The organism is Arthrobacter sp. Y3223166, assembly GCF_059090935.1.
This window is the reverse complement of sequence record NZ_JBNHGE010000001.1, coordinates 57,072-167,402: the sequence shown is the minus strand read 5'-3', so window position 1 is coordinate 167,402 and position 110,331 is coordinate 57,072. Positions and strand designations below refer to the sequence as shown.

At 66.2% G+C, this 110,331-nt stretch carries 112 protein-coding genes, 2 tRNA genes and 2 pseudogenes (2 of these 116 running past the window's edge); 62 read left to right on the top strand and 54 right to left on the bottom strand.

Features of this window, described 5'->3' with window-relative positions; genetic code table 11:
- A protein-coding gene (locus AC5RUH_RS00830; RefSeq protein WP_494127637.1) for a MarR family winged helix-turn-helix transcriptional regulator crosses the window boundary here: on the bottom strand, positions 1 to 491 show its 5' portion. The gene continues 70 nt to the left of window position 1, outside the view; 491 of the gene's 561 nt are visible here — the first part of the coding sequence; it begins with the start codon at positions 489 to 491; its stop codon lies off the left edge, out of view.
- Positions 492 to 557: 66 nt separating this feature from the next.
- Between AC5RUH_RS00830 and AC5RUH_RS00825 the strand changes: the two genes are divergently transcribed.
- The 4 genes from AC5RUH_RS00825 (at position 558) to AC5RUH_RS00810 (ending at position 6,867) form a co-directional block, all read left to right on the top strand.
- On the top strand, positions 558 to 1,871 hold the full coding sequence (locus AC5RUH_RS00825; protein ID WP_494127636.1) for a mechanosensitive ion channel family protein: 1,314 nt from the start codon (positions 558 to 560) through the stop codon (positions 1,869 to 1,871).
- Between the two features lie 219 nt (positions 1,872 to 2,090).
- Positions 2,091 to 4,496, top strand: a complete 2,406-nt coding sequence (gene ppsA, locus AC5RUH_RS00820; protein WP_494127635.1) for a phosphoenolpyruvate synthase — start codon at positions 2,091 to 2,093, stop codon at positions 4,494 to 4,496.
- A gap of 19 nt (positions 4,497 to 4,515) precedes the next feature.
- A complete protein-coding gene (locus tag AC5RUH_RS00815) occupies positions 4,516 to 5,367 on the top strand; it encodes a pyruvate, water dikinase regulatory protein (RefSeq protein WP_494127634.1) in 852 nt (283 codons plus the stop codon).
- A gap of 831 nt (positions 5,368 to 6,198) precedes the next feature.
- Positions 6,199 to 6,867, top strand: coding sequence for a hypothetical protein (locus tag AC5RUH_RS00810; RefSeq protein ID WP_494127633.1), 669 nt, complete (start codon positions 6,199 to 6,201; stop codon positions 6,865 to 6,867).
- An 861-nt stretch (positions 6,868 to 7,728) separates the two neighbouring features.
- Here AC5RUH_RS00810 and AC5RUH_RS00805 read toward each other — a convergent pair.
- The 7 genes and pseudogenes from AC5RUH_RS00805 to purB all read right to left on the bottom strand — a co-directional run bounded on the left by AC5RUH_RS00805 (position 7,729) and on the right by purB (position 12,954).
- Positions 7,729 to 8,274, bottom strand: a complete 546-nt coding sequence (locus tag AC5RUH_RS00805) for a hypothetical protein (RefSeq protein ID WP_494127632.1) — start codon at positions 8,272 to 8,274, stop codon at positions 7,729 to 7,731.
- Between the two features lie 254 nt (positions 8,275 to 8,528).
- A pseudogene (locus AC5RUH_RS00800) lies at positions 8,529 to 8,675 on the bottom strand (IS110 family transposase); the annotation flags it as partial.
- Positions 8,676 to 9,011: 336 nt separating this feature from the next.
- Complete coding sequence (locus tag AC5RUH_RS00795; protein ID WP_494127631.1) at positions 9,012 to 9,461, bottom strand: hypothetical protein; 450 nt, start codon at positions 9,459 to 9,461, stop codon at positions 9,012 to 9,014.
- A 23-nt stretch (positions 9,462 to 9,484) separates the two neighbouring features.
- Positions 9,485 to 10,663: a hypothetical protein gene (locus AC5RUH_RS00790; RefSeq protein ID WP_494127630.1), complete on the bottom strand. Its 1,179-nt coding sequence runs from the start codon at positions 10,661 to 10,663 to the stop codon at positions 9,485 to 9,487.
- 20 nt (positions 10,664 to 10,683) lie between these two features.
- Complete coding sequence (locus AC5RUH_RS00785; RefSeq protein WP_494127629.1) at positions 10,684 to 10,971, bottom strand: hypothetical protein; 288 nt, start codon at positions 10,969 to 10,971, stop codon at positions 10,684 to 10,686.
- A gap of 337 nt (positions 10,972 to 11,308) precedes the next feature.
- Positions 11,309 to 11,382, bottom strand: a tRNA-Met gene (locus AC5RUH_RS00780).
- Between the two features lie 159 nt (positions 11,383 to 11,541).
- The gene (purB, locus tag AC5RUH_RS00775) at positions 11,542 to 12,954 is read right to left on the bottom strand and encodes an adenylosuccinate lyase (protein WP_494127628.1); all 1,413 of its coding nucleotides are present in this window, start codon (positions 12,952 to 12,954) and stop codon (positions 11,542 to 11,544) included.
- 157 nt (positions 12,955 to 13,111) lie between these two features.
- Here purB and AC5RUH_RS00770 point away from each other — a divergent pair, with 157 nt between their 5' ends.
- The gene (locus tag AC5RUH_RS00770) at positions 13,112 to 13,426 is read left to right on the top strand and encodes a hypothetical protein (protein ID WP_494127627.1); all 315 of its coding nucleotides are present in this window, start codon (positions 13,112 to 13,114) and stop codon (positions 13,424 to 13,426) included.
- Between the two features lie 37 nt (positions 13,427 to 13,463).
- Complete coding sequence (locus AC5RUH_RS00765) at positions 13,464 to 14,936, top strand: hypothetical protein (protein WP_494127626.1); 1,473 nt, start codon at positions 13,464 to 13,466, stop codon at positions 14,934 to 14,936.
- A gap of 14 nt (positions 14,937 to 14,950) precedes the next feature.
- On the opposite strand, the gene AC5RUH_RS00760 is transcribed toward AC5RUH_RS00765, so the two are convergent.
- Positions 14,951 to 15,352, bottom strand: a complete 402-nt coding sequence (locus AC5RUH_RS00760; protein ID WP_494000983.1) for a phage holin family protein — start codon at positions 15,350 to 15,352, stop codon at positions 14,951 to 14,953.
- A gap of 72 nt (positions 15,353 to 15,424) precedes the next feature.
- Between AC5RUH_RS00760 and AC5RUH_RS00755 the strand changes: the two genes are divergently transcribed.
- From AC5RUH_RS00755 to AC5RUH_RS00730, 6 genes are all read left to right on the top strand, one after another.
- On the top strand, positions 15,425 to 16,579 hold the full coding sequence (locus tag AC5RUH_RS00755; protein WP_494025107.1) for a histidinol-phosphate transaminase: 1,155 nt from the start codon (positions 15,425 to 15,427) through the stop codon (positions 16,577 to 16,579).
- A gap of 150 nt (positions 16,580 to 16,729) precedes the next feature.
- Positions 16,730 to 17,914 carry a pyruvate dehydrogenase (acetyl-transferring) E1 component subunit alpha gene (gene pdhA / locus AC5RUH_RS00750; protein WP_494025108.1) on the top strand — a complete coding sequence of 395 codons (1,185 nt, stop codon included), beginning with the start codon at positions 16,730 to 16,732 and terminating at the stop codon, positions 17,912 to 17,914.
- The gene (locus AC5RUH_RS00745; protein ID WP_494000980.1) at positions 17,914 to 18,888 is read left to right on the top strand and encodes an alpha-ketoacid dehydrogenase subunit beta; all 975 of its coding nucleotides are present in this window, start codon (positions 17,914 to 17,916) and stop codon (positions 18,886 to 18,888) included. Before pdhA ends, AC5RUH_RS00745 begins: the two co-directional genes overlap by 1 nt.
- Before the next feature lie 13 nt (positions 18,889 to 18,901).
- Complete coding sequence (locus tag AC5RUH_RS00740; protein WP_494127625.1) at positions 18,902 to 20,428, top strand: dihydrolipoamide acetyltransferase family protein; 1,527 nt, start codon at positions 18,902 to 18,904, stop codon at positions 20,426 to 20,428.
- 176 nt (positions 20,429 to 20,604) lie between these two features.
- Complete coding sequence (gene rraA, locus AC5RUH_RS00735) at positions 20,605 to 21,069, top strand: ribonuclease E activity regulator RraA (protein ID WP_494127624.1); 465 nt, start codon at positions 20,605 to 20,607, stop codon at positions 21,067 to 21,069.
- 117 nt (positions 21,070 to 21,186) lie between these two features.
- Positions 21,187 to 21,411 carry a hypothetical protein gene (locus AC5RUH_RS00730; protein WP_494000977.1) on the top strand — a complete coding sequence of 75 codons (225 nt, stop codon included), beginning with the start codon at positions 21,187 to 21,189 and terminating at the stop codon, positions 21,409 to 21,411.
- Here the strand turns inward: AC5RUH_RS00730 and AC5RUH_RS00725 are convergent.
- Together AC5RUH_RS00725 and AC5RUH_RS00720 are read right to left on the bottom strand one after the other, a co-directional pair.
- Entirely contained in the window at positions 21,389 to 22,681 is a 1,293-nt protein-coding gene (locus AC5RUH_RS00725) for an aminotransferase-like domain-containing protein (RefSeq protein WP_494000976.1), read from the bottom strand. The two genes, AC5RUH_RS00730 and AC5RUH_RS00725, sit on opposite strands and share 23 nt — an antisense overlap.
- A gap of 66 nt (positions 22,682 to 22,747) precedes the next feature.
- Positions 22,748 to 23,722 (bottom strand): helix-turn-helix transcriptional regulator, encoded by a 975-nt coding sequence (locus AC5RUH_RS00720; RefSeq protein ID WP_494000975.1) that lies wholly within the window; start codon positions 23,720 to 23,722, stop codon positions 22,748 to 22,750.
- 406 nt (positions 23,723 to 24,128) lie between these two features.
- Between AC5RUH_RS00720 and AC5RUH_RS00715 the strand changes: the two genes are divergently transcribed.
- The 3 genes from AC5RUH_RS00715 (at position 24,129) to AC5RUH_RS00705 (ending at position 25,533) form a co-directional block, all read left to right on the top strand.
- Positions 24,129 to 24,275 (top strand): hypothetical protein, encoded by a 147-nt coding sequence (locus AC5RUH_RS00715; protein WP_493979969.1) that lies wholly within the window; start codon positions 24,129 to 24,131, stop codon positions 24,273 to 24,275.
- A 98-nt stretch (positions 24,276 to 24,373) separates the two neighbouring features.
- A complete protein-coding gene (locus AC5RUH_RS00710) occupies positions 24,374 to 25,345 on the top strand; it encodes a lantibiotic dehydratase C-terminal domain-containing protein (RefSeq protein WP_494000974.1) in 972 nt (323 codons plus the stop codon).
- Positions 25,342 to 25,533, top strand: coding sequence for a hypothetical protein (locus tag AC5RUH_RS00705; protein ID WP_494000973.1), 192 nt, complete (start codon positions 25,342 to 25,344; stop codon positions 25,531 to 25,533). The genes AC5RUH_RS00710 and AC5RUH_RS00705 overlap by 4 nt, the downstream gene beginning before the upstream one ends.
- Before the next feature lie 163 nt (positions 25,534 to 25,696).
- On the opposite strand, the gene AC5RUH_RS00700 is transcribed toward AC5RUH_RS00705, so the two are convergent.
- The 3 genes from AC5RUH_RS00700 to AC5RUH_RS00690 form a co-directional block, all read right to left on the bottom strand.
- Positions 25,697 to 26,482 (bottom strand): acetoin reductase, encoded by a 786-nt coding sequence (locus AC5RUH_RS00700; protein ID WP_494074599.1) that lies wholly within the window; start codon positions 26,480 to 26,482, stop codon positions 25,697 to 25,699.
- A 197-nt stretch (positions 26,483 to 26,679) separates the two neighbouring features.
- Positions 26,680 to 27,513, bottom strand: a complete 834-nt coding sequence (locus tag AC5RUH_RS00695; protein ID WP_494127623.1) for an aldo/keto reductase — start codon at positions 27,511 to 27,513, stop codon at positions 26,680 to 26,682.
- 169 nt (positions 27,514 to 27,682) lie between these two features.
- Positions 27,683 to 28,087 carry a helix-turn-helix domain-containing protein gene (locus tag AC5RUH_RS00690; protein ID WP_494024139.1) on the bottom strand — a complete coding sequence of 135 codons (405 nt, stop codon included), beginning with the start codon at positions 28,085 to 28,087 and terminating at the stop codon, positions 27,683 to 27,685.
- Positions 28,088 to 28,421: 334 nt separating this feature from the next.
- Here AC5RUH_RS00690 and AC5RUH_RS00685 point away from each other — a divergent pair, with 334 nt between their 5' ends.
- Both AC5RUH_RS00685 and AC5RUH_RS00680 read left to right on the top strand, forming a co-directional pair.
- Positions 28,422 to 28,910, top strand: coding sequence for a DedA family protein (locus AC5RUH_RS00685; RefSeq protein WP_494127622.1), 489 nt, complete (start codon positions 28,422 to 28,424; stop codon positions 28,908 to 28,910).
- Between the two features lie 88 nt (positions 28,911 to 28,998).
- Complete coding sequence (locus AC5RUH_RS00680; protein ID WP_494000968.1) at positions 28,999 to 29,844, top strand: HpcH/HpaI aldolase/citrate lyase family protein; 846 nt, start codon at positions 28,999 to 29,001, stop codon at positions 29,842 to 29,844.
- Positions 29,845 to 29,980: 136 nt separating this feature from the next.
- On the opposite strand, the gene AC5RUH_RS00675 is transcribed toward AC5RUH_RS00680, so the two are convergent.
- Complete coding sequence (locus AC5RUH_RS00675) at positions 29,981 to 30,844, bottom strand: SDR family oxidoreductase (protein WP_494127621.1); 864 nt, start codon at positions 30,842 to 30,844, stop codon at positions 29,981 to 29,983.
- A 64-nt stretch (positions 30,845 to 30,908) separates the two neighbouring features.
- Between AC5RUH_RS00675 and gluQRS the strand changes: the two genes are divergently transcribed.
- From gluQRS to AC5RUH_RS00660, 3 genes are all read left to right on the top strand, one after another.
- Positions 30,909 to 31,826: a tRNA glutamyl-Q(34) synthetase GluQRS gene (gene gluQRS, locus AC5RUH_RS00670; RefSeq protein ID WP_494127620.1), complete on the top strand. Its 918-nt coding sequence runs from the start codon at positions 30,909 to 30,911 to the stop codon at positions 31,824 to 31,826.
- A 121-nt stretch (positions 31,827 to 31,947) separates the two neighbouring features.
- Positions 31,948 to 32,754 carry an SGNH/GDSL hydrolase family protein gene (locus AC5RUH_RS00665; RefSeq protein WP_494000965.1) on the top strand — a complete coding sequence of 269 codons (807 nt, stop codon included), beginning with the start codon at positions 31,948 to 31,950 and terminating at the stop codon, positions 32,752 to 32,754.
- Positions 32,755 to 33,010: 256 nt separating this feature from the next.
- Entirely contained in the window at positions 33,011 to 34,282 is a 1,272-nt protein-coding gene (locus AC5RUH_RS00660; RefSeq protein WP_494127619.1) for an MFS transporter, read from the top strand.
- A gap of 17 nt (positions 34,283 to 34,299) precedes the next feature.
- Here AC5RUH_RS00660 and AC5RUH_RS00655 read toward each other — a convergent pair whose 3' ends face one another.
- Positions 34,300 to 34,749, bottom strand: a complete 450-nt coding sequence (locus AC5RUH_RS00655) for a hypothetical protein (protein ID WP_494013641.1) — start codon at positions 34,747 to 34,749, stop codon at positions 34,300 to 34,302.
- Between the two features lie 176 nt (positions 34,750 to 34,925).
- On the opposite strand from AC5RUH_RS00655, the gene AC5RUH_RS00650 reads away from it, so the two are divergent.
- Together AC5RUH_RS00650 and AC5RUH_RS00645 are read left to right on the top strand one after the other, a co-directional pair.
- The gene (locus AC5RUH_RS00650) at positions 34,926 to 35,372 is read left to right on the top strand and encodes an iron chaperone (RefSeq protein ID WP_494127618.1); all 447 of its coding nucleotides are present in this window, start codon (positions 34,926 to 34,928) and stop codon (positions 35,370 to 35,372) included.
- Between the two features lie 127 nt (positions 35,373 to 35,499).
- Positions 35,500 to 35,997, top strand: coding sequence for a DUF456 domain-containing protein (locus AC5RUH_RS00645; protein ID WP_494024148.1), 498 nt, complete (start codon positions 35,500 to 35,502; stop codon positions 35,995 to 35,997).
- Positions 35,998 to 36,079: 82 nt separating this feature from the next.
- Here the strand turns inward: AC5RUH_RS00645 and AC5RUH_RS00640 are convergent, their stop codons facing one another.
- The gene (locus tag AC5RUH_RS00640; RefSeq protein WP_494127617.1) at positions 36,080 to 36,541 is read right to left on the bottom strand and encodes an Lrp/AsnC family transcriptional regulator; all 462 of its coding nucleotides are present in this window, start codon (positions 36,539 to 36,541) and stop codon (positions 36,080 to 36,082) included.
- Between the two features lie 273 nt (positions 36,542 to 36,814).
- Positions 36,815 to 37,957, bottom strand: a complete 1,143-nt coding sequence (locus tag AC5RUH_RS00635) for a thermonuclease family protein (protein ID WP_494127616.1) — start codon at positions 37,955 to 37,957, stop codon at positions 36,815 to 36,817.
- A gap of 337 nt (positions 37,958 to 38,294) precedes the next feature.
- Here AC5RUH_RS00635 and AC5RUH_RS00630 point away from each other — a divergent pair, with 337 nt between their 5' ends.
- The 4 genes from AC5RUH_RS00630 (at position 38,295) to AC5RUH_RS00615 (ending at position 42,152) form a co-directional block, all read left to right on the top strand.
- Positions 38,295 to 38,669 (top strand): VOC family protein, encoded by a 375-nt coding sequence (locus tag AC5RUH_RS00630; protein WP_494127615.1) that lies wholly within the window; start codon positions 38,295 to 38,297, stop codon positions 38,667 to 38,669.
- Between the two features lie 112 nt (positions 38,670 to 38,781).
- Positions 38,782 to 38,854: transfer RNA gene (locus tag AC5RUH_RS00625), tRNA-Ala, on the top strand.
- 320 nt (positions 38,855 to 39,174) lie between these two features.
- Positions 39,175 to 40,365 carry an NAD(P)/FAD-dependent oxidoreductase gene (locus tag AC5RUH_RS00620; RefSeq protein WP_494127614.1) on the top strand — a complete coding sequence of 397 codons (1,191 nt, stop codon included), beginning with the start codon at positions 39,175 to 39,177 and terminating at the stop codon, positions 40,363 to 40,365.
- A gap of 236 nt (positions 40,366 to 40,601) precedes the next feature.
- Entirely contained in the window at positions 40,602 to 42,152 is a 1,551-nt protein-coding gene (locus tag AC5RUH_RS00615) for an alpha/beta hydrolase family protein (RefSeq protein WP_494127613.1), read from the top strand.
- 78 nt (positions 42,153 to 42,230) lie between these two features.
- Here AC5RUH_RS00615 and AC5RUH_RS00610 read toward each other — a convergent pair whose 3' ends face one another.
- Positions 42,231 to 42,653, bottom strand: a complete 423-nt coding sequence (locus AC5RUH_RS00610) for a four-helix bundle copper-binding protein (RefSeq protein ID WP_494127612.1) — start codon at positions 42,651 to 42,653, stop codon at positions 42,231 to 42,233.
- A gap of 301 nt (positions 42,654 to 42,954) precedes the next feature.
- Here AC5RUH_RS00610 and AC5RUH_RS00605 point away from each other — a divergent pair, with 301 nt between their 5' ends.
- The 6 genes from AC5RUH_RS00605 to AC5RUH_RS00580 all read left to right on the top strand — a co-directional run bounded on the left by AC5RUH_RS00605 (position 42,955) and on the right by AC5RUH_RS00580 (position 48,191).
- Positions 42,955 to 43,305 (top strand): heavy-metal-associated domain-containing protein, encoded by a 351-nt coding sequence (locus tag AC5RUH_RS00605; protein ID WP_494127611.1) that lies wholly within the window; start codon positions 42,955 to 42,957, stop codon positions 43,303 to 43,305.
- A 65-nt stretch (positions 43,306 to 43,370) separates the two neighbouring features.
- Positions 43,371 to 45,548, top strand: coding sequence for a heavy metal translocating P-type ATPase (locus tag AC5RUH_RS00600; RefSeq protein ID WP_494127610.1), 2,178 nt, complete (start codon positions 43,371 to 43,373; stop codon positions 45,546 to 45,548).
- Positions 45,549 to 45,574: 26 nt separating this feature from the next.
- Positions 45,575 to 45,700, top strand: coding sequence for a DUF305 domain-containing protein (locus AC5RUH_RS00595; protein WP_494074626.1), 126 nt, complete (start codon positions 45,575 to 45,577; stop codon positions 45,698 to 45,700).
- A 39-nt stretch (positions 45,701 to 45,739) separates the two neighbouring features.
- Positions 45,740 to 46,105, top strand: coding sequence for an ArsR/SmtB family transcription factor (locus AC5RUH_RS00590; RefSeq protein ID WP_494013649.1), 366 nt, complete (start codon positions 45,740 to 45,742; stop codon positions 46,103 to 46,105).
- Entirely contained in the window at positions 46,102 to 47,253 is a 1,152-nt protein-coding gene (locus tag AC5RUH_RS00585) for a cation diffusion facilitator family transporter (protein WP_494127609.1), read from the top strand. The genes AC5RUH_RS00590 and AC5RUH_RS00585 overlap by 4 nt, the downstream gene beginning before the upstream one ends.
- Positions 47,254 to 47,276: 23 nt before the next feature.
- Positions 47,277 to 48,191 (top strand): alpha/beta hydrolase, encoded by a 915-nt coding sequence (locus tag AC5RUH_RS00580; protein ID WP_494074628.1) that lies wholly within the window; start codon positions 47,277 to 47,279, stop codon positions 48,189 to 48,191.
- A 22-nt stretch (positions 48,192 to 48,213) separates the two neighbouring features.
- On the opposite strand, the gene AC5RUH_RS00575 is transcribed toward AC5RUH_RS00580, so the two are convergent.
- From AC5RUH_RS00575 to AC5RUH_RS00560, 4 genes are all read right to left on the bottom strand, one after another.
- Positions 48,214 to 49,113, bottom strand: coding sequence for an MsnO8 family LLM class oxidoreductase (locus tag AC5RUH_RS00575; protein ID WP_494127608.1), 900 nt, complete (start codon positions 49,111 to 49,113; stop codon positions 48,214 to 48,216).
- 170 nt (positions 49,114 to 49,283) lie between these two features.
- Complete coding sequence (nagA, locus tag AC5RUH_RS00570) at positions 49,284 to 50,555, bottom strand: N-acetylglucosamine-6-phosphate deacetylase (protein ID WP_494127607.1); 1,272 nt, start codon at positions 50,553 to 50,555, stop codon at positions 49,284 to 49,286.
- A 14-nt stretch (positions 50,556 to 50,569) separates the two neighbouring features.
- Positions 50,570 to 51,319 (bottom strand): glucosamine-6-phosphate deaminase, encoded by a 750-nt coding sequence (locus AC5RUH_RS00565; protein WP_494127606.1) that lies wholly within the window; start codon positions 51,317 to 51,319, stop codon positions 50,570 to 50,572.
- Between the two features lie 251 nt (positions 51,320 to 51,570).
- Entirely contained in the window at positions 51,571 to 52,668 is a 1,098-nt protein-coding gene (locus AC5RUH_RS00560; RefSeq protein ID WP_494127605.1) for a DNA alkylation repair protein, read from the bottom strand.
- 166 nt (positions 52,669 to 52,834) lie between these two features.
- Here AC5RUH_RS00560 and AC5RUH_RS00555 point away from each other — a divergent pair, with 166 nt between their 5' ends.
- The 3 genes from AC5RUH_RS00555 to AC5RUH_RS00545 all read left to right on the top strand — a co-directional run bounded on the left by AC5RUH_RS00555 (position 52,835) and on the right by AC5RUH_RS00545 (position 54,662).
- Positions 52,835 to 53,557 (top strand): alpha/beta fold hydrolase, encoded by a 723-nt coding sequence (locus AC5RUH_RS00555; RefSeq protein ID WP_494127604.1) that lies wholly within the window; start codon positions 52,835 to 52,837, stop codon positions 53,555 to 53,557.
- On the top strand, positions 53,554 to 54,084 hold the full coding sequence (locus tag AC5RUH_RS00550) for a YbaK/EbsC family protein (protein ID WP_494127603.1): 531 nt from the start codon (positions 53,554 to 53,556) through the stop codon (positions 54,082 to 54,084). The genes AC5RUH_RS00555 and AC5RUH_RS00550 overlap by 4 nt, the downstream gene beginning before the upstream one ends.
- 71 nt (positions 54,085 to 54,155) lie before the next feature.
- A complete protein-coding gene (locus tag AC5RUH_RS00545; protein WP_494000945.1) occupies positions 54,156 to 54,662 on the top strand; it encodes a ferritin in 507 nt (168 codons plus the stop codon).
- Between the two features lie 61 nt (positions 54,663 to 54,723).
- Here the strand turns inward: AC5RUH_RS00545 and AC5RUH_RS00540 are convergent, their stop codons facing one another.
- From AC5RUH_RS00540 to AC5RUH_RS00530, 3 genes are all read right to left on the bottom strand, one after another.
- Positions 54,724 to 55,107: a VOC family protein gene (locus tag AC5RUH_RS00540; RefSeq protein WP_494000944.1), complete on the bottom strand. Its 384-nt coding sequence runs from the start codon at positions 55,105 to 55,107 to the stop codon at positions 54,724 to 54,726.
- 118 nt (positions 55,108 to 55,225) lie between these two features.
- A complete protein-coding gene (locus AC5RUH_RS00535) occupies positions 55,226 to 56,791 on the bottom strand; it encodes an amino acid permease (RefSeq protein ID WP_494127602.1) in 1,566 nt (521 codons plus the stop codon).
- 175 nt (positions 56,792 to 56,966) lie between these two features.
- Positions 56,967 to 57,323 (bottom strand): hypothetical protein, encoded by a 357-nt coding sequence (locus AC5RUH_RS00530; RefSeq protein ID WP_494049297.1) that lies wholly within the window; start codon positions 57,321 to 57,323, stop codon positions 56,967 to 56,969.
- Positions 57,324 to 57,669: 346 nt separating this feature from the next.
- Between AC5RUH_RS00530 and AC5RUH_RS00525 the strand changes: the two genes are divergently transcribed.
- On the top strand, positions 57,670 to 58,116 hold the full coding sequence (locus AC5RUH_RS00525; protein ID WP_494049298.1) for a MarR family winged helix-turn-helix transcriptional regulator: 447 nt from the start codon (positions 57,670 to 57,672) through the stop codon (positions 58,114 to 58,116).
- A gap of 89 nt (positions 58,117 to 58,205) precedes the next feature.
- Here AC5RUH_RS00525 and AC5RUH_RS00520 read toward each other — a convergent pair whose 3' ends face one another.
- The 11 genes and pseudogenes from AC5RUH_RS00520 to AC5RUH_RS00470 form a co-directional block, all read right to left on the bottom strand.
- Positions 58,206 to 58,994: an ABC transporter ATP-binding protein gene (locus AC5RUH_RS00520; protein WP_494049299.1), complete on the bottom strand. Its 789-nt coding sequence runs from the start codon at positions 58,992 to 58,994 to the stop codon at positions 58,206 to 58,208.
- Entirely contained in the window at positions 58,991 to 59,986 is a 996-nt protein-coding gene (locus AC5RUH_RS00515; protein ID WP_494101369.1) for an ABC transporter substrate-binding protein, read from the bottom strand. The genes AC5RUH_RS00520 and AC5RUH_RS00515 overlap by 4 nt, the downstream gene beginning before the upstream one ends.
- A 54-nt stretch (positions 59,987 to 60,040) precedes the next feature.
- Positions 60,041 to 61,045, bottom strand: coding sequence for a FecCD family ABC transporter permease (locus AC5RUH_RS00510; RefSeq protein WP_494127707.1), 1,005 nt, complete (start codon positions 61,043 to 61,045; stop codon positions 60,041 to 60,043).
- A 142-nt stretch (positions 61,046 to 61,187) separates the two neighbouring features.
- Positions 61,188 to 62,042 carry an urease accessory protein UreD gene (locus tag AC5RUH_RS00505; RefSeq protein ID WP_494000937.1) on the bottom strand — a complete coding sequence of 285 codons (855 nt, stop codon included), beginning with the start codon at positions 62,040 to 62,042 and terminating at the stop codon, positions 61,188 to 61,190.
- The gene (gene ureG / locus AC5RUH_RS00500; RefSeq protein ID WP_494000936.1) at positions 62,039 to 62,653 is read right to left on the bottom strand and encodes an urease accessory protein UreG; all 615 of its coding nucleotides are present in this window, start codon (positions 62,651 to 62,653) and stop codon (positions 62,039 to 62,041) included. Before ureG ends, AC5RUH_RS00505 begins: the two co-directional genes overlap by 4 nt.
- Positions 62,654 to 62,717: 64 nt before the next feature.
- Entirely contained in the window at positions 62,718 to 63,431 is a 714-nt protein-coding gene (locus AC5RUH_RS00495) for an urease accessory protein UreF (RefSeq protein ID WP_494013667.1), read from the bottom strand.
- Positions 63,412 to 63,885, bottom strand: a complete 474-nt coding sequence (gene ureE / locus AC5RUH_RS00490; RefSeq protein WP_494025142.1) for an urease accessory protein UreE — start codon at positions 63,883 to 63,885, stop codon at positions 63,412 to 63,414. Before ureE ends, AC5RUH_RS00495 begins: the two co-directional genes overlap by 20 nt.
- 30 nt (positions 63,886 to 63,915) lie before the next feature.
- Entirely contained in the window at positions 63,916 to 65,628 is a 1,713-nt protein-coding gene (ureC, locus tag AC5RUH_RS00485) for an urease subunit alpha (RefSeq protein WP_494127601.1), read from the bottom strand.
- Between the two features lie 149 nt (positions 65,629 to 65,777).
- Positions 65,778 to 66,212 (bottom strand): annotated as a pseudogene (locus AC5RUH_RS00480) (urease subunit beta); the annotation flags it as partial.
- A 16-nt stretch (positions 66,213 to 66,228) separates the two neighbouring features.
- Positions 66,229 to 66,531 (bottom strand): urease subunit gamma, encoded by a 303-nt coding sequence (locus AC5RUH_RS00475; RefSeq protein WP_494000932.1) that lies wholly within the window; start codon positions 66,529 to 66,531, stop codon positions 66,229 to 66,231.
- 227 nt (positions 66,532 to 66,758) lie between these two features.
- Complete coding sequence (locus AC5RUH_RS00470) at positions 66,759 to 67,772, bottom strand: squalene cyclase (protein ID WP_494127600.1); 1,014 nt, start codon at positions 67,770 to 67,772, stop codon at positions 66,759 to 66,761.
- A 248-nt stretch (positions 67,773 to 68,020) separates the two neighbouring features.
- On the opposite strand from AC5RUH_RS00470, the gene AC5RUH_RS00465 reads away from it, so the two are divergent.
- A complete protein-coding gene (locus AC5RUH_RS00465) occupies positions 68,021 to 68,410 on the top strand; it encodes a cupin domain-containing protein (RefSeq protein WP_494127599.1) in 390 nt (129 codons plus the stop codon).
- Between the two features lie 146 nt (positions 68,411 to 68,556).
- Here AC5RUH_RS00465 and AC5RUH_RS00460 read toward each other — a convergent pair whose 3' ends face one another.
- Entirely contained in the window at positions 68,557 to 69,255 is a 699-nt protein-coding gene (locus AC5RUH_RS00460; RefSeq protein ID WP_494024171.1) for a dienelactone hydrolase family protein, read from the bottom strand.
- Between the two features lie 128 nt (positions 69,256 to 69,383).
- Here AC5RUH_RS00460 and AC5RUH_RS00455 point away from each other — a divergent pair, with 128 nt between their 5' ends.
- Positions 69,384 to 69,968, top strand: coding sequence for a PepSY domain-containing protein (locus AC5RUH_RS00455; protein ID WP_494127598.1), 585 nt, complete (start codon positions 69,384 to 69,386; stop codon positions 69,966 to 69,968).
- A 94-nt stretch (positions 69,969 to 70,062) separates the two neighbouring features.
- On the opposite strand, the gene AC5RUH_RS00450 is transcribed toward AC5RUH_RS00455, so the two are convergent.
- A complete protein-coding gene (locus tag AC5RUH_RS00450; protein ID WP_494024173.1) occupies positions 70,063 to 71,748 on the bottom strand; it encodes an amidohydrolase in 1,686 nt (561 codons plus the stop codon).
- A 328-nt stretch (positions 71,749 to 72,076) separates the two neighbouring features.
- Between AC5RUH_RS00450 and AC5RUH_RS00445 the strand changes: the two genes are divergently transcribed.
- The gene (locus tag AC5RUH_RS00445; RefSeq protein ID WP_494024174.1) at positions 72,077 to 73,273 is read left to right on the top strand and encodes an MFS transporter; all 1,197 of its coding nucleotides are present in this window, start codon (positions 72,077 to 72,079) and stop codon (positions 73,271 to 73,273) included.
- 110 nt (positions 73,274 to 73,383) lie between these two features.
- Positions 73,384 to 74,061 (top strand): TetR/AcrR family transcriptional regulator C-terminal domain-containing protein, encoded by a 678-nt coding sequence (locus AC5RUH_RS00440; protein ID WP_494024175.1) that lies wholly within the window; start codon positions 73,384 to 73,386, stop codon positions 74,059 to 74,061.
- 12 nt (positions 74,062 to 74,073) lie between these two features.
- On the opposite strand, the gene AC5RUH_RS00435 is transcribed toward AC5RUH_RS00440, so the two are convergent.
- The 4 genes from AC5RUH_RS00435 to AC5RUH_RS00420 all read right to left on the bottom strand — a co-directional run bounded on the left by AC5RUH_RS00435 (position 74,074) and on the right by AC5RUH_RS00420 (position 76,803).
- Entirely contained in the window at positions 74,074 to 75,054 is a 981-nt protein-coding gene (locus AC5RUH_RS00435) for a D-2-hydroxyacid dehydrogenase (RefSeq protein WP_494024176.1), read from the bottom strand.
- Positions 75,054 to 75,743, bottom strand: a complete 690-nt coding sequence (locus AC5RUH_RS00430) for a PspA/IM30 family protein (protein ID WP_494025156.1) — start codon at positions 75,741 to 75,743, stop codon at positions 75,054 to 75,056. The genes AC5RUH_RS00435 and AC5RUH_RS00430 overlap by 1 nt, the downstream gene beginning before the upstream one ends.
- Before the next feature lies 1 nt (position 75,744).
- Complete coding sequence (locus AC5RUH_RS00425; RefSeq protein ID WP_494013682.1) at positions 75,745 to 76,440, bottom strand: hypothetical protein; 696 nt, start codon at positions 76,438 to 76,440, stop codon at positions 75,745 to 75,747.
- A 156-nt stretch (positions 76,441 to 76,596) separates the two neighbouring features.
- Positions 76,597 to 76,803, bottom strand: a complete 207-nt coding sequence (locus AC5RUH_RS00420; RefSeq protein WP_127512299.1) for a cold-shock protein — start codon at positions 76,801 to 76,803, stop codon at positions 76,597 to 76,599.
- 303 nt (positions 76,804 to 77,106) lie between these two features.
- Between AC5RUH_RS00420 and AC5RUH_RS00415 the strand changes: the two genes are divergently transcribed.
- Complete coding sequence (locus AC5RUH_RS00415; protein WP_494074649.1) at positions 77,107 to 78,210, top strand: fatty acid desaturase family protein; 1,104 nt, start codon at positions 77,107 to 77,109, stop codon at positions 78,208 to 78,210.
- 58 nt (positions 78,211 to 78,268) lie between these two features.
- Here AC5RUH_RS00415 and AC5RUH_RS00410 read toward each other — a convergent pair whose 3' ends face one another.
- The 4 genes from AC5RUH_RS00410 to AC5RUH_RS00395 form a co-directional block, all read right to left on the bottom strand.
- Positions 78,269 to 79,099 carry an aldo/keto reductase gene (locus AC5RUH_RS00410; RefSeq protein WP_494024179.1) on the bottom strand — a complete coding sequence of 277 codons (831 nt, stop codon included), beginning with the start codon at positions 79,097 to 79,099 and terminating at the stop codon, positions 78,269 to 78,271.
- A gap of 32 nt (positions 79,100 to 79,131) precedes the next feature.
- Positions 79,132 to 79,563 carry a hotdog fold thioesterase gene (locus tag AC5RUH_RS00405; protein WP_494013685.1) on the bottom strand — a complete coding sequence of 144 codons (432 nt, stop codon included), beginning with the start codon at positions 79,561 to 79,563 and terminating at the stop codon, positions 79,132 to 79,134.
- 113 nt (positions 79,564 to 79,676) lie between these two features.
- A complete protein-coding gene (locus AC5RUH_RS00400; protein WP_494000918.1) occupies positions 79,677 to 79,970 on the bottom strand; it encodes a DUF503 domain-containing protein in 294 nt (97 codons plus the stop codon).
- A 10-nt stretch (positions 79,971 to 79,980) separates the two neighbouring features.
- Entirely contained in the window at positions 79,981 to 80,487 is a 507-nt protein-coding gene (locus tag AC5RUH_RS00395) for a MarR family winged helix-turn-helix transcriptional regulator (protein ID WP_494127597.1), read from the bottom strand.
- Positions 80,488 to 80,578: 91 nt separating this feature from the next.
- Here AC5RUH_RS00395 and AC5RUH_RS00390 point away from each other — a divergent pair, with 91 nt between their 5' ends.
- The 7 genes from AC5RUH_RS00390 (at position 80,579) to AC5RUH_RS00360 (ending at position 86,195) form a co-directional block, all read left to right on the top strand.
- Positions 80,579 to 81,229, top strand: coding sequence for an NADPH-dependent F420 reductase (locus tag AC5RUH_RS00390; RefSeq protein WP_494024180.1), 651 nt, complete (start codon positions 80,579 to 80,581; stop codon positions 81,227 to 81,229).
- 29 nt (positions 81,230 to 81,258) lie between these two features.
- On the top strand, positions 81,259 to 82,302 hold the full coding sequence (locus tag AC5RUH_RS00385) for an LLM class flavin-dependent oxidoreductase (protein WP_494127596.1): 1,044 nt from the start codon (positions 81,259 to 81,261) through the stop codon (positions 82,300 to 82,302).
- A 97-nt stretch (positions 82,303 to 82,399) separates the two neighbouring features.
- A complete protein-coding gene (locus AC5RUH_RS00380) occupies positions 82,400 to 83,185 on the top strand; it encodes an NUDIX hydrolase (RefSeq protein ID WP_494127595.1) in 786 nt (261 codons plus the stop codon).
- Between the two features lie 70 nt (positions 83,186 to 83,255).
- The gene (locus AC5RUH_RS00375) at positions 83,256 to 83,483 is read left to right on the top strand and encodes a PLDc N-terminal domain-containing protein (protein WP_494013690.1); all 228 of its coding nucleotides are present in this window, start codon (positions 83,256 to 83,258) and stop codon (positions 83,481 to 83,483) included.
- 243 nt (positions 83,484 to 83,726) lie between these two features.
- Complete coding sequence (locus tag AC5RUH_RS00370) at positions 83,727 to 84,572, top strand: ABC transporter permease (protein WP_494000912.1); 846 nt, start codon at positions 83,727 to 83,729, stop codon at positions 84,570 to 84,572.
- The gene (locus tag AC5RUH_RS00365) at positions 84,569 to 85,342 is read left to right on the top strand and encodes an ABC transporter permease (protein ID WP_494024182.1); all 774 of its coding nucleotides are present in this window, start codon (positions 84,569 to 84,571) and stop codon (positions 85,340 to 85,342) included. The genes AC5RUH_RS00370 and AC5RUH_RS00365 overlap by 4 nt, the downstream gene beginning before the upstream one ends.
- Positions 85,332 to 86,195, top strand: coding sequence for an ABC transporter ATP-binding protein (locus AC5RUH_RS00360; protein WP_494000910.1), 864 nt, complete (start codon positions 85,332 to 85,334; stop codon positions 86,193 to 86,195). Before AC5RUH_RS00365 ends, AC5RUH_RS00360 begins: the two co-directional genes overlap by 11 nt.
- 300 nt (positions 86,196 to 86,495) lie before the next feature.
- Here the strand turns inward: AC5RUH_RS00360 and AC5RUH_RS00355 are convergent, their stop codons facing one another.
- The gene (locus AC5RUH_RS00355; RefSeq protein WP_494000909.1) at positions 86,496 to 86,969 is read right to left on the bottom strand and encodes a MarR family winged helix-turn-helix transcriptional regulator; all 474 of its coding nucleotides are present in this window, start codon (positions 86,967 to 86,969) and stop codon (positions 86,496 to 86,498) included.
- A gap of 124 nt (positions 86,970 to 87,093) precedes the next feature.
- On the opposite strand from AC5RUH_RS00355, the gene AC5RUH_RS00350 reads away from it, so the two are divergent.
- The 7 genes from AC5RUH_RS00350 to AC5RUH_RS00320 all read left to right on the top strand — a co-directional run bounded on the left by AC5RUH_RS00350 (position 87,094) and on the right by AC5RUH_RS00320 (position 94,839).
- The gene (locus AC5RUH_RS00350) at positions 87,094 to 88,026 is read left to right on the top strand and encodes an SDR family NAD(P)-dependent oxidoreductase (RefSeq protein WP_494127594.1); all 933 of its coding nucleotides are present in this window, start codon (positions 87,094 to 87,096) and stop codon (positions 88,024 to 88,026) included.
- 2 nt (positions 88,027 to 88,028) lie between these two features.
- Positions 88,029 to 88,931 (top strand): amidohydrolase family protein, encoded by a 903-nt coding sequence (locus AC5RUH_RS00345; RefSeq protein ID WP_494127593.1) that lies wholly within the window; start codon positions 88,029 to 88,031, stop codon positions 88,929 to 88,931.
- The gene (locus AC5RUH_RS00340) at positions 88,928 to 90,139 is read left to right on the top strand and encodes an acyl-CoA dehydrogenase family protein (protein ID WP_494127592.1); all 1,212 of its coding nucleotides are present in this window, start codon (positions 88,928 to 88,930) and stop codon (positions 90,137 to 90,139) included. Before AC5RUH_RS00345 ends, AC5RUH_RS00340 begins: the two co-directional genes overlap by 4 nt.
- A gap of 28 nt (positions 90,140 to 90,167) precedes the next feature.
- Positions 90,168 to 90,623, top strand: a complete 456-nt coding sequence (locus tag AC5RUH_RS00335; RefSeq protein ID WP_494013696.1) for a MaoC family dehydratase — start codon at positions 90,168 to 90,170, stop codon at positions 90,621 to 90,623.
- 155 nt (positions 90,624 to 90,778) lie between these two features.
- Positions 90,779 to 91,774, top strand: coding sequence for an ABC transporter substrate-binding protein (locus AC5RUH_RS00330; RefSeq protein WP_494000904.1), 996 nt, complete (start codon positions 90,779 to 90,781; stop codon positions 91,772 to 91,774).
- Between the two features lie 199 nt (positions 91,775 to 91,973).
- Positions 91,974 to 92,927 (top strand): ABC transporter substrate-binding protein, encoded by a 954-nt coding sequence (locus tag AC5RUH_RS00325; RefSeq protein WP_494127591.1) that lies wholly within the window; start codon positions 91,974 to 91,976, stop codon positions 92,925 to 92,927.
- 358 nt (positions 92,928 to 93,285) lie between these two features.
- Positions 93,286 to 94,839 carry an acyl-CoA synthetase gene (locus AC5RUH_RS00320; protein ID WP_494127590.1) on the top strand — a complete coding sequence of 518 codons (1,554 nt, stop codon included), beginning with the start codon at positions 93,286 to 93,288 and terminating at the stop codon, positions 94,837 to 94,839.
- 130 nt (positions 94,840 to 94,969) lie between these two features.
- Here the strand turns inward: AC5RUH_RS00320 and AC5RUH_RS00315 are convergent, their stop codons facing one another.
- Positions 94,970 to 95,602, bottom strand: coding sequence for a PadR family transcriptional regulator (locus AC5RUH_RS00315; protein ID WP_494127589.1), 633 nt, complete (start codon positions 95,600 to 95,602; stop codon positions 94,970 to 94,972).
- Between the two features lie 130 nt (positions 95,603 to 95,732).
- Positions 95,733 to 97,040, bottom strand: a complete 1,308-nt coding sequence (locus AC5RUH_RS00310; protein WP_494100941.1) for an MFS transporter — start codon at positions 97,038 to 97,040, stop codon at positions 95,733 to 95,735.
- 161 nt (positions 97,041 to 97,201) lie between these two features.
- Here AC5RUH_RS00310 and AC5RUH_RS00305 point away from each other — a divergent pair, with 161 nt between their 5' ends.
- The gene (locus AC5RUH_RS00305; RefSeq protein ID WP_494013701.1) at positions 97,202 to 98,068 is read left to right on the top strand and encodes a methylenetetrahydrofolate reductase; all 867 of its coding nucleotides are present in this window, start codon (positions 97,202 to 97,204) and stop codon (positions 98,066 to 98,068) included.
- Positions 98,069 to 98,419: 351 nt separating this feature from the next.
- A complete protein-coding gene (locus tag AC5RUH_RS00300) occupies positions 98,420 to 98,722 on the top strand; it encodes a hypothetical protein (RefSeq protein ID WP_494024192.1) in 303 nt (100 codons plus the stop codon).
- Positions 98,723 to 98,818: 96 nt separating this feature from the next.
- Here AC5RUH_RS00300 and ligM read toward each other — a convergent pair whose 3' ends face one another.
- Together ligM and putP are read right to left on the bottom strand one after the other, a co-directional pair.
- Positions 98,819 to 100,225, bottom strand: a complete 1,407-nt coding sequence (gene ligM / locus AC5RUH_RS00295; protein ID WP_494127588.1) for a vanillate/3-O-methylgallate O-demethylase — start codon at positions 100,223 to 100,225, stop codon at positions 98,819 to 98,821.
- A 283-nt stretch (positions 100,226 to 100,508) separates the two neighbouring features.
- A complete protein-coding gene (gene putP, locus AC5RUH_RS00290; RefSeq protein ID WP_494127587.1) occupies positions 100,509 to 102,020 on the bottom strand; it encodes a sodium/proline symporter PutP in 1,512 nt (503 codons plus the stop codon).
- Between the two features lie 233 nt (positions 102,021 to 102,253).
- Between putP and AC5RUH_RS00285 the strand changes: the two genes are divergently transcribed.
- Complete coding sequence (locus AC5RUH_RS00285; protein ID WP_494000895.1) at positions 102,254 to 103,987, top strand: ABC transporter ATP-binding protein; 1,734 nt, start codon at positions 102,254 to 102,256, stop codon at positions 103,985 to 103,987.
- Positions 103,984 to 106,023, top strand: coding sequence for an ABC transporter ATP-binding protein (locus tag AC5RUH_RS00280; protein WP_494025177.1), 2,040 nt, complete (start codon positions 103,984 to 103,986; stop codon positions 106,021 to 106,023). Before AC5RUH_RS00285 ends, AC5RUH_RS00280 begins: the two co-directional genes overlap by 4 nt.
- A 193-nt stretch (positions 106,024 to 106,216) precedes the next feature.
- On the opposite strand, the gene AC5RUH_RS00275 is transcribed toward AC5RUH_RS00280, so the two are convergent.
- Entirely contained in the window at positions 106,217 to 107,005 is a 789-nt protein-coding gene (locus AC5RUH_RS00275) for an IclR family transcriptional regulator domain-containing protein (RefSeq protein WP_494127586.1), read from the bottom strand.
- Between the two features lie 57 nt (positions 107,006 to 107,062).
- Positions 107,063 to 107,689, bottom strand: coding sequence for a cob(I)yrinic acid a,c-diamide adenosyltransferase (locus AC5RUH_RS00270; protein ID WP_494024198.1), 627 nt, complete (start codon positions 107,687 to 107,689; stop codon positions 107,063 to 107,065).
- Positions 107,690 to 107,786: 97 nt separating this feature from the next.
- On the opposite strand from AC5RUH_RS00270, the gene AC5RUH_RS00265 reads away from it, so the two are divergent.
- From AC5RUH_RS00265 to AC5RUH_RS00255, 3 genes are all read left to right on the top strand, one after another.
- Positions 107,787 to 109,550, top strand: coding sequence for a BCCT family transporter (locus AC5RUH_RS00265; protein ID WP_494000891.1), 1,764 nt, complete (start codon positions 107,787 to 107,789; stop codon positions 109,548 to 109,550).
- 84 nt (positions 109,551 to 109,634) lie between these two features.
- The gene (locus tag AC5RUH_RS00260; RefSeq protein WP_494000890.1) at positions 109,635 to 110,186 is read left to right on the top strand and encodes an acyl-CoA thioesterase; all 552 of its coding nucleotides are present in this window, start codon (positions 109,635 to 109,637) and stop codon (positions 110,184 to 110,186) included.
- Between the two features lie 54 nt (positions 110,187 to 110,240).
- A protein-coding gene (locus AC5RUH_RS00255; RefSeq protein WP_494025179.1) for a DUF1918 domain-containing protein crosses the window boundary here: on the top strand, positions 110,241 to 110,331 show its 5' portion. The gene runs 98 nt beyond the window's last position; only the first 91 of its 189 coding nucleotides appear in the window; the start codon lies at positions 110,241 to 110,243; its stop codon lies off the right edge, out of view.

Below are 110,331 nucleotides of genomic sequence, written 5' to 3'. Positions count from 1 at the left end.
AAGAGCCGGGGCGTGGCGGCGGAGAGCTCGTTGGCGAAGCGGACCAGCATGGCGCCGAGGATTTCCCTGTCTTCCGGTGACCAGCTGGAGAGTATTTCATCGAACGCTGCCGCGCCGGCGGCGCCGATCTGCTGTTGCAGTTGAATACCGGCGGCGGATGTCTGTAGGAGGGTTGCCCGCCGGTCGGCGGGGTCCGGCCTGCGGTCGATTAATTCCCTGGCTTCGAGACGGCGGATTTGCGGGGTCATGGTGGATTTGTTCACTCCCCACTGCGCGGCCAGGTCGGACAGCCGCATCGGGCCGCTCCTGGTCAGGTATTCCAGCAGTGCCGTGTCGGTGGGCGAGAGGTCCTCGGCTTCGGGGCCGAAGACGTATCGGCGGATCTTTTTCCTGCTGGCCCATTGGAGCAGCAAGGCGAAGCCGTGGCGGACCTGCACCCCCGGTGTGGGCTGCTCACCGCCGGTCTCATTGCCGCTGGAAAAATCTGACATGAAACCAACCTAGCAAAATCAGTTCGGTTCGCCTAACCGAACTGATTTTCGTTAGGCTGGGGCTGCGTGGTCCTGAGCAGGCAACTCCAAGCACTCCAGCACCAGTATGAAGGGTCGCGCAGCCCGATTGGACAGGCTCCGCGCCGGATCTGCACCATCGAAAATATGGATGATTATCTCTACCTGATCCAGCCGGCGACAGTAGTGCTGATCGCCGTTGCCTCAGCACTGGTGATCACCGCGCTCTTGCGGGTTGCAGTGAACCAGCTGTTCCGGCGTGTGCCCAACATCCGGGATGTCTCGGCCCGCGGGCGCAGCCCCTTCCGGGTGGCGCTGGCCGTCATCGGAATCCGGGTGGGCCTGCGTATCACGTCCGCCGATGAGCCGTGGCACGCGGCCGTGGACTTCGTCCTGATCGTGGTGCTCATAGCTGCGCTGGCCTGGTTCGCCGTCGTCGTGCTCCTGGTGATTGAGGCGGCCATCCTGGCCAAGTACCGCACGGACACCAAGGACAACCGCAGGCTGCGCCGGCTCAAGACGCAGGTGATCCTGGGGCGCCGTGTGGCCGTGGCGCTGATCGTGACGATCGCGGTCGCGTGCGTGCTGCTGACCATCCCCCAGGTCCGGGCCCTCGGTGCAGGTATCCTGGCCTCCGCCGGTGTCCTGTCCGTGGTCGCCGGCCTCGCGGTGCAGAGCTCCCTGACCAACGTCTTTGCCGGCATGCAGTTGGCCTTCACGGATGCCATCCGGGTGGATGACGTCGTGGTGGTCGAGAACCAATGGGGCACCGTGGAGGAGATCACGATGACCTACGTGGTGGTCCACATCTGGGACGACCGGCGGCTGATCCTGCCCTCTACCTACTTCACCAGCACGCCCTTCGAGAACTGGACCCGCCGGACCGCCGCCCTGCTGGGAACGGTGGAGCTGGACGTGGATTGGCGGGTTCCCCTGGACGAGCTGCGCGCGCACCTCAAGGCCGTGGTTGAGGCGGCCGAGATCTGGGACGGACGCACCGCCATCCTGCAGGTCACCGACGCCGTCAACTCGCTGGTCCGCGTGCGCATCCTGGTCAGTGCCGGGGACAGCGGCACACTGTTCGACCTTCGCTGCCTGGTGCGGGAATCCATGGTTACATTCCTGCAGCGCGAATACCCGCAGGCGCTTCCCCGGCAGCGGTGGGAAGCCGTCGGCCGGGCGGAGAGCGGCGAGGCCCCCGCCGCCGGCCGCCGCCGTCCCGCGGCCGCGGTGATGACCGGCGCGGGCGACTCTCAGCTGTTCACCGGATCCATCGACGCCGTGGAGCGCAACCAGGCGTTCACCGGCCCGGGCGAGGAGGCCTACGAGGAGCGTGAGCGAAAGGCGAACCAGGGCGGGTAGGCGTGCATCCTCGTCGCAGCTCCTGAGGGTGCGTCTGGTTTGCCCGGCGCTGATGCGGGGGCCCGCGGGCTGTGCGTCCATTCGGTGACCTTTCGTGACCTTCAGAACTGTTGCGTGTGTCACAACCGCTTGTGTCCGGGAGCTCCTCCGGACAGCCTTGGGCATCACCTCTTTTACCCACAGCGCCTTGGAGCGCATGGCCCAAAAGGAGCATCATCCATGACTGACGTTCTGTGGTTTTCCGAAGTTGGCCTGTCCGACCTTGACCAGGTCGGGGGCAAGAACGCCTCGCTGGGCGAGATGATCGGAAACCTGGCAGCGGCCGGAGTAAAGGTTCCGGACGGCTTCGCCACCACCGCCGACGCCTACCGCCGCTTCCTGCGCGAATCCGGCCTGGAAGCCGGCATCGAGACCGTCCTCAAGGGCCTGGACAGCGACGACGTGACCGCCCTGGGTGCCGCCGGGGCAAGGATTCGGGAAATGATCCGCCTGGCACCGTTCCCGGCCGGTTTCGAGGAGCAGATCCGTGCCGCCTATACGCAGCTGGCCGGCAACCACGGCGAGGATGTGTCCTGGGCCGTGCGCTCCAGTGCCACGGCCGAAGACCTGCCCGACGCTTCCTTCGCCGGCCAGCAGGAAACGTTCCTGAACGTGCGCGGCATCGGGAACGTGTTGGCGGCCATCCGGGACGTCTTCGCCTCGCTTTATAACGACCGTGCGATCGCCTACCGTGTCCACCACGGGTTCACCCACTCCGAGGTGGCCCTCTCGGCGGGCATCCAGCGCATGGTCCGCTCCGACGTCGGCTCCTCCGGGGTCATGTTCACCATGGACACCGAGTCCGGCTTCCGCGACGCGGTCTTCATTACCTCCTCCTACGGCCTGGGCGAGGCCGTGGTTCAGGGTGCGGTGAACCCCGACGAGTTCTACGTCTACAAGCCCGCCCTGGCCGCCGGCCGGCCGGCCATCCTCAAGCGCGGTCTGGGCGAAAAGGCCGTGCAAATGACCTACACAGCATCGGTCGAGCGCGGCCGCACAATCGAGTTCGCCCCGGTGCCGGTTTCGCAGCGGCGGCGCTTCAGTCTCACCGACGCCGAGGTGGAGCAGTTGGCCCGGCACGCGGTGGCTATCGAGGCCCACTACGGCCGCCCGATGGACATCGAATGGGGCAAGGACGGCACCGACGGCCAGCTGTACATCCTGCAGGCCCGCCCCGAGACCGTCGAGTCCCGCAAGGCGGCCGGCACCCTCTCGCGCTTCACGCTCAAGGAGCGCTCCGCGGTGCTGGCCGAGGGCCGGGCCATCGGCCAGCGCATAGGCGCCGGCCAGGTGCGCGTGCTGACCTCGATCGACCAGATGTCCTCCTTCCAGCCCGGCGACGTGCTCGTGGCCAACATGACCGACCCGGACTGGGAACCGATCATGAAGAAGGCCGCCGCCATCGTCACCGACCGCGGCGGGCGCACCTGTCACGCGGCCATCATCGCCCGCGAGCTGGGCATCCCGGCCGTTGTCGGCACCGGCAACGCCACCCAGGTGCTCAGCGAGGGCACCCCCGTGACCGTTTCCTGCGCCGAAGGCGAGGCAGGCCTGGTCTACGCCGGGCTGCTGGACTACACCCTGGAGGAAACCGCCCTCGACACCATGCCGGAAGCACCGGTGAAGATCATGATGAACGTCGGCACCCCCGAACAGGCTTTCAGCTTCTCCCGGCTGCCGCACCGCGGCGTAGGCCTGGCCCGGCTGGAATTCATCATCAACCGCCAGATCGGCATTCACCCCAACGCCCTCCTGGCCCTGGCCGGGGAAATCGAGCGCCCCGCCGCGCTGTCCGACTACACCGTGCAGCAAATCCAGGAGAAGATCGCCGCCTACGACGGGCCCCGGGACTACTACGTGAGGCGCCTGGCCGAGGGCATCGCCACCATCGCGGCCGCCTTCGCCCCTGAACCGGTGATCATCCGGCTCTCGGACTTCAAGTCCAACGAGTACGCCAACCTGCTCGGCGGCCCGGCCTTCGAGCCCGAGGAAGAGAACCCGATGATCGGCTACCGCGGCGCCTCCCGGTATCTCTCGGACTCGTTCCGCCAGGCGTTCGAACTCGAGTGCGAGGCCCTGAAGCTGGCCCGCACGCAGATGGGCCTGTCCAACATCAAGGTTATGGTCCCCTTCGTGCGCACCCTGGACGAGGCCCGCGGGGTGACCGAGCTGCTGGCCGTCAACGGGCTGGTCCGCGGCGAGGACGGGCTGGAAATCGTGATGATGTGCGAACTGCCGGCCAACGCCCTGCTGGCCGATGAGTTCCTGGAGTACTTCGACGGCTTTTCCATCGGATCCAACGACCTGACCCAGCTCACTCTGGGCCTGGACCGGGACTCGGCCCTGGTCTCCGGGGGATTCGACGAACGCAACCCGGCGGTCACCAAGCTCCTGGAGATGGCGATCGGCGCCTGCCGAGCCCGCGGCAAGTACGTCGGCATCTGCGGGCAGGGCCCCAGCGACCACCCGGACTTCGCCGAATGGCTGCTGGCACAGGGCATCAGTTCGATCTCGCTGAACCCGGACGCCGTGACGGACACCTGGCTGCGACTGGCCCGCGGTCGTGAAACCGCAGTCCGGGGATGAGCGTGCCCGGAACCGCACGGTGAGCGGAAACCTTCGCCGGAACACCACGGGGGCGGGCCACAGCCCCGGCCCCGTGGTGTTCTTCCTCTCCGACAGCACCGGCATCACGGCCGAGACGCTGGGCAACACGCTGCTGACCCAGTTCCCCGGGCCGCGGCTGGAGCGGCGCACCATTCCCTTCATCGGGACGGAGGAACAGGCGCGCGAGGTCGTCACCATCATCGACAGCGTCGCCGCGGCCGGGCAGCGGCCGATCGTCTTCTCCACCGCCGTCGGCAGCGACATCCGTGCGATCCTGGCCGGGAGCAAGGGACACTTCGTGGACCTGTTCGGTGCCCACATCGGCCAGCTCGAGCAAGCCCTGCAGGCCTCCGCCACCGGCGAGCCGGGCCGGGCGCACGGCGTCGGCGACGCCATTCGCTATCAGTCACGCATGACCGCCGTCGAATACGCCATCGAGCACGACGACGGGCAGTCCATCCGCGCTCTGGAACGGGCGGAACTGATCCTGATCGCGCCCTCGCGCTGCGGCAAGACCCCGACGACGATGTACCTGGCGCTGCAGCACGGCATTTTGGCCGCCAACTTCCCGCTGATCGAGGAGGACTTCGCCCGCCGCTCGCTGCCGGAGCCGTTGCGGCCCTACGTGCGCAGATGCTTTGGGTTGACCTCACTGCCGATCCGGCTAAGCCAAATCCGCCAGGAGCGCCGGCCGGACAGCACCTACGCCTCGCTGGCCCAATGCAGCTTCGAGCTGCGCAGCGCCGAGGACATGTACGCCGTCAACGGGATACCGTACGTCAACTCCGCATTCATGTCAGTGGAGGAAATCTCCGCGACCATCCTGCAGCGGATGCGGCTGCAACACTGACCTTGCAAGCACTGGCCCCTGCACAGCAGCCGCCGGAGCACCTGCAGCGGAGCGCTAATCAGGCAGACCCATCTCCTAGCGCCTCCGCCGAACGCCGGCATAGCCACAATTTGGCGCAGACCGTCTCTCGAAACGCCGATAACGTGATTATGTCCGGGTGAGCATCTCGCTGAACCTTGCCCAGTGGGAAAGGTTCGAACGGTGACAGGGCTGCATCGCAGTGCGACACCTGACCATTCAGGCAGTACATAAGTCTCAGGCATTAGCGCCGCGGTGAAGGACCATCTAGCGGTAACTTTCGGTAGCAGACTATCGCGGAATTCCGCATCTATTCCGCAGATTCGATAACAGCCAATGAGAGCGGATGACAGCAGAAAACAGCTCTGACTTGGGGTGATAGAAGACGCTGGTACCCCGCAGAAACCACCGAAAGAGCCGTACTCTTACTCGAAAGCCCGAACAGCCATTTCAGGGGCAGTCTCAACCCGTCCCAGGCACTTCGCGTCGAAGCTGGTAGTGCTCAGGCATTTTCAGTGTCTTGCGTTGTCGTCGCACTCGGGGCTGCGATGCCGCCGGGTCCCCGGCTGCGGCCGAAGTATAGGCGGGGCACTCGCTTACCGACCCGCGTGACAATTTCGTAATTGATCGTTTCAGGCGCGGCCACCCAGTCCTCGGCCCAGGAACGTCATCGCCGGGGCCGAACAAGATGGCTTCGTCGCCAACAAGGTCTTTCGCTTCGGCGGTGCGCACGCGTCAACTCGGCAGTCTACGTAGGCCCCCGTTGCGGAACCGGCGGGCGGCCCAGCTGCCGTGCCACCTTATGCTTCCTCCATGGGGAACAAACCAGCGCAAAGCCCGCATCTGTTCAAAGTGTTCGCAAGCAACGATAATCAGAGCCTTATCGTGCGGTATCCGTATCAGGACGACTCTGACGTTGAATTCGGGTACGTCGAAGCAGCGAAGCGACTTGCTGCCTCGTTCCAGGGCCAGCCGATCGACGACACGATTCTCATGCCGTTTATGTATCTATGGCGGCATGCGGTCGAACTTTCACTGAAACAACAGATCAAGTTGGCAGCCAGGCTCCGGCGGGCGAACGGTGAGCAGGAGGAAGCGCTCGATCCCGAAAGGCTGCGGGGGTGGCTAAACAGAACGCACAGTATGCGGGCTTTGGCCACGGAGCTGGCCGGTCATTTCGCTCAGCTCGACCTGCCAGAAATGCCGAAAGACACAAGCCGCACACTCTCCTGGCTTATCGAAGCGGATCCGAACGGCCAGACCTTCCGTTACTCTGGCGGGCTTCCGGACACCCAGGACTTCATCGACTTCCGTGCACTCAGCAAGTGCCTTGAGGAGACATACAATATAGTCTCGGCCGGCATTGACGTGCTGTGGGCCTACAGCGAGGCACAGGAAGATTTTCTCGCCGAGCGGCGTGAGTTCGAAGCAGAGATGCGCGCCGAGTACGAGTCAGAAGTTGGAAGCTATAACGAATATTGAGCGGGCCAGCTGACGACAAGCCAGTACCTTATCGCGACTCAAGCCTGAATCCATCGTTGCGATCTCGCTCAAGGTGCCCTGGCTCCGGATAACCGCACTCAGATGGCAGCCTGTTCGCATCAGGCCGGGTCCGCGGCCCCTGCGAAAGCAGGGTCCTAAGCCTTGCGGGGATGCGATTGCGTGCCTGCATCCAGCCCCTTCTCAAAACACAGCAGCCCCACGTAATCCGAAGATGATGTAGGGCTGCTGTGTCAGAGCGGATTTAGCTGGCTATCAACTCGCGTCGCCGTTGGTCTTTTGGCTCCAGGCGCCACTCCCGCACGGAAAGACCATCGACGAAGCGCCATTCTTCGCCGCACTTGTCACAGCTGATCCAGCGATCGTGTTCCCGGAAGCCAGGTGTGTTGTCATGTTCTTCGATGACCTTTCCCTCACCGCAGGGGCAAAGGAACTCATAGTATTCGATCGTCCCTGAGCCCGCACCGAACCCTGGCGTGCCGCTTTTTGCTGCCGCTGATTCGATCAGTGCGGATGCTCAGATCCCCGAGCAGTGACCGGGGCGAGATCCTGGCCCACTCTGCAATCGCGCTTTCTGCGGCTGTATAGGCAGCGTAGGAGGCTGGGACTTCCTCTAGGATCTGTAGCAGTTCCTGCGGGGGTGCGAGCGATGCGGTGGTAGCTACCCTGAATGCCAGCGGAGTAGTCGCCGGCGACATCACCCATCCAGGAGCGGGAGCTGCTCATGCCCGATTGTGGAGGCACCTGAGTGAAGAACTTATCCGGGAAGGACGTAGGTACCGGGCGCTCTCAGCCGCTTTCTTGGTCACCTCTAGCAAAGCGTCCAAGCCGGGGAGCGCGCTGTTACCCGAGCGCGGGGTGGCTCTGAATAAAGGGCTTCACCTGGTAGTTCAGCATCGCCCAAATCTTCCTGTTCTGCGCAACCGAGATGTCTTCCTTCTTGCGTTTGTTGAACATCTTGAGGAAAAAGGCATAGTCTCCTTCTCCGTTGTTGCCGTTGCGCGCATCGTTGAACGCCCCTTCAGCGAATAGCCACTCCAGCAAGGCTCGGGAAAAATAGTCCGACGTCAGGGTGATCTTCTTACGGTCCTCTATTGCCTTCTTCAGCGCCAGAAGCTGGCCGAGCACTGAGACCTGCGCATCCAAGTCCTGGCGCTTGAAGTGGTGCACGCATCGGCTTCCAATATAGGAGAGCGTTTCCTGATTTTTGCTGTTGTAGATGGTGTACATGTAAAGCAGGTTCTGCTGCCCGCAGACGCATTCACCCTCGCTATCCGGGTGTTCCTCAACTGCGACCACGGCCCATTCATGCACGGCGTCATAAAAATGCCTGGCCACGGAATTGTCCTCGATGACCTTCTTTAGCGTCTCAAAACTATGCGCTGCCACTTCTGGACTCCACCTTCTTTTGTCACGACTTTACCGTCATGCTTGTGAAACTTTGCATCCTTTAGGAGGTGCGTCGTCAAAGTCGGAAAGAAACTCGATAGAAAGAACACTTCCCATTGATGTTCAGGGCAGCGTCATAATTGATGACTACCCGTCTTTATCGGGGACCTCCATGATCTTCTTGTCTCGTGGCTGCTCCACACGTTGCCCGCTGAGAGCGCCAACGACGTTGTCAGGGGCATTGGGGGAACAGGCTCGGCTACCTGCTCATCCGCGATCTGGATGGAGCACAGCGTGTGGGGCATGGTGCGGGCTGCTTCGGCGATGATGGCCGCGTCCCGGGCATCGGTCTTGGCTTCACCGGGGTGCAAGTCGGCGATACGGCGCATGGCAGACGTCGGCGTTCGTGCGAGTGCGGCATGCCGCTGCTAAGCGGGCGGAGGGGCTTGGCTCGACAATGATGCGGCGCTGTTTGGGGCGAAGCGAAGCGGGGGGCGATCTCAATCAGCTGACCCGTCTCGGGCACCGAGATAAGTTGGACATCGGTGTGCTCGCGGTCGTAGTCCATGAGCTGGCGCAGGATTGTGAGCACATGGTCGATGAAAGGGCAACCATCAGCGCCACCTCGGTGTCGCCGTCCTCATGCCCACTCCTGGCACGGGCGTCGGCTCGGGCTCGCAAGCGCTGCCGCACTGCTCGCTCGTCCGCTAGGACTCGCCGACTCCCAGCCCAGTCCGTCATTCATCGCGACGCAATCCCCTCTGACCTGCCGCAGCCTCGTCGATGAGCGTCGCAAACTGATCCATGCTGAGCACATTCAGCTTGAACTCCTCCGCCTTCGCGCGAACCGCTCCGTCCCCGGTGACGACGATCCACTCCGGGGCCATGAGATATTGGCTGTCGTGCTCCTTGCCCTCGAGAGCACATGCCACGACCAGCGGATCAGCGTTGCCCATGTTGGCGTAGAGGTCGATCAGCCCGGTGTCCGTGTCTGGCACGGTAGCCATGACCTCAATAAGCAGATGGAGCATCCGCGGCGTTGTCGGATGAACGTTGTCGCGCAATAGTGCGATGTCCGGGAATCCCTCGGCTTCGTGAAGCACTGCCTCCGGCAGGACAACGTTCTCCACGAAGTACGCGCTTGCCCGTCGCCGCTGTCCAAGCTGACTCAAAACGTTCGTGTCCACCACATACCGCTGCCCGAAGCCACTCATCCTAATGCCCGCCGCAGGTCGTCGATCTGTGATGGTTTGAGGTGGTTCAGGCAGACGGAACGACAGAACTCACCAGTCGATATGCTCTCGCTATCGAGCGCGTGCAGCATTCGACGAGTGAATTCCCGCCCGTTGTATTTACGAACGGCGTTCTCGGGGAGGATCTTGTTCCGAGGGCCACCCTTGGAACGTTTCCGGAACTCCTCGCGCAACTGCCCCAAGTAGTTACTCGCGGTCTCGCCATTGATCATTCCGAGCCGCATTGCACGGACAGCAACCGCACTCGCAGTCACCTTGAAGTCCTCCGACGCATTCCTCATCTCGTCAAGAGAGGTCGGTCCGATCGCCCGGAACCGATCCGCGGGCATCAGCATCGCACCAGCAATGTCGTACTCTCGGCCAGGATCCGTCTGAGCGCTGCCACCGTCCCAGGTCATCGGAGCGAAGATTCGTCGGGCGATCAGAACTGTCATCAGTGTCAGCGTGAAAATCGTCCGCCCAACCGGCTCCTGGTCGTCCCCGTGATCACCTCCCGCCAAAAAGATGAATGGAACCTTGTTATCTCGGATCGTCATCCCGCTGAAGCTCACATGCGTCAGACGTTGTGGCATATGGTGCTGGACGCTACGTGAAATCAGGATCTGATTCGCCTCCAGGCGCTCGATCAAGAGATCTAGCGCTTTTTCCTTGGTCTTGCACGCGCGGATGGCGTCGTGCGTAAGGCCAACCGCCGACATAAGCAGGGCCGCGTCAGCGTCGACAGATGACCTTGCATCACGAAGCAAACCTACGATTGAGTTCCGCTTCAGCGACTTATCATGTGTTCGCACGAGCTGCTGCTTGCGGATCAAGTCCTTTACGATCAGCTCGACATCTCGCAGCTCCACACTGGCGCGCGACCCAATCGAAAACGTGTCCTTGCTGAGCCCGGCCAGGAGCTTCTCGGTCTTCTTCCTCACCTGCTCCTTCACGAGCGCAATGGGGGCGAAGAACAACGAGTAGGGGATGTCGCCTTTCCCCGCGAGATAGACGAGGTCGGAGAAATTGATTCTGCCTGATCCGAGCGCCTTTTCATAGCCTGCGTAGGTGCCCGCTACAGAGTTGTCGAGAAGCGTCCTGAATACAGCCTCATCAATCGGGACAGCCACCCCGTCTAACAGAACGTCGATCGCCATGGCGGATCACATCCGGGCATTCACGAAGTTCTGCCTAAACTCTCGATCCAGCCGAACGCATAGCCGGAGTCACCCGTCTCGTGCATCCATGCCTTACCGCAGAAAGTGCACACGTAGTCCTGCTCGTCTGAGTGCTTTCCCATGCTGGCAATCACGCGCTGCGCCCCTACCCCGGCGAGGGCTGCGTGCGGTTCCTTCGTCTCGCGCATCACCTGACACGCCGAACATGGCTCCTCATGCGTGAGTGACAACGTCGAGAGGAGCTCCGGCACCTTTGCAGCTCCGAGACTTCGCTGTTTCGTCGCCATACATACCACCTATTCTTGTGTCAGATACGTTACAGGGCGCGCGCTGCTCGAAACTGGCACGACACCCTTCAGAGTCGGTCGGGAGCACGTCGGAAGAGCGAGCACAACGCGATGAAGCTCCAGAAATTGCTCCACTGGTGCCCGGAGATTTTCGGCTAACAAGTGAGGGGGCTTCGCCGACATGAACGAGGCATGGAGGCACGGGCCTGTCGTCCCTCACATAGCCTTGCTGGACCACTCAAGACTAGACCGGAGTCTAGAACGGAGGCGAACAGTTTCCAAGCAATAAGAAAGGCCCTCTGACCGGGATAATCCCTAGTCAGAGGGCCTTCATTCGTTGCGGGGGTAGGATTTGAACCTACGACCTCCGGGTTATGAGCCCGGCGAGCTACCGAACTGCTCCACCCCGCGGCGTAGTAATGACTCTAGACCCACCCATCACCAAACGACGAATTTGGTGAGTGGGGTCACTGCTTCGGGCCATCAGCCATGGTCCTGCAGACGACGACGGCGGCGGTGGCCTCCCCTGCGGAAGGCGACCGCCGCCGTCGTCGGCAGAACCAGGGAGGGTCAGCGCAGGTGGTCCACCAGCTTGCCGGCGATGCCGTTGTAGTTGGCCGGGGTGAGCGCGAGCAGGCGGTTCTCGGCGTCGGGGGAGAGGCCCAGGCCGGAGACGAACTCCTTCATGCGCTCGGCGTCAACGCGGTGGCCGCGGGTGAGCTCCTTTAACCGCTCGTACGGGTTCTCCATGCCTTCGACCCCGGCGATGGCCTCGGCGCGCATGACCATTTGGATGGCCTCGCCGAGCACCTCCCAGTTTTGGTCTAGGTCCGCCGCCAGCACCTCGGCGGGAACGCTGAGCCGGTCCAGGCCCTTGGCAACGTTGGAGATGGCCAGCAGCGAGTGCCCGAAGGCGACACCGATGTTCCGCTGCGAGGACGAGTCGGTGAGGTCGCGCTGCCATCGGGAGGTGACCAGGGTGGCCGCCAGCGTGTCCAGCAGGCCGTTGGAGATCTCCAGGTTCGCCTCGGCGTTTTCGAAGCGGATCGGGTTGACCTTGTGCGGCATCGTGGACGAGCCGGTGGCTCCTTCGACGGGGATCTGGGCGAAATAGCCGATGGAGATGTAGCTCCAGATGTCCGTGCAGGCGTTGTGCAGGATCCGGTTGAAGCGGGCGATGTCGGAGTAGAGCTCGGCCTGCCAGTCGTGCGACTCGATCTGGGTGGTCAGCGGGTTCCAGGCCAGGCCCAGGCCCTCGACGAAGCTCTTCGAGACGGCCTGCCAGTCCGCCGAGGGAACAGAAGCGTAGTGCGCCGCATACGTGCCGGTGGCTCCATTGATCTTGCCCAGGTACTCGGTGCGGGCAATCCGGTCCAGCTGGCGGGTGAGGCGGTGGGCGATGACCGCCAGCTCCTTGCCGAGCGTGGTGGGGGTGGCGGGCTGTCCGTGGGTCCGCGAGAGCATCGGCACGTCGCGGTGCTCGCGGGCCATGGCCGCGAACTGCTCGACCAGGGCGCGGGCGGCCGGCAGCCAGACCTGTTCCACGGCCCCCTTCACTCCCACCGCGTAGGAGAGGTTGTTGATGTCCTCCGAGGTGCAGCCGAAGTGCACCATGGCGGTGAGGTTCTCGATGCCCAGCTGTCCGAGTCGGCGGCCGATGAAGTACTCCACGGCCTTCACGTCGTGGACGGTGACGGCTTCGATCTCCGCCAGTTCGCGCACGGCATTTCCGTCGAAGTCGGTGACGATTTTGCGCAGCGCCGACTGCTGCTCCCCGGTCAGCGGTCCCGCCCCGGGCAGTATGGCCTGGTTGGCCAGGTGGATCAGCCACTCCACCTCCACATGCACGCGATCGCGGTTCAGCGCGGCTTCGGAGAGGTAGTCAACCAGCGGCGCAACCGCCTGGTGGTACCGCCCGTCCAACGGACCGAGTGCGATAGCGGGGGTGACTTCTGCCAAGGGAACACGGGAAGTTTCAGCCATGGCCCTATTCTTTCATGTCCCATGTCGCCGCTTTCCGGGTGACTTCGCCTGCACAGCGGCGCCGCGTTCTCCCTCATGCACATAGCCGGTCTGCGTCAGGCCCCGCGGACGACGCGGCCCTAGCCTCGGAGGAAGTCGAGGCGCAAAGGAGGCCAGGGTGATGTTTTGGCAAACGGCGACGGCGGAGGCCGGGCCGGGCGGTTCGGCGGACCCGGGATGGGGGCCGGCCCCCGGCCGGCTGCTTTCCTGTGAGCAGGAACTGCTGTCCGTGCGGGCGGATCTGGCCGGCGCGGCCGCGGCCTGGGTCTCGCCGGCCGGCAAGGCCTTCAGGGCGCGACTGTACGAGTACCGCACCGGTATGGCGGAGGCGGCTGAACTGCTCAGGCTCGCGGCAGCCGCGGTGAGTGCGGCAGAGGCGGCTGCCGACGCGGCCCAAACGGCGGCGGCCGCCATGTACGGCCCCCGGCCGTGACATCCGGGATCCGGACGGCCTGTGCCGGAGATGCACGGTGGCTGACGACGACTGGCTGCCCGGCGGAGCCCGGTGGCGGGAAGGAGGCACCTGTTCCCGCCGGTACGCCGGCTATCGGGTTGCCGGCGGTATTGGCGGGGTCACGTTTGAGTGGGAGGAGCTGGCTTCGGCAGCCGTCCGGCTGGAGTCGGCCGCCGCCACCATCGGCGACCTGTGGCGCGAGCTCCTGTCGGTGCAACTGCTGCTGGCCGATCCGCGCTGGACGCTGCTGCCGGAGCGGTGGGTGGCCGAAAAGGCAGTCCAGGCTGCAGCGGGATCGTTGGCGGCCCTTGCGGACAGCGCTGGGGCATTAGCCGGAAAAGTGCGGTTGGCTCACGGGACCTATTTGGCAACCGAGCAGGCCGTCTCCGCCGCGCTGCAGGCGGTCGACTCGGCCACCTGGTGGGCGACGGTTCCGCTCGGCATGGCCGTCAACGAGGGGCTGCCGACCCGGGCGGGCGGCGACCGGCTGCTCGGCCAGTTCCCTGCAGCGCTGGCAGGAGCCCTGGGCGGCCCTGCAGCGGGGATGCTGCTGCGGAACGGCCGGCAGGGCGGTCCGTGGAACAACCCAACCACCGAACACCTGGCCCCGCTGCTGGTCGCCGCGGCACGGCAGGCGGGGCTGCTCCAGGCCGGCGCCATCGAGGTTGCACGCGCGGCTCCGGCGGCCGAAGAGATTGGTCCCGCGCCGGCGTCCCTGGCCGGGCTGCTCCACCGGACGGCCAGCGCGGACCGCGCCGGGGACGGCACCGTGGAGGTGCTCGAAGTATCCGCCCTCGGCGGCCAAAAGCTGTGGGTCGTCGCGATGCCGGGCACCCAAGCCGCGGGCTCGGCCGAGGCAACCGCCAACCCGTTCGATGAGACCGGCATCGCCGAAGCGGTCACCGGCAGGAGCGCGTTCGTCTCGGCCGCCGTGTCGCAGGCCCTCGGGGAAGCCGGGGCCGACGCAGAGGATTTGGTGATGCTGGTCGGATACAGCCAGGGCGGCATCCACGCCATGAACCTTGCCGCCGATCCCGCCTTCCTGGCCAACCACAACGTGGGCTTCGTCCTGACGGCCGGCTCGCCGGTGGCCGGCATCAACCCCGGCCCTGGCGTCCGGAGCGTTCACCTGGAGCACGCCCAAGACTGGGTGCCGGGCACCGACGCCAGGCCGAATCCGGACCGGCGCGAACGGGTCACCGTGACCCTGACCGATCCCGCGGCCACCCCTGCAGGTGAGGGCGCCGGGCTGGGACCCGGGCATGACCTCGGGAACTACGTGCGGGCAGCCCGCAACATCGACGCGAGCCCGGATCCGTCGGTGCGCGAGGCGACAGCATTCCTCGGCGCTGCGCTCGCCGGCGCCACCGCCAGGCAGCATCTGTTCACCCTGCGCCGGTCGCAGCCCGACGGGTCAAGGCCTTCCCGCCCCGCCATCCCGGGCCGCCGGAAGGGACCGCCGCCGGCAGGCCGGGGCGGGCGCGGGTGAGTGCCGCCCCGGGATCAGCGGGTGCGGGTCAGGGTGCCCACTACCAGCGAGACCAGGCTGATGATCAGCGAGCCGAGGATCGCCGTCCAGAAGAAGGAATCGACGACGAACTCGACCGGCGTGAAGCTGGACAGCCAGGCCGTCAGCACCAGCATCAGCGCGTTGATGACGATGGTGAACAGGCCCAGCGTCAGGATGGTGACGGGCAGCGAGAGGAAGGAAATGATGGGCCGAACAATGGCGTTGACCAGGCCGAAGATCAGACCGACGAAAAGGTAGGCCAGCACCGTGCCCAGGGACTCGTTGCCGGCGACGTCGGCCGCTGCGGAGGCCTCGATGGCCAGGCCGGGCAGGATCCAGCTCGCCACCCACAGCGCCAGCGCGTTGACGAGGACCCGCACAATGAACTTTCCCATGCGTGTATGCTGCCACATCCAGGCTGCAGCGGCGCGGAAAACCCGGTCAACGGCGCACGTATCCTTTAAGGCATGACTCCTCCTGAGAACCCCATCAAGGAAGCTGCGGTTCCGGCAGCAGGTGCGTCGGGCCAAATCCACCCCCGGCCCGTGCTCGACAGGCTGCCCAAATATGCTGCCGGCAAACCGCCGGCTGCGATCCAAGGACTGCAGTCCTACAAATTGTCCTCCAACGAAAACCCGCTGCCTCCGTTGCCCGCCGTGCTGGAAGCCGTGAACGCGCAGACGACGGGCATCATGCGCTACCCCGATCCGTTGTGCACCGCGCTGCGGACCGAACTCGGCCGGTTCCTGAATGTCCCCGCCGACGACGTGGTCACCGGCGCCGGAAGCTTAGGCGCCCTGGTGCAGATCCTGCAGACGTTTGCCGGACAGCACGAGGACGGCACCGAAGACGAGGTGATTTACGCGTGGCGGTCCTTCGAGGCCTACCCGATCATGGTCGGCCTCTCCGGTGCCCGCAGTGTGCAGGTCCCGAACCGGTCCGACGGCTCGCATGACCTGGACGCCATGCTGGATGCCGTGACCGACCGGACCAAGGTCATCCTGCTGTGCACGCCGAACAACCCGACCGGACCGGCGCTGACGGCGGCGGAAGTGGAAGGCTTTGTCCGCAGCGTGCGGGACGACATCATCGTGGTCATCGACGAGGCCTACACGGAGTTCGTCCGCGATCCGGAGGTGGTGGACGGCGTGGCCATGTACCAGAAGTACCCCAATGTGGTGGTGCTCCGGACCTTCTCCAAGGCCCACGGTCTGGCCGGCCTCCGGGTGGGCTATTCCATCTCGCAGCCGGAGATCACCCGGCACCTGCGCGTGGCGGCCACCCCGTTCGCCGTATCGAGCCTGGCCGAGCATGCGGCCATCACCTCGCTGCGCCACTACGACGAAGTTGTAGAAAGGGTACAAAGCCTCGTCGACGAACGGGACCGCGTGGTCGCCGGGCTGAACATGCTCGGCTGGAAGATCCCGGAGACGCAGGGCAACTTCGTCTGGCTGCCGCTGGGCGATCGGGCGCAGGAGTTCGCGGAGCTGGCGGGCCGGCAGGCGCTGTCCGTGCGGGCCTTCGCGGGCGAGGGCGTGCGGGTCAGCATCGGTGAAGTCGAAGCCAACAGCCGCTTCCTGGCGCTCTGTGAGAACTATACAAACGGTCCGGGCGTTTCCTGACGGTAATGTGACCGGTCCGCACGGCACCTGCCATTAGGCTAGGACGAGATAAACGACAGATATATGCCGGGTCAGGAATGTATTCCCGGCCCGGCATATATGAAGAGCGAAGATCTCTGCCGTAGGGCAGCGGATCGGCGAGGAGTTCGTATGGGCGCTGAGCACCTGCCCGCCTCGGAATTCGACATCGAAGAACTGGAACAGTCGCTGGTATCCAGCGACCCCTCGGACGCGCCCGCGCTGGTGCAGCTGATGGCCCCCGACGGAACCGTCCGGGACGATGCGAAGTACAGCCCCTACGCAGCCCACCTCGACGGCGAGGCGCTGCGCGGCATGTACCGCGATATGGCGCTGGTCCGCCGGTTCGACCAGGAAGCCACCGCCCTGCAGCGGCAGGGCCAGCTGCTGCTCTGGCCACCCCTGCTCGGGCAGGAAGCGGCACAGATCGGCTCCGGCCGCGCGCTGCAACCGCAGGACTATGTGTTTCCGACCTACCGGGAGCACGGCGTCGCCCTCACCCGCGGCCTGGACCTGTCCCGCGTGCTCAAGCTCTTCCGAGGCGTCAGCCAGGGCGGCTGGGACCCGCGGGAGACGAACTTCCATCTCTACACGCTGGTGCTGGCCGCCCAGTCCCTGCATGCGGTCGGCTACGCCATGGGCATCCAGCGCGACGGCGACGACGGCGTGGCCGTTGCGTACTTTGGCGACGGGGCCAGCTCGGAAGGCGACGTCCACGAATCGATGGTGTTCGCCGCCTCCAACCAGTCGCCGGTGGTGTTCTTCTGCCAGAACAACCATTGGGCCATCTCCGTGCCGACGGAAGTTCAGTCCCGCGTTCCGCTCTCCAACCGTGCCACCGGCTACGGCTTCCCGGGCGTTCGGGTGGACGGCAACGACGTCGTGGCCGTCCACGCGGTCACCCGTTGGGCCGCTGAACACGCCCGCTCGGGCAACGGGCCCGTGCTGATCGAGGCGTTCACGTACCGGATGAGCGCCCACACCACCGCCGACGACCCGACCAAATACCGTGAGGCCGCCGAGGAAGAGGGCTGGCGGGAACGCGACCCGTTGCTCCGGCTGGAACGGTACCTGCGCAGCACCAACACTGCCGGCGACGAATTTTTCGACGAGGTCTCCGCCGAAGGCGACAAGCTCGCCGCAACCACCCGCGCCGACGTCCTGGCCATGGAGGCCCCGGACTTCGAGGACCACTTCGCCAATGTCTATGCCGATCCGCACCCGCTGGTCCGCGAGGAACTGGAATGGCACCGGCAGTACCAGGCCGGTTTCGCCGATTACGCCACCGAAGACAACGCCGCCGGGGAGGCCCGCTGATGACCACCATGACGATCGCGAAGGCCATCACCAGCGGGCTGCGCGAGGCCCTGGCCAATGATCCGAAGACGCTGGTCATGGGCGAGGACATCGGCAAGCTCGGCGGGGTCTACCGGGTCACCGAAGGACTCCTGGCCGAGTTCGGCGCCGACCGCGTGGTCGACACCCCGCTGGCCGAGTCCGGCATCCTCGGCACCGCCATCGGGCTGTGCTTCCGCGGCTACCGGCCGATCTGCGAGATCCAGTTCGACGGCTTCGTCTTCCCGGCGTTCAACCAGATCACCACCCAGTTGGCCAAGATCCGGACCCGCAGCTCCGGACTCCTGTCGGCCCCCGTCGTCGTCCGCATCCCCTACGGCGGCGGCATCGGATCCATCGAGCACCACTCGGAGTCCCCGGAGGCGCTCTTCGCGCACACTCCCGGCCTGCGCATCATCACCCCCTCGAACGCGCACGATGCCTACTGGATGACCCAGCAGGCAGTGGCGAGCCAGGACCCGGTCATCATCTTCGAACCCAAGCGCCGCTACTGGCTCAAGGGCGAGGTGGACACCGAATCGGCCGGCCGCGACGCCTTCAGCGCGCAGGTGGTCCGCGAAGGCACTGACGCGACGATCGTCGCCTACGGCCCGCTGGTACCGGTCGCCCTGGCCGCGGCGAAGGCGGCGGAAGAGGACGGCAACAGCGTGGAGGTCATCGACCTGCGCTCCATCTCCCCGATCGACTTCGACACCATCACCGCGTCGGCGGAGAAGACCGGGCGCCTGATCGTTACCCACGAAGCCCCGACCTTCGGCGGCATCGGCGGGGAAATCGCCGCGCGCGTCGGCGAACGCGCCTTCCTGAGCCTGGAGGCGCCGGTGCTCCGCGTCGGCGGCTTCCATATGCCTTACCCGGTGGCGAAGGTGGAGGAACAGTACCTGCCGGACATCGACCGCCTGCTCGAGGCCCTCGACCGTTCGCTCGCCTACTGATATCGGAGTTTCCATGTCGAACACGCAGATTTTCAACCTCCCGGATGTCGGCGAGGGACTGGTCGAAGCCGAAATCGTGTCCTGGAAGGTCAAGCCGGGGGACACCGTGGCGGTCAACGACGTCATCGTGGAGATCGAGACGGCCAAGTCACTGGTCGAGCTGCCCAGCCCCTACGCGGGCGTGGTGTCGGAGCTGCTCGTGCCGGAGGGTCAGACCGTGGAGGTCGGCACCCCGATCTTCGCCGTCGCCGCCGAAGGCGCCGCCCGGCAGTCGGCCGTCCCGGAGCAGCCTGCCGCTCCGGCGCGCCCCGCGGCCCCCGTTCCGGATCAGCCCGTGCCCGAGGCCACCGCCGAGGGCGGGCCGTTGGTCGGCTCCGGCCCAAAGGCTGATCCGGTACGGCGGCGCCCGCGCCGCGGCAGTGCGTCCGCGTCCCCTCCCATAACGACGACGGCGGCGCGCCCTTCCGCGGCTCGCTCGGGCGGCGGGGACGCACCCGCCGCGGAGATCCACCTGCCCGAGCCGCACGGCCAGGCCCAGCACGTGCCCCCGGTTCCCGCCGACGACGACTCCGCGGTTCCCGGGGCCGCTCCCGCCGCCGGTGCCGGGCATGCCCGAGGCGAAGCCGTCCAGGCAGCCGTCACCCGGCTGCTGACCCGGGTGCTCGCCAAGCCGCCGGTGCGCAAGGCCGCCAAGGACCTGGGCATCAACCTGGCGGACATCACCCCCACCGGCAAGGGGGGCGAGGTCACCAAGCAGGATCTGCTCAGCTACCAGGCCCAGCGCGAGGCCGAGCAGGCGGCTGCGCCGACGTTCTGGGCCCCGCGCAAGGGACTGGACAACCGGATCGAGCGGGTCCCGGTCAGGGGCGTGCGCAAGGCGACCGCCAAGGCCATGGTCGAGTCGGCCTTCAGCGCCCCCCACGTGAGCATCTTCGTGGATGTGGATGCCTCGCGGACCATGGAGTTCGTCCAACGGCTGAAGAAGTCCCGCGACTTCGAAGGCGTCAGGGTCTCGCCGCTGCTCATCCTGGCCAAGGCCGTCATCTGGGCCGCCGCGCGCAACCCGAACGTCAACGCCAGCTGGGTGGAGACGGAGTCCGGCGACGAGATCCACGTCAAGCACTTCATGAACCTCGGCATCGCCGCCGCCACCCCCCGCGGCCTGCTGGTTCCGAACATCAAGGACGCCCAGGACCTCTCGCTCAAGGAGCTCGCGGTAGCCCTCAACGACCTGGCGACCACGGCCCGTGCCGGCAAGACCAAGCCCGCCGACATGCAGAACGGCACCCTCTCCATCACCAACATCGGCGCGCTGGGAATCGACATCGGCACCCCGATCATCAACCCGGGCGAAGTCGCCATCGTCGCGTTCGGCACCATCCGGCAGAAACCGTGGGTCGTCTCCGGCGAAGTCATTCCCCGCTGGATCACCACGCTGGGCGGGTCGTTCGACCACCGCGTGGTGGACGGCGACCTTTCCGCCAGGTTCATGGCAGACGTCGCCGCGATCATGGAAGAACCGGCGCTGCTGCTGGATTGACGGTGCGCCGCGGCATGCTGGGTTAACGGCGCCGCCGCCGCATGCCGGAGGGACTCTGTCCCGCGCGCGGATGCCCGCCGGGCCGCGGTTGGTTATGATCGCGGTGTGGCGAGGAGGAGCACCATCAGGTGATTAAGACAGCGGGCAACGCGGCGACCCATGGGGCAGAACCTACAGTGAGCCCGACGGCGGACCTGTACGACCAGTTCGGCGACGAACTGGCGTCGCTGTCGCTCCAGTTCGGCAACTTCGGCGGCCGGGCGTCGTTCAGCGGGCCGGTCCGCACCATCAGGTGTTACCAGGACAACGGGCTGGTGAAATCCGTCCTCAACTCCCCGGGCCACGGCGCCGTGTTGGTGGTCGACGGCGGCGGTTCGCTGGAGACGGCCCTGATGGGGGACATGATCGCCGCGGCCGCCGTGGCCAACGGCTGGTCCGGGGTAATCATTAACGGGGCGATCCGGGACCGGGCGGCCCTCGCGCAGCTGCCGCTCGGCGTCAAGGCGCTCGGAAGCAACCCGCGGAAGAGTGCCAAGGACGCCAGCGGGGAAGCAGACGTTCCCGTCGAGATCGGTGGCGTGCTGTTCCGGCCGGGCGCTACGGTCCACGCCGACCTGGACGGCATCCTGGTAGGCGCCTGACCGCGGCCGTGGTGTCTGCTCGGAGGACGCCGACCGGGATCCGCTCTGCAGTGATCAACGACCTCATGCCCTGACGGACCACCAAGGGTGGCGTTCCGGCTGTGAAAGACTGGGAGCATGAGTAACAACAGGCCCTCGGGTCAGCGCAACGACTCCGGCGTGCCCAGGATCGACTGGAAGGGCACCCTGTGGGCCATGGCGGCCGTCTTCCTGCTCAGCTACGTCATGATCTGGCTGATGCCGGGACTGCACCCCATCCTGCGGATCCTCATCGTGATCGGCCTGTATTTTGCCGGCCGCTACGCGTACTACCGCTATTTCAAGAACCGGCGCCGGCCATAGCCTTTGCGAGGACGGGCGCAAGCCGCCGCACGCCCTCGCGAATGGCCTCTTCGGGCACGGCGCTGAAAGCCAGCCGCAGCTGGCGTGACGGCTCCTCGGAGGGGCTGAACGCCGCCCCCGGGATGAAGACCACGCCGGCCTCGATCGCGTCGTAGAGCAGCGGGTAGGTGTCGACGCCCTCCGGAAGGGTGATCCAGACGAAGAAGCCGCCGTCGGGTTCGGTCCAGGTGGCCCCGTCGGGCATGAATTCGTCCAGCGCCGACAACATGGCGGCGCATCGGGTGGCGTACAACCGGCGGTAGGTATCGATCTGCCCCACCCAGTCGTGTTCGTCCAGGTAAGCGGAAATCAGCATCTGGTTCAGGGTCGGCGGGCACAGGGTGACGGCCTCGTTGGCCAGGTAGAAGCTCCGCTGCAGGTGGTCGGGCAGCAGCGCCCAGCCGATCCGCAGGCCCGGTGCCAGAATCTTGGAGAAGGAGCCCAGGTAGACCACGTCGTCGGGATTGTCCGCGCGCAGCGGCCGCAAGGGCTCGCCGTCGAAGCGCAGCAGGCCGTAGGGGTTGTCCTCAAGCACCAGGACGCCGGCCTCGCGGCAGATGTCCACGATCTGCTGCCGGCGCTCGGCGGCCAGCGTGATGCCGGAGGGATTGTTGAAGCTGGGGATGGTGTAGAGGAATTTGATGCTGCGGCCCTCGCCCTGCAGCTCTTCGATGCGGCGCTGGAGTTCCGAGGGGACGAGACCGTGTTCGTCCATCAACACCGGCTCCACCTGGACCTCGTAGGCCTCGAAGGTGTTCAGCGCGCCCACGTAGGTGGGATCCTCGCACAGCACCACGTCGCCGGGGTTGCAGAAGACTTTGGCGGCCACGTCCTGGGCGGACTGGGAACCCGCCGTGACGACGACGTTCTCCGGATCCACGCCCGTAATGCCTTCGCGCGCCATGACCTCGCAGATCTTCCGCCGCAGGTCCTGGGTACCCTGGCCGCCGCCGTATTGCAGGGCGGTCATCCCATGCTCGGAGATCAGCCGCTGCGCCATGCCGGCGATCTTCTCCAACGGCAGAGACTGCAGGTAGGGGTTGCCGCCGGCCAAGGAAACTAACCCGGGGCGCATCGAGATGTCGAAGACGTCGCGCACGGCTGATTGTTTGATGTTGGCGGCGCGCTGGGAGAACAGGTGCTGGTGCCGGTGCGCCGCAGTGGCGCGTTCCAGCGCCACTTCCGTTTCGGTGGGCAGGGTTTCGGAAAGGTCTGCATCCTGTGAAGTCACTCACACAGGATAGCCCGGGGCGTTACGGAATAGGAAACAGAAGTTTTCTATTAGTGCTGCCCGGGGCTAGAGCCAGCCCGCGTCCCGGGCCTTGAGCGCGGCCTGGAATCGGCTTTCCGCGCCGAGCTGCTCCAGCATCCAGGCAATGTGGCGCCGGCAGGTGCGGACGCTGATGTCCAGCCTCCGGGCGATCACCTCGTCCGAGTACCCGGCGGCCATGGCGTTCAGGATGGAGTGCTGGATGCCGTTGAGATCCGAGGCGCCGTTTTCCTGCCCGTCCAAGACGTAGGGATCGGCCAGCTCCCAGGCCACGTGGAACAGGTTGATGAAGACCTGGATCAGGTTGAAGTCGCGCACCACCAGCGCGCCGCGGTCTTCCGGATGCAGTTGGCGCCCGATCAGGGCCAGGTTGCGGTCGAAGATCATGATCTTGAGCGGAACGTAGGGCAGGGTTCGGTACTCGCCGCCGGCCGGCGAGATCGCGGCGACCGCCTTGCGTGTGGGCACGTGGTCCAGGGTGCTGGCGTGGCTGATGTTCTTGCGCACGACCCCGCGATTGAGCAGTTCGATGTCCTTTTGAATGCCCTCTTCGTGAACATCGGCGGAGGCCCCGGAGCCCGGCTGGCTGATCAGCACCTGCTCGGAAACGTCCCGGCCGTAGTCCACCAGCAGCTTGCGGATTACCCCCGGGTCTTCGAGGACCTCCACGGAGGAGTCCAGCGACACCCGTTTGCGGGCTGCAAGGTACGTGGGCACGAGGGCCGCCATGTCCGCACGGTGCCCGCTGATCTTGGTGCGCAGGTCGATTAACAGCCGCTCGTCGGAATCTACCAGTTGCGACAGGGCGACGTCGGGGGAGATGGCGACATAGCATTCGACATTCGGTGCCGGCTGCTGCAGCAATTGCCTGCTGACCAGTTCGCCGATGGCGATGTTTAGGTCGCGGATGGTGTAGCCGAGTGCCGTGGACATGCTTTCTTTGGTCCAGCCGGGGTGGGCCACGGCGTATTCATAGACCTCGAATGCCGTCCCGCTCAGCATAGGGCGCTCCTCCGGTTGATCCATTTACGTATCACGCAGGGCCTGCTGTTTCCTGTGCGGTGCGGCCGCTCTTTGGCCAGTCTAAAGCACTTCTTCGGCCCATCTTGCGTCCATCATGACCGGCCACTTCCTGCCATGGCCACATTATGCCATCACCTCGCGGCCTTTGAGTGACGATCCTTGGGAGGCGCTCCTTCCCCCGGATTTCCGGGGCGGCAGGCGGTTTCGACCGCCTGTCCGGAACGTGACAGCACAAGCCGTGAGGCACGATCATGGCATGTCCGGATGTTGCAACGAGTTTGGCTGGACAGGCGGAGCAGAAGCACGGAACTCTTGAACTTGTCGGGGGCGAGCAACCCGGCTGGATTTGTCACTGTACGAACCTAAGCCATGTGAAGGGAATGACATGTTCAAGAAGATCGCAAGCATCGCGGCAGGTCTGCTGGTTGCTTTGGGGGCGGTCTCTGCGGCCACTCCGGCAGTAGCCGCCGATCTAGGACCGGTTCCCCATTCTGAAAACGCCACCGCTTCCGCCTATATCTGGGACTGGTAAAAAGCCGCCCCATCTCATCGGCATTGTGCTGATTCCGTAACCAGGATGACGCCGGCTATCCCTCCCCAACCACCAGAACATCGAACCAGGAGTAGCGCATGAGCCAGCTGACAGCCATCCGCCCAACAAGTTCGGTGAACGTTAAATCGTACTGGTGGGTTCTGTCTATTTACACGGGTAGGCAGGACGTAGTCGACGCAGTCATAGGAGAACTGGTTACACCGCTGGTCGCCCACGCTCGCCGCGAAGGCGTGGGCCGCTGGTACTTCAACCACAGTGCCGACCAGATGGGGCCTCACCTGAAGGTCCGGTTCCTGGGCCGCCGCCCAATCCTCGACAGCCTCCAAAGGTTCGAGTTGGCGGCCCGGGACCGGGTCCTCGACATCCTTCCAGGCATCACGACCCAGGAAAGCTTCGTATTGCCTTTCGGCAGCGGGGATTCCATTCAGCTCTCGCCGGCCGATGCCGCCGTCCCCGTACCCGAAGCGGACCTGGACCGTTTTGGGGGACCCGATGGGCTGGAGCTCGCGGAGGAGGTATTCGAACTTTCCTCCGAACTGGCCATGTGGGCCACGCAGCGTTTCAGCAAGGCCCAAGGACGTTCGGCGCTCGCCTCCCTGCTCCTCTGCGACGCGGCGTGGGCCATGATGTATGGGCCGAAGGCGCAACAGTGGCCGGACCGCGGCAGGCTGTCCTGGGACTACTGCTGGGACAACCATCTTCGGGTATCCACTGCCGAGCTGGGCCGTTCGGCTCCGAAGGCGCGGCACAGCCTCACCGCAGGACTGGTTGCCCGCACCGCACCGATGCACCGCCTGATGGCAGCGACAGCGGACGAAAGCAGCGTTCAGAACTGGCGCCGCCGCTGGATCAGGACCCTTGACTCGTACCTGTACCGGGCGGACCGGGCGCGCGTTAGCCGCAGCGCGCAGCAATTGACGTTTTCCCAAGCCCACCTGCTGATGAACCGGTTGGGGTTCACCACGTGGGAAGAGGCGGCACTCGGCGTCTACGCCAGGGCCTGGTCGCCGGAAGTCGAATCCTCGTTGTTGGAGAAGAGGACAAAATGAGCCCGTTCGGTTTCTCGTCGATTGGACCCGAATCCATCAAGGATCCGGATGTCAAAAACGAAGGAACAGCATCATCACTGGATCAGGTCGGGGTGCTGGGTGCGCACGCCCAGGATGATGACCTCTGGAACCTCACCGGCAGCAACTACTCGCGCGACGCCGCGTGGGCAGACCAGGCGTGGCAATAGGAGAACGTCCGCCGGCATCTGCGTCGGTGCCCACATCATTTCCTCCCCCAACAGGATCAGGCCGGAGCGACCCCCAACGCTCCGGCCTGATCCTTTCTTCGCGGTTCAGGGGCTGTTTCCACCCATCACGCCGTGATGCGGACGGCACGCCCGCATGCCCTGATCAGTTGTAGAGCATGCCGCCGTCTACCAGCAGCACCTGGCCGGTGACGTAGTCGGAGTCGGGGCCGGCGAAGAAGGACACGATCTTTGCCACGTCTTCGGGCGTCTCGATCCGGCCGAGGGCGATGCCCTCCACGTTCTCCTTGAGGTTCTGGCCGATCGGCTTTCCGTTGATCTTGCTGAGTTCCTTGTCGATGAGCTCCCACATGCCGGTTCCGACAATGCCGGGCGCGTAGGCGTTGACCGTGATCCCCTTGGGTGCCAGCTCCTGTGCCGCCGCCTGCGTAAAGCCGCGCACGGCGAACTTGGAGGCGGAGTAGGCGCTGAGGATCGGGAAGCCCTGGATGGCCGCGATGGAGGCAGCCGAAATGATCTTGCCTCCGTGGCCGAGCTCTTCAAACTTGGCGGCCGCAGCCTGGATGCCCCAGACCACGCTGTTGACGTTCACGTTGAAAATCTGGTCGAGTTCCTGCTCGCTGATTTCAAGAACTGGCTTGACCTGGGCAATGCCTGCGTTGTTGACGATGACGTCGAATCCGCCGAGCTGGTCGGCTGCCGTGTCGACAGCCGCGACGACGTCGTCCCTCTTGGCGACGTCGGCTGCCACGAAAACGGACTTGCGCCCGAGGCCTTCGATCTCCGCCGCGACAGCCTCGCCCTTGGCGCGCTGCGGCTCGATATCGGCGATGGCGACGTTGAAGCCGTCTTCAGCCAAACGAAGAGCGATGGCCCGCCCGATGCCTTGGCCGGCGCCGGTTACGAGAGCGACCTTGTCCTGCACAGTCATTAATGTCTCCTTTGTACTGCTTCCAGCCCGCCGTTGCGCTTATCCCAGCGCGACGACCGGCTGCGGTGGACACCGTCGAATTACAACCGGTGTCACTACGCGCAACACAGACCCGTCAGGATTCATTCCTTTGCATATTAATGCGTGCCGGGGCAGGCCAAGCCGAAGCAGCGCCACGGCAGCCGTCCAGCGGCCGCCTAGTGGCCGAAAATGTCCGCGTCGGTGATGTCCGCGGTGCCCCGGTCCAAGGCGGAGATCCGGGCCAGCTCGCCGGCCTCCAGCATGAAGTCGAAGATGGCGAAGTTCTCGGCCAGCCGGTCCGGGTGCGCGGACTTGGGGATGGGCACATGCCCCAGCTGGGTGTGCCAGCGGAGCACGATCTGGGCCGGGCTCTTGCCGTACTTGCCGGCCAGCGACTGAACCGCCGGCTCCCGCAGCAGGTCCCCGCCTTTCCCGAGCGGGCTCCAGGACTCCGTGACGATGCCGCGCTGGCGGTGTAGCTCCACCAGATCCCCGCGGGTGTGCCGGGGATCCAGTTGAATCTGGTTGACCTCGGGTACCAGCCCGGCGTCGAACAGCCGATGCAGGTGCGCTGGTTTGAAATTGGACGTGCCGATGGCTCGCACGCTCCCGTCCTCCAGCAAACGGGTGAGCCCCTCGAAGGCCTCTACGTAGCGGTCCTGCCCGGGGTTTGGCCAGTGGATCAGCAGCAGGTCCACGTAGTCGACGCCCAGCCGGCGGGCGCTGGCCTCGCAGGCCTGCCGCGCGCCGTCGACGCTGTGCCACTGCTTATTGAACTTGGTGGTGATGAAAACTTCCGAGCGGTCAAGCCCGCTGCGGCGGAACCCCTCGCCGACGCCTTCCTCGTTCCGGTAATTTTCCGCGGTGTCGAACAGCCGGTAGCCCAGGTCGAGCGCAGTTTCGACCGTCCGGGCGGCTTCCGCATTGTCCAGGGGCCAGGTTCCCAGTCCCAGCAGCGGCATCTTGGCCCCGTTGCGGAGGGTCACGAGCGGAGCAAGCAGGTCGGCCACGGTCACAGTCTCCTCTGGTTGTCCTTCAGGACCCGGTCCCGGGCCCGTGGCACCCAGCCTAGGGGTGATCGTGCCGGCTGTGCACCCCGGGTGCCGGCCGCAGCCGGCGGCAGACGGAGAAGCGGATGCCGCAGGGCGCTTATTCCCCGGGCCAGGCGGGAAGAGTCCGCTAACCCGCGGAGGCGGCGTCGGCAGAACCTGCGTCGCGTGCGGCGGTCCGGGTCTCCAGCCAGGCCAACACGTCGGAGAGCAGGATCCGCCGGTGCGTCCCGCGGTACTGGACCGGAATGGTCCCGGCGTCGGTCAGGCGGCGCATGTAGGTCAGCGACACGCCGGCCACCTCCGCCGCCTGCGAGGTGTTCAGCAGTTCGACGGCGGAGCTGACCATCACCGCATCGCCGTGGGCAAAGCGGCGGAGCATATCGACGACGGCGTCCGCGGCTTGGGCGGGCAGCTTCACCGTGGTGCCGTTCACGAAGACGGTCACGTCGGCGCTCTCGTCGAGCGCCCGCTGCAGCCGCTGCGCCTGGGCGGCCGGGAGGGCATCGGTGGTGCGGGGAGTCAGCTGGGCCATGGGGACAGCGTAAGACACTTCCCGGTCCACACCGGGGAAGGCGTGCGGCGCCGTCGTTGTTGGCGTGGAGGTGTCCGGCGGCAGCCGTTGGCATTCCCCCGGCGGCCCGGCGGCGGGCGTTGACCTTCCCCCCGACGACCCGCCCGCGGCCATGGACATTCCCCGACTGCCCGGCGTCAGGTGAGCGTAAACTGCTGTTCGCGACGGACAGCGTGCGCCGTCCGCGGAAGTAAACATCCGACGACTCCCGAGGAGACCATCGTGGGCAGACCGTTCTACGCCGAATTGAAGGGCGCTGCGCACGCCGCGCACCGGCCGGTGCCTGCGGCCTGACATGGAGCACATCGCCAGCCTCCCCTTCGGATACGCGGTCAGCGCGCTGTTCGTGATCGTGATGCTGCGCGCCAACGCCACGTACTGGGCCGGCAGGGGAGTGGCCGCCGGCGGGCGGCACACCCGTCTGGTCCGGCAGTTGGATTCGCCGGCCATGCGCCGCGCGGAGGCTTTCATCGCGCGCTGGGGAGCCCTCGCCGTCGCGCTCTGCTTCCTGACGGTGGGCGTTCAGACCGCGGTCAACGCGACGGCCGGCCTTGGCCGGATGCCGCTGCGCAGGTATTTGCCGGCCGTCGTGGTCGGCTCGGTGCTGTGGGCGGTGCTGTACGCCACCGTGGGCCTGGCCGCCCTCAACGCCTGGCTGGCCGCGGCCGCCGGGTCCCCGCTGGGCATCGCCGTCGTAGTGCTGCTGGCGGCGGCGGTGGTCGCCGTCATCGTTCTGGCCCGCCGGCGGCGCGGACGCCGCCCGGCTCTCTCTGACGGCAGTTAACCTCCGGCGCGGACGCACGTGGCGCCTGCCTCATCGGCAATCGCCCCCGCATTGGTGGCCCCGGTGGCGGAAACATTAGGCTAGGGGTATGTCCGCTTTAAGAAACCGCCGTGCTGCCGCCCTTCCCGCAAAATTGTCTCGCTCCTGGCTTTTGGCTTCGGCGGCGGACGAAGCGAATTTCGGGCCGGCACTCGCCTCTGAAGCAGACTCCGTCATCTTCGACATGGAAGATGCCGTGCCGGCGGAGGGCAAGGCCGCGGCGCGGGAACGGGTGGTGGAGGCCCTGTCCACCGGCATGACCGCCTGGGTCCGCGTGAACGGCATGGAAACCGACTACTGGGCGGACGATCTGGCCGCCCTATCCAAGGCGCCGGGCCTGCGCGGCGTCATGCTGGCGATGACGGAAAGGCCCGAGCAGGTCACGCACACGGCCATGCGGCTGCAGGCCGGCACCCCGGTGCTCGCCCTGATCGAATCCGCCGTCGGCATTGAGAACGCCACCGACATCGCCCGCGCGCCGGGCACCTTCCGCCTCGCCTTCGGCGTGGGCGACTTCCGCCGCGACACCGGGGCCAGCGATTCTCCGATGGCCCTGGCGTATGCCCGTTCCCGGCTGGTGGTGGCCTCCCGCGTGGGCCAACTGCCGGGCCCCATCGATGGCCCGACCGTCGGCGCGCTCGGCGAGGAACTGCTGGAAGCGTGCAAGGTGACGGCGTCCATGGGCATGACGGGCAAGCTCTGCCTGCTCACCGACGCCGCCGACACCATCAACAAGGGACTCTCACCCAGCGAGTCGGAGATCAAGTGGGCGCACGAACTCCTCGACGCGCACGCCGCCGGCGCGGTGGTGGGCGACGGTTCCTACCTGCCGCGGCTCGCCCGCGCCGAAAAGATTTCATCGCTCGCGGACTCCTACGGACTCTGGAACGCCTAAGCTCCACGTTCACGCTCCACGTTCAGGGGCGCGCAGGGTTCCGGGCGCGGGCTTCCGGGCGGCACCGTCGGCGCCGGCCCGGGTGTTGGTTCAGTCGCGGACGCCGGTTCAGTCGTGCAAAACAGCTCCTCGCAGTTCAGTCGCGGACGCCGAACAGCTCCCGCAGGCTCAGCGCCGGCCGCCCGGTGAGCAGGTCCACGTCGTGGGTCACCAGGTCCAGTTCCCCGGCGGCAATTGCCGTGTAGGTGCTGACCCAGGCATCCAGCTGCCAGTCCGGGGCGCCGTAGTGCGCCCGGCTCGCGTAGGCCTCCTCCACCGTTTCGTTGAGGAACGACGTCGGACGGCCCGTTGCCTCCGCGATGGCCGCCGCCGCCTCGGCCAGGGTCACCGACTCCGGGCCGGTCAGCTCATAGGTGAAGCCTGCATGGGGCATGGGTTCGGCCAGGATGGTCGCGGCCGCCCGGGCTACGTCCTCGCGGGCCACGAAGCCCGCCTTTCCGTCGCCCGCCGGCCCGCGGATCACGCCGGATTCGTCGGCGAATGACGGCAGGACGTCTGCATAGAAGTTGTTGCGCAGCAGCGTGTGCTTCAGGCCGGTTCCGCGCAGTTTCTCCTCGGTGGCGTAGTGGTCCCTGGCCAGCGTGAACGTTGCGTCCTCGGTCGCACCGATGAACGAGGTGTAGACAATGTGCTGCACGCCGGCGTCGATGGCGGCGTCGATGAAAGTGAAATGCTGCTGCAGCCGGTCCTCGGCTTCGGCGGCGGACACCATGAACACTGTCTCGATGCCTTGCAGCGCGGCGACGACGGCGGCCTTGTCGCCATAGCCGGCAGTCGCCGTCGTCGTCCCGGGCAGCTGCGGTGCACGCGACGCGTCGCGGACAATCAGCCGCTGTGAAAGGTTCTGCTCCGCCAGCATCCTGGCGACCATGCCGCCCAGCTCGCCGGTGGCACCGGTGACGGCAATCGGGGTTTCCATGCGGGAGTCGGGTGTGCTCATGGCACCAGCCTAATAGGCGCGGCAACACCCCGGCGGGCGGGGAGCGGCCTGCTACCGTGGGGACGTGCCAGCAGCAGCCCAGAGTCCCGCCGGTCGGTTCGCGCCCAGCCCCTCGGGTGAGCTGCACGTCGGCAACCTGCGCACCGCGCTGCTCGCCTGGCTCTTCGCCCGCGGCACCGGCCGCCGCTTCCTCATACGGGTGGAGGACCTGGACCGTGCGCGGGCCGGGTTCGAGGCCCGGCAACTGGCGGATCTGGCGGCCATCGGCCTGGACTGGGACGGCGAGGTCGTGCGCCAGACCGACCGCGCCGCGGTCTACCGCCACGCGCTCGGACAGCTGGCGGAGGCCGGCCTGCTCTACGAATGCTTCTGCACGCGGCGCGAGATCGCCGAGGCTCCCAGCGCGCCGCATGCTCCGGAGGGGGCGTATCCGGGAACCTGCCGCAACCTCACCGACGCCGAACGCGAGGAACGCCGCCAACTCCGCCCCGCGGCGCTGCGGCTGCGAGCTTCCACCGCCAGCTATACGGTGCCCGACCGGCTGCACGGCGACTACACCGGCGTCGTTGACGACTTCGTGCTGCGGCGAAACGACGGCGTCCCCGCCTACAACCTGGCGGTGGTGGTGGACGACGCCGCCCAGGGCGTGGACCAAGTGGTGCGCGGCGACGACCTCCTGGCCTCCGCCCCGCGGCAGGCATACCTCGCCTCGCTGCTGGGGCTGCCGCCGGTCGAATACGTACATGTGCCGTTGGTCCTCAACGAACGACGGCGGCGCCTGGCCAAGCGCGACGGCGCGGTGACCTTGGGCGCACTCGAGCTGGCCGGGCTGGACGCGGCCGCGGTGCGCGGCCTGTTGCTGGCCTCGCTGGGCTTGCCGGACGTCCCGCTGCCCAAGCTGCTGTCCGAGTTCCGGCCCGATGCCCTGCCGGTTGAGCCGTGGATCTTCGAGCCGCCGGAGCTGGTTCCCGACCCCAGCTGACGGCAGGCGGGAAACTGCCCGCTCGCCCGGGACTCATAACCGCGGACAACCTGGCCGGCACAGCGGCGGACTTCACCGAGTGTTTGCCGGTGCGTCGCCCGGCGCCGCTAGTCTTCGGCAGATGGGCGGACTATTCGTGGCGCTGGGCGACAGCTTTACCGAGGGCGTGGGGGACTACAACGCCAATTTTCCCAATGGCGTGCGCGGCTGGGCCGACCGGGTGGCCAAGCAGCTGGGCAAGCAGGACCCGGACTTCCGCTACGCAAACCTGGCGGTACGCAGCAAGCGGCTCCACCAGATCATCGCGGACCAGCTGGAACCGGCCATCGAGATGCAGCCAACCCTGGTCTCCTTTTATGCCGGCGGCAACGACATTTTGGAGCTTAAGCGGAGCATGCCGGAACTCCTGGCGGAGTACGAATCCGCCGTCCGCCGGCTGGCCGAAACGGGTGCGCGGTTGATCCTTTTCACCGGCTTTGAGGTCATGCTCCCGCCCGTCCTAGAGCCGATGCGGCGGCGCAACTGGGTGTTCAACGAGGCCGTCCGGGACCTGTCCCGGCGTTACGGGGCGGTGCTGGTGGACCACTGGGCGTTCGACCTCTATCAGGACCGGAGGATGTGGGACACGGACCGGCTGCATATGTCCGCGCTGGGGCACAAGTACATGGCGGCCAGGGTCTTGGAGGCCCTCGGCGTGGAGCACACACTCAGGCTGAAGCGGCCGGAGGCTCCGGTGCGGGCGGGCTGGCGCGCGGCACTCCGGCGCGAGCGCGACTGGCTGCAGGAATGGGTGGTCCCGATGTTCGGCCGCAAGCTCAGGGGCGTCACGCTGGGGGACAATCTGGCGCCGCGCTGGCCGGAGCCGGTCCAGGTCTCGCACGGGCTGAAAAAGCTGGCCAGACAGCGTGCCGCTGCTTCCGCAGGCTGACGTCCCGGCAGGTCCTGGCCCGGCTGGCCGCCGGCTGACCTCCCCGCAGTTATCGCCCGGCCGCTGCGGGGCGCAGGTTGGGCTCACGCCCCCCAAGTCCTTTTAAGGCCCGCCGGTCAGCGCTGTCGGCCTGCCGTTGGGCGATAGCGCTGGCCGCGGCGGCATGATCTTACCGGCCTGCGCGGCGGCGGCTGTACGCTGTTGCAACAACAGGGACCGCGGCCAGGCCGCGCCGTCGGTGAGGAGGGTTGTGGCCATGTCCGTCCAGGAACCGCGCGATCCCGTGCCGGCGCTCGACCTTCCCGCGGCGTTCCGGGAGCCCACCACCAAGGTCCGGCCCGGCTGGGTCACCGCCGTCGTGCTGACCAACCTCGGCATCAATGCGGCGTTCTTCGGCCCGCTGCAGGTGCTGCTGGCCCAGCAGTCGCAGGCGTTCGATGCCGTGAACAAGGAAGCCGTCCTGGCGATGGCCACCGGCTTCGGCGCCGCCGTGTCGCTGGTCGCCAATCCGATCTTCGGGGCGCTGAGCGACCGCACTACGTCCCGGTTCGGACGACGCGTGCCGTGGGCGCTGGCCGGCGGCGTCCTGGGCTTCGCCGCGCTGTTGCTGCTGTCCGGCGCCCCCAACATCGCGGTGATGGTGATCGGCTGGTGCCTGGTGCAGGCCGGGTGCAATGGCGCCTACGCGGCCGTTACTGCCAGCATCCCGGACCGCGTGCCGCGGCGGCAGCGCGGCCAGATCGGCGGGCTGGCCGCCGTCGGGCAGACGCTGGGCATCGTGATGGGCGCGGTGCTGGCCAATCTGGCCGGCGGCTTCGTCCTCGGCTACATCTACTGCGCCGTGTTCCTGCTGGCCAGCATCATCCCATTCGTGATCGCGGGCCGGGACACCCCGTTGCGCAAGGCCGACCGCCCGCCCTTCGCCTGGCCCGGCTTCCTGAAGGGCTTCTGGATCTCCCCCGCCAAGCACCCCGACTTCGGCTGGGCGTGGCTGACCCGCTTCCTGGTCAATCTGGGCAACAACATCTTCACCCTCTACCTGTTCTTCTTCCTCCAGGACGCCGTGGGGCATCCGGACCCGGCCGCCGGCGTGCTGCTGCTGACCGGAGTCTATGCGGCCATGGTGGTGGTGATGGCGGTCGTGGGCGGACCTCTGAGCGACCGGGTGGGGCGCCGCAAGCCGTTCGTCATCGCGTCCTCGGTCACCATCGCAACTGCATCGGTCATCGTGGCCATCACGCCCGCGTGGCCGGCCGTGGTCGGCGCGGCCATGGTCCTCGGCGCGGGCTTCGGCATGTTCCTGGCCGTCGACTTCGCCCTGCTCACGGAGGTGCTGCCGAGCGCCGCCGACCGAGGCAAGGATATGGGCGTCATCAACATCGCCGCCTCGTCGCCGCAGGTGATCGCCCCGTTGATCGCCGCGCCCACCGTGCTCTACCTCGGCGGCTACACGGCGCTGTTCGTGCTCTCCGCCGTGATCGGGCTGCTCGGCGCGGTCTTCGTGGTCAAAATCAAAGGCGTGCGGTAGCCGCGAGCGCTCAGCGGCTAGTCGATGAAGGCTGCCTTCGAGCTGTACTCCTGATAGAGCCGCGCTGCGTCGCCGACCGGCAGCTGTCCGTACTTCAGGGCGGTCAGCAGCCCGTCGAGTTGCGCGCTGGCGGACTCGGCCGTCGAGATCTGCTCCGCGCTGTTGCGGGAATTGGCGAGGCCGGACGCAATCGCGGCGGTAAGGGAGAGGATCGACGCCAGGATGCAGATGACCTGCCAGACGATCGAGGTGCTGGATAGCGAGAAAGCGCCCGCCACCGCCGTGTTGAAATTGTTCTGGCCGAAGCCCGGGCCCGCCGTCAACGCGGCGACGACCGAGCTCCCGACGACGCTGACGTTGGTCAGGCGGTTGCGTTTGGGACGGGCGCGGCGAAGAAAAGCCCTGATCTCATCACGGCGCTGGTCGATTTGCCGGGTCAGGTCCTGACGGTTCTGTGCGTCGTCCATGATGTCCCCGCGCCTTCCGTTAACCAGCCCCGCCCCTGTAGCCGCGAGGTATCGCTGCACCGTATATCAGATTGCCCGCCGAGGGCTACGTTTTTTCACGGACCGAGCAGGATTCGAGAAGCCGGGGCCCTGCGTGGCTGCTACTGTCGGTCGTGATTCGTACAAGGGAGATCGAGATGAGCGCCAACCAGAAGTCCGATGCGGGCGGCTTTTCGGAGGCCGAGCGCGCCGCCATGAAGGAGCGGGCCCAGGAGCTGAAGGCACAGGGGCGCAGCGGTCAGAAGAAGGCCGACAACGAGCGCGCCGTGCTCAACGCTATCGCCGAGATGCCCGACGCCGATCGCGGCCTCGCGGAACGCATTCACGCGCTCGTCACCGCGAACGCGCCGGAGCTTCTGCCCAAGACCTGGTACGGGATGCCTGCGTACGCCAACACGGACGGCAAGGTCGTCTGCTTCTTCCAGGGTGCGGCCAAGTTCCAGGCCCGCTACGCGACCTTCGGATTCAACGATGCGGCCTCGCTCGACGACGGACCGATGTGGCCGGTCTCGTTCGCGCTAGTGGAGTGGACCCCGGCAGTGGAGGAAAAGGTCGAGGCGCTCGTCAAGGCCGCGACCGCCTGAGGGCCCTCTCAGGACCGGCGGAAGCCCACGATGCCGGCGCTGCGTCCGTGGCTTCGCCCTGCAGCCAAAGCCCCGCCCGCACCTAGGCCTGCCGGATCCACCCGGCGCACCCCAGTAGGCTGGGTGGGTGGAAGCCCAGATACTCGCGACCGTCTTTTGCGGTTTGCTCATCGCCGTCGGCATTGCCGGCATCGTCGTCCCCGTGCTGCCCGGCACCATCACCATCGGCATCAGCCTGCTGGTCTGGGCCATCGTCCTGCAGAGCACTTTGGGCTGGGTGGTCTTCGCGATCGGCATGGTGTTCGTGGCCGCCGGCATGCTGGCCAGCCTGGTACTCACCGGGCGCCGGCTGAAACAACGGCAGGTGCCCAACTGGTCAATCCTGGCGGGCGTGCTGGTGGGTGTGGTCGGGATGTTCGTAATTCCCGTCGTCGGACTGTTCATCGGGTTTGCCGCCGGGCTACTGCTCAGCGAATACGCGCGACGGCGGGACTTTGGCCAGGCGGTCGGGGCCAGCTGGGCGGCGCTCAAGGCCGTGGGCCTGGGCATGCTGGTGGAGCTCGGCTGTGCGTTTGCCGCCGGCGCCGTCTGGGTGATCGGCGTGCTGGCGCACTTCTTCTTCTAGCGGGCCCCGGGCCGGCAATCCCAGCCACCGGCTCTTTTAGACCGGCGCGGCGGTGCGGCGGTGCCGCTCTGGCTTCAGGCGATCAGTCCTGCTTCAACAGGCCCGTAGTGCGGTAGGGGATCACCTCGCGCAGGAACATCTGCGTGGAGGTGCGGGTGATGCCCGGGCAGAAGCGGATTTCTTCGCTTACCCGGTACAGATCGTCCGGGCTGCTGGCCACCACTCTGATCAGCAAGTCCGTATCGCCCGCAGGGGCGTGGCATTCCAGCACTTCCGGGATCTTCCTAAGCGCTTCCACCGCATCGTTGAGCTTGCTCTGATCCAATTCGGCACTCACCATGGCCATCACCCCGCGGTTCAAGGCCTCCGGCAGCACCCGGGCCGAGTGCGTGCGCAGACAACCCGAGGCGGCCAGGCGCTCCAGCCGTGTATGGACCGTGCCGCGGGCCAAGCCGAGCCGCTGGGCCAGCATCATCACCGGAATCCGCGGGTCCTTATCCAGCGCCAGCAGGATCCGCCGGTCCGTCGCATCGAGTTGCTGCAAAATGACCACTTCCTGTCGAACGCCGTGCGACCGTTTGAACACTCTGATCAATTGTAAGCCCCACGCTTGCACGGATTGTCGGGAAGGTGCTCTGATACCTATCAGATCGGGCGAAGCCACAAGCTGCCAGTCCGTTGAGGTGCACGGTTCAGGCCCACGAAGCCGGAGCAGTGTCTGCGGGCCCGCGAAGCCCCGACCTTGTTGTTCACACAGCTGAAGACCCCTGCCAGTCCGGATGCCGGACCGCCAGGGGTCTTGCTGTTTGTTTCGGGGCTAAGGGCAGGGCGTCCACGATTGGCCACCAGGTGCATAGCATCGGGGGCCGGTGTAGCCAGGGTAGGGATTGGAAGCCGGAGGCGCGGGGGCAGGAGCCTGCTGCTGTTGACGCCACTGCCGTTCTGCTTCGGCAATTTGCGCCTGTCTCGTCATTTCGGCCTGCCGGGCAGCCTCAGCTGCTGCAGCGGCCTGTGCTGCCGCTTGCTCGGCCGCTGCCCGTTCCGCTTTAGCCCGTTCCTTGGCCGCCTTCTTCTCAGCCGCAATCCGTTTCGCCTTGGCCTTCGCCTCCGCCTTCCGCTTTTCCTCGGCCGCTTTCTTTTCGGCGGCTGCCTTGTCCTCGGCAGCTTTGAGCTTGTCGCGTTTGACCGACAGCTGTTGATGTTTCGCTTCGCCGACTTCTATGGCGTCCGACAAATGGCTGCTGAGTTGCTTCCGGTCAGCGCTGGATAGGGCCGCCCACAGCACAGCATCTGCCGTGTGAGAAGCACTGTGGAGCATGGAGTCCATCGACTTTGCGGCTGCAATGGCCACGGCCAAGGCGGTCACTGCCTCGGCTGTCGCGGACGAAGTGTCGGCCGCATTGCCTGCGGCTGTTTCCTCTACTTGTTTAATTGCCTCTTGGACTTGTCCGGGAATGGTGCAGCCGATCGACGGGTCATACATGCCCTGCGCTGTTCCCGCTGCTTCTGACTGAGCCGCTTGCACCTGACTCAGGTACTTCCGATTGGGTTCGTAGTAGACAGCGTGCCCCAAGCCCCGTCTGGCAATCTCGGCGTTTACTAATGAGTCGCCGACGAAGACTGCCGCCAACGTGCGGCCATACCGGTCGTGACGCTCGACGTCGAAGTCGAGGCGAACCTTCGTGCCGGGCGGAGCGAGCTGTTCAAGATTCTGTGTCGCCTCGTGTCCCAAACATTCGACCGGCTGGCTGGGATCTTTGGTCTCCGGAGTATCGACGTTGAGGAGCCGTACCGTTTCTTCCCGGAAGTTGTAGTTGATGACCAACGTGTCGCCGTCAACGACGCGCACGACCGAGCCTTGATCATGATTCACGGCTCCAACGACGGCGAGGCTTCCGGCTGCTATCCCGGCAGCGGCGACGGCAGCGACGGCAGTTTTCCCGACGATGGTGCTCGTCATGCCCAGCCATGCGCTTGAAAGGGCTGCGCCCAAGGGTGTGACCATTGATCCCCCAACAGTTTCTTATCCGATATTGGTAAAATGAAGAGTATTCATTTTCCCCCATGGCTCGGAGAATCGACGCAGGGCTCGCAGTCGGCCGTGACTGTTTCATCCCAAGTTGGGCATGAGATGCCTGGGCTCGATTGGGCTCACGTCTTTCCCCGGCTCCCCCTGCCTGCAACACTGTTGGGCAGGAACCTTCGCTGTGATGGGTCGCCCCCCCGGCCAGCGTCGACGGCCGGAACGTGGGGACAAGCCATGCAATCACGGCCGGGTCAACACGGGAGGGGTAGCCATGAAGCTCACCAACAGCAAGGCATACAGCGGTATCGCCGTTCATGATCTGCAGGAGGCGCAACGCTTTTACGGCGAGATTCTCGGCCTGAAAACGTCCGAGGAGTACGGGCTGATGTGGCTGCATCTGGCCGGCGGCCGGGACACGCTTGTCTATGAACAGCCTGACGCCGTTCCGGCGAGCTTCACGATCCTCAACTTTCAAGTGGAGGACATCGATGCCGCCGTGACCGGACTGGCCTCTCAGGGAGTCCGGTTCGAGCGTTATGAGGGTTTTGCCCAGGACGACAAGGGCATCTTCCGCGAAGAAGGCCCCTACATCGCATGGTTCAAGGACCCCTCCGGGAACGTACTGTCCGTTTTGCAGGAGAAGTAATAGTAGGAGCTCGACGCGGCCGGCACCTTAAAAAAGTCCAGATCATTTGGTGTGCACGCGGGGGGATGCGTTACCCTTACACACGTGTGATTGCGCGTGAACTCGCGCATTCGGGGCTTTAGCTCAGTTGGTAGAGCGTTTCGTTCGCAATGAAAAGGTCAGGGGTTCGATTCCCCTAAGCTCCACTGAAGATTCGGGATTTGTTTGGTCCCGGTTCCCAGACAAGACACTTTCCACACGCGCCTTGGCAGCGATAAGCGCCTCGAGGCCAACCCTTTTTCTTGTCATGCCGCAGGATTAGGGCGCCAACGGACATCTCGGCTTTGGCAGCAGCATCCATCTCCCAGCCACATCCTGCGCGGACCGGTGGATTTGGAGATCGACGTTCGACGTTTCATGACCCGGTCCCTGCTCGCTCCAGCCTTGACGGACGGCCCTGGGCGCTGTGGACTGGGCGAATGCGGCAGCGGCGGGGGCGCGGCCGCCAACGACGGAAGGCCGAAACATGGACAAGCACCATCAAATAGTGGTTGTCGGCGGCGGCAATGCGGGAATCTCGCTGGCCGCGCGGCTTCGCCGGTGGAAGGTCGAGGACATCGCAATCATCGAACCTCGGGATCAGCACTACTTCCAACCGCTGTTCTCCCATATAGGAGCCGGGGCTGCACGGATGGCCGAAGCGGTCCGACCCCAGGCAGATGTCATGCCGCAGGGGGTTGACTGGATCCGCGGGGAGGCGGCCGATGTGCGGCCGGAGGAGAACGTCGTCGTCCTGGCCGGAGGCGATCGTGTTGGCTACGAGCACTTGGTGGTCTGCCCGGGCCTGCAGTTGGACTGGGGCGATGTCCCGGGGCTGGCCGAGGCCATGGTTTCGCCGCACGGCTCGTCCAACTACGACGGCGCACTTGCCCCCAAGACATGGGACCTGGTGCGAGGGCTGCGCTCCGGCACGGCGGTATTCACCCAGCCGCCGGGGCCCGCAAAGTGCGCAGGCGCCGCCCAAAAAATTGCCTACATGGCCTGTGACTACTGGCGCCAACAGGGCGTGCTGCAGCACATTAACGTGCTCATGGTGGTGCCCACGCCTACCGTCTTCGGGATGCCGGACGTGGACCGGGAGCTGCAGCGCAAGATCGACGAGTACGGAATCACGTTGAGGACCTCCACCACCGTCGCCTCGGTCAACCCCGCGGCGCAGACACTGGTGCTGGACGGCGGGTCGGGGAACCGGGAGGTCCGGTACGACCTGCTGCACGCGGTTCCGCCGCAGTCGGCGCCGAACTGGTTGAAGGCCACGTCGCTGCCGCAGAAAGGGAGCAGTGGCGGCTTCGTCGAGGTGGATCCGGAGACCCTGCGCCATCCGCGATTTCCCAACGTCTGGTCCCTCGGCGACGCCGCCGGAACACGGAACTCCAAGTCCGGCGGGGCGCTCCGCAAACAGACCACGGTCCTGGCGAAGAACCTCACCGCTGTTCTGGGCGGGCGCGCGCCTGACGCGCGCTACAACGGCTACTCAGTCTGCCCGTTCACGCTGAGCCGCCGCACCGCGTTCTTTGCTGAGTTCGACGACCAATATCGCCCCCAACCGAGCTACCCGGGCCTGAGGATGGCCAAGGAGCGGCGCTGGCAGTGGGTGATGGACCGGCGGATCCTCCCGCAGGTCTACTGGCATCTGATCCTGAAGGGACGGGCCTGAGTATCTCGCAGCGAGGCAGGATACAGGCGGCCGGACCGCTGCCGACAGGACGGAGCAGTTCTGGCCGGTTTTTGCGAGCCAGCGTCTTTATGACGTTCGGCTAGAGCGGTTCGATAGCGGCAACTGGCACGCTTTCCCGAGATTCCTTACGGATGAGCCCTTACGTCCGATTGCATCCCTTAGCACCCGTGCCCGCATTCGCGCAGTGCGGCAGCACTATGAACGGATCCAGTTTGATGAAGGCCCTCATCCGCGCGCTCCTGGGAGCAGTCCTCGGGGCGACTATGCTCGCAGCAGCCTTGGTAGTCAGCACTCCGGCCCAAGCCGCGGCACCGCGCAGCGCGACCTACCAGACCTACACCGCTCCAAACGGTGTCAGCAGCAAATACCACGTCTACGCCAACGGCATCGATACGAAGAAGCCGGTCGGCGTCCTATTCGTCTTCCACGGCGACTACTCCTACCCGGCGCAGTCCTATGTCCACCACCCCAATGGATCCATCATGAAGAAGATGGCGGCCGAGGCCGCCAAGAAGAACATGATCATGGTTCCCGTCATCACCCCCGACAAGAAGGGCGGCATCACTTGGTGGGAGGACGCCGACCGCAACGGTGACTACTTCCGGGCACTGGCCGGAACACTGATCGCCGGATACAAGCTCGATGCCCGCCGCATCTGGTTCCACGGTTACTCCGGCGGAGCCGAGTTCATCACCTATGAGCTCCTCACAGACCGCCAGGAGTGGATAAAGGGCGGCGGGGCCACCATCGTCGGCGGCGGCGGATACACGGGCATGGAGACAGCCGCTCCCGCGGCGGTGAAGAAGATGAAGCTGCACTGGATCTGCGGCAGCCGCGACGGACGCGGCGGCACCAGCCTGAAAACCTGGTCAGCCCTGGGCACCGCCCAGAGCGCGGAGAAAAAATACAACAGCCTCGGGTTCATCAACACGAAGATGACCATCCTCCCGGGTGTCACGCACTACACCTATGACATGCCGAAGTTGATCGCCAACGACCTGAAGGCCATGCCGGCCGCCGTCGCCCCAGCCAAGGCCAACTCCGGCGATGTCGCAGCCGTGGACTCCGCAGGCAAGCTCTACCTATACCCCTCAGCCAAGGGGAGGGACTTGAACAAGCGCTCCTACGTTTCGGCCGGATGGGGAGCAGCGCGAGCGGTGGAGATCGCCGACTGGAACGGCGACGGCATCCAGGACCTGATCGCCAACTGGAAGGACGGCCGGCTCACCGTCGACTACGGGCAGAAGAACGGTGGCTTCAAACGCTCCACTCTGGGCACGAGCGGATGGCAGCACAACACCATCCTCGTCACCAGGTGGAGGACCGCCGACGAGTACCCGGGCATCATCGCCAAGAACCGTGACGGCAAGCTGTACTCCTACGCGAATCCCGCCGGCACAAACCCCGACCGGCGGAAGCTGCTGAGCTCCGGCAACTGGAAGGGCATGGACGTGATGGCCATGGACTTCGACGCGGACCAAAAGATGGATCTGATCGCCCGCACCGCGGCCGGGCAGTTGAAGCTCTACCGTTCCAACGGCAAAGGCAAGCTCATCAGCGAGACCCGGAAGGTGATCGCCAAGTCAGGTTGGAATGCCATGACGCACCTGTCCGCTGTCGAGGATCATGTGACCGCCGGTCAGTCCGGCATCCTCGCCCGCGACAGGAAAGGCAACCTGCACTTTTACCCGGTCTCCCCGAAGAAGATTCAACAGCGCACCACTGTAGGTGTAGGCGGCTGGAACGGCCTGAAGATCGGCTCCTAGCTGGGAGTGCCCCGGGCCCCGAGTCCCGGGCCGGCGACAGGCGGCTGCCGCCTGCCGCGAGATAAGAGGTGGGCCGGCCTATTTGGAAGCGCCGCTTCCCAGCGAGGCCAAGAGTTCGTCACAGGCGCGTTCACACCGGCGGCAGGCCTCCGCGCAGACCTTGCAGTGTTCATGCATCTCCGCGTGCTGCCCGCATTCGTCGGCGCAGGCCTGGCAGGCAGTCCGGCAGGCCTCCAGAAGTGCCTTGGTGATATTGGCGTCGTAGCCGGTGTGGCGCGAGAGGACGCGGCCGGCGGCTGCGCAGATGTCGGCGCAGTCCAGATTGGTGCGGATGCACTTGGTGAGGTCGGCAACCATGTCCTCCGAGAGGCACGCGTCGGCGCATGCAGTGCATGTCTGTGCGCATTCGAAGCAGGCGGCAATGCACTCCGCCAGCTTCTGGCGGTCCACGCCGCCCAGGTCCTTGGGGTAGGTATCGAGCATCGAACTGATGTGAGTCATGATCTGCTCCCGTCGTCCGGTTTCCGGCCAGCGGCGGTGGGCCGCTGCGCCAGCCTCTTATGCACCGTAGCCCCTGCTTGGGAGTGTGGCCACGCCGGTAACCATTCCCAGGCCTGGCTATCCCCACTTGACAGATACCCCCGGGGGGTATAGCCTCAGTCTCACCGGAACAAGCGTCACGAGCCCGACAGGGCTTCAACGCAGTGAAGGTTCTCACCGGCTTCGGCGGCGGAGCGTCATTCCGACGGTCTGGCGTTCCCACTTCCCGCAGCCAGCACCGATGATGTGTGAGGAGAACACCATGGCCGAGTCCCTAAACCGGGAACTGTCCCTGACCGCCAAGTCCGCCCAAGGATGCTCCTGCTGCGCCCCGACCGGCGTCTCGAAAGAACGGACCGAGCGCCGCGAGCCGGAGGCTTCGCCGATGGTGCCGGCCGTTCAGGCAGAGTACCGGGTGGCCGGCATGACCTGCGGACACTGCGCCTCCAGCGTTACGGACGCGTTGGGCGCCCTCGACGACGTGAGGGACGTTCAGGTCGACCTCGTTCCCGGCGGCATTTCCACCGTCACCCTTCTGGCGGTATCGCCCGTCAGCGACTCCGCCGTTCGGTCGGCCATCGCCGACGCCGGCTACGAGCTTATTGCCTCCTGAAGATCAGGTTTCCCGCGAAGGGCCGCCCCGACTTCAAAGGCAGGGGCGCCCGCGAAAGAAGAGCCATGAAAAGCGAGCATTCGCAGCACCTCGACAATTCCGGCCAGCACACCCAAAGACCTGGCCCGGAGCATCGGCATCAGGGCCAGGGTCCGATGATGACCGACCATGAAACGCACGGGCAGGCCATGCCGGACGGACCCGCACATTCGGCGGTGGACGAAGAACATGCCGTCCATACGCATGGCCAGCACGCCGGGCACAGCACGGCCATGTTCAAGAACAAGTTCTGGCTGTCCCTGGTCCTTTCGGTCCCGGTGGTGTTCTTCAGCCCGATGTTTGCCATGCTTCTGGGATACACCGTCCCGGGGTTCCCAGGGGCGGCGTGGATCCCCCCGGTACTTGGCACCATTATTTTCTTCTATGGCGGCACCCCCTTCCTGAAGGGCGCGGTGAATGAACTGCGGTCCCGGCAGCCGGGCATGATGCTGCTGATTGGGATGGCCATCACGGTCGCCTTCGCCGCCTCTTGGATCACGACCCTCGGCATCGGCGGGTTCGACCTGGACTTTTGGTGGGAACTGGCGCTGCTGATCGTGATCATGCTGTTGGGCCACTGGATGGAAATGCGTGCCCTGGGCTCCGCGCAGGGAGCGCTCGACGCGCTGGCTGCCCTGCTGCCGGACGAGGCGGACGTGGTCAACAGCGATGGAAGTGTCCGCACCGTGCCGGTCGGGTCCCTCGCCACCGGCGATATCGTGCTGGTGCGCTCCGGTGCCCGCGTGCCCGCGGACGGGCGGATCATCGACGGCGGCGCCGAGTTCGACGAATCGATGATCACCGGGGAATCCAAAACCGTCGGCCGGGCGACCGGCGACACGGTGGTCGCCGGCACGGTCGCGACGGACAACTCGGTGCGGGTCCAGATCACTGCCGTGGGCTCCGACACGGCGCTGGCCGGCATCCAACGCCTCGTGGCCGAGGCCCAGGCATCGTCGTCCCGGGCGCAGGCCCTGGCAGATCGGGCTGCTGCCCTGCTGTTCTACTTCGCGCTGGTGGCCGGCATCATCACCTTTGGCGCCTGGCTGCTGCTCGGAAGTCCCGACGAGGCCGTCGTTCGCACGGTGACCGTTCTGGTCATCGCCTGCCCGCATGCGCTCGGCCTCGCGATCCCGCTGGTCATCGCTATCTCCACCGAACGCGCCGCCCGCTCCGGCGTGCTGATCAAGAACCGCATCGCCCTGGAGCGGATGCGCACCATCGACGTCGTCCTGTTCGACAAGACCGGCACGCTGACCGAAGGCGAACACGCGGTCACCGCCGTCGCCGCAGTGGAGGGCGTGACTGAAGGCGAGCTGCTGGCCCTGGCTGCGGCCGCCGAATCCGACAGCGAACACCCCGTCGCCCGCGCGATCGTCAGGGCTGCCGCCGAACACGCCGAGGCGGCACGACTGGGTCTGACCGGCCGCAACTTCACCTCCAGCACTGGCCGGGGCGTGCGCGCCGTGGTGGACGGGGCCGACATCTCCGTGGGCGGGCCGAACATGCTCCGGGAGTTGAAGCTGGCCGAGGCGGCGGACGTAGCCCAAGAAACTTCGGCCTGGATGGATCGGGGTGCCGGTGTGCTGCACGTGGTTCGCGACGGCAAGATTATCGGGGCGCTGGCCCTGGAAGACAGGGTGCGTCCCGAGTCTCGGGCGGCAGTCAGGGCCTTGCAGGAGCGTGGGCTCAAGGTCGCCATGATCACCGGGGACGCCCGCCAGGTCGCAAACTCCGTGGGTCGCGATCTGGGCATCGACGAGGTCTTCGCCGAGGTCCTGCCGCAGGACAAGGACAAGAAGGTTACCGAACTGCAGCAACGCGGTCTGAAAGTGGCGATGGTCGGCGACGGCGTCAACGACTCGCCAGCTTTGGCCCGCTCCGAAGTGGGCATCGCCATCGGAGCCGGTACAGACGTGGCGATGGAATCTGCCGGCGTCGTGTTGGCGGGCAACGACCCCCGGTCCGTGCTGTCGATGATCGACCTGTCCCGGGCCAGCTACCGCAAGATGATCCAGAACCTGATTTGGGCTACGGGCTACAACATCATCGCCGTGCCGTTGTCCGCCGGTGTGCTTGCCTTCGCCGGAGTCGCCATCTCCCCGGCCATCGCGGCGATCCTGATGTCCGTTTCCACTATTGTGGTCGCCCTCAACGCCCAGGTGCTGCGGCGGATTGACCTGGACCCGGAACGCATCCAGTAGCCAGAGCCTCTGCCCGCGCGGGAACCGTGAAGATGGCCGAGCAGGAAGTGGACCGGGGCTCCAACCCGCAGGCCAAGGAACTGGCACAGACCATCATTGAAGACCAGGAAGGCGAAATCCCTCGCCAGCCTCTGACCACTCTCCCGCGGTGAACCATTGCCGTCCGGGGCGGGTTGTGCAAACATCTGCGTATGAATGCAGATAAGAAGGGTTGCAGGCTCGACGTAGACAGCCAGTATGTTGAGCTGGCCGTCGAGGTCTTTGCGATGCTGGCCGACGCCACCCGCGTGCGCATCATCCTGGCCCTGCGGGATACCGAGCTGCCGGTGAACGAACTGGCCGAGACGGTGGGAAAGTCGCCGGCCGCGGTATCGCAGCATCTGGCGAAACTGCGCCTGGGACGCATCGTGGCGGCGCGGCAGGAGGGCACCAAGGTGTACTACCGGCTGGAGAACGAACATGCCCGGCAGTTGGTTGCCGATGCTGTTTTCCAGGCGGAGCACTCCCTCGGTGGTCTTCCGGCACATCACAGCGCCCCCCGGCCGCAGGCATCATGAGCGCGCATCCGCAGGCCGGACACTCTGCAGCCGGCGAGGCCGAAGAGGCAGCAGACGAGCACGGGCGCGACCACGGCGGTCACGGGCCCAGCGACGATGACCACGACCACGGCAACCACGGGCACGGCCACAGCCACGGCGAGCACCCGCACGGCCACGACCACGATCATCCGACGGGGCTGAAAGGGTTTTTTCACGGGCTTTTTGTCCCGCACAGCCACGACACCGCCGACTCCATCGACGATGCGCTGGAATCCAGTGCAAAGGGCATCCGCGCGGTAAAGCTGAGCCTCGCAGGGCTCGGTGCCACCGCCGTGCTGCAGCTGGTTGTCGTGGTGATCAGCGGCTCGGTCGCCCTGTTGGCCGACACGATCCATAATTTCTCCGATGCGCTGACCGCCATCCCACTGTGGATCGCCTTCATCCTGGGGACGCGGCAGCCCACCCGCCGCTATACGTTTGGCTTTGGCCGGGCCGAGGACCTTGCCGGACTGTTCATCCTGGCCATGATCGCGCTTTCGGCCCTGGGTGCCGGCTGGCAGTCCATTGACCGGCTGCTGAACCCGCAGCCCCTGCACAACCTGGGTTGGGTTCTCGCGGCAGGGCTCGTCGGTTTTGCCGGCAACGAGTTGGTGGCCATCTACCGGATCAGGGTCGGGCGGAGCATCGGCTCGGCCGCCTTGGTGGCCGACGGCATCCACGCCCGCACCGACGGCTTCACGTCGCTGGCCGTGGTTCTGGGTGTCATTGGGGTCTGGCTCGGTTTCCCGCTGGCCGACCCCATCGTTGGCCTGGTCATCACCGCCGCGATCATTGTCCTGCTCTGGGGCACCGCCCGGGACATCGGCCGCCGCCTGCTCGACGGCGTGGAGCCTGAACTCGTCGACCGTGCCGAACAGATTCTGCTGGCCGAGAGCGAAGTCAAGGGACTGACGGAGGTGCGGCTTCGCTGGAATGGCCATCGGCTCAATGTTTCCGCCACGCTTGTGGTGAACCCGGCCATGACCGTCGACGGTTACCATCTTCTCCGGCGACGTCTGACCGCCGGACTCCGCGAGGCGCTTCCCGGAATCGGCTATTTGTCCCTGACGCCTACACCCGCCGGAGCCCTCCGCCCGGACCTGGGTTTGGCGGGCAGGCGTAAATGAGCGTCGTCGGGAAGGATCAGGGCGTGGGTTTCACAGCGGCCGACCGTAGGTACGAGCCCTACGTTCGTCCAATCGATCCGTCGGTTGAACGGCGCGCAGAGACCTGGGCCTGGCGCGGGTGGGACGTACACGTGGAACACGTCGGGGCCCCTGAAGCGCCGGTGCGGATGCTTCTGGTGCACGGCGGGGGAGGGAACGCTGCGGCCATGTGGCCCTTTGCGGCGCATCTGTCGCAACTGGGAGCCCTCGTCACGCTCGTTGACCTTCCGGGCTATGGACGTACGCGTCCCCGCGGAAGCGCGCGCATTTCGTATCAGGATTGGCAGCGGCTTCTGGCGGACCTGGCGGCGCGCATCGCCGATCAGAGGCCGCTGCTGCTCCTGGGGGCCAGTATGGGCGGCATGCTGGCGCTGGATGCGGCTGCCTTGAGCGGCAGGGGCGACCGGGTGATCGTGACGTGCCTGCTCGACGGCACCGACCCCGGCGTTCGCTCGGCCCTCGTGCGTGCCCCGTGGATGGCCCGTCTCGCGGCGCCCTTCCTCAAGGCCATCAGCGGGCCGCCTGAGCGGATGCCTTTTCCGCTGCGGTGGGTCGCTCCGATGCGGAAGATTTCCAACGACCCCGAACTATCCGCCCAGGTCCTGCGCGATTCGCGCGGCGGGGGAGGTTCCATGCCACTGAGCTGGTTCCGGTCGTTCCTAGAGGCCGGCCCGGCAGTGCCGCCGGAGTCATACGGCGGACCGCCCGTCCTGCTGGTCCATCCGGGCGAGGATCGGTGGACCCCCACAGGGATAAGCAGCCGGTTCCTGAGCCGGCTTGCCGGGAACCATCGACTGGTTGAGCTCGAGGGATGCGGACATTTTCCAGTGGAAGAACCGGGGTTCCAGAAGTTCCTCGACGTCGTCCGCGTGGAAGTCGAAACCGTGTCCGGGGCCTGACCCGCAACCGCCGCCAAGTAGTTCAACTGAGTTGACGCCGGAGGCCCAACAGCGCGGCAAGCCGCCGGTCGGTGTCGGCCAGCGCGGTCGTGTCGAAGGTGTTGGTGGTGACCATGAGCTCGTCGGCACCGGTCACCTCCAGCAAGCGTCCGAGCCGCCGGCCCACCTGGTCGGCGGTTCCGTGCACCGAGGCAGCCAGGGACTCGGCCACCAGGCGCTCCTGCCGGGAGGTCATCGGAGCTGACCGGACGGAGTCGGCGGGCGCCAGCGGCGGGAACTCCCCGCGCGTGCGGGACTGCGCCATTGCCCACGCCTCCGGCAGCAGCAGGTCCCGCGCCTCGTCGGCGGTTTCGGCAACGGCCACGGTGGCGGAGGCGATCACGTACGGTTCGGGGCATGAGGCGGAGGGTCGAAAATTTTTCCGGTAGCGAGCCAGAACCCCGCGGGCCGGTTCCGGATCCCGTCCGGTAAAGGCAGGACCGCCCACCACGACGGCGAGGCCGGCCTGGGCGGCAATGTCCACCCCCTTGCCGGTGGCCAACACGAAAAGCGGCGTCGCACCGCCGTCGTACGGGCGGGCGGTGACGGCGGCGCTGCCGTCGAGATAGGCCATCAGTTCTGCCAGGTCCTCGCCGAAGCGGTCCGCGGCGCCCTTCTCCTGCCGCAGCGCCGAGCGTACCGCCGGCGTGAATCCGACGGAGCGTCCTATCCCGAGATCGATCCGGCCGGGAAAAAGTGCCTGCAGGGTGGCGGCCTGTTCGGCCACCACCAGCGGTTGGTGGTTGGGCAGCATCACTCCGCCGGAGCCGACGCGGATGCGTTCGGTCTGCGATGCCACCGCGGCCATCAGCACCGTTGGAGCCGAACCGGCGATCCCCGGCACACCGTGGTGCTCGGCCACCCAGAAGCGGTGGTAGCCCAACTGCTCGGCATGCCGGGCCGGCGGATGGTGGCGCCCAGGGCCGCGGACGCCGAGGTGCCCTCACGGGCGTTGGCGCGGTCCAGGATGGAGACCGGAAGGGAGGCAGGCTGCATACCAGTCACAACGTGGCCGGCAGGCTGGTATTCCATCCCCGCCCGGTCCTGCCGCGCTCAGTGACGGCCCAGCCACCGGCCCCGGCGCATGACGCCGGTGACCGCCAGCGCCTCATCGATGACCACGAGGTCGGCCAACCTGCCGTGAGCGAGGGTGCCGACGCTGCCGGCCAGGCCGATGGTCCGGGCCGGGACCACGGTGGCCGACCGGAGGGCCTGGTCGAAGGGCACTCCGGCCTCGACGGCGTTCCGCAACACGTCCATCATGCCGGCGGTGCCTCCGGCGATGGCTCCGGAGGCCAGGCGGGCCACTCCCGAGTGCACCCGCACCTCCGCCGGTCCCAGGGAGTACACGCCGTCGGATAGTCCGGCGGCCGCCATCGAATCGGTGACCAGGGCGATGTTGTCCGCGCCCAGCAGTTCGAACATGGTCACGACGAGGTCGGGGTGCAGGTGGATGTTGTCCGCGATGAGCTCCACGACGGCGTCGCCGGCGCGGGCGGCCCGGAGGCACGCGCTCACGGCGCCGGGGGAGCGGTGGTGCAGCGGCTCCATTCCGTTGAACAGGTGCGTCACCGTGGGCACCGCCGGCCCCTCGCCAGACCTCAGGGCGAGGGCAGTCCGTGCGTGGCGCAGGGAGCCGGCCGCGACCGCGGTCTCCGCCGCGGTGTGTCCCAGCGAGGGGACCACGCCGTGGCCGGCGAGCAGTTCCACGAGTTCGTCGGCGCCGGGCAGTTCCGGCGCGTACGTCATGGTGCGCAGGAAGCCGCGGCCGCCGGCGAGCAGCTCCCGTGCCAGGCCGAGGTCCGGTTCCAGCAGCCAGCGTGGGTCCTGGGCGCCGCAGCGTGCAGGTGACAGGAACGGCCCCTCCACGTGGATGCCCGCTATCTCGCCGTCGGCGGCGATCCGCGAGAGGACGTCGAGTCCGCCGAGCAGATCCGGGGGCGGAGCGGTCACCAGGCTCGCCAGCAGGGTGGTGGTGCCAACAGCATGGATGCCGGCCGCCGCGCGGCGCGCGTCCGCTTCGGGGGCGGTGGTGAAATCGACGCCGAAGGCACCGTGGCAGTGCAGGTCGACCAACCCGGGGATCACCCTCTGGCCGGCGGGGACGTCGACGACGGTGTCCGCCTCGCCGGGCGGCAGGGCCTCCGCCGGACCGACGTAGCTGATCTCCGCGCCGGACACCGCAACGGCTCCGTCCCGCAGTTCACCCTCGCCGGTGTGGATTCTGCCCCTGAGGATTGTCCGGCCGCCCGGCAGCGGAGCCCGTTCCGCTTCGCGGAACGGGACGGGGGAGCCGTTGGTGCTGCCGGCGCCCTGGCGTGTCATGGCGGAATCGGGGCCTATCTGGCGGAAAACCGGGAACCCGCCTCGACATCGGTGAGGACGGTGACGTCCGGGTGCAGCTGGAGCACCGAGGCCGGGCAGCCGGGGTCGACGGGCCCGGTCAGCGCGCGGTGAAGGATGTCGGCCTTGTCCCGGCCCTGCACCAACAACAGCAGCCGCCTGGCATCCAGGATGGTGCCCAGGCCCTGCGTGATGCAGCGGGTGGGGACGTCGTCGAGCGACGGGAAGAACCGGGCATTGGCCCGGCGCGTCGTCATCGTCAGCTCCTCGACCCGGGTCCGGGAATCCAGGGCCGAGCCGGGCTCGTTAAAGGCCAGGTGACCGTTGTGGCCGATGCCCAGGATCTGCAGGTCGATCCCGCCCGCCGACGCGATGGCCGCTTCATAGTCCGCCGCGGCCCGGTCCACATCGGCCCGGTCGGCGTCCGGCAGCAGGACCGACGCCCGGTCGAGCCCCAGCGGCCGGATCACTTCCCGGTCGATCACCTGCGCGTAGCTCTCCGGGTGCCCGGCCGGAAGTCCCACGTATTCGTCCAGCGCGAACCAGCGGACCCCGGACAGATCCAGGCGGCGCCGCGCCAAGGACTGATACAGCGGCAGCGGCGAAGACCCGGTGGCCAGCCCGATGACGGGACGGGGCAGCTCGTCGAGGAGGCCGGCAACGATGTCGGCGGCCAGCGCGCCGATGTCTTCAGCGTCGTGGTGCGAAACCTGGAGCTTGCGTTCCTGCTCGGCCAACGGGGTCATAGGAGTCCTGTCTGTCGGATGAGTCCGCCTTGACGGATGCGCGCCGCGCTGCACGTGCTTTGCGGCAAGGGCAAGTCAAACTTCATGCGCTTTTCCTTGTGGGACGGGTCGGAGCCTCCGGGTGTGTGCCGTCAGGGCTGGCACCCCGGAGAAACGTTGGAGCAAGATTACCGGATGCTACCGGCCCAAACCGGTAGATGCGGGCGCACCATGCCGAGAGCGAATTCCAACGTTTGCGCACGGCGCATGTGTCAGAGCACGACGTCGAAGCCCGCCTCGGGCGACAGCGTTCCGTTGGCCTGCACTTGGACGAGGTGCCGGCCGGGGTAATGCATGCGCGTGGTCATCTGGCGGAAGGCGTGGGCTTTGCGGAACTGCCGGGCCTCGCCCGCGGCGAGGTCGGCCACCGCCAGCTTGAAGACCTTCGGAGCCAGCGAACCGTTGGCCTTGACGTAGTGGACCACATAGTCCACCGCCACGCGGGCCGGGGTGGCCGCTTCATTGCGGATCTCGACGGCGAAGGCGAGCTCCCCGGGCAGGTGGACAGTGTCCCGTTCGAGTTGCGGGACGGCCACCGAGAGGGCGTTGGAGGTGAAACCCAGCGCTGCGAGCGCACCGGGATGGGCCTTCTTCACCAAGGTGCGCAGCCCGTGCCGTACCACCCGGGCGGTGTGGGCACCAGGGGCGGCGTTCCACCGGGCCGCGGTCGCCACCACGTCCTCCGGGGCGTGGCGCGAGACATCGTTCAGGTGGTTGGCCACCGAGCGGCGGACGGCGTCGCTCTCGTCCTGGAACAGCTCGTCGAGGATCGGCAAGGTGGATGCCGGCCGGTCGACGATGCCGGGTACCCGGACGGCCCACGGCAGGTACGGCCGTGTCCCTTCGCTGGCCAGCCGCCGCACCTGGCCATCCGGGTGGGCCGTCCAGTCCCGGATGATTCCCAGCGCCCGGTCCAGGTCCTGGATCAACAGCCGGCGGATGGCGAACTCGCTCGTCATCCGCGGAGTCAGTTCCGCGAGCAGTGCAATTGCGTCGTCGAAGGCCGGCTGGCTCCCGTCTTCCAAGGCGCGGGTTACGGCAGCCTCGCCTACCGGCCAGAGCATCCAGCCGGTGAAGGCGCCGTCGTCCAGCGCCGCGCGGATCACGGCGGCGGCCGGTTCGTAGCCGGTAACCAGGTCTACGAGGAGCGCTTCCGCCAGCACGTCGGCGCGGGCTCGCAGGGGCAGCGGCTCAAGCCGACCTCCCGCTTCCCGGAGCGCCGGCCACGCAGATTGGTCGCCGGTTCCGGCCAGGCAAGTGCGCAGTTGCTCGACGGCGGCCGGCCCCAGCAGGTCGTTCATGATTCCCATGCGGTCCTCCGGGTCGGGCCAATAAGCTTTCGGAAGCCAGCCTATGGCTCTTCGGGCAGGTGGGACCGCCGCCGTGCTCCTCCGTGGTCACCTCAGGGACCGTCGTTGTCCTGAATTATGCCTAAAGGGTGTTCGGGGCCACGGTCGGGCACTAGAGTCACCTGACATGGACATCATCCTGGTACCCGGCTTCTGGTTGGACGCGTCCTCGTGGGCGGAGGTGACCCCGCCGTTGGTCTCGGCCGGGCACCAGGTACACCCGTTGACGCTGCCCGGACTGGAAGCGCCGGATGCGCCGCGGTCGGGCATCGGACTGCGCGACCATATCGACGCGACCGTCAAGGCAGTGGACGGCTTGGACGGGCCGGTGGTCCTCGTGGGCCACTCCGGCGGCGGGGCCATCATCCACGGCGTGGTGGACCAGCGGCCGGACAGGATTGCCCGTGCTGTCTACGTGGACAGCGGGCCGCTGGGCGAAGGCGGCGTGATTAATGACGAGCTGCCCGCCGAAGGGGACGAGGTGCCGTTGCCGGACTGGGGCCTCTTCGAGGAGGAAGACCTGGTGGACCTCGACGAGGGGCTCCGCGCCGCGTTCCGTGCCCGAGCCATCCCGCAGCCAAGGGGCGTCGCCTCCGATCCGCAGCACCTCTTTGACGAGCGGCGTTTTAACGTGCCGGTCACGGTGATCACCTGCGAGTTCACGCCCGAACAGCTGCAGGGCTGGATCGACGCCGGCGCACTTCAGGTGGTTGAACTGGCCAGAATCCGGGACGTGGAGTACGTGCACCTGCCCACGGGGCACTGGCCGCAGTTCACCAAACCGGCCGAGCTCGGCGAAGCCATCCTGGCCGCCGTGACCAAGACCGTTGAGGCAACCGGGGCTCAGTGAGCACGGCCAAACTGCTGCCCGCCGTCGAGGCAGCGCTCGCCGGGAACGGGCTCGCTTACGAGGTCCTCGACTGCGACCCGGATCTGGCGGACACGGCGGCGTTTTGTGCGCATTACGGCTTCGCTTTGGAGCAGTCGGCCAACACCATCTTGGTGGCGTCGAAGAAGGTGGAACCGGCCAGGTACGCGGTGTGCGTGGTGCTGGGGACCGCCCGGCTGGATGTGAACAAGACGGTCCGCGAACTGATGGGCGTCAAGCGCGCGTCCTTCGCCGACGCGGAGACCACCCGGGCGGTGACCGGCATGGAGATTGGGGGAGTGACAGCCGTCGGGACCTCCGGCCACCCGATCTACATCGACGCCGCCGTGCTGGACCAAGAACGCGTGGTGATGGGCGGCGGCAACCGCTCCAGCAAGCTGCTGCTCAAGCCGGAGGAGCTGGCCAAGCTGCCCGGCGCCGTCGTGGTTGAAGGGCTGGCGAAGCCCGGCGTGCCGCTCAGCGCCACCGGCAGTTCAGGGACCGGGTAGCCGAGGCTTCCCTAATCTTGGCTTGCCTTACCTTGCTGGCGGGGATACAAACCGGCGCCTAATCTGGTGCCATGGGACTCACAGGAAAACTCGCAGAAGCGTTTAATGACCAGGTCACGCTGGAACTCCAGGCCTCCGTGGTCTACCGCCAGCTCGCCATCGAGATGGATGCCATCGATTTGCCCGGGATCGCCGGCTGGTTCCGCGCCCAGGCCGAGGAAGAGGTGGTCCACGCGAACAAGTTCATCGAGCACATGATGGACCGCGGCGCCCACCCCAAGATCCAGGCGATCACGGCTCCGACAATTTTCGCCGAGACCGTACTGCAGGCGTTCGAAGCTTCGCTGGCACACGAGAAGAAGGTCTCGGAGTCGATCCGCGACCTGTACCGGCTCGCCCAGCAGGAGGGCGACATTGACTCCATCCCGCTGCTCAACTGGTTCGTCGACGAGCAGTTGGAGGAAGAAGCCACGGTCGGTGAGATCATCGGCCGGGTCAAGCTGGTCAACGACGACGGGCCCGGCCTGCTGCGCCTGGACGAGCAGCTCGGTTCCCGCACCGGCGAAGCCAGCAGCTAGCAAAGCGACAGGCGGCGTCGGTGCCCAGGCGGGCGCCGGCGCCGCCTGCTCGTGTCTGCCATCAAACGTGCTGGTCGACGATGACCGGGTTGCCGTCCGGGTCCTGTAGAACAAAGCTGGCAGGACCGGTGGTTGCCTCGTCTGCTTCCGACAGGAATTCCACGCCCTCCGCTTTCAGCTGCCGCTGGAGGTCGCGCACATCTGCGAATGAGTCAAGGGTCTGGGCGTCCTGATTCCAGCCCGGGTTGAAGGTCAAGGCGTTCTTGTCGAACATTCCCTGGAAGAGTCCGATGACGGCCTCACCGTTTTTCAGGATCAGCCAGTTCTGCGTGATATCACCGCCGTGCTTGCTGAACCCGAGCTTTTCGTAGAACGCGGCGGAAGCCGCAATGTCCTTCACTGCGAGGCTGAGCGAAAAAGCGCCGAGTTGCATGTGTTGCTCCATTCTCCGAAATCCTGGACTTCTCGCATCATAGCCACGGGGTGTCCGGGGTGGAGCACATAGACGAACGGACCCCGGGCCCGGACAGCGGGAGCGACTACCATGCTCCGGCGGCCCGGAGCTAGGGCTCCGGGTTGTGCCGGTGGTCCTTCCGGTCGCGGACACGCTGCTCGTGCTCCAGTCGGCGGTGTTCCTCGCGCTGGTGTTCGAGTGATATGAGCTCCGGATGGTTCAGCCGAGAATGCTGGCGGCCGTAGAGGAAGTAGATGGCGAAGCCGATAAGCAGCCAGACAGCGAAGCGCACCCATGTGAGCGTGGTCAGGTTCAGCATCAGCCAGAAGCACAGCACCGCGGAGAGAATCGGCACCACGGGCGAGCCCGGGACACGGTAGGCGCGGGGCAGATCCGGCCGCTTCCTCCTGAGCACGACAATGCCGATGCTCACCAGCACGAAGGCCGAGAGGGTGCCGATGTTGATCATTTCTTCCAGAACGTCCACGTTGGTGAAGCCCGCCACCAGGGCAACCAGGGCCCCGGCCAGGATCTGCACCCGCGCCGGGGTTTTTTGATGCTCGGTGGTGTGGCTGAGCCATCGCGGCAGCAGGCCGTCACGGCTCATCGCGAAGGCAACCCGGGCGAGGCCCATCAACAGGACCATGATGACGGTGGTGAGCCCGATCAGGATGCCGATCGAAATGACCTGCGCGGCCCAGTCCGCCCCGACTCCGATGAACGCCGTGGCCAGCGAAGCCTCGTCGGCTTCCGCCAGCTCCCGGTAGGACACCATGCCCGTCAGGGCCAGGGTGACGAGGATATACAGGACGGTCACGATTGCCAGGCCGCCGAAAATGCCCCGCGGCAGCGTCTTTTGCGGGTTTCGCACCTCTTCGGCGCTCGTAGCCACGACGTCGAATCCAATGAAGGCGAAGAACACCAGTGCAGCACCCGCCAGGATGCCCACCACGCCGTACTGCTGGGGCTCGGCGCCGCTGAGGAAGGAGAACAGCGACTGCGTCCAGACGTTCCCCCCGGCGCTCGCCGTGGCGACCGGCTCCGGCACGAACGGCGTGTAGTTTTCTGCCCGTACGTACGTGAAGCCGACAACGATCACGAACAGGACAATGGCAACCTTGATGATGGTGAAGACATTGTTTACCCGCGCCGACAGCTCGGTGCCAAGAACCAGCAGGGTCGTGAAGACGGCAACGATCAGCAGCGGGCCCCAGGTGAGGTCCAGGCCGAAGACATTCACCGTGGTCGGGACATTGATGTCGAAGAGCAGGAAGACGTTGCTGAGATAGATCCCCCAATACTTCGCGATGACGGCCCCCGCCGTGAACAGCTCCAGAATCAGGTCCCAGCCGATGATCCAGGCCAGCAGTTCGCCCAGGGTCGCGTAGGTATAGGTGTAGGCGCTGCCGGCCACGGGAATGGCTGACGCGAACTCGGCGTAACACATGATGGCCAGCGCGCAGGTGATGGCCGCCAGCACGAAGGACACGGTCACGGCCGGGCCTGCGTAGCTGCCGGCGGCCTTCGCGCCGACGGAGAAGATGCCCGCCCCGACGGCGACTGCCACACCGAGGACCATCAGGTCAAAGGTGCTCAGCGTGCGCTTCAGCTCGCGCCCTGGCTCCGTCATGTCCGCAATGGACTGCTCGATTGATTTGGTCCGAAAGAGGCTCATGGGACCAGTATTCTCAGGATGGCCTACCCCGAAAACCCCACCCCGGGCTGAGGGGGCGAACAGCCCGGGAACCGGTAGGGGATGGCGCCTCGGAGCCAATCCGGGCCGCGCACGGCAGTGTTATGACGGGAGGATGTAGCGGCCCGCCATGAGGGCGGGACGCGGGCGAAGCAGGTCAGCCGACGGCAACCAGACCCGGCGGGTTGGCTGCGGCCCCGCTGGTCGGTGCCGGGAGGGCGGAGGCGCATGTTCCGGCAGCTGCGGCAACCAGTTCGGCAGGTACTCCGGAGGCCAGCGCGGCGGCTGTCTGCTCTTGGAAGACGGCCTTCGCCTGGTCCAGGGCCCATTCCGCCGCCTCGACCTGTCCCGCCCGCACGGTAACGGCCTCCAGCGCTTTCTTCTGCCCGGGTGTCAGGTCGGAAGCTGTCTGGACCTGGCCTCCAGGCAGTTCGGCTGTTGCAGCTGGCTGTCCGGTATAGATCGTGGAGTCCAACTCCGCGATCGACAGGGGCAGCGTATTGGTATCGGTCACGGAATCCATCGATGTCCCTTTCCAAGGGAAAAAGGCAGCGCTTGGTCGCTCGGTGAGAGAGCGCGTGCTGCGTTCTGGAGACAGACAGACCTGCCTCCTAAATCGAAGCCTACAGCACCGTTGCAATACGACAGATGCCGGGGCCGGGCTTGGCCCGGGCAGAGCGGCTCCACGGCAACCTGGCTGCGGCTTATCCTTCAGGGGTCGTACGGGTTGGCCTTTCGACGGGGCAGCGCGGTGCCGGCTGGGTCGCCGCCACCGCGCCGGGCAGAAATAAAGGCCTATTCTGCTCTCCGGTGTGGATAAACCATTGACCTCAGGAAGATCAGTTTGCTTATAATTCTGCATGCCTGATCTATCCAAGTGGCACATGCCCCGGCTTCTCTCCACAGCCGCGAGGCTTGTCGAATACGAGTGGAACGAGCGGCTGGCCTCCCTCGGCTTGACCCATGCGGGTGCGACTGTCCTGGAGATCCTTGCCGTGGAGGGGGCAATGGCCCAAGCACAACTGGCGAAGCGGGTGCGGGTGCAGCCACAGACCGTTGGCAAGACCCTGGCACGGCTGGAAGCGACTGGTCACATATCCCGCGTCCGCGGCGAGAACGACCGGCGCGAGCAACGGGTCAACATCTCCGAAAGCGGCAAGGAGACCTTCCACCAGGTGGTGAAATTGGGACAAGAGCTTCTGGGCGAGGACGACGAGACCGAGCAACTCAAGAATCAACTCATCGGTGTCGTCCGGGACCTCGGCAACGACAGGTTCGGCACCAAGAGGCCTTTGCGCCCCGGCTAAACCGGCGGACCAACGACGGAACCTTTTCCGTGGCTGGTGCGGTTGGGCCTCCGATGATCTTGACCGATGGCCGTGGAGCACGGACGCCCTCAGCCTGGCGGATTAGCTGAAGGGAATGGTCTGAATACCAGTTGAAAGCCGTCGTCGAACTGGAAACGGCTGACCCCGATCTTGTACACCGGCTCAAGGTTCTCCGGGACCAGCACCTCGGACGGTGTGCCGGCAGCAACCACCCGGCTTTCGTTGAGTAGCAGGACGCGGTCGCAGTAGGCAGCAGCGAGGTTGAGGTCGTGCAGGACCACGACGACGGCATGGTTGCTGGTCCCCGCCAGGTCGCGCACCAGCTTGAGGATCTCGTGCTGATAGCGGATGTCCAGATGGTTGGTCGGTTCGTCGAGCAGCAGGTGCGTCGCTTCCTGCGCCAGCGCCCGGGCGATCAAAACACGTTGCCGTTCCCCGCCGGAGAGCAGGTCGAAGCCCTGGTCCGCCCGGCCCAGCATGCCGACCCGTTCCAGTGCGCGGGCCGCGGCCTGTTCGTCCCGCGCCTTACGCCGGCCCAGCCGCGGTTGGTGCGGGGTGCGGCCGAGCAGCACCATGTCGGAAACCAGCAGGGGCAGGTCGCCCGGTGTCTCCTGCACGACCACTGAGACCGTCCGGGCGCGCTCCTGCGCGTTGAGCTGGCGCAGTTCCTTATGGTCCAGCATGACCGTTCCGGTGTGCGGGGCCAGCGATCCGTACAGGATCCGCAGCAGGGTGCTCTTGCCGCTGCCGTTCGGTCCCACCACGCCCAGGACTTCGCCGTGCCGGGCGTGGAGGTCAACGCGATCCAGGACGTCGCGGGAGCCGTAGGAGAAGGAGATGCCGGAGCCGGAAATCACTGGCCGAACCGCTCGACGATCCGCTCGAGTCCGGTGACCGACAGCGGTGACGGCGGCTCGGTGAAGTTGAACAGTTGCACGAGGATGTCGTCGTTGGCCACCGCGGTCATGGAGGAGGCTCCCTTCGAAGATGTGACGGCGTCGGCCACTCTGCTTGGGTCCCCGGCGGAGTGGAGCAGGATCAGGACATCGGGGTTGCGGCCGATGAGTTCCTCGCGGGTGACCTCGAAGACCCGCTGGTCGACGTCGTTGAAAACGTTTTTCAGCCCGGCGGCCTCCAACTGCGGTTGGGCCATGGACCTTGTGCCGTAGGCGTAGGTGCTTCCGCCGCCGACCGTCGGGTAAAGGACGGCCGCAGTGCGGCGGCCGGTGTTGGCCGTCTCGGAGGTGATCTGCTCCACCTGGGCCTTGAGCTCGCGGGCTGCTTTTTCGGCCCGTTTTTCGACGCCGAAGATCTTGCCGTAGGTGCGCAGCTGATCCGCAACGGTGCTGAACCCCGGGGTTTCCGAGGCGTTGGGGCAAAAGGACGGTTCCTGCAGCATGGGGATGCCCGCGGCGGCTAGTGTTTCACGGTTAAGGTTTTCGGCCGTACCGAGGACCAAGTCCGGTTGCTGCGCCAACACGACTTCCTGCGAAATCTGCAGGTGGCCCGTGGTGTCCAGGCGGTCGGTCAAGAGCGGAATGCGGGCGAGTTCGTCTTGCGTGGCCGGGTCGAAGTATTCGGCCGGGTAGACGCCTGCGCGGGCCACTACTGTGTCCATGACACCGAGTGCGGCCAAGTAGGAGACCGGTGAACTGTCCAGCATGACAACCCGTTCCGGCGGCGCGTCCAGGGTGACCGCGGCGCCGCAATTGGTGATGGTCAGCGGGTAGCCATCGGCCTCGGGTGCTGCAGGTGTCCCGGCGTTCCCGGAAGTCCCGGCGCAGCCGGCCAGGCCGAGGGCGATTGCCGCCGCGGCTGCAGCGGACAGCAGGTGGGCGGCAGCTTTCATGAGATTCTCCTCGGGCTAGTGGATGTGGGCGATAACGCGGACGTGGGGTGACGCTCAGCCCGCCGGGCGCATCCTGCGGATGAGGTAGAGCAGGAAGGGAGCGCCGATGAAAGCCGTGATGATCCCGATCGGCAACTCCTGCGGCTGCAGCAGCATCCGTGCGAGCAGGTCGGCCCAGATCAGGAAGATTGCGCCGAGCAGGGCAGAGACCGGGATGACCCGGGAGTGGGTGGCACCGACCAGCCTGCGGGCGAGATGCGGAACTACCAGTCCAACGAATCCGATCGATCCGGAGGCAGCGACGACCACACCGATGCACAGGGAGATGATGATCAGCAGCTGGGTGCGGAACCGGCCGGGTGCAACGCCGACAATGTGAGCGGTTTCGTCGCCGATGGCCAGCGCGTCCAAGCGCCTTCCGGCAAGGGTCAGCAGGCAGCTGGTAATCAGGACCACCACGACGACGATGGCCAAGGGGCTTCCCCACTGGGCCAAAGCCAGGGACCCAAGCAACCAGAACATGACGGACCGGGCGCCCTCTGCCGAGCCGGAGGCGAAGACCAGAAAGCTGGTCACGGCGGTCAGCGCGTATCCGATCGCAACGCCGGCCAGCAGCAGCCGCATTGAGGTCACTCGTCCGGCCGAGCGCGCGATAAGGAAGACCATCATCGACGCGGCCAGCGCGCCGATGAAGGCGCTGGCGGGCAGGGCGTGTTCGCCCACCCCCAGACCGACGCCGAACAGGATCATGGCTGCCGCACCGCTGGAGGCTCCGGAATTGATGCCGAGCAGGTAGGGGTCGGCCAGCACGTTGCGCACCATTGCCTGCAGCGCTGCTCCGCACACCGCCAATCCGGCACCTACGACGCATCCGAGCAGCACGCGAGGCATCCTGACGTCCCAGACGATCGTCGAGGCTGTCGGATCGGGCTGATACCCGGACGGCTGGCCCGGCATATGCGACAGGATCACTTGGACCACGGTCGCGGTATTCAGCATGACAGGCCCGGTCGCCACAGACAGCACCATTCCGGCGACGAGAAGCGCGGCCAGCGCCACTACCCAGAAGAGATGACGACGCCGGAGCCTTGCCCGCAGCAGCGGGTCCGCGCCGCGTGGGGTCTGGCCGTCGCGCACGTCGCGTGCGCGTGGGGTAGGGTCCGATGACGGAAAGATGATCAGTGCCTCCAACAAGGCTGGGTCAGTACTTGCGAAGATTCAGTGGTTGCTGGCCGAACCAGCGGTGGCGGAGCAGGTCGACGGCGGCGTGCAGCATGGCGTTCAGCGTGTCGGTGCTGCGGGACAGGGCGCGCAGGGCGAATCCGGGGCCGTTGAGCAGAGACAGGCCGAGCTGCCCGCCGGGATCCATGGGGGCCAACCGGTCCTGCAGCTCGCGCACCAGGTCGCCGTCCACCCGCGGGTCCACCACGAGCATCGAGCCCAGGTGCGAATAGTCTTCGAGGAAAAGCATGCTGGAGAGCGGCGCGTCCGGATCGCCGGGGCGGATCAGCAGGTTGTCCAGGGCGAGCAGGCGGCCGTCGCGGTAGATGTCGTTGCGGATGCGCACCTCCTCGTACCGGAAGGGCCTGCCGTCCGGGGACCAGCCGGGAGTGACCACGTCACACATCACCAGGGAGGAGTCCGCGGCGAGCTCGACGACGGTCTCCTGGCGGTAGGTGGCCTCCCGGTACGCGATGAGCTGGTCGGGCAGGTACTCCAGGCTGGCGCCGGGGCCGAGGCGGAACCGGGTGCGCTGCACGGCCGGTTCGCCCGGCGTCCGATAGATCTTGGTGGCGGACTGGGTGGTCAGCAACAGGCGGGCCTGGTCCTCGACCTGGACGTCGACCTCGTAGACATCCCCGCCAAGGTAGCCGCCGCCCGGATTCACGATCGTGTAAGCGACCTGCGCGGACGCGTCCAGGTAATGCGGTCGGATAACCCGCAGCGCGCCCTGGTGGTATTGCGAGGTGGCGACGCCGCGGCCGCCGCGCAGGCCCACCGTCAGGCGCAGCTCACCGGTGGGAAGCTGCACGCCCGCCGGCTGGGCCGCGCTCACTGCGCCAGGTCCTGCATGAGCACGTCGCGGCGCAGCCAGTCGATGACCTTGTCCAGGCCCTCGTCCGTCTTCAGGTTGGTGAAGCAGAACGGCTTGTCTCCACGGAATTCCTTCGAGTCGGACTCCATGACCGACAAATCTGCACCCACGTGCGGCGCCAAATCGGTCTTGTTGATGATGAACAGGTCCGATTTGATCATGCCCTGGCCGGCCTTGCGCGGGATTTTTTCGCCCTGCGCCACGTCGATGATGTAGATGGAAAAGTCCACCAGTTCCGGACTGAACGTCGCCGAGAGGTTGTCGCCCCCGCTTTCGATGAACACGACCTGCAGGTCCGGGTGCCGCTTGATCAATTCCTCCACGGCGGAGGAGTTCATCGAGGTGTCCTCGCGGATGGCGGTGTGGGGGCAGCCGCCGGTTTCGATGCCGATGATCCGGTCCAGCGGCAGCACGCCGTTGGCGGCCAGAATCTTCGCGTCTTCAATGGTGTAGATGTCGTTGGTGATGGCGGCCATGGAGATTTCGCCGGACAGGTGCCGGGTCAGGCGTTCGACCAGCTGGGTCTTGCCGGCGCCGACGGGGCCGCCGATACCGATCTTGATGGGTTCCATTGTCTTACTCCTTGTTCCGTGGGCCGGCCGCGGTGCGGCCGGGTCTGTTGCGTGCGACGGCGGGTCAGGACATGAACATGCGGGCGCGCTGCCGCTCGTGGCGCATTTGGGCGATTTCCAGTCCCGGGGCGGCGGCGCCGAAGTCGCCGCGTCCCAGTCCGGCGATCCTCGCCGTTGCGACGGTGATCTCCGGATGGGCCTGGCGCAGCACCCGCTGCCCGGCGTCCTGGCCGATCGGGATGCCGCGGATGGCATTCTGCGTCAGCGAGGTCGCCGTCGAAAACAGGTAGGTGCCCAGCAGTTCCGGCAGCGGAACGTGCAGGCTTCGCCCGGCGATGGCGAACGCCAGCGCCGGATGTCCGCTGCATTCGCCGCTCGCGACGTCCTCGCGGTACTGCTCGATCTCGTCGCTGTCGAGGATGACCGAGGCAATCTGGAGCATCCGCGCACCCATTTTCACGCCCGCCTCGCGCACCTGCCGCGGCAGGGCCTGCGCCGCCAGCATCGCGTCCAGCTCCCGCAGTTCCGCCGTCGAGCGGGCTTCCAGGGCCAGCCGGATGGCAAGGCCGTCGCTGTATGTCAGCTGGGTGTGGATGAACTGGCCGAGCCAGACCGCAAAGGTCTTCTCGTCGCGGACCAGCCCGCGTGACAGGAACGTCTCCAGCCCGAACGAGTGGCTGAAGGCGCCCGTGGGCAGGGCGGAGTCGGCCAGCTGCAGCAGGGGCAGCAGGTACGACGACGGGTGGCGCCCGGGTGCCTCAGTGCGTGTGTTCGGCATGTCGAAACGGCACGGGCATGACCCGCTCCTGCCGGGAGTAGGGCACCTGCATGTGCTGCAGGTAGTCTTCGACGGTGTGGTCGTACTGCACCACCATGACCTCCGCCCGGTAGTCGCTTCCGGCGTCGAAAAATTGCGCCTGCAGGTGCCTGTTGCCCAGGCTGTGGGCCACCACGCCCATTTCCCGGATGGTGCGCGGGGCGATCACCAGCACGTCCGTGGGCAGGACGCTGACGACGATGACGTTCGACTCGTCGCGGAACAGGATGTCGCCGTCGCGCAGGTCTCCCGGGGTGGCCAGGCGGATGCCGATTTCGCGGCCGTGATCGGTGGTCACGCGCTGGACGCGTTTGACCAGTTCGCTGCTGGGAAGTGCTACCTTCTCCTCGTGCAGGCCGGCAAGCTCCGTGTGCGGAAGATCGTGCCGGTTGGCGATGACGCGCTCAATAATCATTGACTACGTCCTTTCAAGGTATGGCTCGGTTTAGAACAGGAAGTAGCGCTGGGCCATGGGGAGCACGGTCGAGGGCTCGCAGGTGGCTACTTCACCGTTGACCGTGACGGTGTAGGTTTGCGGGTCGACCTGGATGTCCGGCGTCTCCCCGTTGTACTTCAGGTCTGCCTTGGTCAGGGTGCGGATGCCGTGGGCCGCGCGGACGGTCCGGCGCAGGTTCAGCCGGTCCGGGATGCCCTCGTCGATGGCGATCTTCGGCATGAACGTGATCGAGGACGAGTGCACGGCGCTGCCCAACGCCCCGAAGTTGTGCCGCAGAGTCCGCGGCTGCGGGGTAGGGATGGAACCGTTCGCATCGCCCATGATGGACTGCACGATTTGTCCGCCCTTGATCACCATTTCCGGTTTGACGCCGAAGAAGGCCGGGTCCCAAAGCACCAGGTCCGCGAACTTGCCCACCTCGACGCTGCCGACGGAGTCGGCGATGCCGTGGGCGAGCGCGGGGTTGATGGTGTACTTGGCGACGTAACGCTTGAGCCGGAAGTTGTCGCCGATTTCCGGGTCTTGCTCGAACTTGCCGCGCTGGCGCTTCATGGCATCCGCCACCTGCCAGGTCCGCAGCACCATCTCGCCGGCGCGGCCCATGGCCTGGGCGTCCGAGCTGGTGATCGAGAAGACGCCGAGGTCGTGCAGCACGTCTTCGGCGGCGATGGTCTCCTTGCGGATCCGGGAGTCGGCGAAGGCTACGTCTTCGGGGATGTCCGGGTTCAGGTGGTGGGCGACCATGAGCATGTCCAGATGCTCGTCGAGCGTGTTGGTGGTGTAGGGCAGAGTCGGGTTGGTCGAAGCCGGCAGGACGTTGGGCAGCCCGGCGACGCGGATGATGTCCGGGGCGTGCCCGCCGCCGGCGCCTTCGGTGTGGAAGGTGTGGATCACGCGGCCGTCGATGGCGCGGATGGTGTCCTCCACGAAACCGCATTCGTTGAGGGTGTCCGCGTGGATGGCGACCTGCACGTCGAACTCGTCGGCGATCCGCAGCGACATGTCGATCGAGGAGGTTGTGGCGCCCCAGTCCTCGTGCACCTTGAAGCCGATGGCCCCGGCCCGGATTTGCTCGGCCAGCGGACCGCGCGCGCTGGCGTGGCCCTTGGCAAGCAGTCCGATGTTGATCGGCAGGTCGTCCACCGCCTGCAGCATCCGGCCGATGTGCCACGGCCCCGGCGTCACGGTGGTCGCCTTGGAGGCATCCGACGGCCCGGCGCCGCCGCCGATCAGGGTGGTGACGCCGTTCGCCAGGGCCACCGGCACCTGGTCGGGGCTGATGAAGTGCACGTGCGTATCGATGCCGCCGGCGGTGAGGATCTTGTGCTCCCCGGCGATCACGTCCGTCGCGGCACCAATGGTGATGTCGACGCCGTCGGAGATGTCCGGGTTGCCCGCCTTGCCGATCTTGAAGATGTGCCCGTCCCGCAGTGCCACGTCGGCCTTGTAGATGCCGCTGTAATCCAGCACGACGACGTTGGTGATGACCGTGTCCGGAATATCCTGGTCGCGGGTGCGCTGTCCGTTCTGGCCCATGCCGTCCCGGATGACCTTCCCGCCGCCAAAGACAACTTCCTCGCCGTAGCGGGTGTAGTCGTGTTCGATCTCCAGCAGCAGGTCGGTGTCCGCCAGCCGAATCGCATCGCCGGTAGTCGGCCCGTACATCTCCGCATAGTGCCTGCGGTTCATCTCGAAGCTCATCGCTGTTCCTCCCCGCCGCCGTCGGTCTTCTCCGCGGCAGCTTGCCCGGTCTGCTCCGCGGCCTCGCCGCGTCCGCCCGCCTTCTTGGCGGCGCCGCCGGCCTTGGGGCCGCGGGATTCGTCGACCAGGTCCATGCCGTACGTGGTGTGGAAGCCGGCCGCCTCGACGCCGACGTTGGGCAGGTCGATGTCGTATTCGGCCGCCAGTTCGGGCTCAGCCTCGGCGTTGATGCCGGCGGTGCCGCCGATGGCGTCGGTGTAGGCCGGGGGGACGCTGGCGCCCAGCGACCCGTTCATGTGGTTCCGGAAGCCGTAGACCTCGCGGTTCCCGGCGATCTCCACCAGGTGCACACTGCGCGCATCGCCGGGCTCGAATCGCACGGCCGTGCCCGCCGGAATGTCCAGCCGAAAGCCGCGCGCGGCGACCCGGTCCATATCGAGCGCCGGATTAACCTCGGCGAAGTGGTAATGCGAACCGACCTGAACCGGCCGGTCGCCCCGGTTGGTCACGTTCATGATGCGGGTCTCGGCGCCCTCGTTGCAGATGATGGGCTCGCCGCGCAGGATGTATTCTCCCGGTTTCATGGGTCTCTCCTCAGGCTCAGCGGATCGGGTTATGGACGGTGACCAGCTTGGTGCCGTCGGGGAAAGTGGCCTCGACCTGCACATCGGCGATCATCTCCGCCACGCCATCCATGACGTCGCCGCGGGAGAGGATCGTGGTCCCGTAGCTCATCAGGTCCGCGACGGTCCGGCCGTCGCGGGCGCCCTCGATCAGTTCATAGGTGATCAGGGCCACCGCTTCGGGATGGTTGAGTTTCAGGCCGCGCTGCTGGCGCCTTCGGGCAAGGTCGGCGGCGACCACAATCATGAGTTTTTCGTGCTCACGGGGCGTTAAATGCATGTAGAACTCCCTAGTCCGTAACAAAAAGAAGTGTCCACCCGTTATCTACAACCGGTCAGAGACTAGACCGGGAGGCCCGTGGATAAGGCAAGGATAGCCACGGAGATCGCACCCGGCAAATTGGTGGGAATCCGGTGGCATCACCGCCTCACAATTGCTTGACATCGAGCTTCCCGGTGTCCTTCACACCCGGTCGGCTCGTCCTGCTGAAGCGACCGCGACCAAGGTCACACGGTCTCGGACCGGTAGCCCGGAGCAGGCGGGAGGGCTTCCGCCCCGTCCCACCAAGCGAGCGCGCGCGTGGCGTAGAACGTAAGCCACTTGGACGGCTCACCCGGCGGCACGTCGACGTCGAACCATACGCGGCCGGGGTGGCGGCGTTCCTGCAGCCAGGTGCTGTCCGACTGGCGCGCGGCACGGATCACCTCCACGGCGTCGGCGAGCCGGGGATCGGGAGCCGTGCCGTCGTGGAGCGTGGCCGACCTGAAGTAATCCACGGCATTCAGTGCGCTGTAGAGCCAGCGGAACGGGTAGGCGAAATGCGCGGCCCAAGGCCCGACGGGTTCACCGGTCGACCGGGTGTACAGCAGCCGGCGTTCCAGCAGGTACTCTTCGCCGGCGTGGCGGGCGGCGCGGAGATCGTCCGAGCCCCCGGCGACGGACTCGTAGTACAGCAGCCCTTTCAAGGTGTTGAGTGTGGAATGGAAGGACGAGCGGGTGGAACCTTCGATCCATTCGCAGTTCCAGCCGCCGTCGGGCAGTTGGTGCTCGATGAACCAGGTGGCGATCCCGCCCACGTCCGCACCCAGCCAGGCGCCGTTGGCCAGGGTGAAGGCGTTGATGCAGCAGTCCACCTCGCCGTCCCAGTAGGGCAGGTTCTCGTATTCCCAGCGGCTATTGGCGGCGAGCAGGTCCGCCGTGCCGGCAAGCGCTGTTGCGTCGAGGCCCCAGTCCCGGAGGTAATTGAGCGACCAGGTTGTGGCGGTCCACGGCTGTCCGGCGCCCTCGGCCGCTTCCGGCCCCTGGAAGTCGAAGTCGCTGGGGAAATAGGCCCCGCCGGCCCACTGGCCATCGGGGTCTTGGTGCGCGAGCAGCCGCGCGCCGAAGCCCTCGGTGGCCACGTTCGCTTTTGTCGCGGCCCACCGTTCGGGGGGCGCATGTGCGAGGTCCCGTTCGACCTGCCAGCGCAGTGCCGGATCGGAGTCGAGCAGCCAGCCGACCAACGCCGCCTCGGGCTTCATGATCAACAGAGTAGCGGCCCCCGTAAAAGAACAACATGGCCTCCGCGCCCCGCCCCGCTCGGGGAGGGGAACCGAAGGACTGCGCTGGGCGGGCACGACGTCGTGGCCGGAGACCGCCGCCGCGGAAAAGTGGCCAAAGGCGGTCACAATGGGTGAATGCGATCACAGAGATGGGAGGCCCGGCCGGGGCAGCATGTTGAAGCCACCGATGCCGGACCTTATGGCCAACACGCGAACGGAGCGCCCTGATGAAGACACTGATTCCCGGATTGCCGCTGAATATTACCGACCTGACACTCGACCATCTGCCCGTGCCGGCTGCCCAAGTGGCCGAGGGCGCGCCGACTACCGGCCTGCATGGCCTGGGCCGGCTGGGCGACCTCGGCGTTGGAGTCTGGGAAATGTCCACCGGCAGCATGAACGATACGGAAGCCGACGAACTGTTTCTGGTCGTCTCCGGCAGCGCCACCGTGGAATTCCACCACGACGACGCCCATGACGCCGCCGGGACGGCGGTCCCGTTGGCCCCAGGCTCGCTGATGCTGCTGTCGGCAGGGATGCGCACCACGTGGACGGTGCACGAAACCCTGCGGAAGCTCTATCTCACGCCAGAGCGGGAGTCATCCGACGCGGAGTGATGCATCGGACTGCTCCGTCCAGCCGGTCGGCTTCTCCGTCGAAGATGGTCTTGAAGCAGTGTGCGGCGGCCGTCCGAGCCTTGCGAGAGAAGGAAGGCGACGTCGGTGCCCGGGTGAGCACCGACGTCGTCCCATAATCCCCGAAGCTACTTGACCTTGTCCTTGAGGAACTGCACGGACCGGCTCCAGGCGAGCTTGGCCTCCTCGGGACGGTAGTTGCCCTGCGGGTTCTCGTCGTTGTGGAAGGCGTGCGGGGCGTCGTAGAAGTAGTAGGTCACTTCCGCGCCGGACTCGCGGCGGATCTGCTCCTCCTGCGCCTTGGCCTTCTCCACCGGGTAGGACTTATCCTGTTCGCCGTAGTGGCCCTGGATGGCGGCGCGGACCCCTTCGTACGATGTGGGCACGCCCTGGCCGACGCCGTAGAACGGCACGGCCGCGCTGATGCGCTCTCCCTGCTGCGCGGCCAGCGCCAGCACAAAGCCGCCGCCCATGCAGAAACCGATGGCACCCACCGTGGAACTGGTGACTGACTCGTGGGCCAGCAGGTAGTCCACGGCGCCGGCCAGCAGCCGGGCGCCTTCCTCTTCCGGCAGCTTGGACATCATCGCGGCGGCTTCCTTGCCGTCGTGGGCGATGCGTCCACCGTAGAGGTCCGGTGCCAGCGCGACAAAACCTTCGGCGGCGAGGCGGTCGGCAACATCGCGGATGTGGTCCACCAGGCCCCACCACTCCTGGATGACGATGACGCCGGGGCCCGACCCGGACTCGGGCACGGCCAGATAACCATGGGCCTCGGTGCCTGCTGATTCGAAGGTGACGTTCTGGTACGTCGGGTTGTCGGCCAAAGTCCTACTCCTGATCACTCGGGGGCATTCGTTGCCAGTCTAGGACAGCGGCGCATGTTGTCGTGCTTGCCGGGCGGCGGAGGGCCCGTGGCATGGCCAAGCCGGTTGTCGGGGCGGAGAATCGGTCTATGGAACAGCTGAGGAAGACTTTCACCGCCCTTTCGATTGCTGCCGGGCTGGCCGTTACACTGTCGGCCTGTGACGCCACCGGAGACGACATATCCCAGCCCGAACCCGGCCAGGCCCAGCCGGCCGAAAGCCCGGCCGGGGCCGGCAACCCGAGCCCTGGCGGCACCGGATCTGCCATGCCCGGTGAACGCAATGCGCGGGCCGCGGTCGAAACCGCGGTGAATGCCGTCCGCGGCAGTTCCGCGATCGAACTCGACTACAGCGACCGGCTTCAGGCCTGGGAGGTGGACGTCTTCGACGTCGATGCCGAGCTCGAGGTACAGGTCTCGCCGGACGGCAGCGAGGTGCTTGAGCAACGGGAATCCGGGGGTGCCGAACCGGAGCAGGCCCGAGAGTTGGAGCAAACCAGGGTTTCCATGTCCGAGGCCCTTGTCACCGCCGCGGAAGCCGAACCGGGGAACGTGGACGAAGTGACGCTGGGGGATGAGGACGGCCTCCCGGTGTGGGAGATCGAGATCGACCGCGGAGACGGCTCCAGCGCCGACGTGTTGATCGACGCCGTCACCGGTGAGCAGATCCGCTAGAGGGCGAACCTTTCGAAGGCCATTCAGGTGCATAATTGCCCTCGGGAATGATGCTCCTTGTACCCGGGGCCGAATCTGTCGTGGTGGCCACCTCTTATGCCCATGCCTGCTGGCTGTAGTGCACGGCGCGTCCGCCCACCATGGTCATGGCGGCAGCCACGGTGTGCAGGTCTTCTGAAGCCAGATCGAAGGGCTGGCGGTCCAGTACCACCAGGTCCGCCAACGCGCCCACCCGGAGCAGGCCGCCCTGATCAAGGCGGTTCAGCCTTGCTGAACCGGAAGTATAGGCGGCCATGGCAATCTCCAAGGCCAGGGCCTCGCTTGGTATGAGAGGCTCTTCCCCCGACATTTCGGGGCCGCGGCGGTTGACGGCCACATGGATAGCCTGCCAAGGGTCGGGGGTGGAGACCGGCCAATCCGATCCCATCGCCAAAGCGGCGCCGGAGGAGACGAGGGAGTTGAAGGGGTATTGCCAGCCAGCCCTCTCGAGTCCGAGGATCGGCAAGGTCAACTCGGTCATCTGCTCGTCATTCTGCGCCCAGAAGGCCTGGGCGTTGGCTGTGACTCCGAGCCTGGCGAAGCGCGGCACATCCTGCGGGTGGACGATCTGGATGTGTGCCATATGGTGCCGTCTGGCGGTGCCGCCTGTGTTGGTGTTGCGGGCGTGCTCGATGGCATCGAGCCCGTCGCGCACCGCGCGGTCTCCAATGACGTGCATGTGCAGGTCAAAGCCCGCACCGTCCAATGCTGCGACCGCATCGAGGAGCACTTCCCTGGGCATATACGTCAGGCCGCGGGAGTCCGCTGCGCCGTGGTCGTTGGAACCTCCGGTGCAGGTGCACGGGCGCAGGTAGGGATCCAGCATCGCCGCTGTCTGATTCTCAGCCACCCCGTCCACCATGATCTTGGCGCTCGTGGTGGTGAAGCCCGCAACTCCGTTCTCCCGTCGCCGTTCTTCGAATCCTTCCACCAGCTCGGCGAGGTTGCCCGACGTTGTGGTGCGCGGCACCCACAAAGCTCCTGTGGCCCGTGCGGTGAGCATGCCGTTTCCGGCCAGCTGCCGGTATATCCGGCTGACGTCCGGGTAGCCCGCATAGTCCCCAAGGATCGCTTCCTGCCAGCCCGTGACGCCTTGCGCGTGCAGGAATCGCTGTGCCTCGAGCAGTGCTTCGGCCAGTTCCGCATCGGTGGGTTCCGGCACCAGCTTGCCCACAAGGTCCATGGCGCCCTCATGCAGAGTGCCGGTGGGGTTACCGTCGCTGTCCCGCTCCAGCCGCCCATCAGCAGGGTCCGGTGTTCGGGCATCGATGCCGGCCAGCTGAAGGGCCCGGGAGTTGACCCAGGCCCCGTGGTGGTCTCGGTTAAGGAGAAACACCGGCCGGTCTGCAACGACCTCGTCCAACTGCTCCTTGCGAGGGGCGCCGCCGTGGAAGTCGGCCATTGACCAACCACCCCCGGTGATCCACTCCTTGTCGGGATTAGCTGCGGCGTATTCCCGCACAGTGGCGAGCGCGGCCTTTGCCCCTGAGACCTCCGACAGGTCACAGCTGAGTCGTTCAATCCCGCCGTAAACGGCGTGTACGTGGGCGTCGGTGAAACCCGGGCACAGCAGCCTTCCGCGCAGATCTACCGTTTCCGCCGCTTTGCCGGCCGCGGCACGCACCTCATCGTCCGTGCCGACGTCCGTGATCCGCCCGCCGGTCACGGCGACTGCGGTAACGTCCGGTCGCAGGCGCACCCCGTCGAAGATTCTGCCGGAGTGGAATACCCAGTCGGTCATGCTGCTCCTTTGCGGTCCTTTCCTGGCCGGCGGCTTTTCCTCGACCCGCTGCTCGTCTCCGCCGGGGATGGTGTCAGGTGCGAATGATGAGCAGGTGCACATCATAAGACAGGCAACAGCCGCAAAGTCAACACCGTTGACTCTGCTTGTCTTACACTCCTCGGGCCCGCGGCGCGCCCGGGGCGCAACTGTGATCCAGATCACAGCCGGGACTGTTGTGGTGAGGTGGGCCACTATGCCACTCTTCAGTCAGCGCCGTTGACAACGCCGTTGACTTTACCCACAGGTGTCGATCGCTCCACTAGCCATACCCCTCGAAGGGAAACACATGCTTCCGACCAGTTCCATCCCGCCTCTCACGCCCAGGGTAGTTATTGGATTTCTTGGCACCTGGGTGATGGCTCTGCTTGCGGCCAACCTTGTACCCGTGCTGATCGGGGCGCTCATTGCGGACCTCGGCATGTCCATCACTGCGGCCTCTGCGCTGGCCACGGCAATGTCACTGGGCACCGCAGCAAGCATTTTTGCCTGTACCAAGTTGGTCGCGAAGGGAGACCGTCCCAGAGTTGCCCGAATAGGCCTGCTGGTTATGGCCCTCGGTTTCGGTGCGGGTGCCGCGACTCTGAACGAGACCGCCGTTGGCATCGGTATTGTGCTTGCGGGCATCGGCGCCGGCACAGTGGTGGCTGCCGGTACCGCAGCTTCCGCTGCTACCCGTGATCCGGACAAGACCGTCAACATAGTCATGATCGTCAACCGCCTGGCTGCGGCGGCACTTCTGGCTATCGTGCCGGTCCTCGGCAGCGACCTCCGCACGATTCTGCTCATCCTGACGGCAGTAGGGCTGGTCGGACTGCTCGCCGCTGGAGGGTTGCCCAACGTGCCCATCGAGGTAGCCCAGAAACCCGTCTCGGGGCGCCAGTTCGGGATCAAGGCCATCATTTTGGCGTTGGTTTTTGGGCTTTGGAGCATGACCGAAGACCTCGTCTACGCCATCTCCGGTGTGATTGGCACTGAACATGCCGGGATGACACTCGAGGACCTTTCCCTCGTCCTTTCGCTCAGCGTTGTCGGCGGTCTCGCGGGCGCGCTGCTTTCCCCGCTTGCCCTGAAGCTCCTGGGCCGATCCCTGGCCATCGGACTGATAATCACCATCGGATCCATCTGCAAATACCTGGTCTTGACAGCCGACGGATCAGCCACACTGTCGACAGGACTTGTAGTGGCTGGAGCGATGTACGGCGCCGTGCTGGCGCTGGTCTTCGCGCTTGCCGCGCGGATGGATCTCTCAGGCCGCGTGGCAACCCTTGTCACCGGCGTTTACATCGTGGGCGTTGCACTGGGACCGGTCGTCGGCGGCAGCCTGATCGGCATCATCAGCACGGACGCTTTGGGGCTGGCCATCGGTATTCCCAGCCTCATTTTCGGAGCGCTGCTGTACGCAGTATCCCGCGCCAGCGGTGTTGCGGAGCGTGGTGGTGAAATCGTCGAGTCAGTGAAAACCCAACAGGACGCAGTCGTGTAGCCGGGGAACAGGGAACGGCGAGAATCCGTCTCCGCCCTCCTCCACCTGACACCACGGCATCCGATGTGCGAGGCTACAGGTGTGGCGCACATCTTGGGGCGGGAAACCTAATGGGGGCAGAGGCGGGACTCGCTAATCCCCGGCAGCGGGCAAAAGGGCTCAATCGCGAAATCATCATCGATACCTGCCTGCAGCTGACTGACGAGTCCGGTGCTTCCGCACTAACGTTCCGCCGCATCGGGCGAGCCCTGGGCGCGGACCCCACCGCACTGTACAGACACTTTAAAGACAAAGACGAACTGCTTCTGGCGCTGACAGACCGTCTGATCGGCGAAGCCCTCCGTGATTTTGAGCCAACCCAATCCTGGCGAGAGGACATCCGGGAGTTGCTCATTCGCGGGCGCAGGGCCTACCTGGCACATCCCCAAGTGGCTGCCCTCGCCGCCGTGCGTGTGACACGGCAAGAGTCCGAGATGCGCTTCGTGGAGACGATTCTCGCCACCTTACGAAAAGCAGGATTCGAGGGTGACGACGTTGTCAAAATTTACCGGGCTTGCGCCGACTTTATGCTCGCCTGGACAGGTTTCAGTGCTGCCCTGAAGTTACTGGGCGAGAAGTCGGCAACGGACGTTCGGGCTTGGGCAGAAGCCTACGCCCAAGCTCCGGCCGGCCGCTTCCCGAACGCTGCGGCTGCTGCAGCCTCCATGTCAGCTATCGACGACGACGAGAACTTCCTATTCTCGCTGGACCTGCTGCTTGACGGCATTGAAGCCCGCTTAGCCGTGTAGCGCCCTGCTCGTTCAGGATCCTGCGGGCGCCGCGAAACCCAGCGTCTTGTCGATGATGTTCTCCAGCGGCTGCTGCCGGGTGTAGCGGGCGAAATTGTCCGCGAACTGCCCGGCCAGCTGGGGCAGCCAGCCACGGGCATCACCGCTGAGGTGCGGCGAAATGATCACGTTGTCCATCTTCCAGAGCGCGTGGTCGGCCGGCAGCGGCTCGGTTTCAAACACGTCCAGTGCGGCTCCGGCGATGGCGCCGGATCGCAGCGCCGCCACCAGGGCGTCGGTGTCCACGCACGCCCCGCGGCCCACGTTCACCAGCCGGGCCGTGGGCTTCATGGCCTCCAGCACGGCTGCGTCGACGAGGTGCCGGCTCTCTTCGGTCAGCGGTGCCACCATCACCACCCAGTCGAAGGTTCCGACGACGGCGGCGAGTTCCGACGACGCGTACACCTCGCCGAAGTCCGCGTCGTCGCTGCGGGCAGTGCGCCCGGCCCCGGCAACGTGCAGGCCGAGGGCCTTGAGCACGCGCGCGATCTCGCGTCCGATGGCACCGGTGCCCACGATGAGGGCGCGGCCGGACTCCAGTCGTTCGGTCTCACGGTGCCGCCAGGTGCGCTCCCGCTGCAAAGACAGCAGACCTGGCAGGTCCTTGGCGAAGGCGAGCATCCCGGCGAGGACGAATTCGGCGATCGGCCGGTCGAAGATGCCGCGGGCGTTGGTAACCACCACGCCTGAATCCCGCAGTTCCTGGAACAGGAGCTTGTCCACGCCGGCGGCGGCCACATGAATCCACTCCAGCGAGCCGGCCGCATGCCAGGCGTCCTCCAGTGCGGGGGAGAAAAAATCCCAGAGGAACAGCACCTGGGCGCCGTTCAAGGCTTCCTCCAGGTCGTCCGCGGTGGCGTAACGCACCTCCGCGGCGGCCTCCACGTCCTCCATGCCAGGCGGCAGGTGGTCTTTGTACAGGACGGTGACGACGGGTCTGGCCGCTGCGGCCATCAGGCTTCCGGCGCCTTGTTGCGCCGCGACTTCAGCGCGCCCAGCTGGTCGTCAACTTCTGTGCTGGCCTCCAGCCATTCGAAGGCCTCCTGCACTTGCGGCGAGTCCGGGTCCGACCATGCGATTTCGTTGCGGGCGGATGCCTCGGCCTCGATGCGACGGGTCTCCCGCTCGGCATCCCGGGCAGCGGACTGCATTCCGGTTGCGCTGCCGGCTGCCGCCGAGGCGGCCTGCTGCATGCCGAGCGTGGCCTGAGCGACGTTGTGGCGTGCCTGAAGGGTCTGGTACCGCAGGCGGCTCTCGTCTATCCGCGAGGACAGGCGGGCGAGCTCCCCGTCCAACCGGCGCCACTGATCGGCCATGCGCTCATATTGCCGGGCGAGGGTTTCCACGCGCTTCGACGCCGTAATGCTCCGGTGCAGGAACTCGCGGGCCCCGTCGTCGTCGCCGCGGGCCACGCACTCTTCGGCCTGGCGGTCGCAGTACGCCTGCTCTGCTTTGGCCTCATCCAACAGCAGCCCGATGCGGCGGCAGTCGGCCGCGATGTCCGCGACGCTGCGGCGGGCTTGGTCCACCGCTTCGGACTGCTGCTGCTGGCTGGCCTCTATGGCCGCCAGGGGATCGACCGGAGTCTCCCTGGCCGCGCGGTTGGCGCGGATGATGCGTCCAAGGCGGTGCTTGATGGACACGTTAGCTCCTCATGGGATCGGGCCGACGCCGCGCCGGGGCGGGCTGGCGGCGCGGCGGGCCGGACCGGGGGTGGGGCGGGACGGCGGGGCTGCGCCCGTCGCGGACACCGCGGTAGGCCGAGGACCATGCGTGCAGCGCCTCGATCTCCCGGGACAAATGCCGGCCGGCCAGTTCCAGCTGTTCGGCGTCGGCAGAGTACCCGGCTTCCACCAGGTGTTGCCGCAGTTGGCCCGACAGCCGGGTGAGTTGTTCGGTCCGCCCGCCCAGGCTGGCGGCGAGGGAGCGTTTGACCTCCGGGACCGGCTCGCCTTCCGCCAACTTCAGCTGTTCGTCCAGGGACCGGGAAGCCGTTTCAAGCCTGGCGGCCACCAGCGGCAGCTCCCCGACGGGGCGGCCCTCCGCCCGGGCGGAGGCGAGTGTCCGTTCCGTCGCTTCCGCCGAGCGCTGCAATCCGAGCCGCTGGCGGGCCAGGCGGCGGCCGGCGGCGTCCTTGCTGAAACTGCGGACGGTGAGCGACCCCCGGCGCAGCCCGTTCCGCAACCGGCGGGAGCGCCGGATCCTGCGGATCACCAGCCAAACGGTCACCGCCGCGGCCGTCCCGACGCACAGCACGGCGATGCCGGTGAACATCAGGATTTGCATGACCATGTCGGCCAAAAAGGTTCCGGTACTGGCGGGCACTGGTGTCAAGGGCATGCCTCAAGTTTGCCCCCGGATGAGCGATTCCTGCCAGTGGGAGTGAATTGCCGGGCAAAACGGCGGGGCAAAACAGCCGGGCACAACAATGGAGCCGGTTCCCGTACGGGAACCGGCTCCATTGGAAAAGACTAGAGCGGCGTTGCCGCTGCCGTCTTAGAGGCCGCGGATGTTGGCAGCCTGCAGGCCCTTGGGGCCCTGCACGGTTTCGAATTCGACCTTCTGGTCTTCACGCAGTTCGCGGTATCCGCCACTGTTCTCGATAGCCGAGTAGTGAGCGAAGACGTCGGCCGAGCCGTCGTCCGGAGCGATGAAGCCGAAGCCCTTTTCAGAGTTAAACCACTTGACGGTTCCAGTTGCCATTTTGTACTCCTCCGAGTATTTACACGGCCCGCGGACTTCACGGGTCGCTTGCAGCGGTGTTTTTCGTCCGCCGTTCAGAGAAGCACAAACCCTTCGGTGAAGGGCCTGTTGCTCAAAATCAAATGCGCAACACAACAACTACAAAAATTACTGTACAGGACTTTGGCCGGGAATCCGAACGGCGCTACCACGGCACCCCCTGTTCAGGGCGCGTTCAGGTTGTTATCGTAAAGTGATCTTCATCTACGGGGCATTCGCCCTATTCCGCGGCTGGGAAGTCGGACCCGAACCACTGAAGGCTGCATGAGCATATCTGTATCTCCACCGACAACTTCTACCCGTAGCAAGCGCGGTTCTTCCGCCGCCAGCGGCTACTCCCAGCTGTTGAGCACCGTGCGGGATGCAGGTCTGCTGCGAAAGCGCAGGGGGTTCTACATCAGCCTCTTTGTTGCACTGGCGCTGGGGCTGGCGGGCGCGGTCACCGGATTCGTACTGCTTGGCGACAGCTGGTTCCAGCTGTTGATTGCCGGCGCACTGGGCATCCTGTTCACGCAGTTGGCGTTCCTGGCCCATGAGGCCGCCCACCGGCAGGTCTTCGAAACCGGTCCGGCCAACGACCGCGCCGGAAGGTTCCTGGCCAACGCCGTCGTGGGCATCAGCTATCAGTGGTGGATGAACAAACACACCCGGCACCACGGCAACCCGAACACCATCGGGAAAGACCCGGACATCGAGCAGGACACCGTCTCCTTCCTGCCCGAACAAGCTGCCGAACGCCGCGGCCTGATGGCCTGGTTCACCCGCCGGCAGGGCTACCTGTTCTTCCCGCTGCTGATGCTCGAGGGCATCAACCTGCACGCCACCTCCATCAGGTCGCTGTTTGCACGCGGCCCCGTCAAGGGCCGCAAGAGGGAAATTTCCGTGCTGTTCGCGCGGCTCACTCTTTATATCGCGGCCATCTTCTTCTTCCTCCCGCCGGGCATCGCGTTCGCGTTCCTCGGAGTGCAGCTGGCCGTCTTCGGGGTCTACATGGGTGCGTCCTTCGCGCCGAACCACAAGGGCATGCCGCTGATCCCCAAGGACTCGAAGGTGGACTTCCTCAGCCGCCAGGTCCTGACCAGCCGCAACATCGTTGGCCGCACCCCCGGGGGAAGCGGCGCCATCAATGCGCTTATGGGCGGGCTCAACTACCAGGTGGAGCACCACCTGTTCCCGAGCATGCCGCGGCCCAACCTGGCCAAGGCCGCCCGGATCGTGCGCGAATACTGCGCCAGCCACAGCATCCCGTACACCGAAACGTCGCTGCCCAAGTCCTACGGCATCGTGGTCCGGTACCTGAACAAGGTTGGCCTGTCGGCGCGGGACCCGTTCGACTGCCCGATGGTGGCCGAGTACCGCCGGCTCTAGCGCTCAGCAGGTTCCCTACAGTTGCCGGTGTCCAACGCGGACACCGGCAACCGTCGTTCTAGAGCTGCGTGAAGGCGGCCGTGGCCGGGTCCGCGCCGATGCGACCGCCGGCGTCAAGCGCCGTGATCGCGGCCAGGTCCTCCGCATCGAGCGTGAGCCGTGCCGCGGTCAGGTTTTTCGCTATCCGGCCCGGGTTGGCGGACTTGGGGATCACGATGTTGCCGTTGGCCAGATGCCAGGCGAGCACCACTTGGGCCGGAGTCGCCAGATACTTTGCCGCGATGGCGGTGACCGTCCGGCTCTCCAAATCGGCGCCCTGGCCCAGAGGGCTGTAGGCCTCGACGGCGATGCCGTGCCGGCGGCTGAGCGCCGCCACTTCGCGCTGCTGGAAGGTCGGGTGGATCTCGATCTGGTTGACCGCCGGCACCATGCCTCCGGCGGCCAGCAGGGTCTGTAGATGCTCGGACAGGAAGTTGGAGACGCCGATGGCCCGGCTGAGGCCTTCGGCGTAGAGTTCTTCGAGCGCCTGCCACGCCTGCACGTACAGGTTCTGCGAGGGCACCGGCCAGTGGATCAAGTACAGGTCCACGAAGTCCAAGCCGAGTTCGCGCAGGCTGTTATCAAAAGCCCGGCGGGCGTCGGCCTGTTCGCCGTTGCGGAGCTTGGTGGTGATGAACAGTTCCTCGCGCGGGATCCCGCTGGATCTGATCGCCGCGCCCACGCCGGACTCGTTGCGGTAGGCGGCGGCGGTGTCGATGTGGCGGTAACCGGCCTCCAGCGCAGCTTCAACGGCCCGCTGCGTTTCAGCCGGTGGCACTTTGAAAACGCCGAAGCCCAACTGCGGGATGCTGACGCCGTTATTGAGATCGATCGCGGGCACTACGGCCATCGGGAATACTCCTTCGGTGCAGGGGGGCGGAACTACTTCTTCGGGACCAGCACGCCGTAGACGCGCATCTCGGCCAGATGCTGGCCGTCATGGTCGTGAATGGAGATATCCACGATGTTGTTGCGGCCATAGCGGGTGCGTTCGACGCCGGTGGCCACCAGGCGGGCTTCGGCCGCGCCGGGCGCGATGTACGTTATTTCCGCCTGGCGGGAGACCGACGGCCGGCCCAGCGACTCGCAAACGAACGCGAAGCACGTATCGCCGAGCGTAAACAGGTAGCCGCCGTGCAGGATGTGGTGACCGTTCAGCATGTAGTCCTGGACGCCCATGGACATCACTACACGGCCTTCTTCGGCCTCCAGCACCTCGATGCCAAGGTGCTGCGACGCCTTGTCTGAGGCATAGCGGTGGCGGACAAGCTCCTCGACGGTGGAAAACTGCTCGTCGGTGGCGGGGGTAGTCAACAGAGCCTCCGGATGTGGCACGGATCATGGGCGTGACCAACGCTACCAATATCCACACCGGTCGATGCTCATCGGCGGGCTGCAAAACCGGTTTGCAGCGGCGCGGGGCGGGCTCAGTCGTCGCTGGAGTGTATTTTCCGCCGCGTGCTGAGCAGGTCCACGCCGGGGCGGTAGGCAATGTAGTTCTCGGCCGTGTCCAGCACCTGGACCACATGGGCCCGGTCGCCGCCTACCAGCCCGATGCCCAGTTCGGCCCGCCGGTAGAGGTTCTGTTGGCCGACTTCCGCCACTGAGACATCGAACCGCTTCCGGACCTCGGCGATGATCGGCCGCAGCACGGATCGCTTTTCCTTGAGCGAATGCACGTCGCCCAGGAGCAGGTCGAACTCAATCCAGCCGATCCACATGCTGACGAGTCTAGGGCAGGTGGTCCATCGCCTCACACGGGCTGGAGTTCGGCTGCGCGCGGTGGATTCCCATGGCCAACACCTCGACCAGGGCGGAAAGCGTGCGCACGTCCTCCGGCGACAGGCCGGAGAGCAGGTCCTGCTCGGCACGTGCGACGCGGACCTCGAGCTCCGAGAGTGCGGCGCGTCCCTGCGCGGTGGGAACAATTTTCCGTGCACGCCGGTCGTTCGCGGCGGGGACGCGCTCCACCAGCCGGGCGGCCACGAGCTTGTCGAGGATGTAGGTCAGGACAGTGCGGTCGATCGCCAAGTGCGACCCGAGGGCCTGTTGGTTCGGCGGGTCCCGATGAACGACGGCGGAGAGGATTTGGTAGCCGCGGATGCCTTCCGGCATGCCGGTGACGGCCTCCTCGAATTTTGACTGGTACCCGCGCAGGACCATGCCGAGGTTCCAGCCGAAGTCGCCGGGAACCGGGCCGTGCGTCCTGTCCGCTGTGGCGGCTCGTTCTCCTGTCATGACTCTCATGATAACGAATCATGCGAAGTTGCACAGATAATCTGTAGTGAATATAGTCTGTCGGACAGCATATTTGCAGACTGGAGTTGGAATGAAGCGTGGCACCGTTGGCATCCTGGGGGCTGGCCGGGTGGGCACCGCCGTCGCGCGACAGGCGCTCACAGCCGGCTACCGGGTGAAGATCGCGACGTCCAAGCCGGCCGCAGAGATCGCCTTGCTGACCGAAATCATCACGCCGGGGGCGGAGCCGGTCGACGCCGCGGAAGTGGGGGAGGCGGACCTGGTTCTCGCCGCGATCCCGCTGCACCGTTACCGCACGCTGGATCCGGGCCGGTTGGCCGGCAAGACCGTGATCGATGCGATGAACTACTGGGCACCGACCGACGGCGTGATCAGCGATTTCGAGAACGACCCGCGCGGCAGCAGCGAGGTCGTTCAGGATTTCCTGGCGGGCGCGCGACTGGTGAAAACCCTGAACCACATCGGGTACCGGGAACTCGAAGAGGAGGGCCGCGATCCGGGTTCCGCCGGCCGCCGAGCCTTGGCTCTTGCCGGCGATCACGACGACGCCAAATCCCTGGTCGCGGCCTTCATCGATCGCCTGGGTTACGACCCGGTCGATGCCGGCCCGCTCTCGGCCGGCCGCGCCTTCCAGCCGGGGACCCGCATTTTCAACGCCGCCCATGCCGCCGACGAGCTCCGCGGCCTCTTGGCGGAGGCCACCGAACCGGCGTGTCGATGACGGCATCAACAGGCAGAACAGGACAAGACATGGAAATCGGTGCCTACAGCTTCGGCGACACGCAACTCAATCCGGACGGCAGCCAGCGGGAGACGTCGGAGGCCATCCGTAACCTCTTTGAGGCGATCCTCCACGCCGACACGGTTGGCTTGGATTACTTCGGGATCGGCGAGCACCACACCACCAGCATGCCCGCGTCCTCGCCGGGCGCGATCGTCGCCGCGGCCGCGGCCGCCACGCAGCAGATCCGGCTCGGGAGCGCCGCCAGCATCATCTCCACGGACGACCCCGTTCGCGTGTTCCAGCAGTTCTCCACGGCGGACGCGATTTCCGGGGGCGGCCGCGTCGAGATCACCGCGGGCCGCGGTTCCTCGGTGGAAACATTTCCGCTGTTCGGCTACGACCTGGGCGACTACGACGAGTTATATGCGCAGAAGCTGGATCTGCTGATGGCCATCAACAACAGCCGCGCCCCAGAAGTGACGTGGAGCGGATCCCGGCGGCCGCCCATCGCGGACCTGGCCGTCGTGCCGCGCCCTGCCGCCGGGCCGCTGCCCATCTGGCTGGCCACCGGGGGCAACGCCGGTTCTTCCGCCCGGGCCGGGCAGCTCGGACTGCCCGTCTCCTACGGGATTATCGGCGGAGCCCCGCACCGGTTCGCTCCACTGGCCGAGCTTTACCGGCGCACCGCGGCCCAGGCCGGCCACAGCGGTCCGCAGATCAAGGTTTCCGTTGCCGCCCTCGGGCTGGTGGCGCCGAGCAAGCAGGAGGCCCTCGACCGGTTCTACCCCGGCTGGCACAACCTCAACGTGGAAATGGGCCGGCTGCGCGGCTGGCCCGCGCCCGACAAGCGCGCTTTCCTGGCCCAAACCGAGGCCCCGGGCGCCTATTACGTCGGCGATCCGGACGACGTGGCCGAGCGGATTGCCCACCTGCACGGATACCTCGGACATGTGCGCCACTTCCTGCAGACCGACATCGGCGGGCTGCCGCACGAGCACCTGATCGACTCCATCACGCTGCTGGCCACCGAGGTCAAGCCGCGGGTTGAGCGGCTGCTGTCCCGGAAGTAGGCACGACACGCCGCCGGCGCGCCCCGCTGGCCATATCTATCCGCGGCTCGAAGCGACGCCTCCGCCGCCGTCCTAAGCTAAGGGCGTGGATAAAGCGGTGGACAGACAAACGGACCAGGCAGAGCTGGCGGCAACAGTCATCCTGCTGCGCGACGGCCCGGAGGGACTGGAAGTCCTGATGCTGGAACGCCCCGGCGGTGGATCCTTCGCGGGGGCCTGGGTATTCCCCGGCGGCAAGGTGGACCCGGGGGACTACCGTGCAGCCGAAGCCGAAGCCGAAGCCGAAGCCGACGCCGAAGCCAAACCCGAACCCGACGCCGACGCCGAAGCGGGCACCGGCACAGAGGCCGGCGGCGCCGTCGAACGTGACCAGGGTCGGCAGCTGGCGGCGGCAAGGATCGCAGGGGCGCGCGAGACCTTCGAGGAGACCGGCCTGCGGATCGCCGGCCAGGACCTGGTACACCTGTCCAACTGGGTGCCCCGCCACAGCCTCGTCCGCCGCTTCCAAACATGGTTTTTCACGGCAGTGGCCCCGGTCGGCGAGGTCGTGCTCAACGACGGCGAGCTGGCCGGCTTCGCCTGGATGCGGCCCGGCGAAGCGCTCCGCCGGCATGAGACGGGGCTGATGCGGCTGGTCCCGCCGACCTGGGTCACCCTGCATGAACTGGGCCGCTTCAACACCGTTGCGGACGCACTGGAAGCCGCTCGGAACACGGAGCCTTTCGACTATGAGAGCCACGTGCTTGACGACCCGGCCAGCGGACAGGTCATCGTGTGGGCGGGCGACGCTGCCTACCCCGGTCCCGGGCCGGCGGCGGCCGCCGGGGCCAGGCACCGGCTCTCCACCGCCTCGCTGCCCTGGCGGTACGAAAGGAACCGTTAGTCCCCTGCGTCGCCGGCCCGGCACGCCTACACTTGAGGCACCTGCTGCCACAACCGACCGGGAGGCCGCCATGAAGAAAGCCATGAAGAAGAAGTCCTTGAGGGATTTGAGCGGGGGGCAGCGGCTGCGTGTCGCCACCATGGCCGGGCTGCAGCTTGTCTTGCAGACGGCCGCTCTGAAGGACCTGAAGAAGCGCCCGGCAGCCCTGGTCAACGGGCCGAAGCCGGTGTGGTTTGCCGCGTCCTTCCTCAACTTCATCGGCCCTGCGGCCTACTTCCTGCTCGGCCGAAAGCGCTGAGCTCCTCAGCACAAACCGTTGATCTATTCAATTCAGCGGTGCTAAAGACCGTCGCGCAGTGTTGCCCGCGTAACGATGGCCTAGAGTGTTTGACGTCACCAAGTGGCGTCGACCACACTTGAGCTAGTGAACGCATGTTCGGCTAGCGAACAGCGCGGTCTGTATCCCCGTTCTCCTCGGGGCAGAAGGAGTGGAAATGAAATGTGCGCTGCATAGGGCGCCGCACCTCGTCGGGATGCTCCCATGAGCGCCCCCGCGGTGACAACTGACAGCAAGGGGCCGGCGGCCAGCCGGTCCCGCCGGCGCCCGTCGAAGAAGCGTCCCACCAAGCAGCTGCTGGGCCTCGCCGGGATCCTTGCATTCCTGCTGGTGTGGGAACTGGTGCCGCGGGTGGGGATTGTTGAGGCCCGCTTCCTGCCTCCTGCCTCCGAGGTGCTCGCCGTGCTGTTCAACGATTTCGGCCTGGCGGCGTTCTGGCTCGCGGTGGGCGAAACCATGCTCGCGTGGTTCCTTGGCCTGCTGATGGCGGTGCTGCTGGCCGTGGTACTTGGCTTCATCATCGGTTCGTCAAACTTCCTGCGGAAATTCACGAACTCCACGGTGGAGTTTTTGCGCCCCATCCCGTCGGTCGCGTTGATTCCGCTGGCCGTGCTGCTGTTCGGCGTGAAGATCGAGTCCTCGCTGATGCTGATTGTCTACGCATCGTTTTGGCAGGTCTTCATCCAGGTGCTGTACGGAGTGGCCGACGTTGACAACGTGGCGATGCAAACGGCGAAGTCCTACGGCTTGGGCCGATTCGCCCGGGTCCGCCACGTGGTGTTCCCCACCGCCCTGCCGTACCTGATGACCGGGGTGCGCCTGGCCGCAGCGGTGGCGCTGATCCTGGCCATCACGGCCGAACTGGTGATCGGTTCCCCGGGCCTGGGCAGGGAAATCGCGCTGGCGCAGTCCGGTGGCGCGATCGCGGGCATGTATGCGCTGGTGCTGGCCACGGGGCTGATCGGCGTGCTGGTCAACCTGGTGATGCGCTTCATTGAGCGCAAGACCCTGTCGTGGCATGAATCCATCCGTTCCGAGGTGATCGCGTGAAAGTCCTGAAAAGCGTTGCCTACGCGCTGGCGCTGCCGGTCATCCTCGTGCTGATCTGGTGGGCCTCGACGCTGGGCGCGACAAACTTCTTCGTGCCCACGCCGGCACTGCTCGTCGACGCGTTCGCCGAGACCTGGTTCGGAGAACGGCTTTTGTCCGACGTGCTGCCCTCGATCGGGCGGCTGATCATCGGGGTGGCCGCGGCGATCATCCTGGGCATCGTCGCCGGCCTGCTGATCGGCTCGATCAAGTGGCTGCGCGACTTCACCGAGCCGGTGCTGGAGTTCTTCCGCGCCATCCCGCCGCCGGTGCTGATTCCGGTACTGATGCTGCTGATGGGCATCACCGACACGATGAAGATTGTGGTCATCATCTCCGGCTGCATCTGGCCGGTGTTGCTGAACACCATCGAAGGCGTCCGCGCCATTGACTCGGTGCTTTCGGACTCGGCGCACACCTACGGCATCGGCGGCATGGCCCGCGTGCGCCACCTGGTGCTGCCCTCTGCGGGTCCGCAGATCATGGCCGGCGTCCGCCAGTGCCTGTCGATCGGGCTGATCCTGATGGTGATCTCCGAGATGTTCGCCTCGTCCTCGGGGCTGGGCTTTACCATCGTGCAGTTCCAGCGTTCCTTTGCGATCCCCGAAATGTGGTCCGGCATCGTGGTGCTGGGCCTGATCGGTGTTGCCATGTCATTCATCTTCCAATGGACCGAGCGCAAGATCCTGCGCTGGTACCACGGCCTGCGAGAGGTAGAAAATGCAGCCTGAAACCACCCCGGTTCCGACCGGCAAAACCCTGCCCGAAGGCCAGGCCATGCTCTCGGTGCGCGGCGTCAAGAAGGTCTACCACACCGACGGCGGCGACATCGAGGCGGTGCGCAACCTTACCTTCGACCTGCGGGCGGGGGAGCTGGCCTGCCTGGTCGGCCCGTCCGGGTCCGGCAAGACCACCTTGCTCAAGTGCATCTCCGGCCTGCTGGCCCCAACCGAGGGTGAGGTGCTGCTGGACGGCGCCCGGGTGACCGGCCCGCCCAAGAAGATGGCCGTGGTGTTCCAGGAGTACGGCCGCTCGCTGTTCCCCTGGATGCGGGTGCGCGAGAACGTGGAGCTGCCGCTGAAGAACGCCGGCATGGGCAAGGCCGAGCGCGACAAGCTCGTGGACGACGCCCTCGAGGCTGTGGGCCTGGACCACGTGCCGCAGTCCTACCCGTGGCAGCTCTCCGGCGGCATGCAGCAGCGCGTGGCCATCGCCCGGGCAGTGGCTTACCAGCCCGAGGTGCTGCTCATGGACGAGCCGTTCGCCGCCGTCGACGCCCAGACCCGGGCCGACCTGGAGGACCTGATCCGCACGGTCTGGAAGAAACTGGGCGTCACCGTCCTGTTCGTCACCCACGACATCGACGAATCGGTCTACCTGGGCCAGCGCGTGATCATCCTGTCCTCCTCGCCGACCGTGATCCAGGAAGACCTCGAGATCGACCTGCCCGACGAGCGCGACCAGCTCAACACCCGGGCACTGCCGCGGTTCACCGAACTGCGCCACCACGTCTACGAACAGATCCAGCTTGCCAAGCAGGGCCACCGCCCCGCCGCCGCCACCCAGGCCGGCAGCGCCGGCTAGCAGGAGGCAGTGGGGCGCCGGCCGCATCCTGGGCAAGGGGTGCGGCCGGCTCCGATTTTTAACCAGTGCGCCGGTCCCGCCCGCCCTCCGAGATCGACTACTCGGATAACGCCCTCCTCAGCGCTGAAAAGGGCGTTATCTGAGTAGTCGAGGGGGTGGGGTTGGGGTGGGGTTGAGGGAGGGGCTTGGGAAGAGGGGGTAGCCGGGCCTGCGGCGTCCGGTGTGCGGCGCCCCTCGCGGCCGGTTAGCAGGTGATGCGGCGCAGCAGGTCGCGCAGAACGCGGCGCCCGTCTCGGCCGGTCAGAAGGCGATGCGGCGCAGCAGGTCGCGCAGCGTTTCCCGTTCCTGTTCGTTCAGCCGGGCCAAGGACTCGTCCGAAGCCTCGCGGATGATCGCTTCGGCCTGCTTGTACAGCTTCCGGCCCGATGCCGTCGCAACGATGACCTTGGAGCGGCGGTCGCGCGGGTCGGCTTCACGGGTGACGGCGCCGCGCCGCTCCAACTGGTCCACCAGGGCCACGATCTGGCTGGGGTCCAGGCTCAGGAAGTCGGCGAGTTCGCGCTGCGACGGGTTCTCCCCGCTGCACGCCAGCGACAGCACAGAGTAGGACCGCACCTTCAGGTCAAGCTCGGCCAGCATGTTGTTGGCCAGGCCGGAGCCCAGCGAACGCGCCCGCGCCGTGAGGAACTCGATTTCGTTGGCCAGATCGGTGCCGTACAGCCGTTCAAGGCCGGCGGTCGCCGACGGGCGGACGGCCGTTGTTGCTGCGGACATGGTTCCTCGCTAGAAGTAGGTGCTGCCCAAAATGATTGACTTTTTCAATCATATGGGTTGTCATGGGTTCTAGACCAGCATAAACCGCAACGCACCCCCACCGTGCGGGACGAAGGAGCAGCAGATGTCTTTGGCCGGAAAAACAGCGATCGTCACCGGAAGCGGCCGGGGCCTCGGCCTGGCCTACGCGCAGGAGCTTGCCCGCCAGGGTGCCTCCGTTGTGGTCAATGACGTGGACGCGCAGGTCGCGGAGGAAGCCGTCGCCAGTATTACCGGCGCCGGCGGCCAGGCCATAGCCGTCGCTTCCCCAGTGGGGCCCACCGAAACTGCCCGCCAGCTGGTGGCCGCCGCCGTCGAGACCTTCGGTCGCCTGGACATCCTGGTGACCAATGCCGGAGTGCTGCGGGACAAGTCGCTGCTGAAGATGACCGACGAGGACTTCGACCTGGTGATCAACGTGCACCTGCGCGGCACCTTCACCTGCGTGCGCGAGGCCTACGCCTACTTTAAGGAGAACGCTGTCGCGGGACGGATCATCACGATCGGTTCGCCTACCGGCCAGCGCGGCAACTTCGGCCAGACCAATTACGCCGCGGCGAAGGCCGGGATCGTCGGGATGGTCCGGACCTGGGCGCTGGAGATGAAGAAGGCCGGCGTCACCGCCAACGCCGTGATTCCGGTGGCAGCCACCGCGATGACGAAGACCGTGCCGTTTTTCCAGAAGGCCGTGGAGGCGGACGAGCGCGGCGAGGCCATGCCCGACTTCTTCCGCAAGGAGCTGGGCTTTGGAACGGCCGACGACGTTGCCGGGTTGGTTGCCTACCTCGCCTCCGATGCGGCAGCCAACGTGACCGGCCAGGCGATCGGGGTGGGCGGCGACCGGCTGCAGTTATGGTCCCATCCGGAGCCCGTCGCCACCGAGTTCCTGGACGGCGGCTGGAACTACGAAGCGCTGAGCGAGCGCTTCCAGGACCTGTTCGGCGGCCGGCTGCAGAGCGTGGGCGAGACGTTCCCCGAGCTGCCGGCGGAACTGCAGCCCGAGTCGGCGGCGAAATAGCCATGCCTCCCACGCGTTACGAACCGGTGCTCGATGTCGCGTCGCTGGCGGCGATCGACATGCATGTTCACGTCGAGATCGACGGCCACGGACACCTCTCGCTGCCGCAGGAGCTGATGGACGCGTCGAGCGCGTACTTCAAGGCGGAGGAGCGGACGCCGTCGCTGGATGCGATCGCCGAAACGTACCGAAAACTGAAGATGGCGGCCGTGGTGTTCACCGTGGATGCCCGCACCCGCCTGAAGCACGAGCCGAACAGCATCGAGGACATCGCCGAGGGCGCCGCCCGCAACAACGACGTGCTGATCCCGTTCGGCTCCGTCGATCCGCTGACGGGTCCGGAGGCCATCGACCGGGCCAAGTCCTTGGCCGAGGATTACGGGGTGCGGGGCTTCAAGTTCCACCCGAGCCTGCAGGGCTTCAACCCGGCCCACGAGCGGTTCTACCCCCTGTGGGAAGCCCTGCAGTCGCTTGGCCTGCCGGCGGTGTTCCACACCGGCCAGAACGGCATGGGGGCCGGCACCCCCGGCGGCTCTGGAATCAAACTCGGCTACTCGAACCCGCTGCTGCTGGACGAGATCGCCGCCGACTTCCCGGGATTCCGGATCATCATGGCGCACCCCTCGGTGCCCTGGCAGGACGAGGCCAACTCGATTGCCACGCACAAGTCGAACGTGTTCATCGACCTGTCCGGCTGGTCGCCAAAGTACTTCCCGGAATCCCTGGTGAAACTCTCCAACTCCGTCCTGCAGGACAAGGTGCTGTTCGGCACGGACTACCCGCTGATCACCCCGCAGAAGTGGCTGGGCGCGTTCGCGGACCTGCCGATGAAGGACGAGGTCCGGCCGAAGATCCTCAAGGACAACGCGGTGCGCCTGCTCGGGCTGGGCGGTGGGCAGGCATGAGCACGGTGGCCCAAGAGAAGGCCGGCACCGCGGCCGGACCCTTCTATCCCTCCGACCAGTACGGCTACGCCGCGCTGCTGACCGACGCCGAACGCACCGTGCTCGGCCGGCTGCGCGGCGTGCTCGAGGAGCAGGTTCAGCCGCTGCTGGCGGACTACTGGGAACAGGGTGAGTTTCCGTATCAGATTGCCCAGCCGCTGTATGACCTGAACCTGATGGCGCCGGCCGAACTGACCGACGGCGGTGCGAAGCCCTCCGGACTCTACGAGGGCTTCCGCAACTTCGAGCTCGCCCGAACAGACGCCTCCGTCGCCACCTTCTACAACGCCCAGTCAGGACTGTTCCGCACGGCCGTGACTCTGGGCGGCAGTGCCGGGCAGGCCGCCGAGCTGGACCCGAAGATCCGCAGCTTCGAGTTGAAGGGCGTCTTTGCGCTGACCGAACCGGAACACGGATCGGACATCGCCGGCGGGCTTGAGACCAGCGCCCGCCGCGAGGGAGGCGAATGGGTGATCGACGGCGCCAAGCGCTGGATCGGCGGGGCCGCCGCTGCCGACGTGCTCGCCGTCTTCGCCCGCGACCAGGCGGACGGACAGGTCAAGTGCTTCCTCGTCCCGACCGATGCCCCCGGGGTCGGCATCGCCAAGATCTTGCGAAAGACCTCGCTGCGCATGATGCAGAACGCCGACATCGCGCTGGCCGGAGTCCGCGTACCGGACTCCGCGCGGCTGCAGAACGTCAACTCGTTCGCGGACGTGGCCTCGCTGCTGCGCAACATGCGCTCCGACGTCGCCTGGATCGCCGCGGGCGTACAGGCCGGCGCCTACGAGGCCGCGCTGCGCTACGCCAAGGAGCGGCGGCAGTTCGGCAAGCCGCTGGCCGGATTCCAGCTGGTTCAGGAGAAGCTGGCCACCATGCTCGGCAATCTCACGGCCTCGCTCGGCATGGCGGTGCGCCTGACCCAGCAGCAGGAGGACGGCATCTACAAGGACGAGAACTCGGCGTTGGCCAAGATGTTCTGCAGCGCCCGCATGCGCGAGACCGTTGCCCTGGCCCGGGAAGTCGTGGGCGGCAACGGCATCACCCTGGACACCGACGTCGCGCGGTTCCATGCCGACGCCGAGGCCGTCTATTCCTATGAAGGCACGCACGAGATCAACGCCCTGATAGTCGCCCGGGCAATCACCGGCACGGGCGCATTCCGCTAGAACCATCCATCTTTCCAAGGAGCCCTCTATGAGCAACACCGTCGTCAACCTCGAAGAACTGCCCAACCTGGTCGGCAAGGACCTGGGCTACACCGACTACCGTGAAATTACCCAGGACCAGGTCAACACCTTTGCCGATGCCACCGATGACCACCAGTGGATCCACACCGACCCGGAAAAGGCCAAGGAAGGACCGTTCGGCGCGCCGATCGCCCACGGCTTCCTGACCCTGTCGCTGGTCATCCCGCTGTGGAGCGAATTGTTCGATGTGGAAGGCGTCACGACCAAGGTCAACTACGGCCTGGACCGTGTGCGGTTCACCAGCCCGGTGAAGGTCGGCTCCAAGGTGCGCCTGCATTCGGTGATTTCCGAGGTCACCGAGGTGAAGGGCGGGGTCCAGATCAAGACCAACAACACCATCGAGATCGAAGGCGAGGAGCGCCCCGCGGTCATCGCGGAGTTCTTGGCCCGCTTTTACGCCTGACGCCGGGCCGCTCCTTGTCCTGACGGCTGCACAAATCCAACCTAACTGTTGATTTATTCAACTATTGTATCTACATTGTAATTAGGTGTGGCGTCGATCACAGTCAGTCTCCCGACGGCGGGGGCGGCGGCGCCTAGGACCGCGAGGAGCATTTCATGAAGAAGCACTTGGCGAAGTTGTTGGCCGGTGGCGCGATTGCCGCGATGGCATTGACCGGCTGCGGCTCCGGTTCCCCCTCCGGGTCGAACGAAGCGCCGGCGGAACAGTCCGGCGCCGCCGGCTCCGGGCTCACCAAGCTCACCGTAGGCGTGCTGCCGATCGCCCCGTCGGGAGCCATGCAGTACGGCATCGATGAGGGCATCTTCGAGAAGCACGGCCTGGAACTGGAGTTGCAGGCCGGGCAGGGCGGCGCTGCCATGCTGCCCGCCGTTTCCACCGGCACCCTGAACTTCGCCGTCGGCAATCCGCTGTCGGTGATGACGGCGGTGGACAAGGGCCTGGATATGAATATCGTCACGGGCTACAGCAACTCCAAGGCCGAGGGCGAGGATATCAACGCCGTGATCGTCAAGGCTGATTCCGGGATCGAGGACTTCGCCGATCTGGAGGGCAAGACCACCGCGGTCAACACACTCAAGACCCAGGGCGACCTCACCATCATGGAATCGGCGGCGATCGACGGGGGCGACCCGTCCAAGCTGAAGTTCAGCGAAATGCCGTTCCCGGACATGGAAGCCCAGCTGGAGCGCGGAAACGTTGATGCCATTTGGGTGCCTGAACCCTTCCAGTCGAAGGCGTTGGCCAACAAGGACTACAAGCTGCTGGGCTACCCGAACCAGAAGGCCTTGCCGGGCCTGCCCACCATGGTGACCTTCACCAGCGGCAGCTACGCCGACCAGAACGCGGAGATCGTGGCCGACTTCAAGGCAGCCGTTTCGGAAACCCTGACGGCCGCGGAAGCGGATCCGGCTGGCGTCCGTGCCGTCCTGCCGGACTTCATGGGCATGCCCGAAGAAGTGGCGAAGGGCCTGAAGATGGAAACGTTCGACGCCGAGCTCCCGGTGGATGTTCTCAGCGACATGGGCGAGCTGATGGTCAAGTACGGGTACGTGGACAAGGCTCCGGACGTGCCGGCCATGGCCGTCCAGTAGCCTTCGTTCTTGGCTTCAGGTGGCGAAGCGGTTCCCGGGATGCGGGAGCCGCTCTGCGGCCTGTTGCAGGGGTTCCCGTCGTTGACGGCCTCCACTATGTCCGTAGATACTGTGACCTAAGGCACACTCTTGCTGCATGGGGCGGTGAGTGGGAGAGGGACCCGTGAAGAGAATTGGAACGGCGGTTGCGCTGGCGGCAGTGCTGGCGGTAACAGGGTGCGGTGGGGGCAGCCCGTCCGGTGGCGGTGATGCGGCCCCGACCGGTGGCACCGAAGCCGCCGGCGGAATGACTCCCATCAAGGTTGGGGTCATCCCGATCGTCGACGTGGCTCCCATCTATCTGGGTGACCAGGAGGGATTCTTCGAAGAAGAGGGGCTGGATCTCGAACTCGTTCCGGCGCAGGGCGGCGCGGCCATCATTCCGGCCATCACGAGCGGTCAGATGGATTTCGGCTTCAGCAATGTCACGTCGCTGGTGATTGCCCGCTCCAAGGGGCTGAACATGCAGATGGTGGCCAACGGCGCTTCAACCACCGGCAACCAGGATGAGGATTTCGCGGCCGTGATGGTCAAGCCGGACAGCGGGATCAAGGAGATTGCGGACCTGACCGGCAAGCGCATCGGCGTGAATACCCTGAACAACATCAGCGACTCGACGATCCGTGAGGCGGTGGAGCAGGCCGGCGCGGACTCGTCGGACCTGAATTTCGTCGAGATGCCCTTCCCGGACATGCCCGCGGCGCTGGCCAACGGCAATGTGGACGCGATCGCCGCCGTCGAGCCGTTCGTGACCATCGTCGAAGGCGATGGTGCGGTGCCCGTGTTCTCCAACTATGCCTATCCGGTGGAAAACCTCACGGTGGCGACCTACTTCACCTCGGACGACATTGCCGAGGAGAAACCGGACGTCACCCAGGCCTTTGTTCGGGCGATGAAAAAGTCGTTGGCGTTCGCCGACGAGAATCCGGACCGGGTGCGCGAGATCCTGCCCGAGTACACGCAGCTTGACCCCGCGGTCATCGAAAAGCTGACCCTGCCGAAATTCCCGCAGGAGGTCAATGCCGAGTCCATCCAGGAGATCGCCGACATCTCCCTGAAGAACGGCCTGATCGAGGAGATCCCTGATATGGAGGCGCTCCTGCCGCGGCAATAGGCGTCCACCGGCCTGCGTTGGCCGACGTGTTGCTGAGGGTCTGGCGGTGCGGCTAGGGGCGGGCCGTCGGCGGAAACGCCTCTCCGCGCTCGCGGAGGGGCGTTTTCCTGTTCCCGGGCGGGTCGAACGGCTGCCTTCTGTGGCGGACCGCCGGTTGTGGTGCGGCGAAGGCCGATGGTACACCCGCATCTTCAACTATTGACTTTCTCAACTAAATGGCCCTAGGTTGGAGATGTCCAGTGTGATCTGGTTCACCGCTGAGCCGTAAGTCCGGCCCCCGCCCGCGGGCTTGAGGGTCGGGGCCGCTCGAGGGGGCTGTCCAGACCCGCTCGCCGGGTACGTCGGAAGGTATGTCACCATGCACAATCAAGGTCTTGGGGCCTGGATCCACAAGCGCCGCATGAAGTCCGCCGCGAAAACCGCCGTCATCAGCAGCGCGGGTGAACTGAGCTACGGGGAGTTCGCCGGGCGGGTGGACCGCCTGGCTAACGCCCTGGCGGACCGCGGCGTCGGCCGCGGTGACCGGGTGGCCTACCTGGGGGAGAACCACCCGGCGTTCCTGGAAACCTTCTTTGCGTGCGGGACCCTGGGCGCCATCTTTGTTCCGCTGAACACCCGGCTGGCCCCGCCCGAGGTCCAGTTCGCCCTGCAGGACTCCGGCAGCCGCATCCTGGTCCACGCCCGCAGCCTGCAGACGCTGGCTGACCGCGGCAGTGCGCTGCTGGGGCTAAACCGGCGGATCGTGGTGGAAGATACCCCGGCGGGAACCGTTGCCGAGGCAGCCGAGCCGGGCACCGTCGTCGAACTTTTGGAGGAAGTCATTGCCTCCGGCAGCACAGAACGCCGCGATGAGGCAGTGACGCTGGATGACCCGGCCATGATCCTCTACACATCCGGCACCACGGGCCGGCCCAAGGGGGCGCTGCTCACGCACGGCAACATGACCTGGAACAGCATCAATGTGCTCGTGGACTTCGACATGGCCAGCACCGACGTCGCCCTGATGATCGCCCCGATGTTCCACGTGGCATCCCTGGGCATGGGCGTGCTGCCGGCCCTGCTCAAGGGGGCCACCGTGGTGCTGGAGCCCAAGTTCGATCCGGGGCGGACCCTGATGCTGATCGAGAAGTACAAGGCCACCAGCATCAGCGGCGTGCCGACCACCTACCAGCTGCTGTGCGAGCACCCGGACTGGGACAAGACGGACATCAGCTCCCTGAACAAGCTGACCTGCGGCGGATCGGCCGTGCCCATGCGGGTGCTGGAGGCCTACGAGGCCCGCGGGCTGTCCTTCACCAACGGCTACGGGATGACCGAAACGGCCCCCGGAGCCACCACGCTGGCGGCGGAGAAGTCCCGCCCGAAGGCCGGATCGGCCGGGCTCCCGCACTTCTTCACGGACATCCGGATCGCCGATCCGCTGGGCGAGGTCCTGCCCCCGCGGGAGGTCGGCGAAATCCAGATTGCGGGTCCCAACGTCATCCGCGAGTACTGGAACCGGCCCGATGCTATGGCCGAGAGCTATGCCGACGGCGTATGGTTCAAGTCCGGCGACATGGGCTACGTGGACGACGAAGGCTTCCTCTTTATCTCCGACCGGCTCAAGGACATGATCATCTCCGGCGGCGAGAACATCTACCCGGCCGAGGTGGAGCAGGTCATTTTGGAGCTGGAGGCCGTCAGCAGCGCCGCGGTCATCGGCGTCCCGGACGAGAAATGGGGGGAGGTGCCGCGCGCGGTGGTCACGCTCCGCGAGGGCTTCTCGGTGTCCGCCGAGGAGATCCAGCAGCACCTGGACGGGCGGTTGGCCCGCTACAAGATCCCCAAGTCCGTGGTGTTTGTGGAGGACCTGCCGCGGACGGCCAGCGGAAAGATCCGCAAGGCCGACCTGCGGAAGGAATACTCGAACTAGACGGGGCTGCCCCCGGGCGCGGGCTACTTGCGGGCGCCGAACTGCCTGCGGGCGCCGGCCAACTTCCGGGCGCCGAATTGCCTGCGGGCGCCGGCCTGCCTGCGGGCCCGGGCTACTTGGGGGCGCCGGCCTACTTGCGGGCGCCGGCAGGCTGCGGCGCCTGCGGCTGCTGGACGCCCGGCTGGTCGGAAAGCCGGTCGATGAGCGCGAGGCCGCGGCGGGCCCAGGTAATCTCCTGTTCCGCACGGGCCACGAGCCCTTCATAGGTAAAGCGCTTGAAGGCCTTTACCCGCGTCCGTTCGCTCGCCGGGGTGCCGGCCAACCGGCGATTGAGCATCTCGCTGCTGTCGTCGTCGATCTCGCGGATCCGCTGCTCCCACTGCTGCCGGAGCGCGGTGTGGTGCTCAATGTGCGCGCGCATCTGTTCGCGCGCAGCGTCCGGTTCGGCCCACTCCAGGTAGGCCGCCTTCAGGTGGGCTGGATCCCGCACCCGGGTGTAGTCGAGCGTGGTGTTCATCCACTCCCGGAAGGCCTGTAGCCCGGCGGCGGTGATGTGGTAACGGCGCTTCCTCCCGCGCTGGCCCCAGATGACCTCCTCCCCGTCGAGCAGCCCTTCCTGCTCCATCCGCCGCAGTTCCGGATAGATCTGGGAGTCGGGCGCGTGCCACACATTCCCGACGGACGACTCGAATTCCTTATAGAGGTCGTAGCCGGTCATGGGTTCGACGCTGAGCAGCGCCAGCAAGGCGTAGCGGAGACTCACTGATTCAACTTCCTTTTCAGTGTTGTGTTGCCAATCACTATATCCATCGGTAGTCGGATGGCCACGCGAAAATCGAGGTTGATCGTGGATCGTGGTCCCGAAGCCGTTGTTTACGGGATGCCGGGCCGCGCTAAGTGCGCGCCGGCCCAACCGGTTCCAAAGTCCGGTCCAGCGGGTGCTCAAGCTCGTCCTTCAGCATTCCGCCGAAAATAAGCGCCAGCACAGCCAGGAGCGGCAGGGCGAGGCCGATCAGCAGGAAAATCAGCCAGACAGGCACGACTTCGCCCAACGGCCCGGCGAGCGCCATGGAGACCGGCATCAACGCCAGCGAGACGAAGAAGTCCAGGCTGGAGATCCGGCCGAGCAGGTGCGGCGGCACCCGGCGCTGCAGCAGCGTGCCCCAGATGACCTGGCCCGCGCTGCCGGTCGCGCCGACCACGAACAGTGCCGCGGCCATCCACCAAAAGCTGCCGGTGAAGCCGATGACGGCGATCGGCAGGGCGCCGGCGCCCCAGAACAGCAGCATCATGGTCAGGTAGCGCCGGGGCAGCCGCAGCGAGGCAGTCACCATCGCCCCGGTGGCGCCGCCGATGCCGAAGATGCCAAGCAGGAAGCCAAACGTGCGCGAGTCCCCGCCCAGTTGGTCTGCAACCGCAAACGGCAGCAGTACCTCAATGGGGCCAATGAAGATGAGCACGCTCACGACGGCCCACAGCAGCGTCCAGAGCAGCCAGGGAGTCTTCAGCGTGTAGGCCACGCCCTCGCGCAGATCCGCCAGCACGGAGCCGCGCTTGCCCGGGGGCTCGTCTGCAGCGGCGACCGACGCCGTCGTCCCTGCATCCGGAGCCAGTTCCTGTCCGAGGAAGTTCAGGATGATCAACGCGGACAGATGGCACAGCGTGATCCACCCGATGGCCGCCCCGGGGGAGAAGGAGGCGACGATCATGCCCGCTGCCGCCGGTCCGGCGGCCTGCTGCAGCAACGGCCGCATGGTGCCCTCCATGCCGTTGGCCGCCAGCAGGTCCTCGGCCGGCAGGATCCTCGGCAGGATGGCCGAGTAGGCGGGAAAAAAGAACGCGGCACCGACTCCCAGCAGGAAGGCGGCTGCGGCCAGGTGCCACAGTTGCAGCAGCCCGGTCATGGCCAGCAGGGCCACCGCGCCGATGGCCACCAGGTTGGCCGCCTCCACGCTGATAATCAGGCGGCGGCGCGGAAGACGGTCCGCCGCGATGCCGCCGAGCAGCACGAACGCCAACAAACCGACGCTGGCGCAGGTGGCGACGAGCGACAGCTGAATGGGTCCGCCGCCCAGGGCGATGACCTGATACACCATGGCTACGGCCCACATGCCGGCGCCGAAGACCGAGATGGCCAGGGCCGAAATGAGGATGCGGTAGTTGCGATGGGCGAAGGGCCGCAGCGCGCGGGGCGTGGACATGGTTGTTCCTGGGATTAGAAGGAAAGGCTCACATAGTATCCACCCAGTGATTGAGAAATGCAAACCACTTATCACCCCCTATGTTGGTAGTGGCTTTCCGGCTAGACTCGCTGCAGGTCGGTCAAGGGTGACCGGCACCACACGAGGAAGGAATTCCGACTATGGCCGACCCCAAGCACGCGCCGTCCCAGGCGGCCCGGACATTGCTCGACGACTTCTCGCTCGAGATGACCGGCAAGGATGTTCCCGCGCTGGAAGATGCCGCCGGCACGATTCCGGCGGGAACGCGGATCAACGTCACCTTCCTGGGAAACGAGGACCTGCCGACGCGGGTTGCGGCGGCGGCCGCCGTCAAACGGCACGGCTTCTTGCCGGTACCCCATGTCTCTGCCCGGCGGTTGGCGTCGCGGGCCGAGTTGGAAGACTTCTTGCAGGCGTTGTCCGCCGATGCGGCACCGGAGGACGTCTTCGTTGTCGGCGGCGACCCGGCCGAGCCGATGGGGCCTTATCCGGACTCGCTCGAGGTCATCCGCAGCGGGCTCCTGCCCCGGTACGGAATCCGCCGCGTGGGCATCAGCGGCTACCCGGAGGGGCATCCGGACATTTCCGGCGAGGTGTTGTGGAAGGCGCTGGAAGACAAGCATGCCGAACTGCAGCGGCAAGACCTTGAAGCGGTCATCATCACGCAGTTCGGCTTCGACACGGATCCCGTCTTCGACTGGCTGGCCGAGGCCCGCCGCCGCGGGATCCACGCGCCGGTGCGCATCGGCATCCCCGGGCCGGCCGGGGTCAAGAGGCTGCTGAACTATGCCAAGCGGTTCGGAGTGGCCTCGTCCGCCGGGATCGTGCACAAGTACGGCTTCTCCCTGACCAACCTGCTGGGGACGGCCGGGCCGGACAAGTTCCTGGAGGAATTCGCCGGCCGTTATGACCCATCGGTGCACGGCACGGTGAAGCTTCACTTCTACACGTTCGGCGGAATGAAGGCCACGGCGGACTGGGTCAAAGACTTCCGCGCCGGACGGTAGCGCTGCGCGAACGGAAGCTCATCGGGGACGGTGACTCCGCGCCGCGGCGATGCCCAGCCGGCTTCCGGGGGCTGCGCTGTCCACGTTCAGACGGAAGTGTCCATCTTTTGGTGCGCCATGGCGCCCTGACAGGGGACGATGCTTGAACAGGTTCTAATACTTGGGCAGCGCGGCTCCTGAGCGGCGCTCGCTCGCGGGAGTCAGGGCCGGATCGGGCCGCCGGCGTGGCCCCGCCCAGGTTGGCTGATGGAGCCCCTGGGGGCGTGGTGGGCGGTTCCCGGCCCTGTTGCGCACCGCCGCTCTGTGGTTAGGTGAAGACAGGGCGCACCAGCGCTTGAGGGAAGGAGATTCATGAGCGAGGAAATCAACAACCCGGACCGCTACGACCGTACGGAGCGCGAAGAGAACCAGGGCGGCGAAACCTCCCGGGACGAGGAATTGCTCCCGCCCGGTGAGTTGCCTGCGGATGCCAAGAAGGGTCTGGCCAACGTTTACGGCGATGCCGACCGGACGGCTATTGACGATCCAGTCAGCGCGCCCGGCCCCGAAGACGCCGCGGCGATCGAGCACATGGAGCAGCACTTCCGCGTCGGCGAGACCGAGTCGGGCGAGCGGTACATCGAAGAAACCGGCAGCCAGGAAAACAGCAGCTGACGACGGTCCCGCCTGAGCGGCGCCAGGAAAACGGCAAAACGGCGGGGAAGGTGCCCTTGGCACCTTCCCCGCCGTCGCGGCCTAACGCAGCCTGGCTCAGGCCTTCTGTCCGGAGCGCCAGCCGCCGGGGTAGTCCTGGCGGACTGCCTGTGAATACGGCACCGGGCTGACGATGGCCCGCACGTTCAGCTGCCGGTGCGGCTCCACGGTGGTCTTGCGGGTCCCGCCGTCGGGCTCGCCCCAGAGCACCGTGACCTCGGTGCCCTCCGGCACGTCGGCGTCCACCGTGGCCAGGGACAGCGCCCGGTTCTCGTTGGCGGAGTAGCCGGTGAACATGGACAGGCCGATCGTCTCGCCGGCGGCATCGAGCACCGCGTCGTAATTGGACGAACCATAGTTGGCCAGCGGCAGGTCAAAGTACTTGTACGGCGTGCCCTCGGTGTCGAAGAGCGAGGCGAAGATCTTCGCCATGTCCTCGGCATTCCATTCGAGCGTGACCTTCTTGCGCTGGTCGGCCGGGTCGATCTTCTCCAACGCCTCGCGGCCGATGAAGTCGTGGTCGAACTTCACCATGTGGCCGTACCCAAGCTCCCACGGGTTGAGGTAGTAGTCCTCGATCTTGTCCGAAACGAAGCTGCCGGCGACCGCGTTGACCGCCTCGTAACTGTCGGCGCCGAGCCATTCGCGGTAGGGGCGCAGCTCCTCGCCGGTGTAGATGGCGGGCAGCGGGGAGGGGATCCAGCCCGATTCCAGGGTGTTCGACGGGTAGGCGCGCGAACCGACGGCCAAGAGGCCGAACTCCTGGCCGGCCTCCAGGATGGTGTCGCGGACCTGGTCGTACGTCTCGTACGGTCCCCAAATCTCCAGCCCCGGTGCGCCGGCCATGCCGTGGCGCAGGGTCTGGACCTGCCGGCCTGCGACCTGCATCTGGTCCATGTTGAAGAACTTCAGCTGTTCAACCTGGCCGCCGTTGACCTTTTCGATGATCTTCCAGGCGTTCGGGCCCTGGATCTGGAAGCGCCAGTACTTGCGCTTCACCGGCTGTCCCATGGGCCGCGACGGGGAGCGCCGGTCCACCTCGATGTCCACGTCGTAGCCGCCGGTCTCACCGTGATAGATCAGCCAGTTGGCGGCGGGGGAGCGGCCCACGTAGACGTACTGGTCCTCCGTTTCGTGGAACAGGATGCCGTCGCCGATGACGTGCCCGGCCGGCGTGGTGGGTACGTACTGCTTGGCCTTGTTCACGGGGAAGTTGGCTACCGAGTTGATGGCGGTGTCCGAAATCAGCTTCAGGGCGTCCTTGCCCCTGATGAACAGGTTGTCCATGTGGTGCGACTGGTCGAACAGGACCGCGGACTCGCGCCAGGCGCGCTGCTCGCTGCGCCAGTTCGTGAATTCCGGGGCGACAACGGGGTAAATGTAGGCGCCGATCTGCGAGTTGCGCAGCATCTCGACGGTGTTGCCGGACTGGTCCAAAACTTCCTGAAGATTCTTGGCGCTCATGGGTTCTTGTCCTCCTCGATGGCGGGCCGGAGTGTGACGCATTGCACATTTCCAAGATACTTCGACTCTATACCTATGGAGATAGTTATGTCGACGGTTTAACGCGGGATTTTTGCGGAGCTTCGACGGCTGCCGGCCGGCCGCTGGTTCTCGCCGGCGCTGTAAATCACGAGGGCGGGCGGCGGAGCGCTTAGCCTGCCGGGCAGCGCATGGTGTGCAACGCGAAAGGGTGCCCTTCCCGACGTCGGAAAGGGCACCCTTTGCGGTCCGTTGACCGGGTGGGTCAGCGCTCTCCGGCAGCCACGAACGGCTTCCCCGCGGTTGCGCGGCTGACCGCTTCGGCGAACTCCGTCTCGATGTCCGGCTGCGGCTTGTGCGTGAAGAGGCTGACGACGACGGCGACGGCGACGTTGAGGATGAAGCCCGGAACGATCTCGTACATGGTGGCCGAGAGCGCCGAGGTGCCCCAGATGAACACCGTGACCGCGCCGGCCAGCATGCCGGAGAGCGCGCCGGCGACGGTGAGCTTGCGCCAGAACAGCGACAGGATGATGGTCGGCCCGAACGATGCACCGAACCCGGCCCAGGCGAAGGCTACGAGCCCCAAGATGGTGTCGTTGCGGCTCCAGGCCAGGAGGCCCGCCACGAGGGCGACGACCAGCACGCCCAGGCGGCCGAGCATCACCTGGGTCTTCGCCGGGGCGTCCTTGCGGGCGAAGATCTTGTACAGGTCCTCCACCAGGGCAGACGAGCACACGATCAACTGGGAGGAGATGGTGCTCATGATCGCCGCCAGCACCGCGGCCAGCACGAAGCCGGCGATGAACGGGTGGAACAGGATCTGCGCGAGGTCCAGGAACACCGATTCGGCGGACTTGGCGTCCGTGAGGGTGGCGCCCGGGTTCTGCTGGAAGTAGGCCACGCCCACCAGCGCGGTGGCAACGGCGCCGAATACCGTCATGAGCATCCAGCCGATGCCGATCCGGCGGGCCGCCGTGGCCTCGCCGGGCGTGCGCAAGGCCATGAAGCGGACGATGATGTGCGGCTGCCCGAAGTAGCCCAGTCCCCAGGCCGCAGCCGAAATGCCGGCGACTGCACCACCGGTGAACAGGCTGAGGTGGCTCGGATCCACCTCACGGATGGAGTCGATGGTGGCAGCCAGGCCGCCGGTGGCGAACACACCGACGATCGGAACCAGCAGCAGGGCCGCGAACATCAACAGCCCCTGGGCGACGTCGGTATAGCTGGCGCCGAGGAAGCCGCCGAACAACGTGTACAGGACGGTGACGCCGCCGACCACGAGCATGCCGACCCCATAGGTGGAGCCGAAGGAGGATTCGAAGAAGACGCCTCCGGCCACCATGCCGGAGGAGACGTAGAAGGTGAAAAATACCAGGATGATCACGCCGGAGACTATCCGCAGCAGCCGCGAGCGGTCCTTGAGCCGGTTCTCCAAAAAGCTGGGGACGGTGATGGAGTTATTGGATACCTCCGTGTAGGAGCGCAGCCGCGGGGCCACGAACTTCCAATTGAGCCAGGCGCCAATCGTCAGGCCGATGGCAATCCAGGCTTCGAACAACCCGCCGACGTAGAGCGCCCCGGGCAGGCCCATCAGCAGCCAGCCCGACATGTCCGAGGCGCCGGCGCTCAGTGCCGCGACGCCGGGCTTGAGGCCGCGGCCGGCAAGCATGTAGTCGTCCAAATCGCTCGTGCGCCGGTAGGCCCACCATCCGATGGCCAGCATGCCTGCCATGTAAATCAGCATGGCGATGATTTGGAACATCTGGTCGTTCACGAGGTTTCCTCCGCCGTGTCTCGGTTTGGTGCGCCTCAGTCTTCCAGCGGGCTACAGGCGTGGCCAATCGCCGCCGCTTTGTGTCGCACGGGACGAAGAACCGCGGGGTAACCGGCGGTCCGCTGAAGGCCGGGGCAGAAGTTCATCTGCCGTGGGTTACAGCGGCTCTGGCCAAGGTGTAGCCTCTATCTGGCCTCAATCCACCCTTTCGCCGAAAGTTGCGTCACGTCCCGATGCTGCTCCGCCTCATCCGCCATTACGGCCGCCCCTACCTTCCCTACGTGTTCGCCGTGGTGGTGCTGCAGCTGATTGCGACCATCGCCGCGCTGTACCTCCCCAGCCTGAACGCCCAGATCATCGACGAGGGCGTGGCCCGGGGCGACACCGACTACATCTGGGGCACCGGCGGCCTCATGCTGGTGGTCAGCTTTATCCAGGTGGCGGCCGCGATCGCCGGGGTTTATTTCGGCTCGAAGGCAGCGATGGCCCTGGGCCGCGACCTCCGCCGCGGCATTTTCCACAAGGTCACCGGGTTCTCCGCCCGGGAGGTAGGACGATTCGGCGCGCCGAGCCTCATCACCCGCGGCACCAACGACGTCCAGCAGGTGCAGATGCTCGTGCTGATGGGACTGAACTTCATGGTGATGGCACCCATCATGTGCGTCGGCGGCATCATCATGGCACTGCGCGAGGACCTGCAACTGTCGTGGTTGGTGTGGGCATCGGTGCCGCTGCTGTTCGTCGTCGTCGGTTTGCTGGTCTGGAAGCTGATGCCGCTCTTCCGGATGATGCAAACGAAGATCGACAACATCAACGGGGTGCTCCGTGAGCAGATTACCGGCATCCGCGTGGTCCGGGCGTTTGTCCGCGAGCCCTACGAGGCCAAGCGCTTCGAGAAGGCCAACCGCGAACTGACCGATGTCTCGGTCTCGGTCGGCAACCTGTTCGTTTTGATGTTCCCCTCGATCGGCATGATCCTTCACCTGGCCACGGCGGCGGTGCTGTGGTTTGGCGGACTTCGCGTGGACGCGGGCGAGATGCAGGTCGGTGCCCTGACGGCGTTCCTGCAGTACCTGCTGCAGATCCTCATGGCGGTGATGATGGGCACCTTCATGGCGATGATGATTCCCCGGGCCTCGGTCTGTGCCGAACGCATCGGCGAGGTGCTCGACGTCGAGCCCTCCGTGCATGAACCCGCCGAGCCGCAGCAGGCCCGGGAACCGGCCGGCGTCGTCGAGTTCCGCGACGTCACGTACTCCTATCCCGGCGCAGAGGAACCCGTGCTGCGCAACGTCAGTTTCACGGCCCGGCCGGGGCAGACGACGGCGATCATCGGCAGCACCGGCGCGGGCAAGACCACCCTGATCAGCATGCTCCCGCGGCTGTTCGACGCCGACAGCGGTGAGGTGCTCATCGACGGTGTTCCGGTCACCCGGATGGAGCGCACCGACATCACGGACCGCGTGGCGCTGGTGCCGCAGCGGCCCTACCTGTTCTCCGGCACGGTGGCACACAACCTGCGGTTCGGCGATCCGGACGCCACGGATGAAGAACTCTGGGAGGCGCTGCGCGTGGCCCAGGGCGAGGACTTCGTCCGTGCCAAGGACAAGGGGCTTCAGTCGGCGCTCTCGCAGGGCGGCACCAACGTGTCGGGCGGCCAGCGCCAGCGGCTGTGCATCGCCCGCGCCCTGGTGGCCAAGCCCAAGGTCTTCCTGTTCGACGACTCGTTCTCCGCGCTGGACGTGGCAACCGACGCCAGGCTGCGGGCCGCCCTCAAGGGGACCACCGGCGACGCGACAGTCATCATCGTCGCCCAGCGCGTCGCCACCATCATCGACGCGGACCAGATCCTGGTGATGGAGCACGGACAGATCGTGGCCCGCGGCACCCACGGGCAGCTGCTGGAGAGCTCGGAGACCTACCAGGAAATTGTTCAATCCCAGACTGCGGTGGAGGAAGCGGCATGACGCCGGACAAGGAAGCCCCGGCCGAGGTGGCCACCGGGCCGGACCCCGTGACGGCGCCAACGCCGGGAGCCGCCGCTGAAGCCGAGGCCGAGGTGCTGGAAGAACAGTTCCAGCCGGGCGAGGCCGACCAGGACTTCATGACCGGGACGCCGGTCCGCAAGGCCCAGCACTTCTGGCCGTCCGCCAAGCGCCTGTTCGGGCTGCTGAAGCCGGAGAAGGCCGGGATCATCCTGGTGCTGGCCATGGTGCTGGTGGCAGTCGTGCTTAATGTGATTGCGCCCAAGGTGCTGGGCAACGCGATGGACGTCATCTTCAGCGGCGCCATTGGCGCGAACCTGCCCGCCGGCGCCAGCCAGGAAGAAGTCATCGCCGGGCTCCGCGCCCAGGGCCAGGACCAGTTTGCCGACATGCTCAGCGGCATGGAACTGGTTCCCGGGGTCGGCATCGACTTCCAACTGCTGGGCAACCTGATCCTGCTGGTGCTGGGGATGTACGTGGTCGCGTCGCTGTTCATGTGGCTGCAGGGTTGGCTGCTGAACCAAATCGTCATGCGGGTGGTCTTCGGGCTGCGCCGCGACGTGGAAGCCAAGCTGAACCGACTGCCGCTGAACTACTTCGACACCCGCCAGCGCGGCGACATGCTCTCCCGGGTGACCAACGACGTCGACAACATCCAGCAGGCGCTGCAGCAGGCGTTCGCGCAGCTGATCATGTCCGCGCTGAGCCTGCTCGGCATCACCATCATGATGTTCATCGTCTCCTGGCAGCTGGCCCTGATCGCCCTGATCGCCCTGCCGCTTTCCGCCGTGGGCGCCGGCCTCATCGGCACCCGCAGCCAAAAGCTGTTCACCGCGCAATGGAAGAACACCGGAGCGCTCAACGGGCACATCGAGGAATCGTTCAGCGGCCATGATCTGGTCCGCGCCTTCGGCCGCGAGCAGCAGTCGGTGGAACAGTTCGACGAAAAGAACGAGGAACTCTACAAGGCCTCGTTCGGCGCGCAGTTCGTCTCCGGCATGATCATGCCGGTCATGCAGTTCATCTCCTACCTGAGCTACGTCGGAATCGCCGTGGTGGGCGGCCTGCGCGTGGCATCCGGCTCCATGACCCTGGGCGATGCCACCGCGTTCATCCAGTACTCGCGTGAATTCAACCAGCCGCTGGGCCAGATGGCGGGCATGGCCAACATGCTGCAGTCCGGCGTCGCCTCGGCCGAGCGCGTCTTCGAGCTGCTCGACGCCGACGAGCAGGCCCCGGACACCGCCACCGAATCGCTGCCCGCCCAAACCGAAGGGCAGGTCCGGTTCCACAACGTCAGCTTCAGTTACAGCCCCGACAAGCCGCTGATCGAGGACCTCTCCTTCGCCGCGCGGCCGGGCGAGACGGTGGCGATCGTGGGGCCGACGGGCGCGGGCAAGACCACCCTGGTGAACCTGGTGATGCGCTTTTACGAACTGGATGCCGGCCGCATCACCCTCGACGGGGTGGACATCACCGCCCTCAGCCGGGCCGAGCTGCGGTCCAAGGTGGGCATGGTGCTGCAGGACGCCTGGTTGTTCGGCGGCTCCATCTACGAGAACATCCGCTACGGCAACCTGGACGCCACCGAGGAAGAAGTGATGGCGGCCGCTAAGGCCACCTACGTGGACCGCTTCGTGCGGGCGCTTCCGGACGGCTATGACACGGTGATCGACGAAGAGGGCAACAACGTCTCCGCCGGTGAGAAGCAGCTGATCACCATCGCGCGCGCGTTCCTGGCGAACCCGTCGCTGCTGATCCTGGATGAGGCGACCAGCTCGGTGGACACCCGCACGGAACTGCTCGTCCAGCACGCCATGGCAGCGCTGCGCACGGACCGCACCAGCTTTGTCATTGCGCACCGGCTCTCCACCATCCGGGACGCCGACGTGATCCTGGTGATGGAGGACGGCAAGATCGTGGAGCAGGGCAACCACACGGAGCTGCTGGCGGCCGAAGGCCCGTACTACCGGCTCTACATGTCGCAGTTCGCGGCGGCCGCGGATCCGGTGTCCTGATCCCCTGAACGGGAGGACGACGACGGCGGCGCCCGCTTCGGCGGGTTCCGCACCGCGCGCGGGCCCGCCCGCAGGCGCCGCCCACAGGCGCCGCCCACAGGACCGCAGGCGCCGCCGCCCACAGGCCCCGCGCGCAGGCACCGCCGTCAAGCGGTGCCCACAGGTTCCAGGCGCAGGCACCGCCGTCGGGCTCTTAGCGCGTGGCGCTTTCGGCGATCAGCTCCGCCGCGCGGCGCAGCAGCGGGAGGTGGCTGACGATGGCCGTCTCCAAGGTGTCGGGGGTGGCCAGCATATTGACGCCGACGGCGGCGAGCACCGTGCCGCCGCTGTCCCTCACGGGCACGGACAGCGTGCGGTGGCCCTGCTGCAGTTCGCTGTTGTTGACCGCGTAGCCCTGCCGCCGGACCTGCTCGATCTCCTGGCGGAAACGCCAGGTGCTGTCGATGGTCTGCTCGGTCAGCCTGCTGAGGCCGCCGTCGACGGCGGACCGGAGGCCGTCCTCGGACAGCCCGGCCACCAGCACCTTGCCCATCGACGAGGCGTGCGCCGGAATCTTGGCGCCGACGGTCAGCCCGGCGCGGATCATGCGCGGCACGCGGGTCGCCGCGATGCAGATGACGTCGCCGCCGGCCAGCACGCCCGCCGTGCACGGTTCGTTGAATTCCCCGGTCAGCCACTGGACCGCCCCGCGGGAGGCCCGGACGAGCGGAGAGCCCGCGACGTAGCCGTGGCCCAGCTCCAGGGCCTGATGGGCCAGCGAGAACAGGTCATCCCGGCAGCGCACATAGCCAAGGCTGACCAGCGTCCGGAGCACCCGCGCGGTAGCCGCACGGTTCAGGCCGGCGCGGGCGGCAACCTCGGCCGCCCGCATCTGCGGATGAGCGTCATCGAAGACGCTTAACACCGAGAGGCCGCGCGCCAGGGTGCGCGCGGACGGCTCTGTCATGGCCCTGGTCACGTGCGCGTCGGAGGTGATGCTCATCACCGTCGAGGATACCCGGCGGGCCGCCGGATTGTGACGGCGGTTACCTGCTCAGCGCTACTCGGTGGTGCCGGATTGGTCCTCGAGGACGCCGCGGACGGAGGACTCGGGAACCCACATCACGTCCCCGTGCTCGGCGTTGGCCACCCGGGCCATCACGAAGAGCAGCCCGGAGAGCCGGTTGAGGTAGCGGCCGGTCTCGGAATTCACCACGTCGCCGTACTCATCCAGTGCCGCCCAGACCGCGCGTTCGGCGCGACGCACCGCCGTGCGGGCCTGGTACAGCAGCGCAGCGGAGAGGGTTCCGCCCGGCAGCAGCATGCCGCTGAGGTCCTTGGCTTCCTGCCTGAAGTGGTCGATGGCGCGTTCCAGCCGCTCCACATGCTCGGGGATGATGCGGGCGTCCGCCGCCTGATTGCCGCGATACGGCACCAGCAGGTCGGCCATCAGGTCGAACAAGTCGTTTTGGACGCTGACCAGCATGGCGCTGACCTCCGGGGACACACCCCCGCTCGCCATGGCCACGGCCACAGCGGCGTTGGCGGCATCCACTTCGGCATGCGCGACCACCCTCGGGTCGTTCTTGGACACCTCGCCGTGGCTGCCGAAGGCGGTGTACCCGGTGTCGCCATAGTGGTCCATCCGGGTCTGATCATCGCTTTGAAAGTCGCCATCTCCACTCATGCCTGCCATCATACTGACGGGACGTTTGACATCGAAGAGCCGCAGCAAGCCCGGAGCGCCGCACGCGTACAGCCGGTGACAACAGTGAGGATCAGTGATGAGCAGCGAATTTACCGGCCCCTTGCCGACTGTCTCCCGGGATACGGGTGACGACGGGCAGCGGGGCTGGAATACCGTCGACAAGACGGTTTTCTTCGTTTCAGGCAGCATTATTGTTGCCATCTGCCTGCTGGGTGTTTTCTTTACCCAGCAGGTGACCGAAGTAACCGGATCAATTCTCGGCTGGGTGACCAACTCCTTCGGTTGGTTGTTCATCCTCGGCGCCACCGGCTTCGTAATCTTTTCGCTGGTGCTGGCCTTCGGCCGGTATGGCAACATTCCGCTCGCGCAGGAGGGCGAAACCACCGAATTCTCCACGTTGTCGTGGATTGCCATGATGTTCAGCGCCGGCATGGGCATCGGCCTGATGTTCTTCGGCGTCTACGAACCGGTCACTCATCTGGCCTCGCCGCCGCCCTTCGTGGATGCCGCTCCGGGATCCCCCGAGGCCGCGAACAGCGCGATGGCCTACACGCTCTTCCACTGGGGTCTGCACCCGTGGGCCATCTACTCGGTGGTTGGCCTGGCCCTGGCCTATTCGACGTACCGGATGGGCCGCGGCAACCTGATGAGTTCGCCCTTCCAGGCGATCTTCGGCAAGGAGCGGATTGAGGAAAAGGGCTGGGGCAAGCCGATCGACATCCTGGCGATCATCTGTACGAAATTCGGTTCGGCGACCTCGCTGGGCCTGGGGGCGCTGCAGATTGCCGCCGGATTGGCGCTGCTGCGGACCGGCCGGTTCGAGGAGAACCCCGGCGTCGTGGCTCCGATCCTGATCATCTGCGTGCTGACCGTGGGTGTGGTGATTTCGGCGGCCAGCGGCGTTGCCCGCGGCATCAAGTGGCTGAGCAACACGAACATGGTGCTGGCCGCGGTGCTGCTGGTGTTCGTCTTCGTGGTGGGTCCCACCGTCTTCATCCTGGATCTGGTCCCCGCCGCGATCGGCGACTACCTGGCCAACATCGTCCCCATGAGCTTCCACTCGGCCGTCTTCGGCGGCACCGAGTGGCTGGCCAACTGGACCATCTTCTACTGGGCGTGGTGGATCTCCTGGACCCCCTTCGTGGGCACGTTCATCGCCAAGATCTCCCGCGGGCGAACCATCAAGGAATTCGTCCTGGGCGTGCTGCTGGTCCCCACCGCCGTGAGCGTGGTCTGGTTCTCGGTGTTCGGCGGTGCGGGCATCCACCTCCAGCTGGGCGGTGAAGATATTGCCGGGACCGGAGACGAGGCGGCCGGTTTCTTCGCAACCCTGCAGAACTATCCGTTCTTTTTCGGCGCGGCCATCGTGGTGATGGTGCTGACGGCGGTGTTTTTCGTCAGCGGCGCCGACGCCGGCGCCGTCGTGCTGGGAACGCTTTCCTCCCGCGGCCGAAAGGAGCCGTGGAAGCCGCTGGTCATCCTCTGGGGCGTTCTCACCGGTACCGTCGCGGCCGTGCTGCTGTTCGTCGGCGGGCTCGACGCGCTGCAGACGTTCACCATCCTGGCGTCAACGCCCTTCGTGCTGATCATGGTGGGACTCTGCCTCTCGCTGTACGTGGACTTGCGCCGGGATCCGCTGCGGCAGCGGCGCATGGGCCCGGTGCGCGGAGCCGTCAGCGTCCCCAGCACCGTGCCGTTCGCGGTGCCGGTGACGTCCGAGACGCCGGTCGTCCAGCCTGGCCAAGCCGGGCGCATCAACGGCTCCGGCGGCCCCGACCATCCCGCGGGGGGATTGCCGGAGGACCTCGGGGACGGCAAAAAACACGGACACCACGCGTAGCGGGACTAGCTGGAAAGTGGCGGGACCGGCGCGGCTTAGCCGGTCCCGTCCGCCCGGCAAGTTACCTCCGGGTAACATGGCGGCATGCACCTGATCTTCCGCACCCTCCTGCTGCTGCTGACGGCCCGCCGCCGTCCTGCCTTGGACATATGGGATTCGTCCACGCTGTCCCTGCGCGTGCTGCCCACCGACATCGACATCGCCATGCACGTCAACAACGGGATGTATTTCTCGCTGATGGACCTCGGCCGCTTCGAGCTGATGGTGCGTGCGGGCGTGTGGGACACCTTCCGCCGCAAGGGCTGGTCGCCGGTGGTCGGCGCGGAGACCATTTCCTTCCGTAAATCGCTCACACTCGGCCAGCAATACAGCATCGAAACCCGGATCATCGGATTTGATGACCGCGCCATCTTCTTCGAGCAGCGCATGGTGGCCGACGGCGAAATCCATGCCCGCGCCTACATCGCCACCCGGCTGGTTTCGAAGCAGGGCCCGGTCTCCAATGAGGAGATCTTCGCTGCCGTCGGCCAGCGGCCGCCGGCGGACCTGGTTTTGCCCGAATGGCTGCACGAGTGGCGGGAGAACAACGCCCTGCCCAGCACCCGACGGCCCGCCCCGCACCGCTGGGTGCGCTGACTCTGGTCGGCCGCAGCCCGTTCCCCTAGGCTATGGGAAAGGAGGTGAGCGGTCATGATCGCAGCACCCGGAGACCGCATCGTCATCAGGGGCAGGACGGTGGACTCGGCTGACCGGCACGGCGAAGTCATCGAGGTCAGGGGCG

Excerpts from the sequence above, each read along its gene's own strand:
- AC5RUH_RS00720 (WP_494000975.1), bottom strand. The coding sequence starts at position 23,722 with ATGCTGAGCGGGACGGCATTCGAGGTCTATGAATACGCCGTGGCCCAC.
- AC5RUH_RS00320 (WP_494127590.1), top strand. The coding sequence starts at position 93,286 with ATGCACAATCAAGGTCTTGGGGCCTGGATCCACAAGCGCCGCATGAAG.
- AC5RUH_RS00675 (WP_494127621.1), bottom strand. The coding sequence starts at position 30,844 with ATGAGCACACCCGACTCCCGCATGGAAACCCCGATTGCCGTCACCGGT.
- AC5RUH_RS00785 (WP_494127629.1), bottom strand. The coding sequence starts at position 10,971 with ATGGCGACGAAACAGCGAAGTCTCGGAGCTGCAAAGGTGCCGGAGCTC.
- AC5RUH_RS00335 (WP_494013696.1), top strand. The coding sequence starts at position 90,168 with ATGAGCAACACCGTCGTCAACCTCGAAGAACTGCCCAACCTGGTCGGC.
- AC5RUH_RS00745 (WP_494000980.1), top strand. The coding sequence starts at position 17,914 with ATGACCACCATGACGATCGCGAAGGCCATCACCAGCGGGCTGCGCGAG.
- AC5RUH_RS00545 (WP_494000945.1), top strand. The coding sequence starts at position 54,156 with ATGGGACTCACAGGAAAACTCGCAGAAGCGTTTAATGACCAGGTCACG.
- AC5RUH_RS00560 (WP_494127605.1), bottom strand. The coding sequence starts at position 52,668 with ATGGGAATCATGAACGACCTGCTGGGGCCGGCCGCCGTCGAGCAACTG.
- AC5RUH_RS00420 (WP_127512299.1), bottom strand. The coding sequence starts at position 76,803 with ATGGCAACTGGAACCGTCAAGTGGTTTAACTCTGAAAAGGGCTTCGGC.
- AC5RUH_RS00655 (WP_494013641.1), bottom strand. The coding sequence starts at position 34,749 with ATGGACGACGCACAGAACCGTCAGGACCTGACCCGGCAAATCGACCAG.
- AC5RUH_RS00370 (WP_494000912.1), top strand. The coding sequence starts at position 83,727 with ATGAGCGCCCCCGCGGTGACAACTGACAGCAAGGGGCCGGCGGCCAGC.
- purB (WP_494127628.1), bottom strand. The coding sequence starts at position 12,954 with ATGGCTGAAACTTCCCGTGTTCCCTTGGCAGAAGTCACCCCCGCTATC.
- AC5RUH_RS00435 (WP_494024176.1), bottom strand. The coding sequence starts at position 75,054 with ATGGCCGCAGCGGCCAGACCCGTCGTCACCGTCCTGTACAAAGACCAC.
- AC5RUH_RS00540 (WP_494000944.1), bottom strand. The coding sequence starts at position 55,107 with ATGGAGCAACACATGCAACTCGGCGCTTTTTCGCTCAGCCTCGCAGTG.
- AC5RUH_RS00300 (WP_494024192.1), top strand. The coding sequence starts at position 98,420 with ATGAGCGAGGAAATCAACAACCCGGACCGCTACGACCGTACGGAGCGC.
- ureE (WP_494025142.1), bottom strand. The coding sequence starts at position 63,885 with ATGATTATTGAGCGCGTCATCGCCAACCGGCACGATCTTCCGCACACG.
- AC5RUH_RS00600 (WP_494127610.1), top strand. The coding sequence starts at position 43,371 with ATGAAAAGCGAGCATTCGCAGCACCTCGACAATTCCGGCCAGCACACC.
- AC5RUH_RS00605 (WP_494127611.1), top strand. The coding sequence starts at position 42,955 with ATGGCCGAGTCCCTAAACCGGGAACTGTCCCTGACCGCCAAGTCCGCC.
- AC5RUH_RS00515 (WP_494101369.1), bottom strand. The coding sequence starts at position 59,986 with ATGAAAGCTGCCGCCCACCTGCTGTCCGCTGCAGCCGCGGCGGCAATC.
- AC5RUH_RS00715 (WP_493979969.1), top strand. The coding sequence starts at position 24,129 with ATGTTCAAGAAGATCGCAAGCATCGCGGCAGGTCTGCTGGTTGCTTTG.
- AC5RUH_RS00635 (WP_494127616.1), bottom strand. The coding sequence starts at position 37,957 with ATGACGAGCACCATCGTCGGGAAAACTGCCGTCGCTGCCGTCGCCGCT.
- AC5RUH_RS00650 (WP_494127618.1), top strand. The coding sequence starts at position 34,926 with ATGAGCGCCAACCAGAAGTCCGATGCGGGCGGCTTTTCGGAGGCCGAG.
- ureC (WP_494127601.1), bottom strand. The coding sequence starts at position 65,628 with ATGAGCTTCGAGATGAACCGCAGGCACTATGCGGAGATGTACGGGCCG.
- AC5RUH_RS00465 (WP_494127599.1), top strand. The coding sequence starts at position 68,021 with ATGAAGACACTGATTCCCGGATTGCCGCTGAATATTACCGACCTGACA.
- AC5RUH_RS00790 (WP_494127630.1), bottom strand. The coding sequence starts at position 10,663 with ATGGCGATCGACGTTCTGTTAGACGGGGTGGCTGTCCCGATTGATGAG.
- ppsA (WP_494127635.1), top strand. The coding sequence starts at position 2,091 with ATGACTGACGTTCTGTGGTTTTCCGAAGTTGGCCTGTCCGACCTTGAC.
- AC5RUH_RS00450 (WP_494024173.1), bottom strand. The coding sequence starts at position 71,748 with ATGACCGACTGGGTATTCCACTCCGGCAGAATCTTCGACGGGGTGCGC.
- ureG (WP_494000936.1), bottom strand. The coding sequence starts at position 62,653 with ATGGAACCCATCAAGATCGGTATCGGCGGCCCCGTCGGCGCCGGCAAG.
- AC5RUH_RS00415 (WP_494074649.1), top strand. The coding sequence starts at position 77,107 with ATGAGCATATCTGTATCTCCACCGACAACTTCTACCCGTAGCAAGCGC.
- AC5RUH_RS00680 (WP_494000968.1), top strand. The coding sequence starts at position 28,999 with ATGTCCGCTTTAAGAAACCGCCGTGCTGCCGCCCTTCCCGCAAAATTG.
- AC5RUH_RS00265 (WP_494000891.1), top strand. The coding sequence starts at position 107,787 with ATGAGCAGCGAATTTACCGGCCCCTTGCCGACTGTCTCCCGGGATACG.
- AC5RUH_RS00475 (WP_494000932.1), bottom strand. The coding sequence starts at position 66,531 with ATGCATTTAACGCCCCGTGAGCACGAAAAACTCATGATTGTGGTCGCC.
- AC5RUH_RS00340 (WP_494127592.1), top strand. The coding sequence starts at position 88,928 with ATGAGCACGGTGGCCCAAGAGAAGGCCGGCACCGCGGCCGGACCCTTC.
- AC5RUH_RS00425 (WP_494013682.1), bottom strand. The coding sequence starts at position 76,440 with ATGCCCTTGACACCAGTGCCCGCCAGTACCGGAACCTTTTTGGCCGAC.
- AC5RUH_RS00395 (WP_494127597.1), bottom strand. The coding sequence starts at position 80,487 with ATGACAGGAGAACGAGCCGCCACAGCGGACAGGACGCACGGCCCGGTT.
- AC5RUH_RS00700 (WP_494074599.1), bottom strand. The coding sequence starts at position 26,482 with ATGACTGTGCAGGACAAGGTCGCTCTCGTAACCGGCGCCGGCCAAGGC.
- AC5RUH_RS00400 (WP_494000918.1), bottom strand. The coding sequence starts at position 79,970 with ATGTGGATCGGCTGGATTGAGTTCGACCTGCTCCTGGGCGACGTGCAT.
- AC5RUH_RS00630 (WP_494127615.1), top strand. The coding sequence starts at position 38,295 with ATGAAGCTCACCAACAGCAAGGCATACAGCGGTATCGCCGTTCATGAT.
- AC5RUH_RS00710 (WP_494000974.1), top strand. The coding sequence starts at position 24,374 with ATGAGCCAGCTGACAGCCATCCGCCCAACAAGTTCGGTGAACGTTAAA.
- AC5RUH_RS00350 (WP_494127594.1), top strand. The coding sequence starts at position 87,094 with ATGTCTTTGGCCGGAAAAACAGCGATCGTCACCGGAAGCGGCCGGGGC.
- ligM (WP_494127588.1), bottom strand. The coding sequence starts at position 100,225 with ATGAGCGCCAAGAATCTTCAGGAAGTTTTGGACCAGTCCGGCAACACC.
- AC5RUH_RS00810 (WP_494127633.1), top strand. The coding sequence starts at position 6,199 with ATGGGGAACAAACCAGCGCAAAGCCCGCATCTGTTCAAAGTGTTCGCA.
- AC5RUH_RS00275 (WP_494127586.1), bottom strand. The coding sequence starts at position 107,005 with ATGAGCATCACCTCCGACGCGCACGTGACCAGGGCCATGACAGAGCCG.
- AC5RUH_RS00310 (WP_494100941.1), bottom strand. The coding sequence starts at position 97,040 with ATGTCCACGCCCCGCGCGCTGCGGCCCTTCGCCCATCGCAACTACCGC.
- AC5RUH_RS00445 (WP_494024174.1), top strand. The coding sequence starts at position 72,077 with ATGCTTCCGACCAGTTCCATCCCGCCTCTCACGCCCAGGGTAGTTATT.
- AC5RUH_RS00280 (WP_494025177.1), top strand. The coding sequence starts at position 103,984 with ATGACGCCGGACAAGGAAGCCCCGGCCGAGGTGGCCACCGGGCCGGAC.
- AC5RUH_RS00730 (WP_494000977.1), top strand. The coding sequence starts at position 21,187 with ATGAGTAACAACAGGCCCTCGGGTCAGCGCAACGACTCCGGCGTGCCC.
- AC5RUH_RS00685 (WP_494127622.1), top strand. The coding sequence starts at position 28,422 with ATGGAGCACATCGCCAGCCTCCCCTTCGGATACGCGGTCAGCGCGCTG.
- AC5RUH_RS00470 (WP_494127600.1), bottom strand. The coding sequence starts at position 67,772 with ATGAAGCCCGAGGCGGCGTTGGTCGGCTGGCTGCTCGACTCCGATCCG.
- AC5RUH_RS00360 (WP_494000910.1), top strand. The coding sequence starts at position 85,332 with ATGCAGCCTGAAACCACCCCGGTTCCGACCGGCAAAACCCTGCCCGAA.
- AC5RUH_RS00610 (WP_494127612.1), bottom strand. The coding sequence starts at position 42,653 with ATGACTCACATCAGTTCGATGCTCGATACCTACCCCAAGGACCTGGGC.
- AC5RUH_RS00330 (WP_494000904.1), top strand. The coding sequence starts at position 90,779 with ATGAAGAAGCACTTGGCGAAGTTGTTGGCCGGTGGCGCGATTGCCGCG.
- AC5RUH_RS00585 (WP_494127609.1), top strand. The coding sequence starts at position 46,102 with ATGAGCGCGCATCCGCAGGCCGGACACTCTGCAGCCGGCGAGGCCGAA.
- AC5RUH_RS00535 (WP_494127602.1), bottom strand. The coding sequence starts at position 56,791 with ATGAGCCTCTTTCGGACCAAATCAATCGAGCAGTCCATTGCGGACATG.
- AC5RUH_RS00440 (WP_494024175.1), top strand. The coding sequence starts at position 73,384 with ATGGGGGCAGAGGCGGGACTCGCTAATCCCCGGCAGCGGGCAAAAGGG.
- AC5RUH_RS00385 (WP_494127596.1), top strand. The coding sequence starts at position 81,259 with ATGGAAATCGGTGCCTACAGCTTCGGCGACACGCAACTCAATCCGGAC.
- AC5RUH_RS00345 (WP_494127593.1), top strand. The coding sequence starts at position 88,029 with ATGCCTCCCACGCGTTACGAACCGGTGCTCGATGTCGCGTCGCTGGCG.
- AC5RUH_RS00665 (WP_494000965.1), top strand. The coding sequence starts at position 31,948 with ATGGGCGGACTATTCGTGGCGCTGGGCGACAGCTTTACCGAGGGCGTG.
- AC5RUH_RS00755 (WP_494025107.1), top strand. The coding sequence starts at position 15,425 with ATGACTCCTCCTGAGAACCCCATCAAGGAAGCTGCGGTTCCGGCAGCA.
- AC5RUH_RS00620 (WP_494127614.1), top strand. The coding sequence starts at position 39,175 with ATGGACAAGCACCATCAAATAGTGGTTGTCGGCGGCGGCAATGCGGGA.
- AC5RUH_RS00390 (WP_494024180.1), top strand. The coding sequence starts at position 80,579 with ATGAAGCGTGGCACCGTTGGCATCCTGGGGGCTGGCCGGGTGGGCACC.
- AC5RUH_RS00305 (WP_494013701.1), top strand. The coding sequence starts at position 97,202 with ATGGCCGACCCCAAGCACGCGCCGTCCCAGGCGGCCCGGACATTGCTC.
- AC5RUH_RS00690 (WP_494024139.1), bottom strand. The coding sequence starts at position 28,087 with ATGGCCCAGCTGACTCCCCGCACCACCGATGCCCTCCCGGCCGCCCAG.
- AC5RUH_RS00285 (WP_494000895.1), top strand. The coding sequence starts at position 102,254 with ATGCTGCTCCGCCTCATCCGCCATTACGGCCGCCCCTACCTTCCCTAC.
- AC5RUH_RS00555 (WP_494127604.1), top strand. The coding sequence starts at position 52,835 with ATGGACATCATCCTGGTACCCGGCTTCTGGTTGGACGCGTCCTCGTGG.
- AC5RUH_RS00590 (WP_494013649.1), top strand. The coding sequence starts at position 45,740 with ATGAATGCAGATAAGAAGGGTTGCAGGCTCGACGTAGACAGCCAGTAT.
- AC5RUH_RS00525 (WP_494049298.1), top strand. The coding sequence starts at position 57,670 with ATGCCTGATCTATCCAAGTGGCACATGCCCCGGCTTCTCTCCACAGCC.
- AC5RUH_RS00410 (WP_494024179.1), bottom strand. The coding sequence starts at position 79,099 with ATGGCCGTAGTGCCCGCGATCGATCTCAATAACGGCGTCAGCATCCCG.
- nagA (WP_494127607.1), bottom strand. The coding sequence starts at position 50,555 with ATGACACGCCAGGGCGCCGGCAGCACCAACGGCTCCCCCGTCCCGTTC.
- AC5RUH_RS00740 (WP_494127625.1), top strand. The coding sequence starts at position 18,902 with ATGTCGAACACGCAGATTTTCAACCTCCCGGATGTCGGCGAGGGACTG.
- AC5RUH_RS00455 (WP_494127598.1), top strand. The coding sequence starts at position 69,384 with ATGGAACAGCTGAGGAAGACTTTCACCGCCCTTTCGATTGCTGCCGGG.
- pdhA (WP_494025108.1), top strand. The coding sequence starts at position 16,730 with ATGGGCGCTGAGCACCTGCCCGCCTCGGAATTCGACATCGAAGAACTG.
- AC5RUH_RS00355 (WP_494000909.1), bottom strand. The coding sequence starts at position 86,969 with ATGTCCGCAGCAACAACGGCCGTCCGCCCGTCGGCGACCGCCGGCCTT.
- AC5RUH_RS00705 (WP_494000973.1), top strand. The coding sequence starts at position 25,342 with ATGAGCCCGTTCGGTTTCTCGTCGATTGGACCCGAATCCATCAAGGAT.
- AC5RUH_RS00565 (WP_494127606.1), bottom strand. The coding sequence starts at position 51,319 with ATGACCCCGTTGGCCGAGCAGGAACGCAAGCTCCAGGTTTCGCACCAC.
- AC5RUH_RS00615 (WP_494127613.1), top strand. The coding sequence starts at position 40,602 with ATGAAGGCCCTCATCCGCGCGCTCCTGGGAGCAGTCCTCGGGGCGACT.
- AC5RUH_RS00260 (WP_494000890.1), top strand. The coding sequence starts at position 109,635 with ATGCACCTGATCTTCCGCACCCTCCTGCTGCTGCTGACGGCCCGCCGC.
- AC5RUH_RS00495 (WP_494013667.1), bottom strand. The coding sequence starts at position 63,431 with ATGCCGAACACACGCACTGAGGCACCCGGGCGCCACCCGTCGTCGTAC.
- AC5RUH_RS00660 (WP_494127619.1), top strand. The coding sequence starts at position 33,011 with ATGTCCGTCCAGGAACCGCGCGATCCCGTGCCGGCGCTCGACCTTCCC.
- AC5RUH_RS00760 (WP_494000983.1), bottom strand. The coding sequence starts at position 15,352 with ATGGGAAAGTTCATTGTGCGGGTCCTCGTCAACGCGCTGGCGCTGTGG.
- AC5RUH_RS00270 (WP_494024198.1), bottom strand. The coding sequence starts at position 107,689 with ATGAGTGGAGATGGCGACTTTCAAAGCGATGATCAGACCCGGATGGAC.
- AC5RUH_RS00375 (WP_494013690.1), top strand. The coding sequence starts at position 83,256 with ATGAAGAAAGCCATGAAGAAGAAGTCCTTGAGGGATTTGAGCGGGGGG.